This is a genomic window from Stenotrophomonas sp., assembly GCF_032066555.1.
In the GTDB taxonomy this organism is placed as follows: Bacteria; Pseudomonadota; Gammaproteobacteria; order Xanthomonadales; family Xanthomonadaceae; genus Stenotrophomonas.
The window spans coordinates 610,068-704,838 of sequence record NZ_DAMBKV010000001.1 but is presented as its reverse complement, the minus strand read 5'-3'; the positions used below and the strand labels follow the sequence as shown (position 1 = coordinate 704,838).

General features: G+C 62.6%; 91 protein-coding genes, 5 tRNA genes and 1 pseudogene. 46 read left to right on the top strand and 51 right to left on the bottom strand.

From position 1 onward, the window contains the following. Nucleotides 1-208: 208 nt before the first annotated feature. From RT131_RS03245 to RT131_RS03235, 3 genes are all read right to left on the bottom strand, one after another. On the bottom strand, nucleotides 209-604 hold the full coding sequence (locus tag RT131_RS03245; protein ID WP_313170172.1) for a DUF4124 domain-containing protein: 396 nt from the start codon (nucleotides 602-604) through the stop codon (nucleotides 209-211). A gap of 163 nt (nucleotides 605-767) precedes the next feature. After that, nucleotides 768-1,640 carry a methylenetetrahydrofolate reductase gene (locus RT131_RS03240; RefSeq protein ID WP_313170229.1) on the bottom strand — a complete coding sequence of 291 codons (873 nt, stop codon included), beginning with the start codon at nucleotides 1,638-1,640 and terminating at the stop codon, nucleotides 768-770. 5 nt (nucleotides 1,641-1,645) lie between these two features. Beyond that, entirely contained in the window at nucleotides 1,646-2,557 is a 912-nt protein-coding gene (locus RT131_RS03235; protein WP_313170170.1) for a LysR family transcriptional regulator, read from the bottom strand. Nucleotides 2,558-2,684: 127 nt separating this feature from the next. Between RT131_RS03235 and msuE the strand changes: the two genes are divergently transcribed. The 3 genes from msuE (at nucleotide 2,685) to RT131_RS03220 (ending at nucleotide 5,384) form a co-directional block, all read left to right on the top strand. Further along, nucleotides 2,685-3,269: an FMN reductase gene (msuE, locus tag RT131_RS03230; RefSeq protein WP_313170227.1), complete on the top strand. Its 585-nt coding sequence runs from the start codon at nucleotides 2,685-2,687 to the stop codon at nucleotides 3,267-3,269. A gap of 73 nt (nucleotides 3,270-3,342) precedes the next feature. Then, nucleotides 3,343-4,326 carry a DUF1852 domain-containing protein gene (locus RT131_RS03225; RefSeq protein WP_313170168.1) on the top strand — a complete coding sequence of 328 codons (984 nt, stop codon included), beginning with the start codon at nucleotides 3,343-3,345 and terminating at the stop codon, nucleotides 4,324-4,326. A 29-nt stretch (nucleotides 4,327-4,355) separates the two neighbouring features. Then, nucleotides 4,356-5,384, top strand: coding sequence for a methionine synthase (locus RT131_RS03220; protein WP_313170166.1), 1,029 nt, complete (start codon nucleotides 4,356-4,358; stop codon nucleotides 5,382-5,384). A gap of 126 nt (nucleotides 5,385-5,510) precedes the next feature. On the opposite strand, the gene RT131_RS03215 is transcribed toward RT131_RS03220, so the two are convergent. Together RT131_RS03215 and RT131_RS03210 are read right to left on the bottom strand one after the other, a co-directional pair. Then, on the bottom strand, nucleotides 5,511-6,071 hold the full coding sequence (locus tag RT131_RS03215; protein WP_313170164.1) for a dihydrofolate reductase family protein: 561 nt from the start codon (nucleotides 6,069-6,071) through the stop codon (nucleotides 5,511-5,513). A gap of 86 nt (nucleotides 6,072-6,157) precedes the next feature. After that, entirely contained in the window at nucleotides 6,158-6,799 is a 642-nt protein-coding gene (locus RT131_RS03210) for a lysoplasmalogenase (protein ID WP_313170163.1), read from the bottom strand. A 303-nt stretch (nucleotides 6,800-7,102) separates the two neighbouring features. Between RT131_RS03210 and fdhD the strand changes: the two genes are divergently transcribed. Next, a complete protein-coding gene (fdhD, locus tag RT131_RS03205) occupies nucleotides 7,103-7,945 on the top strand; it encodes a formate dehydrogenase accessory sulfurtransferase FdhD (RefSeq protein WP_313170161.1) in 843 nt (280 codons plus the stop codon). 455 nt (nucleotides 7,946-8,400) lie between these two features. Next, a complete protein-coding gene (locus RT131_RS03200) occupies nucleotides 8,401-10,677 on the top strand; it encodes an FdhF/YdeP family oxidoreductase (RefSeq protein ID WP_313170159.1) in 2,277 nt (758 codons plus the stop codon). A gap of 106 nt (nucleotides 10,678-10,783) precedes the next feature. Here RT131_RS03200 and RT131_RS03195 read toward each other — a convergent pair whose 3' ends face one another. Further along, the gene (locus RT131_RS03195) at nucleotides 10,784-11,059 is read right to left on the bottom strand and encodes a hypothetical protein (RefSeq protein WP_313170158.1); all 276 of its coding nucleotides are present in this window, start codon (nucleotides 11,057-11,059) and stop codon (nucleotides 10,784-10,786) included. 550 nt (nucleotides 11,060-11,609) lie between these two features. On the opposite strand from RT131_RS03195, the gene RT131_RS03190 reads away from it, so the two are divergent. The 6 genes from RT131_RS03190 to RT131_RS03165 all read left to right on the top strand — a co-directional run bounded on the left by RT131_RS03190 (nucleotide 11,610) and on the right by RT131_RS03165 (nucleotide 18,060). Continuing rightward, nucleotides 11,610-11,993, top strand: coding sequence for a helix-turn-helix transcriptional regulator (locus RT131_RS03190; RefSeq protein WP_313170156.1), 384 nt, complete (start codon nucleotides 11,610-11,612; stop codon nucleotides 11,991-11,993). Nucleotides 11,994-12,126: 133 nt separating this feature from the next. Continuing rightward, a complete protein-coding gene (locus RT131_RS03185) occupies nucleotides 12,127-12,615 on the top strand; it encodes an AraC family transcriptional regulator (protein WP_313170154.1) in 489 nt (162 codons plus the stop codon). Between the two features lie 79 nt (nucleotides 12,616-12,694). Beyond that, nucleotides 12,695-14,098 (top strand): thiol-activated cytolysin family protein, encoded by a 1,404-nt coding sequence (locus RT131_RS03180; RefSeq protein ID WP_313170152.1) that lies wholly within the window; start codon nucleotides 12,695-12,697, stop codon nucleotides 14,096-14,098. 27 nt (nucleotides 14,099-14,125) lie between these two features. Further along, complete coding sequence (locus RT131_RS03175; RefSeq protein ID WP_313170150.1) at nucleotides 14,126-15,112, top strand: SGNH/GDSL hydrolase family protein; 987 nt, start codon at nucleotides 14,126-14,128, stop codon at nucleotides 15,110-15,112. 631 nt (nucleotides 15,113-15,743) lie between these two features. Continuing rightward, nucleotides 15,744-17,315 (top strand): SDR family oxidoreductase, encoded by a 1,572-nt coding sequence (locus RT131_RS03170; protein WP_313170148.1) that lies wholly within the window; start codon nucleotides 15,744-15,746, stop codon nucleotides 17,313-17,315. Between the two features lie 136 nt (nucleotides 17,316-17,451). Next, on the top strand, nucleotides 17,452-18,060 hold the full coding sequence (locus RT131_RS03165; protein WP_313170146.1) for a DNA-3-methyladenine glycosylase: 609 nt from the start codon (nucleotides 17,452-17,454) through the stop codon (nucleotides 18,058-18,060). A gap of 55 nt (nucleotides 18,061-18,115) precedes the next feature. Here the strand turns inward: RT131_RS03165 and RT131_RS03160 are convergent, their stop codons facing one another. Beyond that, nucleotides 18,116-19,093: a LysR substrate-binding domain-containing protein gene (locus tag RT131_RS03160; protein ID WP_313170144.1), complete on the bottom strand. Its 978-nt coding sequence runs from the start codon at nucleotides 19,091-19,093 to the stop codon at nucleotides 18,116-18,118. A gap of 558 nt (nucleotides 19,094-19,651) precedes the next feature. Between RT131_RS03160 and RT131_RS03155 the strand changes: the two genes are divergently transcribed. Further along, the gene (locus RT131_RS03155) at nucleotides 19,652-20,317 is read left to right on the top strand and encodes a glutathione binding-like protein (RefSeq protein ID WP_313170142.1); all 666 of its coding nucleotides are present in this window, start codon (nucleotides 19,652-19,654) and stop codon (nucleotides 20,315-20,317) included. After that, nucleotides 20,314-21,381, top strand: coding sequence for an LLM class oxidoreductase (locus RT131_RS03150; RefSeq protein WP_313170140.1), 1,068 nt, complete (start codon nucleotides 20,314-20,316; stop codon nucleotides 21,379-21,381). The genes RT131_RS03155 and RT131_RS03150 overlap by 4 nt, the downstream gene beginning before the upstream one ends. Before the next feature lie 266 nt (nucleotides 21,382-21,647). On the opposite strand, the gene RT131_RS03145 is transcribed toward RT131_RS03150, so the two are convergent. The 3 genes from RT131_RS03145 to RT131_RS03135 form a co-directional block, all read right to left on the bottom strand. Next, complete coding sequence (locus tag RT131_RS03145; protein WP_313170139.1) at nucleotides 21,648-21,821, bottom strand: hypothetical protein; 174 nt, start codon at nucleotides 21,819-21,821, stop codon at nucleotides 21,648-21,650. Between the two features lie 9 nt (nucleotides 21,822-21,830). Then, on the bottom strand, nucleotides 21,831-22,142 hold the full coding sequence (locus tag RT131_RS03140; protein ID WP_313170138.1) for a hypothetical protein: 312 nt from the start codon (nucleotides 22,140-22,142) through the stop codon (nucleotides 21,831-21,833). Between the two features lie 260 nt (nucleotides 22,143-22,402). After that, nucleotides 22,403-23,452: an NAD(P)-dependent alcohol dehydrogenase gene (locus RT131_RS03135; protein ID WP_313170137.1), complete on the bottom strand. Its 1,050-nt coding sequence runs from the start codon at nucleotides 23,450-23,452 to the stop codon at nucleotides 22,403-22,405. A 124-nt stretch (nucleotides 23,453-23,576) separates the two neighbouring features. On the opposite strand from RT131_RS03135, the gene RT131_RS03130 reads away from it, so the two are divergent. Beyond that, nucleotides 23,577-24,464, top strand: coding sequence for a LysR family transcriptional regulator (locus RT131_RS03130; protein WP_313170135.1), 888 nt, complete (start codon nucleotides 23,577-23,579; stop codon nucleotides 24,462-24,464). A gap of 90 nt (nucleotides 24,465-24,554) precedes the next feature. Here the strand turns inward: RT131_RS03130 and RT131_RS03125 are convergent, their stop codons facing one another. The 3 genes from RT131_RS03125 to RT131_RS03115 form a co-directional block, all read right to left on the bottom strand. Then, a complete protein-coding gene (locus RT131_RS03125; RefSeq protein ID WP_313170133.1) occupies nucleotides 24,555-25,652 on the bottom strand; it encodes a zinc-binding dehydrogenase in 1,098 nt (365 codons plus the stop codon). A gap of 383 nt (nucleotides 25,653-26,035) precedes the next feature. After that, nucleotides 26,036-26,935 carry an AraC family transcriptional regulator gene (locus RT131_RS03120; protein WP_313170132.1) on the bottom strand — a complete coding sequence of 300 codons (900 nt, stop codon included), beginning with the start codon at nucleotides 26,933-26,935 and terminating at the stop codon, nucleotides 26,036-26,038. Nucleotides 26,936-27,137: 202 nt separating this feature from the next. Then, nucleotides 27,138-27,446, bottom strand: coding sequence for a hypothetical protein (locus RT131_RS03115; RefSeq protein ID WP_313170130.1), 309 nt, complete (start codon nucleotides 27,444-27,446; stop codon nucleotides 27,138-27,140). A 504-nt stretch (nucleotides 27,447-27,950) separates the two neighbouring features. Here RT131_RS03115 and RT131_RS03110 point away from each other — a divergent pair. Both RT131_RS03110 and RT131_RS03105 read left to right on the top strand, forming a co-directional pair. After that, nucleotides 27,951-28,628 (top strand): response regulator transcription factor, encoded by a 678-nt coding sequence (locus tag RT131_RS03110; protein WP_313170129.1) that lies wholly within the window; start codon nucleotides 27,951-27,953, stop codon nucleotides 28,626-28,628. A gap of 268 nt (nucleotides 28,629-28,896) precedes the next feature. Next, nucleotides 28,897-29,073, top strand: coding sequence for a hypothetical protein (locus RT131_RS03105; RefSeq protein WP_313170127.1), 177 nt, complete (start codon nucleotides 28,897-28,899; stop codon nucleotides 29,071-29,073). Nucleotides 29,074-29,133: 60 nt separating this feature from the next. Here the strand turns inward: RT131_RS03105 and RT131_RS03100 are convergent, their stop codons facing one another. Continuing rightward, nucleotides 29,134-29,814, bottom strand: coding sequence for a response regulator (locus RT131_RS03100; RefSeq protein ID WP_313170126.1), 681 nt, complete (start codon nucleotides 29,812-29,814; stop codon nucleotides 29,134-29,136). A 586-nt stretch (nucleotides 29,815-30,400) separates the two neighbouring features. Further along, nucleotides 30,401-31,627, bottom strand: a complete 1,227-nt coding sequence (locus RT131_RS03095; protein ID WP_313170124.1) for an EAL domain-containing response regulator — start codon at nucleotides 31,625-31,627, stop codon at nucleotides 30,401-30,403. A gap of 192 nt (nucleotides 31,628-31,819) precedes the next feature. Here RT131_RS03095 and RT131_RS03090 point away from each other — a divergent pair, with 192 nt between their 5' ends. The 6 genes from RT131_RS03090 (at nucleotide 31,820) to RT131_RS03065 (ending at nucleotide 36,577) form a co-directional block, all read left to right on the top strand. Continuing rightward, nucleotides 31,820-34,873 (top strand): ATP-binding protein, encoded by a 3,054-nt coding sequence (locus tag RT131_RS03090; RefSeq protein ID WP_313170123.1) that lies wholly within the window; start codon nucleotides 31,820-31,822, stop codon nucleotides 34,871-34,873. 707 nt (nucleotides 34,874-35,580) lie between these two features. Beyond that, nucleotides 35,581-35,656 (top strand) — tRNA-Ala (locus RT131_RS03085). A 51-nt stretch (nucleotides 35,657-35,707) separates the two neighbouring features. Continuing rightward, nucleotides 35,708-35,783 (top strand) — tRNA-Glu (locus RT131_RS03080). Nucleotides 35,784-35,918: 135 nt separating this feature from the next. Beyond that, nucleotides 35,919-35,994, top strand: a tRNA-Ala gene (locus RT131_RS03075). A gap of 51 nt (nucleotides 35,995-36,045) precedes the next feature. Next, nucleotides 36,046-36,121: transfer RNA gene (locus tag RT131_RS03070), tRNA-Glu, on the top strand. A 180-nt stretch (nucleotides 36,122-36,301) separates the two neighbouring features. Continuing rightward, nucleotides 36,302-36,577 carry a hypothetical protein gene (locus RT131_RS03065; RefSeq protein ID WP_313170122.1) on the top strand — a complete coding sequence of 92 codons (276 nt, stop codon included), beginning with the start codon at nucleotides 36,302-36,304 and terminating at the stop codon, nucleotides 36,575-36,577. A 268-nt stretch (nucleotides 36,578-36,845) separates the two neighbouring features. On the opposite strand, the gene RT131_RS03060 is transcribed toward RT131_RS03065, so the two are convergent. Further along, nucleotides 36,846-36,932 (bottom strand) — tRNA-Leu (locus RT131_RS03060). A gap of 122 nt (nucleotides 36,933-37,054) precedes the next feature. Here RT131_RS03060 and RT131_RS03055 point away from each other — a divergent pair. Next, nucleotides 37,055-37,423: a response regulator gene (locus RT131_RS03055; protein WP_313170120.1), complete on the top strand. Its 369-nt coding sequence runs from the start codon at nucleotides 37,055-37,057 to the stop codon at nucleotides 37,421-37,423. Nucleotides 37,424-37,560: 137 nt separating this feature from the next. Here the strand turns inward: RT131_RS03055 and RT131_RS03050 are convergent, their stop codons facing one another. The 7 genes from RT131_RS03050 to RT131_RS03020 all read right to left on the bottom strand — a co-directional run bounded on the left by RT131_RS03050 (nucleotide 37,561) and on the right by RT131_RS03020 (nucleotide 44,138). Then, the gene (locus RT131_RS03050) at nucleotides 37,561-39,936 is read right to left on the bottom strand and encodes a Tex family protein (protein WP_313170226.1); all 2,376 of its coding nucleotides are present in this window, start codon (nucleotides 39,934-39,936) and stop codon (nucleotides 37,561-37,563) included. Nucleotides 39,937-40,050: 114 nt separating this feature from the next. Continuing rightward, a complete protein-coding gene (locus RT131_RS03045) occupies nucleotides 40,051-40,266 on the bottom strand; it encodes a hypothetical protein (protein WP_313170118.1) in 216 nt (71 codons plus the stop codon). A 127-nt stretch (nucleotides 40,267-40,393) separates the two neighbouring features. Then, a complete protein-coding gene (locus RT131_RS03040; protein WP_313170116.1) occupies nucleotides 40,394-40,828 on the bottom strand; it encodes a hypothetical protein in 435 nt (144 codons plus the stop codon). 57 nt (nucleotides 40,829-40,885) lie between these two features. Beyond that, entirely contained in the window at nucleotides 40,886-41,260 is a 375-nt protein-coding gene (locus RT131_RS03035) for a DUF5329 domain-containing protein (protein ID WP_313170115.1), read from the bottom strand. After that, nucleotides 41,257-42,324, bottom strand: coding sequence for a class III poly(R)-hydroxyalkanoic acid synthase subunit PhaC (locus RT131_RS03030; RefSeq protein ID WP_313170114.1), 1,068 nt, complete (start codon nucleotides 42,322-42,324; stop codon nucleotides 41,257-41,259). Before RT131_RS03030 ends, RT131_RS03035 begins: the two co-directional genes overlap by 4 nt. After that, a complete protein-coding gene (gene phaE, locus RT131_RS03025; protein WP_313170113.1) occupies nucleotides 42,321-43,469 on the bottom strand; it encodes a class III poly(R)-hydroxyalkanoic acid synthase subunit PhaE in 1,149 nt (382 codons plus the stop codon). Before phaE ends, RT131_RS03030 begins: the two co-directional genes overlap by 4 nt. Before the next feature lie 54 nt (nucleotides 43,470-43,523). Beyond that, nucleotides 43,524-44,138: a phosphatidylcholine/phosphatidylserine synthase gene (locus tag RT131_RS03020; protein WP_313170111.1), complete on the bottom strand. Its 615-nt coding sequence runs from the start codon at nucleotides 44,136-44,138 to the stop codon at nucleotides 43,524-43,526. A 155-nt stretch (nucleotides 44,139-44,293) separates the two neighbouring features. Here RT131_RS03020 and RT131_RS03015 point away from each other — a divergent pair, with 155 nt between their 5' ends. Further along, the gene (locus tag RT131_RS03015; protein ID WP_313170110.1) at nucleotides 44,294-44,959 is read left to right on the top strand and encodes a class I SAM-dependent methyltransferase; all 666 of its coding nucleotides are present in this window, start codon (nucleotides 44,294-44,296) and stop codon (nucleotides 44,957-44,959) included. Nucleotides 44,960-44,963: 4 nt separating this feature from the next. Here the strand turns inward: RT131_RS03015 and RT131_RS03010 are convergent, their stop codons facing one another. From RT131_RS03010 to RT131_RS03000, 3 genes are all read right to left on the bottom strand, one after another. Beyond that, nucleotides 44,964-45,452, bottom strand: coding sequence for an 8-oxo-dGTP diphosphatase (locus RT131_RS03010; protein ID WP_313170108.1), 489 nt, complete (start codon nucleotides 45,450-45,452; stop codon nucleotides 44,964-44,966). A gap of 54 nt (nucleotides 45,453-45,506) precedes the next feature. After that, nucleotides 45,507-46,013, bottom strand: coding sequence for a DUF1249 domain-containing protein (locus RT131_RS03005; protein WP_313170107.1), 507 nt, complete (start codon nucleotides 46,011-46,013; stop codon nucleotides 45,507-45,509). A 217-nt stretch (nucleotides 46,014-46,230) separates the two neighbouring features. Further along, nucleotides 46,231-47,052 carry a pyruvate, water dikinase regulatory protein gene (locus RT131_RS03000; RefSeq protein ID WP_313170105.1) on the bottom strand — a complete coding sequence of 274 codons (822 nt, stop codon included), beginning with the start codon at nucleotides 47,050-47,052 and terminating at the stop codon, nucleotides 46,231-46,233. 197 nt (nucleotides 47,053-47,249) lie between these two features. On the opposite strand from RT131_RS03000, the gene ppsA reads away from it, so the two are divergent. Beyond that, nucleotides 47,250-49,625, top strand: coding sequence for a phosphoenolpyruvate synthase (gene ppsA / locus RT131_RS02995; protein ID WP_313170103.1), 2,376 nt, complete (start codon nucleotides 47,250-47,252; stop codon nucleotides 49,623-49,625). A gap of 298 nt (nucleotides 49,626-49,923) precedes the next feature. Here ppsA and RT131_RS02990 read toward each other — a convergent pair whose 3' ends face one another. From RT131_RS02990 to RT131_RS02975, 4 genes are all read right to left on the bottom strand, one after another. After that, on the bottom strand, nucleotides 49,924-52,194 hold the full coding sequence (locus tag RT131_RS02990; RefSeq protein WP_313170102.1) for a thiamine pyrophosphate-dependent enzyme: 2,271 nt from the start codon (nucleotides 52,192-52,194) through the stop codon (nucleotides 49,924-49,926). Nucleotides 52,195-52,253: 59 nt separating this feature from the next. Beyond that, the gene (locus RT131_RS02985) at nucleotides 52,254-52,877 is read right to left on the bottom strand and encodes a glutathione S-transferase family protein (RefSeq protein WP_313170100.1); all 624 of its coding nucleotides are present in this window, start codon (nucleotides 52,875-52,877) and stop codon (nucleotides 52,254-52,256) included. Between the two features lie 95 nt (nucleotides 52,878-52,972). Continuing rightward, a complete protein-coding gene (locus RT131_RS02980) occupies nucleotides 52,973-53,509 on the bottom strand; it encodes a GNAT family N-acetyltransferase (protein WP_313170098.1) in 537 nt (178 codons plus the stop codon). 279 nt (nucleotides 53,510-53,788) lie between these two features. After that, nucleotides 53,789-54,622 (bottom strand): glycine zipper 2TM domain-containing protein, encoded by an 834-nt coding sequence (locus RT131_RS02975; RefSeq protein WP_313170097.1) that lies wholly within the window; start codon nucleotides 54,620-54,622, stop codon nucleotides 53,789-53,791. A gap of 177 nt (nucleotides 54,623-54,799) precedes the next feature. Between RT131_RS02975 and RT131_RS02970 the strand changes: the two genes are divergently transcribed. Beyond that, on the top strand, nucleotides 54,800-55,021 hold the full coding sequence (locus RT131_RS02970; RefSeq protein WP_313170224.1) for a DUF6116 family protein: 222 nt from the start codon (nucleotides 54,800-54,802) through the stop codon (nucleotides 55,019-55,021). A 3-nt stretch (nucleotides 55,022-55,024) separates the two neighbouring features. Then, complete coding sequence (locus tag RT131_RS02965; RefSeq protein WP_313170095.1) at nucleotides 55,025-55,786, top strand: TatD family hydrolase; 762 nt, start codon at nucleotides 55,025-55,027, stop codon at nucleotides 55,784-55,786. Between the two features lie 128 nt (nucleotides 55,787-55,914). On the opposite strand, the gene RT131_RS02960 is transcribed toward RT131_RS02965, so the two are convergent. Further along, nucleotides 55,915-56,706 carry a tRNA threonylcarbamoyladenosine dehydratase gene (locus RT131_RS02960; protein ID WP_313170093.1) on the bottom strand — a complete coding sequence of 264 codons (792 nt, stop codon included), beginning with the start codon at nucleotides 56,704-56,706 and terminating at the stop codon, nucleotides 55,915-55,917. A gap of 129 nt (nucleotides 56,707-56,835) precedes the next feature. Here RT131_RS02960 and RT131_RS02955 point away from each other — a divergent pair, with 129 nt between their 5' ends. Further along, nucleotides 56,836-57,273: a cytochrome c gene (locus RT131_RS02955; RefSeq protein ID WP_313170092.1), complete on the top strand. Its 438-nt coding sequence runs from the start codon at nucleotides 56,836-56,838 to the stop codon at nucleotides 57,271-57,273. A 111-nt stretch (nucleotides 57,274-57,384) separates the two neighbouring features. Continuing rightward, nucleotides 57,385-57,882, top strand: coding sequence for a glycine zipper 2TM domain-containing protein (locus RT131_RS02950; protein ID WP_313170090.1), 498 nt, complete (start codon nucleotides 57,385-57,387; stop codon nucleotides 57,880-57,882). A gap of 73 nt (nucleotides 57,883-57,955) precedes the next feature. Here the strand turns inward: RT131_RS02950 and RT131_RS02945 are convergent, their stop codons facing one another. After that, nucleotides 57,956-58,165: a cold-shock protein gene (locus tag RT131_RS02945; protein ID WP_282271583.1), complete on the bottom strand. Its 210-nt coding sequence runs from the start codon at nucleotides 58,163-58,165 to the stop codon at nucleotides 57,956-57,958. Nucleotides 58,166-58,398: 233 nt separating this feature from the next. On the opposite strand from RT131_RS02945, the gene RT131_RS02940 reads away from it, so the two are divergent. The 3 genes from RT131_RS02940 to arsC all read left to right on the top strand — a co-directional run bounded on the left by RT131_RS02940 (nucleotide 58,399) and on the right by arsC (nucleotide 60,500). Beyond that, on the top strand, nucleotides 58,399-58,884 hold the full coding sequence (locus tag RT131_RS02940; protein WP_313170088.1) for a DUF456 domain-containing protein: 486 nt from the start codon (nucleotides 58,399-58,401) through the stop codon (nucleotides 58,882-58,884). 122 nt (nucleotides 58,885-59,006) lie between these two features. Further along, nucleotides 59,007-60,146, top strand: coding sequence for a phospholipase A (locus RT131_RS02935; protein WP_313170087.1), 1,140 nt, complete (start codon nucleotides 59,007-59,009; stop codon nucleotides 60,144-60,146). A 3-nt stretch (nucleotides 60,147-60,149) separates the two neighbouring features. Further along, complete coding sequence (gene arsC / locus RT131_RS02930) at nucleotides 60,150-60,500, top strand: arsenate reductase (glutaredoxin) (RefSeq protein ID WP_313170086.1); 351 nt, start codon at nucleotides 60,150-60,152, stop codon at nucleotides 60,498-60,500. Nucleotides 60,501-60,548: 48 nt separating this feature from the next. Here the strand turns inward: arsC and RT131_RS02925 are convergent, their stop codons facing one another. Beyond that, the gene (locus RT131_RS02925; protein WP_313170084.1) at nucleotides 60,549-61,280 is read right to left on the bottom strand and encodes a DsbA family protein; all 732 of its coding nucleotides are present in this window, start codon (nucleotides 61,278-61,280) and stop codon (nucleotides 60,549-60,551) included. Here RT131_RS02925 and RT131_RS02920 point away from each other — a divergent pair. Continuing rightward, on the top strand, nucleotides 61,270-62,379 hold the full coding sequence (locus tag RT131_RS02920; protein WP_313170082.1) for a sterol desaturase family protein: 1,110 nt from the start codon (nucleotides 61,270-61,272) through the stop codon (nucleotides 62,377-62,379). The two genes, RT131_RS02925 and RT131_RS02920, sit on opposite strands and share 11 nt — an antisense overlap. A gap of 85 nt (nucleotides 62,380-62,464) precedes the next feature. Here RT131_RS02920 and RT131_RS02915 read toward each other — a convergent pair whose 3' ends face one another. The 3 genes from RT131_RS02915 to RT131_RS02905 form a co-directional block, all read right to left on the bottom strand. Beyond that, nucleotides 62,465-63,100 (bottom strand): glutathione S-transferase family protein, encoded by a 636-nt coding sequence (locus RT131_RS02915; protein ID WP_313170080.1) that lies wholly within the window; start codon nucleotides 63,098-63,100, stop codon nucleotides 62,465-62,467. A 297-nt stretch (nucleotides 63,101-63,397) separates the two neighbouring features. Beyond that, on the bottom strand, nucleotides 63,398-63,718 hold the full coding sequence (locus tag RT131_RS02910) for a hypothetical protein (RefSeq protein WP_313170078.1): 321 nt from the start codon (nucleotides 63,716-63,718) through the stop codon (nucleotides 63,398-63,400). Between the two features lie 74 nt (nucleotides 63,719-63,792). After that, nucleotides 63,793-65,310 (bottom strand): fumarate hydratase, encoded by a 1,518-nt coding sequence (locus tag RT131_RS02905; protein ID WP_312371282.1) that lies wholly within the window; start codon nucleotides 65,308-65,310, stop codon nucleotides 63,793-63,795. A gap of 232 nt (nucleotides 65,311-65,542) precedes the next feature. Between RT131_RS02905 and RT131_RS02900 the strand changes: the two genes are divergently transcribed. The 7 genes from RT131_RS02900 (at nucleotide 65,543) to RT131_RS02870 (ending at nucleotide 73,968) form a co-directional block, all read left to right on the top strand. Further along, the gene (locus tag RT131_RS02900; protein ID WP_313170076.1) at nucleotides 65,543-66,439 is read left to right on the top strand and encodes an RNA polymerase sigma-70 factor; all 897 of its coding nucleotides are present in this window, start codon (nucleotides 65,543-65,545) and stop codon (nucleotides 66,437-66,439) included. Nucleotides 66,440-66,475: 36 nt separating this feature from the next. Continuing rightward, complete coding sequence (locus RT131_RS02895; RefSeq protein WP_313170074.1) at nucleotides 66,476-66,925, top strand: carboxymuconolactone decarboxylase family protein; 450 nt, start codon at nucleotides 66,476-66,478, stop codon at nucleotides 66,923-66,925. A gap of 75 nt (nucleotides 66,926-67,000) precedes the next feature. After that, nucleotides 67,001-67,645, top strand: a complete 645-nt coding sequence (locus RT131_RS02890; RefSeq protein WP_313170072.1) for a trimeric intracellular cation channel family protein — start codon at nucleotides 67,001-67,003, stop codon at nucleotides 67,643-67,645. Nucleotides 67,646-67,992: 347 nt separating this feature from the next. Then, a complete protein-coding gene (locus RT131_RS02885; protein ID WP_313170070.1) occupies nucleotides 67,993-68,310 on the top strand; it encodes a BON domain-containing protein in 318 nt (105 codons plus the stop codon). 70 nt (nucleotides 68,311-68,380) lie between these two features. Then, complete coding sequence (locus RT131_RS02880) at nucleotides 68,381-70,240, top strand: ABC transporter ATP-binding protein (protein WP_313170068.1); 1,860 nt, start codon at nucleotides 68,381-68,383, stop codon at nucleotides 70,238-70,240. Between the two features lie 424 nt (nucleotides 70,241-70,664). Next, nucleotides 70,665-71,447 (top strand): ferredoxin--NADP reductase, encoded by a 783-nt coding sequence (locus tag RT131_RS02875; RefSeq protein ID WP_313170066.1) that lies wholly within the window; start codon nucleotides 70,665-70,667, stop codon nucleotides 71,445-71,447. A 112-nt stretch (nucleotides 71,448-71,559) separates the two neighbouring features. Further along, the gene (locus RT131_RS02870) at nucleotides 71,560-73,968 is read left to right on the top strand and encodes an AAA family ATPase (protein WP_313170064.1); all 2,409 of its coding nucleotides are present in this window, start codon (nucleotides 71,560-71,562) and stop codon (nucleotides 73,966-73,968) included. 22 nt (nucleotides 73,969-73,990) lie between these two features. On the opposite strand, the gene RT131_RS02865 is transcribed toward RT131_RS02870, so the two are convergent. Next, nucleotides 73,991-74,473, bottom strand: coding sequence for a glutathione peroxidase (locus RT131_RS02865; protein WP_313170062.1), 483 nt, complete (start codon nucleotides 74,471-74,473; stop codon nucleotides 73,991-73,993). Between the two features lie 155 nt (nucleotides 74,474-74,628). Between RT131_RS02865 and RT131_RS02860 the strand changes: the two genes are divergently transcribed. After that, on the top strand, nucleotides 74,629-76,800 hold the full coding sequence (locus RT131_RS02860) for a M3 family metallopeptidase (RefSeq protein ID WP_313170061.1): 2,172 nt from the start codon (nucleotides 74,629-74,631) through the stop codon (nucleotides 76,798-76,800). A 381-nt stretch (nucleotides 76,801-77,181) separates the two neighbouring features. On the opposite strand, the gene RT131_RS02855 is transcribed toward RT131_RS02860, so the two are convergent. The 7 genes from RT131_RS02855 to RT131_RS02825 all read right to left on the bottom strand — a co-directional run bounded on the left by RT131_RS02855 (nucleotide 77,182) and on the right by RT131_RS02825 (nucleotide 83,431). Continuing rightward, nucleotides 77,182-78,183: an HlyD family secretion protein gene (locus RT131_RS02855; RefSeq protein WP_313170059.1), complete on the bottom strand. Its 1,002-nt coding sequence runs from the start codon at nucleotides 78,181-78,183 to the stop codon at nucleotides 77,182-77,184. A 9-nt stretch (nucleotides 78,184-78,192) separates the two neighbouring features. Beyond that, nucleotides 78,193-78,390: a DUF1656 domain-containing protein gene (locus tag RT131_RS02850; protein WP_313170057.1), complete on the bottom strand. Its 198-nt coding sequence runs from the start codon at nucleotides 78,388-78,390 to the stop codon at nucleotides 78,193-78,195. Further along, complete coding sequence (locus RT131_RS02845; protein ID WP_313170055.1) at nucleotides 78,380-80,524, bottom strand: FUSC family protein; 2,145 nt, start codon at nucleotides 80,522-80,524, stop codon at nucleotides 78,380-78,382. Before RT131_RS02845 ends, RT131_RS02850 begins: the two co-directional genes overlap by 11 nt. Nucleotides 80,525-80,531: 7 nt before the next feature. Further along, the gene (locus RT131_RS02840; protein ID WP_293717323.1) at nucleotides 80,532-81,026 is read right to left on the bottom strand and encodes a MarR family transcriptional regulator; all 495 of its coding nucleotides are present in this window, start codon (nucleotides 81,024-81,026) and stop codon (nucleotides 80,532-80,534) included. Nucleotides 81,027-81,116: 90 nt separating this feature from the next. Further along, entirely contained in the window at nucleotides 81,117-82,232 is a 1,116-nt protein-coding gene (gene cfa / locus RT131_RS02835; protein WP_313170053.1) for a cyclopropane fatty acyl phospholipid synthase, read from the bottom strand. 17 nt (nucleotides 82,233-82,249) lie between these two features. Next, a complete protein-coding gene (locus tag RT131_RS02830; protein WP_313170051.1) occupies nucleotides 82,250-83,077 on the bottom strand; it encodes a DUF4163 domain-containing protein in 828 nt (275 codons plus the stop codon). A gap of 60 nt (nucleotides 83,078-83,137) precedes the next feature. Continuing rightward, entirely contained in the window at nucleotides 83,138-83,431 is a 294-nt protein-coding gene (locus RT131_RS02825; RefSeq protein WP_313170049.1) for a GNAT family N-acetyltransferase, read from the bottom strand. Between the two features lie 197 nt (nucleotides 83,432-83,628). Here RT131_RS02825 and RT131_RS02820 point away from each other — a divergent pair, with 197 nt between their 5' ends. Next, nucleotides 83,629-83,793, top strand: a complete 165-nt coding sequence (locus RT131_RS02820; RefSeq protein ID WP_313170047.1) for a hypothetical protein — start codon at nucleotides 83,629-83,631, stop codon at nucleotides 83,791-83,793. Nucleotides 83,794-83,916: 123 nt separating this feature from the next. Here RT131_RS02820 and RT131_RS02815 read toward each other — a convergent pair whose 3' ends face one another. Then, the gene (locus tag RT131_RS02815) at nucleotides 83,917-84,537 is read right to left on the bottom strand and encodes a rhomboid family intramembrane serine protease (protein ID WP_313170046.1); all 621 of its coding nucleotides are present in this window, start codon (nucleotides 84,535-84,537) and stop codon (nucleotides 83,917-83,919) included. A 2-nt stretch (nucleotides 84,538-84,539) separates the two neighbouring features. Beyond that, nucleotides 84,540-86,135 (bottom strand): annotated as a pseudogene (locus RT131_RS02810) (oligopeptide:H+ symporter); the annotation flags it as partial. A 157-nt stretch (nucleotides 86,136-86,292) separates the two neighbouring features. Between RT131_RS02810 and RT131_RS02805 the strand changes: the two are divergent. Further along, nucleotides 86,293-87,102, top strand: a complete 810-nt coding sequence (locus RT131_RS02805) for an endonuclease/exonuclease/phosphatase family protein (RefSeq protein WP_313170042.1) — start codon at nucleotides 86,293-86,295, stop codon at nucleotides 87,100-87,102. A 226-nt stretch (nucleotides 87,103-87,328) separates the two neighbouring features. On the opposite strand, the gene RT131_RS02800 is transcribed toward RT131_RS02805, so the two are convergent. Beyond that, nucleotides 87,329-87,940 carry a superoxide dismutase gene (locus tag RT131_RS02800; protein ID WP_313170040.1) on the bottom strand — a complete coding sequence of 204 codons (612 nt, stop codon included), beginning with the start codon at nucleotides 87,938-87,940 and terminating at the stop codon, nucleotides 87,329-87,331. 279 nt (nucleotides 87,941-88,219) lie between these two features. Between RT131_RS02800 and RT131_RS02795 the strand changes: the two genes are divergently transcribed. Next, on the top strand, nucleotides 88,220-88,693 hold the full coding sequence (locus RT131_RS02795; RefSeq protein ID WP_313170038.1) for a ribonuclease domain-containing protein: 474 nt from the start codon (nucleotides 88,220-88,222) through the stop codon (nucleotides 88,691-88,693). Next, a complete protein-coding gene (locus tag RT131_RS02790) occupies nucleotides 88,690-89,136 on the top strand; it encodes a barstar family protein (protein ID WP_313170036.1) in 447 nt (148 codons plus the stop codon). The genes RT131_RS02795 and RT131_RS02790 overlap by 4 nt, the downstream gene beginning before the upstream one ends. A gap of 3 nt (nucleotides 89,137-89,139) precedes the next feature. On the opposite strand, the gene RT131_RS02785 is transcribed toward RT131_RS02790, so the two are convergent. The 4 genes from RT131_RS02785 to RT131_RS02770 all read right to left on the bottom strand — a co-directional run bounded on the left by RT131_RS02785 (nucleotide 89,140) and on the right by RT131_RS02770 (nucleotide 93,433). Continuing rightward, nucleotides 89,140-89,667 carry an SRPBCC family protein gene (locus RT131_RS02785; protein WP_313170034.1) on the bottom strand — a complete coding sequence of 176 codons (528 nt, stop codon included), beginning with the start codon at nucleotides 89,665-89,667 and terminating at the stop codon, nucleotides 89,140-89,142. 421 nt (nucleotides 89,668-90,088) lie between these two features. Then, nucleotides 90,089-90,520: a VOC family protein gene (locus RT131_RS02780; RefSeq protein WP_313170032.1), complete on the bottom strand. Its 432-nt coding sequence runs from the start codon at nucleotides 90,518-90,520 to the stop codon at nucleotides 90,089-90,091. A 76-nt stretch (nucleotides 90,521-90,596) separates the two neighbouring features. Then, nucleotides 90,597-92,492: an ATP-binding cassette domain-containing protein gene (locus tag RT131_RS02775; protein ID WP_313170030.1), complete on the bottom strand. Its 1,896-nt coding sequence runs from the start codon at nucleotides 92,490-92,492 to the stop codon at nucleotides 90,597-90,599. A 35-nt stretch (nucleotides 92,493-92,527) separates the two neighbouring features. Beyond that, nucleotides 92,528-93,433 (bottom strand): LysR family transcriptional regulator, encoded by a 906-nt coding sequence (locus tag RT131_RS02770; protein ID WP_313170028.1) that lies wholly within the window; start codon nucleotides 93,431-93,433, stop codon nucleotides 92,528-92,530. A gap of 127 nt (nucleotides 93,434-93,560) precedes the next feature. Between RT131_RS02770 and RT131_RS02765 the strand changes: the two genes are divergently transcribed. Continuing rightward, nucleotides 93,561-94,589, top strand: a complete 1,029-nt coding sequence (locus tag RT131_RS02765; RefSeq protein ID WP_313170026.1) for a YeiH family protein — start codon at nucleotides 93,561-93,563, stop codon at nucleotides 94,587-94,589. The last annotated feature ends 182 nt before the right edge of the window (nucleotides 94,590-94,771 follow it).

Here is a 94,771-nt window from a genome sequence, read left to right as displayed (position 1 = left end):
ATAAGATCAAAACCGGACTCTAAACCCGACCTCTACTCAGGCCGGGGGGACGTCGCCCAGTTGAGCATATGCCAGAGGCAGCAGCCTCACCGCCTACATGCAAATATCTGGAACAGATCGCTTCAAAGCTTTGAACGCGTCCGAACTGGTGGCTGATCCCAAAGACGGAATACCGAGCTGCATCGCAGGGGCTTTTCTGCCACAAATCTCACTTGCAAGCGCTGTGAACCAGATTGTCCCAATAGCTGGACATGGCAAAATCGCGCTTGACCCCCGCCGCCTCATAGGCGGCCGCCCGTCCCCGCCGCGCTGACTCACAAGCGTTTGAACGGTTGGCACTGCCCATGCCGCCAGAAGCCGAGGCCGCTGCACCTCGATCATTCGCGTACCGCTGGTCCAACTGCCGTCGCATACGATAGATCCGCCACTGCTCGGCATTCGATGGCTCGAGTACCGGCGCCGCATCCCATGACTTCACGGCAGCACCCGGGCATGGATCCGACTGGTAGGAAACGTCCTTGCCGTTGACGCATTTGAAGACCTGCTGCGCGTGGCCGTAACCGGCCACGAGGAGAATAAATCCCCCCAGAATCCACCGATACATTCCGTGCTCCATGCCGAACGTTGGTCGGAATCATAGCGTGTTAGTTGCTGTTTCCGGTGGCCGGCAGGCCGCGGCCGTATCTGGGGCGGATGCACCTCTTCGCTACCCGGGGGGAGATATGCGAACACCCGTTGCAACTACCCCGCCCCACAAGACGTTGGTTTCAAGCGGGACTGGAATGACCACGCGCTCGGTGCACTTCCATCCATTCCACCGTCTGCGCAATGCCTCCGAACGGGAAGAAATGCAGACTCACGTCGCCATGCGCTTCGGTAAGGCCGTTGGCCAGGCGATCGACAAATCCATCCGGTCCCGGCGCGGCCAGAAGCCTGCCGATCGAAACGCCATATCTGGACCAGACCGATGCGCTTGCGCTGACGCCGCACATTGCCGCGTAGCGTGCAAGCGTGGCGACACTCGCAGGTCCAGGCACACCCACACGCACGGGGTGATGGATGCCGCGCTGGCGCAGCTCTTGCAGCCACCGCAACACGAGCTCCGCGTCAAAGCTGAACTGCGTGACGATCAGGGGCGACATGCCACGGATCTGTATGCTGTGGCACTTTCTTGCAAGTACCTGCCAGCGAATCGCTTCGCTCATGACCGGGTGGCCCTCCGGATGGCCGCCCACTCCAATGTGTTTGATACCCGAGCGTTCGAACACCCCGGTTTCAATCAGCGAGACGCTGTCGGCGAACCTGCCCTTGGGGCTGGGCGAATCACCGGCAATCACGAAGCAACGCTCGATCCCAGCGTCATTGGCTGCGCGCGTCAAGAAAGATTCCAGTGCTTCAAGCGAGGCGATCCGGCGTGCAGGAACGTGTACCACAGGCTCGAAGCCAAGTCCCCGAACCGTTGTGGTCGCAGCTAGCCGTGCAGCGTTGTCTTCCCCTGCAAGATAGGGAATGAAAATGCTGGTGCCGGGCGCTATCCGCGGCGTGGCCGTGATCAACGCCGGAATGGCTTTTACACTTACTTCCAGCGAGTAACCACTGGTGAGGAAACTGGCGAGGCTGGACATATCGGAAGGAATCAGGGGTCTCACTGCCGAAGGCCGGCTGCAGCCACCGCGCTTGAGTTGCGGGCCAGTTCAAAGAAAGCCCGCACATAGTCAATGCCGGTATCGGCTTCGCGCGCGCCCAGAAAGATCTGTTTGGCGATACCACGCGCACCCAGCCGAACCGGTACCACCGCCATCCGGCTCGCGTACTCCTCCACCAGCCAACGCGGCAGTGCGGCCACGCCGCGGCCGCTGGCCACCATCTGCACCATGATATCGGTGGTCTCAATGGCCTTGTGCCGCCTGGGTGTAATGCCTGCGGGCAGCAGGAACTGGCTGTAGATATCCAGGCGCTCGATGTCCACGGGGTAGCTGATCAGCACCTCGCGGGTCAGCTGCTGTGGCTTCACGTAAGCGGCCGACGCCAGTGGATGGTCCTTGGCCACGACCAGCACCTGCTCGTAGTCGAACACCGGCTCGAATTTCAGGCCTGGCTTGAACAGTGGGTCGGGGGTGACCAGCAGATCGATCTCGTAGCCGAACAGCGCCCCGATTCCGCCGAACTGGAACTTCTGCCGGACATCCACATCCACGTCCGGCCATGCGGCCAGATAGGGTGACACCACCTTGAGCAGCCACTGGTAGCAGGGATGGCATTCCATACCGATGCGCAATGCACCACGCTCGCCCTGCGCGAACTGGCCCAGGCGTTCTTCGGCCATGTCCAGCTGTGGCAATACCCGGTTCGCCACCGCCAACAAGTACTGACCGGATTGGGTGAGTCGCAGACTGCGACCTTCACGCAGCCAGATGTCGGTGCGCAACTGCTGTTCGAGCTTGCGGATGCTGTGGCTCAAGGCTGACTGGGTCAGGTTCAACACGCCCGCGGCTGCAGTCAGCGAGCCCTGCTTTTCGACCTGCTGGACGATGCTCAGATGGATGCGCTCAAGCATGTGAATGAATTTTCTTCATGGAATCGTGAAATTAAACCATTTTACCTCATCGAAAACCGCAACTAGGATCGAACCTCATCCGCGGCGCCATTCAGCTGGCGACTATCCAGCCCCCATCAAGGCAGAAATGACACACCCTCCCCCACTTCGCGTTGTCGCTGTTTCCGGCGGGCTGCAGCGCCCCTCCAAGGCCGCTGCCCTGGTCGAGCATCTGTCCAAGCTGATCGCTGCAGAGCTCCATTGCGAGCTGCAGCTCGTGGAGCTCGGCCAACTCGCGCCGCTACTTGCCGGTACGGTAAGGCGTAGCGAACTACCCGTTTCCGTGGAACTTGATCTGGCAGCCGTCGAGAACGCTGATGTGCTGGTGGTAGCGACGCCGGTCTACCGCGGTTCCTACACCGGGCTGTTCAAACACTTCTTCGACTTTATTCACCAGGACGCACTGATCGATACCCCGGTGTTGCTGGCTGCAACCGGCGGCAGCGAGCGCCATGCGCTCATGATTGATCACCAACTGCGACCGCTTTTCAGCTTCTTCCAGGCACGCACCCTGCCGCTGGGCGTGTACGCGACCGACAGGGACTTCGTCGGCCATGCACTGGACAACGCCGATCTGCTCGAACGCGCCAGATTGGCAGTGGAACGCGCGTTGCCGGTGCTCGAACTCACCCACCGGGCCGCGGCAAGCAGCAACAGAACCATCGCCGCCTGACAGCAAACTCCCTGCCGAATCAGCGCGACGCTGTGCCGGCCCCCATCCGCAGAACCTAGGGTAGCGCACCGCCATGAAAGACAGTTTTGAATTCAGCCTCAAGCGAATCCGCTTCGATGAAAACTACCAGCCATTGGACAGTACGCGGCTGACAACCAACTTCGCCAATCTGGCCAGGGGCAACAGCCGCCAACAGAACCTGCGCAATACGCTGCGGATGATAGACAACCGGTTCAACAGTCTGGCCGGTTGGGACAACCCGATGGGGGATCGCTATGCCATCGAACTTGAGATCATCTCTGCCGAAATGGACATATCTGGTCAAAGCCCGGCAGATTCCTTTCCGCTGATCGAGATACTGAACACAACCATCGTTGACCGCCGCACAAAGACACGTATCGACGGGATCGTGGGAAACAACTTCTCTTCCTACGTGCGTGACTACGACTTCAGCGTCCTGCTGCCCGACTACAACAGCAACCGTACGGCATTTGCCGCACCGGATGATTTTGGCGACCTGCACGGAAAACTGTTCAAACACTTCGTGCACTCGCGTGCCTACAAGGACAATTTCAACAAGCTGCCAGTGATCTGCATCAGCGCGTCCAGCAGCAAGATCTACCACCGTACCGCCAATCAGCACCCGGCACTGGGCGTGGAATACCTGCAGAACGAGCTGTCCCCAACCGACCAGTACTTCGCGAAGATGGGGATGCAGGTCCGTTTCTTCATGCCGCCGGACAGTGTTGCGCCGCTGGCGTTCTACTTTTTTGGCGACCTGCTGGGCGACTACACCGATCTGGAACTGATCGGGACCATCAGCACGATGGAGACCTTCCAGAAGATCTATCGCCCCGAGATCTACAACGCCAACTCTGCGGCCGGCAGCGTCTATCAACCGAGCTTGAAGCATCAGGACTACTCCGTGACAAAGATCGTCTACGACCGAGAGGAACGCAGCCAGTTGGCGATCAAGCAAGGACGCTTCACCGAAGAGAACTTCATCAAACCGCACCGGAAAACACTGGAACAGTGGGCCGCAGCCTGCGCGCTCTGATCACTCCAAGGAATACAAAATAATCCGCCATGAAGAAACTGTTGCCCACCTCAACCGCTGGCAGCCTTCCCAAACCCGCTTGGCTTGCCCAGCCCGAGAAACTCTGGTCACCATGGAAGCTCCAGGACGAGGAATTGCTTGAAGGCAAGCAGGATGCCTTGCGCCTTTCGCTGCATGAGCAGTTGCAGGCCGGCATCGACATCGTCAGCGATGGCGAGCAGACCCGCCAACACTTCGTCACCACGTTCATCGAGCACCTCGACGGCGTTGACTTCGAGAAGCGCGAGACGGTCAGAATCCGCAACCGCTATGACGCCAGCGTGCCAACCGTCCTAGGTGCGGTCAGCCGGCAGAAGCCGGTCTTCGTCGAAGATGCCAGGTTCCTGCGCAAGCAGACCACGCAACCGATCAAGTGGGCGTTGCCCGGCCCGATGACGATGATCGATACGCTCTACGATGATCATTACAAAAGCCGCGAGAAGCTTGCCTGGGAGTTCGCCAGGATCCTCAATCAGGAAGCCAGGGAGCTGGAAGCGGCTGGTGTCGACATCATCCAGTTCGACGAGCCTGCCTTCAACGTCTTCTTCGATGAAGTGAATGACTGGGGTGTTGCCGCCCTGGAACGGGCGATCGAGGGGCTCAAGTGTGAGACTGCCGTGCACATATGCTACGGCTACGGCATCAAGGCCAATACCGACTGGAAGAAGAGCCTGGGTTCGGAGTGGCGCCAATACGAAGAAAGCTTCCCGAAACTGCAGCAATCCGGCATCGACATCATCTCACTGGAGTGCCAGAACTCGCATGTGCCCATCGATCTGATCGAACTGGTACGTGGCAAGAAAGTGATGGTAGGCGCCATCGACGTGGCCAGCGACATCATCGAAACGCCCGAGAATGTAGCCGATACCCTGCGCAAGGCCCTCCAGTTCGTGGATGCGGACAAGCTCTATCCATCCACCAACTGCGGCATGGCCCCGCTGTCTCGCCAAGTGGCCAGAGGCAAGTTGCATGCACTCAGCGCCGGTGCAGAGATCGTTCGCCGAGAGCTGTTGACCTGAACCCTGCAGCCCGGGTGGGCGCAGCGCACCCGGGATAACGATCTGGAGGCACCAGCGACAGGCTTTCGAGTCAGGCCAAGTTGCCCACCAAACCGCAGAACCCCGCTCTTCCGGCGCAACCCACTGTCAGGCAGGCGCACGCCGGTAATGCATGGCAACTGTGCCGTTGTGTAGCGGCGTCGATGAAATCAGCTCCAGCCGACGCGTACTCGCCAGCCCGCGCTGGTACAAGGTCGGCCCATGTCCGGCAATCCCGGGGTGGATGAGGAACTTGTACTCATCGATCAGATCCAGTCGGTCCAACTCGGTAGCGAGCATGCCGCTACCGAGCAGCACGCCAGCCGGCGTCGCCTCCTTGAGCTTCTGCACGCTCGTGCGCAGGTCGCCACCGATGTGGTGGCTGTTGGTCCAGGGAAACGCCGTCCGCAGCGACGACACCACGTACTTCGGCTTGGCCTCCAGCTTGACCGCCCAGTCGCGCATCGCCGCTGTAGCGTCTTCGTCGCCGCGCGCGACCGCCGGCCAATAGGCCTCCATCATCTCGTAGGTAACGCGGCCCCAAAGCATCGCACCGGCCTCATCCATAAGGCGACTGAAAAAGGCATGTGTCTCGTCGTCGGCGATGCCCTCCTGGTGGTCAACGCAGCCATCCAGGGTGACGTTCAGGCTGAAGGTCAGAAGTCCCATGCGAGTTTACTCAGAATTGGGCGTCCCACCGGATTGTCGCTCGTCGGCGCGCGCATTGCAGCACCGGACGCCTATCCCTGCCACGATCATCCGGCGACTGACGAAGCCAGGATGATCTGGGCCACATAGTAAAGCGGCAGGCCCCAAAGCCGGTTGATCGCCCCCGGTGCCACGAAGCGGTTGCGGGCAACAGCAACGTCCGAAACCGCGAACATCACCGCCCCCACTGCAAGCAACCACGTTCCGGAGGCAGCGTTTGCGGCGATCGCCAACGCACACATGGCAACGATGGCTGTCACGTACGCCACAACGGCAAGGCGATAGAACACTTTCAGGTAGCGCCAAAGCCATATGACAACCGCGATGCCGAGACAGCCCATGATGGCGAACCCTGCCACCAAGGCGGTGCCAGCCGTGGGCAGGGATGCAAACGCCATCGCGAACGCAACGTGGGCAAACAGAAAGCTGGCGAGGCCAAGCAGGAAGAGACGGCTCTTGTGGGACAGCAGCAAAACGTCACCCACCCAACTCAGCCCAAGCCCCACCAGGATCAACTTCCCATAGACGGATGCTGTCGCGTCGAGCTGAAGCGCCAACACAAGGAATGCCGTACTGGCGACAACTTTCAGCAGGACTTTGCCCGCTTTCCAACCGCGGTACTCGCAGAAGACCAATGTGCCACAGGCAACAAGGCAAAGGATGATCGTGGCGCTTGCAGCGTTCACCATGGCTATCTGCGTTCTCCCCAACGCTGTAGTGATCTCAGGCCGGGAAACGGGCTCGTCTGAGGCTGATGGTTGACGGGGACCCGCCAACCATCAGCCAAGCGACGACCCAGGCCACTGCTGCACCTAGCTTGCCTTGGCCGCCGTCTTCCAGGCAACAGCGTCGATATCGAACGAGCGGGCCGGGATTGGCCTGACTCTGCATCCACCAAGGCTTGGCCATCACAAGGTTGCGCTATTCTCTGGTCAGAGAAGCTCGCCCAAGCAGTCCACATCGCCAAGCCAAGCCGCCAGGTTACCGCCCGCATGTCCCGAGTCGATCCAACTGCTGTTGCCGAAACGCCTCCCGGGGTCGCCGTTCGGCGAACGCTCCGCTGGTGCATGGGAGAGCGTAGTGTCGTCGTCGACAGCGTGGCGGAGGAGGTCCCCGTTGCGATGCGCTACAACGGTGTTCCCTTCGCCGTAATGATGGCCACACCGTCGGACCTGGAAGACCTGGCACTGGGTTTTTCGCTGACCGAAGGTCTCATCACCGATGCTTCCGAGCTGATCGGGGTGGAAGTACATCCCAGCATCGAAGGCATCGAGATTCATATGCAGGTAACGGGCACTGCCCCTGCAGCGTCCCTGCCAGCCACTTCTGGTCGGGCCTTGCCTGGGCGCAGCGGATGCGGTTTGTGCGGTGCAAGACTCCTGGAAGACATCATGCGGTTGACACCGCCGATCGAGAGCGCTTCGACGTTTCCGGTCGCCTCATTGCGATTGGCCTTGTCCTCGCTTCCCCGGATGCAACCCATGAACGTGGCAACGGGATCCACCCACGCCGCGGCCTGGGTGGAGCTGGACGGCCGGATCACACGGCTTCGGGAGGATGTGGGACGGCACAACGCACTGGACAAGCTTGTTGGCAGCCTCCGTCGCGGTTCCCGATCGACCGAAGCAGGGCTGGTTCTGCTATCGAGCCGGGCCAGCTATGAAATGGTCAGCAAGGCGGCCCACGCTGGCATGGCCGTCGTCGCTGCCGTATCCGCGCCGACTGCGCTTGCGATCGATCTGGCAAACGCGGCTGGCATCTGCCTGATCGGCTTCGCCCGGCGTGATCGGTTCAACGTGTATTCGCATCCGGAACGTCTGCTGGGATCTGAATAGGGGATTGGCGGCAGCCACAACGCCTACCCGGATTTGCTGGACCAACGTGTGCCATGAAGTCCGAGCAATGGAAAGCCTGTACCCAAGCGCCGGCCGTGGCTTCAAGGCCTCGATCTGGCGGGCCCTGGTGATCATGGGCCGGATCTGCCACCCGCGACGCCCGGGCGAAACAACGACAGGGAATCCACTTCTGGAAATCACACGAAAACAACGTTCACACGGTCAGTGTTGTGGCGGGTCTGGAGGCTCTCTGTTACATGGAATGCTGGTTCGGTACCGGGGATTCGGCCTGCACACGATCATCGAGTCGTCTGTCGGCCTTGTGTCGCGCCTGCGACAAGCAGACTTTCCGCAGCCCCATCGCGTCCGACAAAGGCTGTCCCTCGTTGTTCAGACCCGGCTTCAGGCTTGCCCTCCCCGTCCTTGATGTACCCATACCAGAGTGAGGCAGCACCATGACTGAGAAGGACATCCCCGGCATTCGCAACTACGATGCTCCGGCAGGTGGTTGGGGGGCACTCAGGGCAACGGCCAAAGCGATCAGCGAACAGATGGCGGCCCCCGAAGCTGCGATCACCCTGTTTCGTACCAACAAGCCGGAGGGCTTCGATTGCCCTGGCTGCGCGTGGCCTGACCGCAAGCACACCTCTACCTTCCAGTTCTGCGAGAACGGCGCGAAAGCCGTGACCTGGGAGGCGACCAAGAAACGCGTTACGCCGGAGTTCTTTGCCTCCAACACCGTTTCCTCGCTTCTGGAAATGACGGACTACCAGTTGGAGGACCAGGGGCGCCTGACCCATCCGCTGGCTTACAACCCGGAGAAGGACATCTACGAGGCCGTGGAATGGGACGAGGCGCTGGGCCGGATCGGGCAGATTCTGCGTGAACAGCCGGACCCGAACATGGTTGAGTTCTACACCTCTGGGCGCGCCTCCAACGAGGCCGCATTCCTGTACCAGATCTTCGCGCGTGAGTATGGAACGAACAACTTCCCTGACTGCTCCAACATGTGCCACGAAGCCACCAGCGTGGGCCTGCCTTCGTCGATAGGCATCGGCAAGGGCACGGTCTCGCTGGATGACTTTGATGCCTGCGAGCTGATCATCTCCATCGGCCACAATCCCGGCACCAATCACCCCCGCATGATGGGAACGCTGCACGAGGTCGCCCGCCGCGGCGCCCCCATCATCGTGCTCAATCCGCTGCGCGAGCGCGCCCTGGAGCGCTTCGCCGATCCGCAGGATCCGCTGGAGATGGCAACACTCGGCGCAACGGAGATCGCCTCTTCCTATCTGCAGCCACGCATAGGTGGCGATGCCGCAGCACTGAAAGGCATCATGAAGGCCCTGCTGGAGATGGAGGCGGCCGAGGGCGAGGATGCCGGCATCCTGGATCGCGCGTTCATTGAAGAACACACCCGGGGATTCGACGCCTTCGTCGGGGACCTGCAGGCGGCGAGCTGGGAAGCAATCGTGTCCGAATCAGGCTTGCCTGAGGGCGATCTGCGCAAGGTCGCCCAGGCCTATGCCAGATCCAACGCGACCATCGTCACCTACGGCATGGGCATCACCCAGCACAGCACGGGCACCAGGAATGTCCAGCAGATTGCCAACCTGCTGCTCCTGCGTGGCAACTTCGGAAAGCCGGGTGCAGGCATCTGCCCACTACGCGGACACTCAAATGTGCAGGGGGACCGCAGCGTCGGCATCACCGAGAAGCCGAGTACCGAACTCCTCGAAAGGATCGAGAAGCGTTTTGGCTTCCGCGCGCCCAGCGACCATGGCCACGACGCCGTCGCTGCGATGCAGGCCATCATTGAGGGCCGCTCGCGGGTGTTGATCTGCCTAGGGGGAAATCTTGCCGTGGCACTACCCGATGGCGATGCCTGTTTCGCCGGGATGCGCCAACTCGAAATGTCGGTCCACATAGCCACCAAGCTCAATCGAAGCCACCTGCTGGTCGGCAGGAACACCTTCATCCTGCCCTGCCTCGGCCGAACCGAGCTGGACATTCAAGCCACCGGGCCGCAGGCGGTCACCGTGGAAGACTCGATGTCGATGGTGCATGCATCGCGGGGCAAACTGAGACCAGCCTCTGAGCAGCTGCGTTCAGAGCCGGCAATCGTTGCAGGCATCGCCAGCGCAACCCTGCCATCGAGTCGCGTGCAGTGGATGGAAATGGTGGCTGACTACGACCTGATACGCGAAGCCATCGAAGCGGTGTTCCCCGATTTCTCCGACTACAACGCCAGGATCCGGATTCCCGGTGGCTTCCGCCTGCCGTTGCCGCCTACCCAACGCATCTGGCGCACTGCATCGGGCAAGGCCGAGTTCCTCCGCTTCTCGGGTCTGGCCGAAGACCCCAGGCCTGTCGACACCGCCGTGCTGAAGCTGGCAACCATCCGCAGCCACGACCAGTACAACACCACCATCTACAGCCTGGATGATCGCTACCGTGGCGTCTTCGGTCGCCGCGATGTCGTGTTCATGAACGAAGCAGACATGAGCGAACGCGGGATCCAACAGGGCGACCGCATCCGCATAACGACGGCACTTGAGAACGAGGGCGAAAGGATCCTGGAGAACGTCATTGCGGTGGGTTACCAGATTTCCCGTGGGTCCGTAGCGACGTATTACCCGGAAGGAAACTGCCTTATCCCACTGAGCTACATCGACGCCGCCAGTGGCACGCCGTCCTACAAGTCAGTGCCGGTGCACATCAGCCGGGCATAGTCCCAGATCCGCTCGGCCTGTCCAGGCTGCTCCAGTGGATGCTTAGGCATACACCTGCCAGCGCCGACAGGTTCGCGTTTGCTGTTCGGCACGACGAGGCGCGCGACTACGACCTTGTCGCTGCATCACATCGATGCGCCGATGATGACGCTGGATGCGTTGAACAGCACCACCGGCTGGCCACCCTCTCCAGTTCCAGCGCGGCTGTCCCGGCACGGGCGATGACCGCAACACCCCGGCAGCCGTGCCCGAATATCCACCACCACTGCTTCGCCGCGACACTCAGCCAGGGCGCGACTTCAATCTGCACTTCGTCATTCTCGACACCAACAGCCACCGCGCTGATCCTGCCGTGGAACTGATTGCCAGCACTGGTTTTCATTCCGCGATCCTCCGCATCAATCTTCGCCCAGCAGAGCTGCTGTCAGGTCCGGGGAGATGCACGAATATCCCCTGCCAAGGTCTTGCGCTGTAGACCAGCGTTCTGTGCGCGGAACAAATTCCCGGCAGGCGGTTCGGCTCTCCAAACCATCAAGCCAGCCAACAACCGACACTCTTCGGGCTGAGCGATGAATGCCGCTATCCCGATGGGCGTCCACACCTCTGCGCCGCGTTCTTACGTTCCATCGGGAACAACAGGCTTATACGGACAAATAGCGCTACTCGAAACCGGGTAGTGCCGCCGCGTCGCAGCGCTAGCAGATCGGACTACCTGCCAAAACCGCTGCTCGCGAAACCTGCGACAGTCCGGACATCCTTGGCCAGCACCCTGATCGCCCTGCGTGGCACGAATCGCTCGCAGCTGTGACGGCCGCTGCAGTGCCGGGTTTCGGCACGGATTCGAATTCTGTGCGATGCCCCTTCTGAGCATGCCTGACCCCACGGGAAAATCGCTACGGAAGTCGGCACAACACAGGAGAGCACGGAAGCACATGAAGCACGGAACCAGTCATCTACGAGGTACGGACATCGCCGCACGCGGTGCCCGCCTGAGCTACGCCATGCGCCATCGGGGATTCAACAAGTTGAGCGTCCTGGCATACCGTCTCGGCGTCACGGAGAGCGCCGTCAGTCGATGGCGTGTCCAAGGGAACATGACCATCAGCAACGTCATCGCGTTATGTGACGTACTCGATGTATCAGCGGATTGGCTACTGCTTGGCCGCGGCGCCATGGAGTGCCGCATGGCATCGTCAGTGGAAGAAGACGGATTTCAACCGTGGTTGCAACACCTCCCGCCGGATGTTCGCAAACTGATGCTCGAACTCAAGCACCATCTGGCTCATCAGCCTGGAGCGCGACGCAAGTCCGCTTGAGCTGGGCGCAAGCGCTCCCCGTTGAGAATCACACCTCCGGAAAACATTATCGGCCCCGATGCTGCTTTTTTACTGTTGCCGCCTTCGCCTCCACTGCCGGAGTGCCAGCGGTATGCCGCCAGCGGGGAAACGGATGAACCTTGTAGACGACCTGCACCGGACCGTGCGCCTGAAACCACAGATGTGCCCTGTCGACACCGGCCAATCGCCGCTCTTACGGGAAACCTTCGCCGATGCGTGCGGCTACATCTCCGCCCACTTCGCCAACCCCCTGCTCGATCCGGGAACACTGGCACGGGAGTTGCGCTGCTCGCGGGCCACGCTCTACCGCGCCTTCGTGGCCAACCACATCTCCGTCGCCGCGCACATCCAGCGCATCCGCTTCCAGAACGTCCTCGCCTTGTTTGCACGATCGCCGCCACGCATACCAGTCAGCACGATTGCCGCGAACTGCGGCTTCGAATGTCTGCGCCACTTCAGTCGCCGTTTCAAGCAGGTGTATGGAGTGACGCCGGGAGCATGCAGGGACGCACTTCGATCCATGCACGTCGTACACCGGTCGCGCGCTCTACCTGCGACTCCGGCGATAGCCAGTGACGGTGCTGATACGGAACGTCCCTGATTGATCCCCCCCGCCATGGTGTTGCGGTCCCTGCGGTTTCAGCATCGATCCTGCGTCAACCACCAACGAGGAAATAGATATGAAACTGAGCGAATACATCTCTGGGCTTTCCTACGACCCTAGGATACTGCTGAGCGTCGTCGAGGACGGCGCCACCCAGGCGTTACCCATAAAGGAACGGACCACGCAGTCCAACGCGGTTGTGATCTGTACCAAGACCAAGACCAGCCTGAAAAAGAACCTCTCGGAGGTCGCGATCATGAGCCCGGCGGCTGGCGTGGTATTTCCAGGCGCGCTGATCCTCGCCGACGAGGACCTGATGGAGGGCCGGCCCACACCACTGGCTGCCCTGGAGCGCAGGGAATGCACTTTGTCCATCGACCTGCCCGGGTTGAAGGATGCGCATCGCAAGGTCATGCCAAGTGGCTCTTCGGTCCAGAAGTACGTCAACGACGTGCTCGAAAGCTGGAACACCGATCCCAAGAGCCAAGGCTACGTCAACGCCGCGCGCTCTTTCATGCAGGTTACCCAGGCGTTCTCCTCAGAGCAGACCGCGCTCGACCTGGGCTTCCATTCCAAGTGGGCAAGCGGCAACGTTTCTTCGCAGTTCAGTGCAGTGAGCAATACGGAGAAGTCCGTTGTCGTGGCCTACTTCAAACAGGTCTTCTACACGGTAACGATGGACAGCCCGGAAGGCGCCGCCAACGTTTTTGCCGACTCTGTGACTACCGATCAAGCACGGGAGTGCTTCAACAACGAACACCCGCCGGCCTATGTCCGCAGCGTCGACTACGGCCGGATCCTGATGGTGAAGATGGAGACCTCAGCCGTCGACAGCTCGATCAACCTGAAGGGCGCGTTTGAGCAGGCGACGTCCGGTGGTGTGACAGTAGGCAGCGACCTTTCCCAGAAGTACCAAGCAATCATCAAGAACTCAACCTTCAGTGCGGTCGCCATTGGTGGCGGCGCCGAGACGCCGCTGGCGGTGTTCACAGGCAATTCCGACGAGGCGATGAAAGGTTTGCGCGACTATATCCAGAAGGGTGCCACCTACCGCCGGGACAACCCTGGCCTGCCGGTGGCGTACCAGGTTGCCTTCCTCAAGGACAACCGCTTCGCGATGATCGGGTTTCCCACCGAATACACCGAGACACAATGCGTTCGCTACCCGAACGGCTTCGTCAGGTTCGAGAACAAGGGTGCCTATATTGCCAAAGCCGAGGTCACCTGGCGCGAGACCGATGCCAGCGGAAACCCGGTCGTAGACCGCAAGTGGGAGTCCGGCAACAAGACGGCCGGCTGGAGCCAGACCGTCGATGTTCCTGGTGATGCGCAGGGGTTGCGCCTGAAGGCCTGGTGCAAGACCGGGCTGGTATGGGACCCGTGGGGCGAGATCATGAACGTTGCCCTGGAGGGGCCCAGCAACAAGACCTACCGGTTCAAGGGCACGACCCTTATCGGCCGCGGCTACGACGTGATCTGAAACCAAACCCATGCAGGGAGAGCAACCATGAGCGTGAACATTTCGCGGCTGATCGTCTTTGGCGACAGCATGTCCGACATCGGGGTAAAGCGGAAGACTGCCACCGGCGCCATTGCGTCGTTGTTCGGCCTGATGCGGACCAACCAGGTGAACCGCTACAGCGACAATCGCAACTGGACGGATTTCATCTGGGAGTGGGCTGGAGGCCAACCGCTGATTCGCGTGGACAAGAACACCTCTGAAACAGCGGCACTGCCACACCTTACCTGGAACCCAGCAAGCGCTACCGGCTCCCCCGCGAACAGCCCGCTTGCCTACGCCAACTATGCTGAAGGCGGCTCGATGGGGGGAGCCGATCGGTGGGCGGCAGGGCTCGGCACGTTCCGCGAGCAGGCGGACAGGTACATCAACGACCTGCACCTTCATGGCCCGCCGGCCGGCAACGGTCTCTATCTGATCTGGTTTGGGCTCAATGATCTGGTCACCAACGAGCGCGACCCCACCGACATGAAAGCAGTCGCGCTGCAGATCAGCCAGATCTGTCAGGACATCATCGCAGTGGACAGCAGCGCCGCGTTTCTCTTTGGAAACCTGCCCAACCCACAGAGTGCGGTGCGCTATCTCGGGCAGGAGGCAACGGACAAGGTCCTTGGTTTCAACGAAGGATCGCTGAATTTTGGCAACGAGCTCGCTGCGGAGATCAATACCAACTTCCGCAGCAACCGGGCCGGGATCGTCGATCTCTACACCCCGATGGAGCATGTCTGCACGAACCTCGACGCTTACGGTCTTCTGCGCAAGGCCCAGCCGAAAGGTGTGCAGGTGCGGTACGGTGCACCGCCCACCGATCCCACCATTGCGTTCTCCACAACCACCAGTGACGGCGCCCATCCAACCGAAGAGGTATACAGGTTGATCGCACAGATCTGGGCGGATGCGATCCGGCAGGACTTCGTGCTGGGCCGGCTCAACACGAACAACGAAGCCAAGTTCGCGGTTCGCGGGGCGCGGTAGTCCAATGGGCGCGGGCCCCAGCGTGGACCCGCGCCCATCATTGGCCTGTTGGCGGATATTCCAAGGTCTCGTCTCGCGAGACACCCAACGCGCAAGCTGGTGCTGCGGTGCCGGTCCAAGCTGCGAAAGCTGCGTTGGCGTGCTGGCGCCGGCGCCGGATCCTGCGGCATGTGCCTTGGTGGCATGTGCGGTCCAGGCTGCGGCAATGGCAGCCATCAACAACACTGCGCGTGTGACAAGCGTCGGGAACTGGGCCCTTGGAGTTGGCGATGGTGGTCGGCAAGCTGGCACTGCAGCTGACGCCCAAGCCCTCCCAGAGGTCTCTCAAATGGACTTACAGTTCTCCCACTCTGCTCAGCCCGCTGTCGCGTCCGGTCCGCCCGTTCAACAGCGGCACTTCAGGCGCCAGAAGGCGATCTCGTTGGTCAAACTCCCACCCCTCTGGCCTTCAACGTGGTCCAAGTGGAGCCTTGACCGCCCACAGCGGCTCGGATTGGCGCCAACCCCCTGATATCTGGGACAATTGCCGCCGGCCGGACGCTCCCGGCCCGCTACAGCATGGACCCGCATCGAGGCGGTCATCGCTCTGCTGTCCATTCACGGCTTGCCGCCGCTCTTCCCGGATCGTCATTTGAACGCCATCGATACCCCTGTTGACCCTGCCCTGCCCCTGGCGGATCGCCTGCGCGACGCGTTGGATCTGCTGGAGGCCATCGACGCGGATCGCGGCGTGCTCGATGCGCTGCCTGAAGCCGACCGTGTACGCCTGCACCAGGTCGTTGCCAGGATCTTCCACCCCGAACCCAAGGCACGCCGGCAGATGCTCAAGAAGCAGGCCCGTGAGCGTCACCAGGAAAAGGTGCGCAAGTCCGAGGCACTGCTCGAACAGACCGGCATCCGCGCCCTGCGCCGCAAGCCGGTATTCAGTACCCCGAACTACTTCCCGCCGCATGCAGCCGGGTTGCACGATGCCAGCAATGGTGAAGGTGCCCCGCTAGCGGAAGAGCCGGTGCATTCGCCCGAGCTGCGCCACTGCTACGTGTGCAAGCAGAAGTTCACCCAGCTGCATCACTTCTACGACCAGATGTGCCCGGCCTGCGCCGATCTGAACTACATCAAGCGCACCGAAACCGCCGACCTGCGTGGACGCGTGGCGTTGCTGACCGGTGGCCGGGTCAAGATCGGCTACCAGGCCGGCCTGAAGCTGCTGCGTGCCGGCGCCGAGCTGATCGTGACCACGCGCTTCCCGCGCGACTCGGCTGCCCGCTATGCCGAAGAACCCGATTTCGCCGTGTGGGGCCACCGCCTGCAGGTGTACGGGCTGGACCTGCGCCACACGCCCAGCGTCGAGGCCTTCTGCAGCGAGCTGTTGGCCACGCGCACGCGCCTGGACTTCATCATCAACAACGCCTGCCAGACCGTGCGTAGGCCGCCGCAGTTCTATGCGCACATGATGGCCGGCGAAACCGCTGCCGTGCAGAGCCTGCCGGAAACCATCCGCAAACTGATCGGCAACTACGAAGGCCTGCGCAGTGCCGACCTGCTGCCGGTCGCAGCGGCCGCGCTGCCGTCGCCGCAAGCTGTCGGTACTGACGGTTTGACCCGCGCTGCCGAGCTGTCGCAGGTGCCACTGCTGGCTGACGAACTATTGGGCCAGCACCATCTATTCCCCGATGGCCGCCTGGACCAGGACCTGCAGCAGGTGGACCTGCGCGACAGCAACTCCTGGCGCCTGCGCATGGCCGAGGTGCCATCAGTGGAGCTGCTGGAAACCCAGCTGGTCAATGCCATCGCACCGTTCATCATCAACGCACGCCTGAAGCCGCTGATGCTGGCCACGCCCGAGCGCGACAAGCACATCGTCAACGTGTCGGCGATGGAAGGCCAGTTCTACCGCAACTTCAAGACCACCCGCCATCCGCATACCAACATGGCGAAGGCCGCGTTGAACATGATGACGCGCACTTCGGCAGCCGATTACCAGAACGACGGTATCCACATGAACAGTGTGGATACCGGTTGGGTCACCGACGAGGATCCGGCAGGCCTGGCCGCCCGCAAGGTGCAGGAAGAGCGCTTCCACCCGCCGCTGGATATCGTCGACGGCGCCGCCCGCATCGTCGACCCGATCATCCACGGCTTCAACACCGGCGAACACGTCTGGGGCCAGTTCCTGAAGGACTATGCGCCTACCGATTGGTGAGCGCGCGGACACTGATTGAAACGATGGTTGTGCCCGACTGGCCGGGGCAGAACCATCGGCGTGCCACAGGCGAGCGGTGCGATCCGCCAAGCAACCTTACTGGCACGTCACCGCGGGCTACGGCTAGGATCGGCACATGAAGACCCCGCCTGTAAACTCGATGGTGCTCCCACGCGATTTCTATCGCAGGCATCCCACTGTGGTAGCGCCGGAGCTGCTCAACAAATTGCTGGTTCACGACGATGGCCGCTGTGCACGCATCGTCGAAGTGGAGGCCTATGCCGGTGGCGAGGACCCCGCCGCGCATTCGTTCCGTGGCAAAACCGCGCGCAACGCCACCATGTTCGGCCCAGCAGGTCATCTCTATGTCTACTTCACCTATGGCATGCATTGGGGCAGCAATGCGGTCTGCGGAGAGCCCAATGAAGGCGTAGGCGTGCTGCTCAGGGCGGCTCAGCCGTTGCAGGGTTTGGATCTGATGCAAGCGCTCAGGCCAGCTGCTAAACGCACCATCGACCTGGCCAACGGCCCCGGCAAGTTGTCCCAGGCATTTGGATTGAACCGTGCGCATGACGGCGCTGACCTGGTGAGCGGTGATCGCGGCATCCGGATTATCTCCGATGGAACACCGCCTCCCCTCGTTCCCGGCCAGGGACCGCGCGTTGGCATATCCAAAGCCGTGGACCTGCCATGGCGATGGTGGGTCGCCGGCAACCCGTGTGTCTCTGGAAAAAAACAGCGCTGAGACGCTAGCCGGGCATCTCCACCGACAGCTTTGGCAAGGATCCCATCCATTCCGGTCAAAGCAGAGCGTTCTCGCCTTTGGCCTCGCTCTGCAGCCAGTTGAGGAATGAGGCAATGGCGGGCTTGCCATCCGCCCCGGGAAGGGTCACGGCGTAGTAGGCAAACTCGGTGGGCCATGGCTGATCCAAGGCGACCACCAATCGGCCGCTGGCGACTTCCGCCTGCACGTACACGTCACGTACCAGAGCAATCCCCTGCCCCGCCTCGGCGGCGCGGATCAACAACACATCATCATCGAACGCGACGCCTCGTTCGATACGGGGATCGTCCGCCACACTCAGTGCCTTGTACCAAAGTCGCCAATCGCTGCGATCGGAGTCCTGCAGAAGTGGGTACTTGAGGCAATCGATTGGCTTTCGGATCGCTTTGCCCTTGGCCAGCAAACCAGGGCTCCCTACCGGCAGAAACACCGGCGAAGCAAGGTGACGCGAGACCAGGCCCGGGTACTCACCCAAGCCGTGACGAATCGCTATATCGATGCGGTCACGGCGCAGATCAACCAAGGCCGATGAAGCTTCAACGCGCACCTCGATATCCGGATGCTTTTCGGTGAAGCGGCCCAGTCGAGGCACCAACCAGGACGCGGCAAAACCGGGCACCGTGCTGATCGTCAGTGTCTGCCGCCCGTTGATCGCCTCCAGCAGCGCCATGCTGTCCTGGATAGTGTCGAAGGCGCGAAGCAAGGCCGGATACACCTGCGCGCCTGCTGGACTGAGCGCGACGCCATGCCGATTGCGGGCAAACAACGTGACGCCGGTACGCGCACTCAACAGTTTCAGCTGCTGGCTCACGGCACCCGGCGTAACCCCCATGACCTCGGCAGCTGCCTTGAGGCTGCCGTGACGACCGGTCTCCACGAATGCGCGCAAGGCCAACAACGGTAGGACAGCACCCATTGGTTCAATTTCCCGATCTTTCGCGTTTGGAAGTGATGCGTATCTGCTGAGCTTGTGCCCTTCAAGTCGGACCAGCATGGATCATTTCGTCAAATGAGAAAAGCTGAATTTATCAATGCCCGGCTGTCGGCGATCTGCGGCATGAATGACAAGGACTGATCACCATGTGCATTCCGCTAGTAAATCCAACACTAAACCCACTGAGAGGCGTGAGGATAGCGCATCCATTTTCCCGCGATCGCGTCGAGGCCGGTACGAACAAACATTAGAAAATCTGATGTTATCAAGCAGATAAGATCGTTTTCCAGAGCTGACGACGCCCCATAGACTGCAAGCATTCCCGGTCGACAGGACCAAGGTTTCCAACAGCAGGCGATCAGCTTGCGCCACTCCAACAAACCATCAAAACCTAGCAGCGCGCACTGAAATTGCACTGGCGAGAAAACGCGCAGCGCGAGTTAAAACGCTCCGGTTTCAGATCAAGCGCAACAACCGCGTCCGCCAATTGCAGGGGTGAGCTGGGCAATCGAGCTCACCACCATGCGACCTCTCATGGCGGCCTGCAGCAACCCGCAGGCCCAACATCTGCTCCTCACTTTCGCCAGCTGCGCACCGGGTCTCCCCCAGGTGGCTTCGGTGAACCGCATCCCAAAAATGGACTACTTCATGCCCAGCCCAACACTTCATCTGTATACCGACAGCTCACCAAACGGCTTCAAGATAAGCATTGCGCTGGAAGAGCTCGAACTACCCTATCAGCTGCATCACGTGCGCATCGCCGAAGGCGAGCACCGGCGGCCGGAGTTTCTGAAACTGCATCCTCACGCGCGCATTCCCGTGCTTGTGGACGAATCTGCTGGCATCACTGTCTTCGAGTCGGCTGCCATCCTGTTGTACCTGGCTGAAAAGAGCGGCCGCCTCCTTCCACAGCAACCCACGGCACGATGGGAAGCGATCACCTGGCTGATGTTCCATGCCGCCAGCGTTGGCCCGATCCTTGGCCAGCGTGTTCACTTCGAGATGTTTGCCGACGAAGCACTCCCAGTCGCGATTGACCGCTACCGGCGCTTGAGCAACGAATTTTTCGCGACCCTGGATCAGCGTCTGGCTGACCGGCCTTGGCTCGCCGGCACCGAGTACTCCATCGCCGACATCGCAGGCTTTGGCTGGACACATATCGCCCGTGTCATCGACCTGGACTTCAGTGCCTATCCGCATCTGAGTGATTGGCATGCCCGTGTCGCTGAACGGCCCGCCGTACAGCGCGGCGTACTTATCCCCGAACCGGCGACCGGCCCATGATCGAGAACCAGAAAGTGAGCGCATTGAACGACAGCATCGGTATGCAAACAGCGCTCAAGGGTGCATCCGCTCCCGCGTTTGCGCACCACCGTGGCTACCAGCGGATGTTCCGCCAAGACGCACTGAGCCTTGGCATCTTCCTGCCGTTGCGCTTCTATCGCGGCGACATGCGAATCCTGGCCGGGCAGTCCGCGCTGGTTGCTCAACTGGATCGCGCTGGATTTGCTGCAGTCTGGGTACGCGACGTTCCCTTGTTCGATCCTTTGTTCGGTGATGCCGGGCAGGTCTTCGACCCGTTCACCTACCTGGCATTCCTTGCTGCACAGACCGAGCACATTGCCTTGGCTACTGGCAGCGCCATTTTCTCGCTGCGGCACCCCATCGACCTGGCCAAGTCGGCAGCCACCATTGACCAGCTGTCTGGTGGGCGCCTGGTGATGGGTATCGCTTCTGGCGACAGACCGGTGGAGTTTCCGGCGTATGGCATCGAACACGCACAACGTGCCGAGCGCTTTGCAGATACGGTCAGCTACGTCCGCGAGTTGATGCAGCCGGGCATGTTGGACATCAACTCGCCACTGGGCCACGCGCAAGGCGTTGAGCTATTACCCAAACCGGTGGCCGCTGCAGTGCCGCTGTTGGTGACCGGGACCTCGCGGCAGTCGCTGCAATGGGTTGCCGAACATGCCGATGGTTGGCTGACCTACCCGGATGCCACCCACCACGCCGCTGGCCCCAAGCGCCTGGCCGAGAAGATACGCGCGTGGCGAGGTTTGATCGGGGATGACGGCTTCCGCCCGCACGTCACCAACGAGTGGATCGATCTGGTGGAAGACCCCAATCATCCCAGAACGGCGATCGATGGCGGCTACACCTTGCGGACGGGCCGTAACGGCTTGATCGATCTGCTAGGTGAATGGCAGCGTGCAGGCGTCAACCATGCGGCCCTTGGAATCCAGTTCAGTCAGCGTCCGGCACAGGACGTCCTGCAGGAGCTGTCGGAGTACGTGCTTCCCCTGTTCCCTTCGCACGATTCGCCGGTACCGCCAGCGATTCGTTGGTAGCACTGTCATCGAGTTGCCGGATCACAGCGAGGTTTGCCGGCGCGTCCCGCCAGGAGCACATCCTGGCGGGAGGCGCGCTACACGGAGGAATGCCTACGGACTGGGCCCAGCAGGCAATCGTGAAATCACCACGGAAAGCATCGCAGCCGATGCGATAACCACCGCTTGCACGCAGCCACCTACTGCCACGTGGTCACGAGATCACATGCACCCTTCGCGAGCCTTCTGGAGCTTCAGCAAGATGCGAAGAAACGACTGGGGTGAAGCTATTGAGCAACGTGATACTGCTCATCACTCACCTGCTCCATCCACTCGACATTGCTGCCATCGAGCACGCCGGTGACCGCCAGATGGGTCATGGCCATTGTCGGCCCGGCACCGTGCCAGTGCTTGATGCCCGCCGGGCAGGTCATCACATCGCCCGGCCGGCTCTGCTGCACTGGCTTGCCTCATTCCTGGGCAAACCCCACCCCGGACATCACCACCAGGCGCTGCCCTGCCGGGTGCGTATGCCGGGCCGAACGCGCGCCAGGCTCGAAGGTGACCCAGGCGCCGGAGGCAGTGAGCGCAGGATCAGCATCCCACACCGGATCGATGCGTACGCGGCCGGTGAAATGCCCCGCACTGCCTGCGAGCGATGGCCGACTGCCAGCTTCAGAAACATGCTGCGTTACTGAAGCTGCGGATACCGGCACTTCCGTGATCGCGGCCATCGGCACAGCCACCGCAATGAGCCCAAGGCTCTTCAGTGAGTCCTGCATAGGTGTTCCTTGAAAGACTGGTCCTGCCATGGCGTTGGACGGTCGGGAAGCGTCCAGCAACCATCAGGATGATGGGCTGTCTGGTTTCCCATGGAAGATACGGGTGTCCTGAACTGACCCGCTTGATCAACAATGCCCGCCGGGCGGCGGGGCATGGCGGCACCAGCAGTGAAAGCCGCCAGCAGACCATGCGGCGCCTTCACTGCAGCGCTGGCCGTCAGGGCCAACGCTGCAGGCAACTAACGATTCGGCGAGCCGCCTCAGCCGCCCATGGTGGCGTTGTCGATCACGAAGCGGTACTTGATATCGCCCTTGAGCATGCGCTCATAGGCCTCGTTGATCTCCTCGGCACGGATCAACTCGATATCCGCCACGATCTGGTGCTTCGCGCAGAAGTCCAGCATTTCCTGGGTTTCCGGAATACCACCAATCATAGATCCGGCCAGGGTGCGGCGCTTGGTGATCATGTTGAACACATTCGGCGATGGGTGCGGCGTGGCCGGCGCTCCCACCAGCACCATCGCACCGTCGCGCTTGAGCAGTGCAAGGAAAGCATCCAGGTCGTGCGGGGCGGCAACGGTGTTGACAATCAAATCGAAGCGCTTGCCCTGCGCTGCCATCGCTCCAGCGTCACGCGATACCACCACTTCATCGGCGCCCAATGCCAGGGCAGCCTCGCGCTTGGACTCGGACGTGGTGAAGGCGATGACATGTGCGCCCATCGCATGGGCCAGCTTGATGCCCATATGGCCCAGGCCGCCAATGCCGACCACGCCTACCGTCTTGCCAGGACCGGCATTCCAGTGCTTGAGCGGCGAATAGGTAGTGATACCGGCGCACAGCAGCGGCGCGACTGCGGCCAGCTGGTCTTCGGGGTGGGCGATGCGCAGGACATAGCGCTCATGAACCACGATTTCCTGCGAATAGCCGCCCAGCGTCCAACCCGGCGCATCCGGCGTAGCACCGTTGTAGGTGCCGACCATGCCGTCACAATAGTTTTCCAGCCCGGCATCGCAGTCTTCGCACTGTTTGCAGCTGTCGACGATGCAGCCGATACCCACCAAATCGCCAGGCTTGAAGCCACTCACGTGCGCGCCGACCGCGGCTACGCGGCCGACGATTTCATGGCCAGGCACGCAAGGGAACTGGGTACCCGCCCATTCGGCACGCACCTGGTGCAGGTCGGAGTGGCAGATGCCGCAATAGGCGATGTCGATCTGCACATCGTGCGGCCCGGGCGCGCGGCGGCTGATGTCCATCGACTCCAGCGGCTTGTCGGCGGCATAGGCGCCATAGGCTTTGACAGACATGGGAACTCCGGCGGTGTTTGGGGAAGGTGGCCATTGTCCACCGCGCTGACTCGGTTGATAAGGTAATCAATGCTTCTAGCCATTATTAGCTGAACTAATCAATCAACCGTGCCACACTGCAGCCATGGCGCGACGCAACCTCAATGATCTGCTGGCCTTTGTCACCGTGGCGCGTGAGGGGAATTTCACCCGCGCGGGTGCGCTGCTGGGCGTCTCGCAGTCCGCGCTCAGCCAGGCCATCAAGGCATTGGAAGAGCGGCTGCAGATCCGCCTGCTCACCCGCACCACCCGCAGCGTCTCGCCCACGCCGGCAGGCGAGCGCCTGTTGCTGGCCATTGGTAACCGCTTCGACGAGATCGAAGCTGAGTTGGAGGCACTCACCGAGCTACGCGACAAGCCGGCCGGCTCCCTGCGCCTGACCTGCGGTGATCACTCGCTGCAGACCATCCTGCTGCCCAAGCTGTTGCCGTTGATGCACCGCTATCCCGACATCCGCATCGAGTTCGACGTCAGCTACGCGCTGCGCGACATCGTCGCCGATCGCTTCGACGCAGGTGTGCGGCTGGGCGAAAGCATCGACAAGGACATGATCGCCCTGCCGATCAGCCCCAAGGTAAGGATGGCAGCAGCCGCTTCACCAGCCTACTTCGACAAGCACCCGATCCCCAAGGTCCCTGCAGACCTGACCCGGCACAGTTGCATCAACATCCGCTTTGCCACCTCCGGCGGCTTGTACGTGTGGGAATTCGAGCGCAACGGCAGGCAGGTGAACGTGCGCGTCGAAAGCCAGGCGGTGTTCAACACCTCGCCGCCAATGGTGCAGGCGGCGCTGGATGGCCTTGGTATCACCTTCCTGCCGGAGGAAGAGTTCGGCGATCACATCGAGCAAGGCAGGCTGGTGCGCGTGCTGCAGAACTGGTGCCCGCCCTTCCCCGGCTATCACCTGTACTACCCCAGCCGGCGCCAGCATTCGGCTGCGTTCGCACTGGTGGTGGATGCGCTGCGGATCTGAACTGCAGCATCGCGCCCGGCGGTTCGAACGCCTGGTTCCGCGTTGCCTGCGGCATCACCGACAATTCCTGCGATGGCGCTGGCCAGACGGTCAGTTAACGAAGTCGGTAATCACGACACGGGCGATCGCTCCATCCTTCAATGACTCGAAGCCATCGTTGATCTGCGACAGCGCTATCTCCCTTGACACCAACTCCGCCAGATTGAAGCGGCCGGCCAGAGCCATTTCCGCGTAAAACGGGATATCGCGCTTCAGGTTTGACGAGCCCATGTAAACCGTCTCGATCCGATTCTGGTTCAGTTGCAGGCTGAGGGCATGGAGCTCAACGCTCGTCGCTCCGTCACCGATTCCTACCAGGTACAGCCCACCGCCCTTGGCAAGCATCTGCAGGCCTTGCTCGATCACTGCCCGGACACCGACGAAGTCGAACACATAGTCGGCGCCGCCCGGGAGCAAAGCTCTCACTGCCTGAACTGGATCGCGCTCGCGGGAGTTGATCACGTCGGTGGCGCCGAAACGTCTTGCGCGTTCAAGTTTTCCGTCGGCCACGTCGATTGCAATGATGCGCGACGCCCCGGCAAGCTGTGCCCCTCCAATACCGCTGAGTCCGACACCGCCGGCGCCGATGATGATCACCGTCTCACCGTGCCGCACGCCTGCCGTATTGAGCACCGCGCCCGCTCCGGTGAGTACCCCACAGCCCAATAACGCAGCCTGTGCAAACGGCAGCGCTTTCGGAACGCGTGCAATCTGGTTCTCATGGGCCAGTACCTGTGCCGCGAAGCCGCCAAGGCCAAACCCCTGGTTGATCACACGCCCACCACTGCTGCGCAGGCGGGCAGGCTCGGTATCCTCCCGCAATGTCGCTTCAGGCTGCAGGCACGCATGGGTATGGCCGGAAAGGCACTGCACGCACCTGCCACAGAACTGGATCAGGCTGGCGACGACATGATCGCCGGGGTTGAACTCCGACGCCTCCTCACCGAGCGCAATCACCACCCCGGCCACTTCATGCCCCAGCACTACCGGCGGCGCGTAGCCGATGCCGGCCCTGGCAAGCGTCAGGTCGCTATGGCAGAGCCCGGAGGCTTTGACATCGATCAGAACCTCACACCCCATGGGCTTGTCCAGTTCGATGTCCTGCACATCAAAACCTCCACCCACTGAACTCACTACGGATGCCTTCATTGAAGTTCTCTTCGGTTGAGATGCAGGGTGCGCTGGGGTGGATAAGCACCACGCGAGCGTGGATGCCACGTTCCTGCCTACCAACGCCGGTCAAGGCCAGGTGGCAGTGCAGTAGCACCCGTCCATCCAGGCGGGCGCTTGCACGGCAGACAGCAGCTGCAACGCACAGACATCGCGTGGCTGAATGCGCCCAGCCGGCCCATGTCGCAACGCCCGCGAGTTGCGGGATACAGCGCCCGACCAGCGGGGATGCGTGACATCAAACAGGCCGAGGACAAGCGTAGGGACATCTGACGTACCTGCAGTAGCCGGATATCGGCCAACCCTTGCCTAATCCTGTCTTCACGTCGACGCACGCGATGACAAGCCGCAACCGACATCGTTCAGCTCGCCAGATCTGGCCGCAGAGCGTTGTCGCGCATTTCCACCGCGTCGCGCGACGGCGTCACGCCGAACATCTTCCGGTACTCGCGGCTGAACTGCGAAGGGCTTTCGTAACCCACGGCGTAGGCGACGCTGGCTGCGCTAGACGGGTGCGCAGCCAATCTCCGCCGTGCCTCCTGCAGGCGCAAACGCTTCTGGTACTGCAAGGGGCTCATGCCGGTAGCTGCCAAAAAGTGGCGGTGCAGCGAGGACAGACTCATGCCGACGCGGCTGGCCAACAGCCCCACCTGCATCGGTTGCGCATATCCGACACGGATCTGATTGATCACGATACCAACCCGTGCAAGACGGCCGTTCGACAACGCGAACTGGCGCAGAACCGGTCCTTGCTCACCAAGCAATAACCGATACAGCAGTTCGCGCTCGAACAACGGTGCGAGCATCCCGATGTCAGCCGGACTGTCCAGCAACCGGATCAAGCGAAGCAGCGGATCGAGCAATTCGGGACCTGGCACGCCCGCCACAACAGCGATCGGTGTCGCCGGATCATGCAATTGTTCGCCCATATCCAGTAATAGCGTGGACAGGATCGCGGGATCCATGCATAAGGCGACGCCCAGAAACGGCCGCGCGGCGCCGGCCTGGAGTATCTCGCCCGCCACTTGCGTCTGCGCTGGCGCCACCACGTAGCGCGGCGCCGCCAGCTCGACGGGCGTCCCACCCAAGCTCAGGCGCGCTCGTCCCTGCGCAACAAGCAACAAGCAGATGCCCCGGACGGAGGCAGACATTGCACCGCCAGCATCCGAGCGTAGTAGCGTGACACGCGGTATGACCGTGCCGACGAAACCAGGCGCACCATGCCTGGCGATTGCTGCCTGCAGTCCCGTCAACAATGCCATTGCGTCAGCCTAGCGGGCGTTCGGTGCAATGGAATGACCGGAACTGCCATTTCGACAATGGCGAGGACGACCGATGGCGGCTTATTGCGAGTCCCGTCGTTCAGTCGGTACAGCAACGGTGCTGCCTGCCGTTCCGCACGCTGCGTGTGGGTGTTCCGCAACGGATACCGGACGTCGGCGTTCAGCGCACCGGCGGCGCGGATCACCTGAGCGCCAGCTTGCCCTTGCTGTGGTGCCGTCTAACCAGTTCCTCCAGATAGATGTCCAAAGCGGCACGAGCGTCTTCGGAGGTCTCCTTGTGCTTCAACGCCCAGCCCAGGCGATCCATCAACACCGGGTCGCGGCACTCATCCAGGCTGCTCTCATCCCATTGACGCGCCTTGCGGTAACGTTTTGCGCGCTCGGCCTGTGATAGCGGGGTATCGTAGAGCCGCGGTCGACCACGCCGTTTTGCAGGCACGGGTGTGGGCGTTGGTTCGACTTCATCCACAGCACGGTGATCATCACGCATTGTCTATTCCCCGCTGGTCCGCGCTCAATAATAAAGTGATTCATCACATTTTGCGCAATGTGAAGTCGCCGCTTGCGCCAGCACGGCAATGTTCGGGGAACACGCAGCGATCAAGCGTGCAATGTTGGTGATGAAACCCGCGATCCTGGTTTGCTAGCTCATGCATGCGCACCTGAGCCGACTCCTGCACCTGGCCTGCGCCGACGTCCGCACAAAGTCCTGAAAAACAACGTCTGCCCCGCTGGTTTGCAACGCCAAGCAAGGGCGCGAACCAGATCCCGCCGGCGATGTGGCCATGGCCCGTAGTTCAGACTCGTCCTACGAAGCAAAGCCGTTGAATAGGACCCGTAGTGCTTACTTTGCTGACACTACACAAATAAAGTAACAGCAGGCGCAGGGCAACCCAATATCTCTTTGCTCCTTCATGCCATGCGCCGGCTGCCCACAGCGCGGCTGTCTGCTCTGTAGAGGTTCCTCCCGTTCAACAACTGAAGCCGATCCGCCATGAAGCCACTCAGCCTCCGCGTTATTCTCGCGGACGATCACTCAGCCGTGCGTGCCGGCCTTCAGTACGTACTTACCAGCGCCGGCACGATTTCCGTTACAGGCTCAGCGCGCAATTCAACCGAGCTCATGGATGTACTGGCGCGCAGTCCCTGCGATGTGCTGATCTCCGACTACTCGATGCCTGGGGGACGCTACGGTGATGGCATCGCACTGTTCAAGCTGGTCAAGAAGCGCTATCCCTCGATCAAGATCGTGGTGCTCACCATGTTGGAGAATCCCGGTATCGTGCACTCACTGCTGACGCTGGGCATTTCCTGCATCCTGAGCAAGACGGATTCGCTCAATCACCTCATGCCAGCCGTTCATGGCGCTTTCGCCAATGGACGCTATCTATCGCCCACCATCACCGAGATCGCCGGCGCTGTGACTTCCGGCAGTTCCGGCGTGCAGACGCTCACCACCCGTGAACTGGAGGTCATCCGCTTCTTCGTCTCCGGCTTGACGGTAAACGAGATTGCCGAGCGCCTGAGTCGCAGCAAGAAGACCATCAGCACCCAGAAGGGGGCAGCCATGCTGAAGCTGGGCCTGAAGCGCGATGTCGATCTGCTGAGATACGGCATCGAATCAGGCCTGGCCGACGCGGAAGCGGCTCCCTCCATCGCCCGTGCGTCGTAATCACTACCGCGCGCATCCGCCAGCTGCCCATCACTGCAACGCATATTGCTAGCCTTGCCCTGCCTTGCCCTCCCCTCGCCGGAGCCAATCCAGGAGTCAATTCCAGAATTCAAGGACCCACCAAAAGCAAGATATCTCTGCCCTATTGGGACCGGTCCTATGGCTGGGCCAGACCGCTTGACACAACATGAGCAAATTCCTTGTGCGGCGCCAACCTGGCGCTCGCATGCGTGCTTTGCTTTTGAGCTGCGGCTGAGAAAACACAAAGATGGACAAGAAAACCGCGGACGTCAGACGGCTGCTGATCGAATTCGCCCGACTATCCACCGCCCAGAAAAATCAGTTTCTGGAGACTCTCAATCTGTTCATGTATGCCTCCCCACAACGTAGGCGCAAGATCATGCTGCAGTGGGAGTCGGGAAAGGCTGGCCTGGACTTGGAATGAAACCGTCCGATTGCTGGCGCGAGCCGCTTGCATTCATGTCTGGCCCCCAACGATCACAGCTTACGGTGCGGCCGGGGTGCCGCCAGAAGAAGTAACCAGACCGTTCTCCATCGCGTAACGCAACAGGTCCACATCCCTTTCAATTGACAGTTTCTCCATCGCGCTGGCCTTTTGCGTGCTGATGGTCTTCTTGCTTCGATGCAGACGCTCGGCAATCTCGTTTACCGTCAGGCCCGACGCATAGAGCCGCACCACTTCGGACTCGCGGATGCTCAACACGCCGGCCGGGTTGCGGCTGCGCCTGTTGAGCTCGATGCCCTGTACCACCTTGTCGATGGTGGGCGAGTAGTACTTGCCGCCGCTCTGCGCCGCATGAACCGCCGGCACAAGATGCGTCAATGCATCCGACTTGCTGACAATGCAGCTCACCCCTTGCGTCAGCAGGGTATGCAGTACCGCCGGGTTGTCGAGCATCGTAAGCACGACCAGCCGCACCTGCGGATAACGCCTGGCGATCATCCCGAAAAGCGCAATCCCATCGCCGAAGTCGCCGGCCGGCATTGCGTAGTCGGAGACCACCACATCGCATGCCACGCTACCAAGCAGCGCCATCAATTCGGTCGAATCGGAAGCGGTTCCCACCAGCTCAAGCGTGGCTATGGACGATAATTCGTACTTCACCCCGGCGATCATGCCCGGATGATCGTCAGCCAAGATCACCCTGATCCTGAAACCACTCATGGCGAGGTCTCCGTGAAGTGCGCTGGCAGCTGGCCAATCCAGGCTGGGGAGGCATCCCCTACCCTGCGAGGCACGTCTGGACAGAATTTATGTCACATCACGCCCAAAGACAAAGACTTGTGAGCGAAGGAAAGACTCGCCTGCCGGTTTGAGCGCCCCCCCTTTGGCCCCCATGCCGTGGCGCTGGCCAGTCATGGGAAGAACTCCCGTCCCATATTGCAGCAGGAGGGGGGCACAAACCGGTAGCATGGGTGCGAGCCTTGTGGTGCGCCCCGCCTACCGTAAAGTGAGCTTTCCACCGCAGGGCAACCGCGCGCTATCCCCAGTCCTGCGCAGGAAGCAGAGGCCGCTGCCGACACTGCCCGTGCCCAAGTCTCCGTGGACGCCTGAGCATCGGGAGTGTCCCGCCTTCGCACCGGCGTCCGACCCGACCGGCCTGCCCAGACCCGCACGCCAGCCCCCATCGCGTGGCCAGAAAGTAAGCCGGGTGCAAACAGCTAAGGCCGCAATCAGGTAAGAGCGTCTGGCTTACAGAAGCAGATCGTCCGCGGCGCTATCATGGTGAGCAGACGCCTTCCGCATCAGATCAGTCCTGACGTGCGACGTACTGCAGATAGTCCGCCTTGGGCATGGCACGAGCATGCAGGTACCCTTGGGTGGTGTGGCAGCCCAGGCTGCGCACCATGTCCAGGTCCCGATAGGTTTCCACGCCCTCGACGACAACCGTGGCAACCATCTGCCGGGCCATGGCGATGGTGCTGGCCAGCAGGCAGCGGGCATGCGCGTGATCGCGCGCCTCCACCAACATGCTGCGGTTGATCTTCAGCTCGTTGAAAGGCACTTGCAGCAATCTGTCCAGAGATGAATCACCGCTGCCAAAATCGTCGATGGCACAATTGAAACCACGCAGCCGCAATTGGGTTACAGCACCAGCAAGCGCGGGATTGCAGCGCTCACCACCATCTTCCGTGATCTCGATAACCACCCGGCTCGGATCGACTCCTGCATGATAGGCATGATCAGCAACGCTCTGTGCCCAGTGAACGCCGGTAGCTATGCATGCCGGAACATTCACCGCCATCAACAAGGACGATTCTGAATCTTCCGCAGCGATGCAGTCGAACGCGCAGGACAGCATGTAGCTGGTGAGCGACTCCAACAATCCTTCGCGCTCCATTGCGGGAAGAAACTCCGCCGGTGCCAGTACCGAGCCATCTGCCCGGTGCCAACGCGCGAGGATCTCGGCACCACGCAGCACACCGGTGATTGCGCAATGCTGAGGTTGGAAATAGGCCTGGATCTGTTGCTCCAGCAATGCACCGCGCAGTTCCTCACGCGAAAACCGCTGTGCGGAGCGCTTCACCGGTGCGGCGTCATGGGCTGACGTCGGCGACTCGACCGCGGCAGCAACGATGTTCCGCACCTGCTCCGCCTTGAGCGGCTTGCGCAGAGCGGCTGCCACGGCCAGCCCGCGATGGCGTGCATACGCCGAGGCCGCGTTCAGTATCCTGCTGGGCTGACTGCTTACGATCACCAGCCTGACATTACGGCAACGCTCGGCCAACAGGTCGATCACCTGCAGCCCCGTGAGGTCGGTGATATCCAGATCGAGGACAATCAGGTCCCAGCTGCGATCACGCAATGCAGCCACCGCCCGCGCACCATCCAGGGCCGAAATGACTTCAGACACCCCTGATTGACGCAACACCTTGGCCATCGGAAGATGCTGCAGTTCGTTGCTGTCTACCACCAGCGCATTCTGGATCATCCGGGCTTCCGGTTGGGGTGATACGAACTGGGCAAGAGCGTTCATGGGCGATGTCTCCACGCCAGAAGCGGCGATATCAGGGAAAGGGCTGTTCTCGATGGAGTCATTCTTCCAGTGCGGCCGTCCGGCCTACATCGGCCCAGTCCTAATATTCGTGTTGCAAGCTTCAGACAACGCCCTGAAATCGGGCTTTTCACCACACCAACCGGCTGTTGCCAAACGTGAGTGGAATCTCAAATGGCTTCTGAACCAGGCAATGCCGGGAACGACACACGCCCTCACACGCCTACGCGGGCCAACGCCCTGAAACTTCTGAGCCGCCACCAACGCGCCCTGTTGTACGTCGGGGGCATCGTCACGACGCTGATCCTGGCCGCGGTGACAATCGTGGTCATCCATTCGCAGATCAAGGACTACATCGCCGAACGGCATGCCGACCAGGGCGGCCGTCGCATCGCTTTGCAGTCGCTGTTCGCGGTACGCGAGGGGGCAATCCGCGTCACCACCGCACAGGAAGAACACGCCTGGGAATCGCGTCAAAAGCCTGACCCCGACCTTGTTCTCAGGTTTACCGAAAGCCGCGGTCGCATGACGATCCAGCGTTCCGCCAACTCTCCGCCCGTGCTGGTTCTGGGAGATGCGGATCGGGGCCGTGCGCTGGAAAGCCTTGCGCCCTATCTGAAACTGGCTGATGAAGTCAGCCATCAGGCCGGCACCTTCGCGCGCGCATTGAACGCTTCCATCTACTTTTCCAGCCCCGACCACAGCTTCCTCGGAGCGGGCCCTCTGCCGGACGCCAACCTGCTTGCCCGGCACCAGGAAGAGTCCACCTCCGCTCTCATCCAGCGCTTGACGCCAGGCCAGTCAACCACCGCCGGGGGCGGAGGTGTGCCCACGTCGACAGGCCCGGTTTGGTTGCCCGTTGCCGATGACCCCCTCACCGGCCGGCCTTCGTTGTTGCTGCAACAGCGGGCATTCGCAGACTCCGAGGCATTTGCGGTTTTCGTGGCCTCCTACCCTGTCGAACTGGTGACGACCTTGCTCGGCTCGACACAGACCGACGAGTTCTGGATGATCGCCGATCGCCGCGGGGATCTTCTGCTTGGCGCCGAACAACCCAACGTCCGCGCGATTGCCCAGCTCCCTGTCAGCCATTGGGCCGGCGCAGCACCCGCGGAAAAGCGCGACAGGTTCGAGAGGATGGACGGGCGATTTGTCGCCACCGATCCGGTTTCTCCGGCCAACGGCGGCTGGCAGCTGATCCACACTTTTTCCTGGCGGACGATCATTACCGCATTGTGGCCAACCCTATTGGCTTATATCGGTGCAATGTTGCTGGCGATAGGGTTTGTCTGGGCCGTCCTGCTGCTGATTGAGCGGAAAGTGTTCCGCCCCGGCTATGTCCGCTCGGAACGAATTGTCGAGAGCGAGAACCTGAACCGGACGATGGTCGAGACTGCCCCTTTCGGTCAAGCGCTTCTGTCGGCTTCAACGGGCGAAGTGCTACTTAAGAATACCGTCATGACCAGCTATGCGAACGCGCTGACCGAAACAGCGCGCCCGCTACACCTGGGTTTTCTTGACGCTTTTCATGAACATGATACGGCCAGCATCGCTTCCCCCGGCGTGGAACTGAGCGTCCTGACCCGCGAAGGAAACGAATGCGCGTTATTGGTAAGCGTGGTACCGACCAAGTACCAGGGACGCGACGTACTGTTATGCAACTTCACCGATATTACCCTGCGCAAGAAGGTTGAACAGGAACTGCAGAACGCCCGCGCCGCCTCCGAAGCAGCGAATGAAGCGAAATCGACTTTCCTGGCCATCATGAGCCATGAGATCCGCACACCGTTGAACGCCATCCTGGGCAACCTGGAGTTGCTGGAACGCACTTCGTTGACGGCCGAACAGCACAGTCGACTACATGCCGTCACCTCATCGTCCTCTGCCTTGCTCAATATCATCAATGACATTCTGGACTTCTCCAAGGTCGAGTCCGGACAGATGACCATCGAGTCGATACCTTTCGACCTGAAAGAAGTGACACAGCAGTGCATCGATATGTTCTCGCCAATGGCGCAGGCCAAAGGCCTGGGCCTGGATCTGATCATTGGCGACGAGATCCAGCCACGCTACATGGGTGATCCCACACGCATCCGCCAGATACTCTTCAACCTCATCAGCAATGCGATCAAATTCACCGACACGGGTGACGTACTGGTTGAAGTCTACCTCCAGGATGACAACGCTATTGACTCGGCCATAGTCCTCGGCGTGAGCGATACCGGCATCGGCATGAGTGCAGCCCAGCAAACAGCCCTGTTCACGACGTTCTCCCAGGCCGACTCCACCATCGCGCGACGCTATGGCGGCACCGGACTGGGGCTGGCGCTCTGTCGACGCCTGGCCGAGCTGATGCACGGCGCCATCCTGGTGAAGAGTTCACCAGGCAACGGCAGTACCTTCATCGTCACCTTGCCTCTAGCAGGCGCAGCGGGCGCCCCCGCCCTGGCCGCATCACCCGACGCGGCGGGTCTCGTACAAACGGCCGCACTGCATGTTCTGGTGGTTGATGACCATCCCGCCAATCGGAAGCTGCTGCAGCTTCAACTGGAAGCACTTGGATGCAGCGCAGAAACGTTCGAAGACTGTGGTACAGCCATTGCCACCTTCAACGACCAGCCCTATGACCTGATTCTGACTGACCTGAACATGCCCGGCATGGATGGCTTCACCTTCGCAAGTTGTCTGCGTAACCGCGGGGTTGCCACCCCCATCATCGCAGTCACCGCACATGCCTCGGACCGGGACCGAGCGCGCAGCAGGGAAGCCGGTATCAGCGGCATCCTGATCAAACCAGTTCTGCTGGAAACGCTACGCACAACACTCGCCCAACTTGGCAAGCCCCGCGCGCCATTAGAAACCAACGAAGGCCATTGGGACATTGCCACCGGCATGCTTCCCGCAGAGGTGCACGCCCCCCTGCTGGCCTCGCTTCAGGATTCCGTCACCGCAATCCGCCAAACCTTGGACTCAATCGGCGCGAATGGCCTGCAACCGAATAGCGTCCATCACCACACCGACATCATCGGCAAGCATCTGCATTCGCTGCGCGGCGCATTCGCCTTCATCCACGAGACGGACATCGCCCGGCAATGCGCAGCGATGGAAACGCTTTTGCAGCATCAACAGCTGGACCGACTCAAACAGGCACTTAGCGATCTTGGTGCTGCGGCAAATGCGGCACTTGCGCGCAGGCGAAAGAGCCCCCCTTCCTCAAAAGACAACTAGAACCAGCAGGAAGTCGCCCAAGCAGCGCACAGTGGCACGGCATTACCTTATCGAAGCCAACCTCACGCGCCACGCTAACGGCACGCCTGATGAACCTTGTTGTCCCAGATGCTCGACATCTTGAAGTCGCGCTTCAGTCCTGCCTTGGCATAAGCCCGGTCCCGCCCTTGCCGTGCCACCTCACAGGCGCTCGCTCTTGACGGTGCCGCCGGCTGTTGCCGCACTGCCCGAACAGCCGCCGCCGGCCTCGGCGTCTTTCCCCGCAATGGATACCGAACCGCGTCCTTAGGCGGGACCACGGCCGCATCCTCGGCACCGGACACAAAAGCCCTGCGTTCCAGCTCAGCGCCTTCGCAGGCAGCCTGCTGATAGGAATACCCGTCCGCTGTCCGGCACTTGTAAACAAAGAATTCAGGCCCGCCGACTCCCTGGACAAGCAGACAACTCAACACGACATGGAGATAGGCTGCCACGGCTGCGGCTCCAACTGACTGACCCTGCCCCAACTTGCCACCCTGACCCTGCACGCGATGCAGGTCGGCGACGTAGCCGGGCGTCAGACTCGTCCGCGATAACGGTCAGCGGCAGGTTCGGCGGCCTTTCAGTGGCATCTCATGGAATGAAGAAATTTCTTCACAAATCGCTTGCGGTAAATGTGAAGCCCCGCTATTATTTCTTTCTCGGCAACGACGCAACAACGTTCCACCGGGGCCATAGCTCAGCTGGGAGAGCGCCTGCATGGCATGCAGGAGGTCAGCGGTTCGATCCCGCTTGGCTCCACCAATCCAGGCCTTAGGCCGTCTGGATCTACAATTTGAGATTTGAAGAATACGCGTCCCCATCGTCTAGAGGCCTAGGACATCACCCTTTCACGGTGGCGACCGGGGTTCGAATCCCCGTGGGGACGCCATTCATCAGGTACAAACGGACCCAGCCGTATCGGGTCTTTTTTTATCGAAGCAATCTTCCCAAGGGATTGCACAGGAAGAAGAAAAAGCTTCCAATTCGGTAAAAAGCCGCTATAATGGCGGGCTAGCAACAACGTGGGGCCATAGCTCAGCTGGGAGAGCGCCTGCATGGCATGCAGGAGGTCAGCGGTTCGATCCCGCTTGGCTCCACCAATCCAGGCCTTAGGCCGTCTGGATCTACAATTTGAGATTTGAAGAATACGCGTCCCCATCGTCTAGAGGCCTAGGACATCACCCTTTCACGGTGGCGACCGGGGTTCGAATCCCCGTGGGGACGCCATTTCTAAAAAGCTCCGGGCAATCGGGGCTTTTTTCTTGCCTGCGATTTACAGCAGCGCTGCCCTGCCCGCCCAGGCCGAACACAGAACCCAACCTCCAGCGAGTCCTTCATCGACAGCCAGCATCCCGCGCCAGCATACTTGAGCGCTATTGGGGCGCGGGCAACGGCAAGGATCAACCAATGAACATGAAAGCACTCGCCATCTTGTTGGCCGGAGCACTTCTAGCGTTCGCAGGGACGACGCTGCACGCCAACCACCTCTTTGCGGAACGCTCGCAAACGCCCGACCCGAGCAAAGGCGAGATCATTGAGTTCAAGGTAAAAGGATCGGATCGCACGGTTTACATCACCAACGGCGACCGCATGCAGCATTGGTCGATTCTCGGCGCCGGGATTCTATTGTTCCTGCTGGGCGCCAAGGGCGGCGCCCTGCAGCGAAACCGCGTACAGAACTAAGCCCGCAAGCAGCTGCATACCTTTGTGGGAACGAACGGCGTAAGCCGCGAAGCCACGGATCCAGAAGGCGGCAGCGTGATGCCCGGATATCCCCACAATATTGCCGGCTTCGCGGCTTACGCCACTCCCACATCGATGCTGCAGATCGAGGCATCGCCGGGAGAGCCCTTGCCGAGCATGGCTCGGCACTACTGGACAGCACGTCGCAATTGGAACTGCCGGCCAAATTTCAGGCAAAGAAAAAGGCACCGAAGGTGCCTGTTTTCTCTGGTGCCGAAGGGGGGACTCGAACCCCCACGCTTTTAAGGGCGGCGGATTTTGAATCCGCTGCGTCTACCGATTCCGCCACTTCGGCTGGCAGGAGCGGAATTATAGCGAAGCTTTGTCCAATTGGGCAGGCCTTGGTGGAAAATATTTGTGTAATACCTGTTTCGGCGACTGGCTATACTTCGACCGATCCAGATACAGGGGAGAACGATGGGCTCGCTCGAAGGTACGAGGGTGCTGGTCGTGGAGAACGACGAGTTGAATGCCATGCTGCTGCAGATGCAGCTGGAGATGGAAGGCATGCTGGTGGGCGGCGTCGCTGCCACGGTCAGTGCTGCCTTGCAGATGATCGATGAGCTGCAGCCCCAGCTCGTGTTCCTGGACTATTGGCTGGCATGCAACGAGAACAGCAGCCCGGTTGCCGAGTGTCTGCGGCAGCGTGGGATTCCATTCCTGGTAGCCACCGGGATGGAAATCGATCAGCTGCCTGCAGTGTTCGATACCGGCGTGAAGCTCTCCAAGCCTTACACCGGCAGCGATCTGAGCCAAGCGCTGCAGCGTGCGCTTGCTCCGGCTTGAGATTCCAGGTTGTGGGAGCGGCGTAAGCCGCGAAGCAGATGGATCATCGATCGGCACTGATGCGCTGAACCTCCACATTGCTAGCTTCGCGGCTTACGCCGCTTCCACGGGATTGATGGAGCTCTGCGGCAGCTGACTCAGCTGCCGCGTTTTGCCCTTGCGAATGCATCGGCCAGTGCATTGTTGGCCGGCGCCGCAGACACTGCCGGTCGGCCACCGCCATTGCCTGGATTGCGCTGACCGCGCTGATCCCGATCGCGCCCGCCGCCAGCAGCACGCCCCTGCCCTGCGCCGCGCTCATCGCGCTCGGTTCTTTTGGCCGGGGCGGGCGTATCTTCAAGGCGTCGGGTCAAGGCGATGCGCTTGCGTGCGACGTCCACCTCCAGCACTTTGACCTTCACGATATCGCCCGCCTTGACCACGTCGCGTGGATCCTTGACGAACGTATCGGACAAGGCGGAGATATGGATCAGGCCGTCCTGGTGCACACCGATATCGACGAAGGCACCGAACGCGGCAACGTTACTGACAACGCCCTCCAGGATCATGCCTTCGCGCAGGTCCTTGATGTCCTCGATGCCCTCGGCAAAACGCGCGGCCTTGAACTCGGGGCGCGGATCGCGGCCTGGCTTTTCCAATTCCTTGAGGATGTCACGCACGGTCGGCACACCAAACTTGTCGTCGGTGAACTGTTCGGCCTTCAGGCTGCGCAGGTAACTGCCGTCGCCCAACAACGCCTTGATCGGCTTGGCAGCGGCAGCGACGATGCGCTCGACCACGGGATACGCTTCGGGGTGAACCGCAGAGGCATCAAGCGGCTCGTCGCCATCTGCAATCCGCAGGAAGCCGGCGCATTGTTCAAAGGTCTTGTCGCCCAGGCGCGGCACTTTCAGCAGGTCCTTGCGGCGCTTGAACGGGCCATTCTCATCGCGGTGACGGACAATATTCTCGGCAACCGTCGATGACAAACCCGATACGCGCGTCAACAGCGCGGCCGAGGCGGTGTTGACGAACACGCCGACGGCATTGACGCAGTCCTCGACACGCGCATCCAGCGCCTTGGCCAGACGGAACTGGTCGACGTCGTGCTGGTACTGGCCAACACCAATGGCCTTGGGCTCGATCTTGACCAGTTCGGCCAGTGGATCCTGCAGGCGGCGCGCAATCGACACTGCACCACGCAGCGAGACATCCAGGCCCGGGAATTCCTTGGCGGCAAACTCGGAGGCCGAATACACCGAGGCACCGGCCTCGCTCACCACCACCTTCTGCAGCTTGGGATTGGCACAGGCGGCGATTGCCTCGCCTGCCAGCTTGTCGGTCTCGCGGCTTGCAGTCCCGTTGCCGATCGCGATCAATTCGACGTTGTGCTTGATGCACAGCTGCTTGATGGTCTGCAGTGACTGCTCCCACTGCCGGCGCGGCTCATGCGGGTACACCGTATCGGTGGCCAGCAGCTTGCCGGTGGCATCGACGACGGCGATCTTGCAGCCGGTGCGGATGCCCGGATCCAGCCCAAGCACCGCCTTGGGACCGGCCGGCGCTGCCAGCATCAGATCCTTCAGGTTGTCGCCAAATACCGCAATCGCCTCAGCCTCGGCTTTTTCGCGGGCCTGGTTGAACAGGTCCAACAGCAGGTGCATATGCAGTTTGGCGCGCCAGGTCAGGCGGCAGGCGTCCAACAACCAGCGATCGGCCGGGCGATCCTTGTTGGCGATGCCTGCGTTGAGCGCTACCCGACCTTCCGCATACTGGTGGCCGGCCTCGGCGTCGCTGCCCGGGTCCAGTTCGAGGAAGATGAACTCTTCGCGTCGCGCACGGAACAAGGCCAGCAGGCGGTGCGAAGGAATCTTCGCCAATGCCTCGGCATGATCGAAATAGTCACGGTATTTGGCGCCTTCGGCCTCCTTGCCTTCGGCAACGCGGGCGCGGATGATGCCGTTTCCTGCCAGCCAGTTGCGCAATTCGCCAACCAACGCAGCGTCTTCACCCCAGCGCTCCATCAGGATGGCGCGTGCACCTTCCAGTGCGGCCTTGGTATCAGCAACGCCCTTTTCCGCATTTACAAAACCGGCGGCGAAGACCTGTGGGTCCAACATGGGATCGCCGAGCAGGCCATCGGCCAGCGGCTCCAACCCCGCTTCGCGGGCGATCTGCGCACGGGTCCGACGCTTCTGCTTATAGGGCAGATACAGGTCTTCCAGACGCGACTTGGTGTCGGCGCCCATGATCTGCTCACGCAGCACATCGGTCAGCTTGCCTTGTTCATCGATGCTGGACAGCACGGCGCGGCGACGATCTTCGAGTTCGCGCAGGTAGGTCAAACGACTTTCGAGATTACGCAGCTGGGTATCGTCCAGGCCGCCAGTCACTTCCTTGCGGTAGCGGGCGATGAACGGAACGCTGGCGCCCTCATCCAGCAGCGCGATGGCCGCCTTGGTCTGAGTGGCTTGTGCGCCGATCTCGTCGGCGATTGTCTGCGCGATCTGCTGCGCGAGCTTGATGTCTTGCATTGCCGGTGCGGTAGCCACGGTGACGGAAGCTGCCATTCTGGCAATGCGCGGGCCTGGGCGAAAGCCGTTGACAGCACGCGCCGGACCTGCCGCCCGGCACGCGCGCCCGACTACTCAGGCCAGATGCTGATACAGCCGTTGGCTGGCGATGTCATCACGCAGGTCTTCCAGCACCATGACCCGCATCGAGCCCCGGCCAGTCACACTCATCATCCGTTCGACGTAAATTTCCGGGCCATGCTCGGTATCTGCGCGGGTTTTGCTGAAGCCGTAGGGCAACACACCCTTGTCGCCATCCTTGCTGCCACCGATATAAAGAACAATTGCCATGGTGGGTCGTGCTCCTGTTGGATCTGTAACAGGTGCAACGATACGTGGTGGCGCGTTACAGAGATGTACACAAAAGGTTGTCATTTGATGTCAGCGCTCGCGGCGTGGACATGAATGTCACCGTTTTTCAGCGACTGCCAGGCCACCAGCCACGGCCATGCATGGCGTAATGATCGGCCGCGCGCTCGAATGGATTACGCACACTGACACCGCCGCACAACAGGTAAACCGGCAGGAACAGCGGACCCAGCACCAGATACTGGAAAACATGCGCACGTTCATGGTCACCGAGGCGCACGCGCGGATGCAGGCAACGGCCCGCGCGATGCTCGTAGGTCAGGCACAAGCCGTCCAGATCGTCGCCAGTGTGCAGAATCACCATGCCGAAGGTGATCGCACCACCGGGCCCCCAAGGCCAACGTCGGAACACCAACGCGCACTCCCTGTGGCTCCAATACGGACGCGCACCGGCAATGCTACCCAGCGCACCGCCGATCAAACCGACCACGGTATTGGGCGAGGTCCACACGCCGCCCAGTATGCGCAGCCACATTGGCACCATTGCGAGCTGCACCTGGCTCAGGTTCGCAGCGCGGTTGTGGTATGTGGCACGTGCATGTCAGCCGGCCGGCGCACGCAGGCGCCGCAGCTGCTGCAGGAACCACGCCGAGGCATCCTGCTCCGGCACGCCGTTGCAGGACACCTTGTAGGCCTTGCCGCTCATGCTGCTGCGGCTGGCCGCGCGCTCGATGAACTGCTCGCTGCTGTCCACCAGGTCACGTTTGAGCAGGTAGTCATATTTCCGCTGCAGATGACCGCGTGCAGCCACGGCGTCATACCAGCTGCCATTGCGCTGAAAGCGGCAGCCGGAGTTTTCCAGCGCCTGCATCAGGCCGTTGATCTCGCGTTGGGTTGCCGCACTGGGGGCAGCATCTGCCGGCAGCATGACCACGGCGAGGCTTGCAGCCACCATGAAATTACGGATCAGCTTCATGCGCGCTCACTCAACCAGTCATCGATGGCGCCAGGCACCTCGCGCTGGGCACGCCCCGACACATAGATGCCGATGTGACCACCGCGAAACCCCAGCTCGGTGTAGTCCTTGCTGCCGACCTGCGCCCGCATCGCCTTGGATGCAGCCGGCGGCACCAGGTGGTCCTGCTCGGCATAGATGTTCAGGATTGGCATCTGCACCTGCGCCAGATCCACGGCCTCGTTACCGATGCGGATGCTGCCGTTGATCAGGCCATTGGCTTGATAGAACTGTTTGACGAATTCCCGGAACGTCTCGCCGGCCAGATCGGGTGAATCGAAGATCCACTTCTCCATGCGCAGGAAGTCTTCGAGCGCCTGTTTGTCGTCGAGGATATCCATCAAACCCACATACTTCTGCACGTTCAAGCGGAATGGCTTGAGCATCAGGTAGCTGGCGTTCATCAGATCGGCGGGGATATTGCCCAGGGTATCGACGAACAGATCCACATCCACGTGCCGGGCCCAGTGCGAGAGCATGTTGTCCGCGGTGTGGAAGTCGACTGGCGTGACCATGCTGATCAGGTTCTGCACCTTGTGGGGACGCAGGGCGCTGTAGCACAGCGCGAATACGCCACCCTGGCAGATGCCAAGCAGGTTGACTGGCGCCCCCTCACGCTGCGAACGCAGGTGATCGACCGCACCGTCTATATAGCGCAGCAGATAGTCTTCCAGGGTCAGGAAGCGCTCCGAACGATCCGGGTAACCCCAGTCCAGCACATATACATCCTGGCCGAGCGCCAGCAGTTTCTGTACCAACGAACGGCCATCCTGCAGGTCGACCATGTAAGGCCGGTTGACCAGGGCATAGACAATCAACAGAGGCGGTTTGCGGGTATCGGCTTTATCGCTGACGAAGCGATACAGCTTCACCTTGCCGTCACTCCACACTTCCTGGCGCTCGGTGACGCCATAGTCCACGTCTTCAACGCCCGGTAGCAGCTTCAAGCCATCGACCAGCTTGCGCTGCCATTGCAGGGCCTCCTGCAGCAGGTCGTCATTGCCAAAACCCAGCGGACCCTTCACTTGGCGCTCCTGCGCCGTGCCGGCGCTGCTTTCGAGCTGGCAGCGGCCACGGACTTCCTGGCTGCGACCTTCTTCACCACAACCTTCTTCGCTACCGACGTCTTGGCCGCAGGCTTCCTGGCAGATTTTCCGGCAGCGTTCTCGATAACCGGTTTTGAGGCCTTTGTTGCCGCCGGCTGCGGAGCGCGCTTCATCGGTTTGGCCGCTGGTTTGGCCGTCGACGGCGCCGCTGACTTGGCCGCTGGCGCGGAAGGGCCAACCTGCTGAGTAGCAGCAATCAAACGCCGCACCTGCCGTTCGAGCTCGGCGATGCGCCGATGTGCCGCATCCATTTCAGTACGGGTTGGCACACCCATCGCATCGCAGGCTCGTTCCAGCTCGCTCTGCGAGGCGGCGCGCAAACGCATCTGGGCATTGGCCAACTCGCCGTAGATGCGTTGGAAATCTTCGGAGAGCGCCACCTTTGCATAGGCCTCCTCAGCGGCATCGATCCATAGATCGAACATCGCACGCGCACTGGTCAGCTGGCTGCCGGGAACTTCGTGCTCGGCCAGCTTGGCCTCGAAGCGCTTGAAGGCATCGTCCAGAACGCTGCGGATCGTATCCACATAAGCTTCGGCACGCGCCTGGTATTCCTGCTGGATCTTCAGCAAAGCCTGCCAGCGCGCCTGGTGCTCGCGAGCCGGGCCAAATGCCGGTGCGTTCAACCAATCACCACCGCCAAAGCCGCTTTGCGCGGCCTTGGCGAACTCGCGCAACCAGGGTTGATCATTCAGTGCATTGCCTCCGCGTGCAGCGCCCAACATCCACTGCAGCAGATCATCGCCCTGCCCCGCCTGCACGGCTTCACGCCAAGCGCCGGCAACTTCCGCCGCCGAGGTGTCCTTGCCGGCAAAGCGCGCGGCGACCTGCTGCATCATGCCCAGCCAGTCGCCAGCCTGATGTTGGAAGCGCGCGCCCAGCGCCTGTACTTCCGCAGGGGTGTCCGTGCTGACCAGCCGGGTCCACTGGGCAATGCTTTCACGCCAGGGAAAATCGCTGCCTGCGGCTGCACCCGGGCCTTGCATGGCCTGTGACCATGCGTCCCAGTAGCCGCGCATGCTGGCTTCAAAATCCGCGTTGTCGTTGCTGCCTGGCGCCGCCATTGCCTTACTCCCGGGATACCCGCTGATGATAGCAATGCGACCGGGCTACCGGCGTCAGGGCTTGGGAATCCGCAGCGTCTTGCTGATCATCAAAGAGCCCGACAGCGCGAACAACAGGACCAGCGGATGCAGCTGCCACGGACCCAGCTGCCAGCTGCCACCCCATAGCAGGGGGCCGATCGCGTTGAAATGCGCCGCCAGCGCCAACACGATCACCAGCGCCAGGCTGGTAGGGATCGGCGTACCTTCAAAATACGGCACCTTGTCCGATTCGCCGGCAATCTCTTCGGCAGTCACGTTGTAGCGCGCCAGACGGCTGACGCCGCAGCAGACGAAATAGCTGAGCACCACCCAATCCCAGCCACCCTGCATGCCACAGGCATAGGCCAGCGCCGCTGGCGCCACGCCGAAGGAAATGATGTCTGCCAGCGAGTCCAGCTCGCGCCCCAGGGTTGACGAGGATTGCCGCCAACGCGCCACCCGGCCATCCAGCGCATCAAAAATGAACGCCAGCGGGATCAAGGCCATGCCAAACATCAGGAAGCCGCGCTGACCGTCCTGCAGGAAGCGCATTGCCGCGAACACCGCACCGGTGCCGCAGAACGCGTTGCCGAGGGTGAACCAATCCGCAAGCTGGAACTCACGGAGCATCGAGAAATGGCGTTTCATGGGAACTCGCGGTGCATGGACCGCAACAGGGTACCGCGCGCGCCTGAACGATGGACAGTACCCGCGCCAAGCCGCTCGGACGTGAGGTTCCCAAAGATCGCCAGGATCGCTAAGGTGCCGCAGGACCCAGCCATCGCCACGTCTCAACCACCCACATGGACACAGACGAGATGCTGGATACCCCAACCCTGGCCGCGCAATTGCGGCAGCCCCATGGCGATGCCGCGCCTGCCGTCGCCGACTCGATGAACCGCAGCAACGCTGGGCTCAACCACGCTGCCATCGATGCGCTGGCGGTACGGCCGGAAGAGTTCGTGCTGGAGATCGGCCCCGGCAACGCGGCCTTCGCGCCGGCGCTGCTGGAAGCGCCGGGCAGCCGCTACCTCGGCATCGAACTGTCGCTGGAAATGGTCCATGCGGGCAATGCCAGGCTCATCGCGGCAGGTTTGGCCGACCGAGCGGCCTTGCAGCTCGGTGATGCCAATGCGCTTGCGCAGGACGATGCCACTGTCGACGCCGTGCTGGCGGTCAACACCAGCTACTTCTGGCCCGTCCTGCTGCCGGTACTGGGCGAATTTGCGCGCGTGCTGCGCCCGGGCGGCAGGCTATGCCTCGCTTTCGGCGACCCTATATTTATGCGCACATTGCCTTTCACTGCACATGGCTTCCATCTGTACAGCCGCGACGAGTTCCAGCACGCCCTGCACGCGTCCGGACGATTCACTCGCCCGTCTTGGCACAGCCATCAGGAAACCGGCACCAGCAACGATGGCCGGCAGCTGCGGAAGCACTTCCACATACTGCTCGCCCGGCGTCGATGAGCGCCTACAGCCGGGTATAGCTCCAGGACTGCATGCGCCCATCGCGGTAAGGCATCACGCCGTGGAACGGGCGCGGGTCATCGTCAAATACCAACGGCAGGAAGTGGCGGTCGCCCTCCCATAGCGGCAAGGATTCCAGCTGATCCAACGCCACCCATTCCAGCGTGCCTTCCCGATTAACCTCCATCGGCGTGCCGGTGTAGTCGTCGATGACGAAGATGAAGGCAAACCAGTCCTCACCATTCTTGCCGAAACCGGGCCAGCTGATGCTGCCGCGCAAGCGCGTCGTGCCGCATTCGATACCCGCCTCTTCAAGGATTTCACGATGCATGCAGGCGAGGATGTCCTCGTCGGCTTCCATCTTGCCGCCCAGCCCGTTGTACTTGCCCAGGTGCATGTCACCGGGACGGGTATTGCGGTGAATCATCAAGGCCTTGCTGCCGTCGGCAGACAGCACATAGCCGAGCGTGGCCATAATCGGGGTATACGGCATAGCGACAACCGGAACCAGAGGGGCGTGCAGTATGCCCGATGCGCGCGCCGCGCCTCAGCTCGGCAGTACATCCATGCGTCGCATAGGCACGACGGTCTCGTCGACACGGCGCAGCGTGGCAATGCTGTGACCGCGTTCAGCCAGATATTCCAGCCATTTCCCAAGGAAGGTATTCATGCGCATGCGGTGGCTGATCAGCGCTTCCGGCGGTGGATACATGCCCATCACGTCCTGCCAGCGCCGGCCCACATAGCAATGCGTCGTCTCGGCCTGGCGTGCATCACGGTAAAGACGCACGAACGCCGATGGATCCGGCTCACCGGTGACCGGATCGCACAGGTCATAGGTCAGGCGCAGCTCCACCGTGTAGCGGTGGCATTCGATCACATCCAGGCGCAGGTCCAGACCATCGCCGATGCTGGAAAGGTGGCTGCCGACATGCAGCCGATCCGGCGCGAACAGGCGCATCAGATGATCATGGTTTTCCGCATACAAACCCATCAGCCAGCCGAGCCGGCTGAGCCTGGGGATGCGATCGATGCGGGAGAGTGCGCCTGCCATGGAGCCGATCCTACACGCCGAGGCGTGCAGGTGGCATCACCGGTAGTGCCGAGCCATGCATCGGCAGATGCTTTACTCAGGAACCCACCTGTAGTGCCGAGCCATGCTCGGCAGGGGCGTTACCGATAGAGCCCCTGCCGAGCATGGCTCGGCACTACCTGGGTCTGCTCGTAATGCCTCTGCCGAGCACGGCTCGGCACTACCGGTGGTGCTTGGCTCAGAACATTTCGCGCTGCAGGCTCAGGGTGCTCAGGACCTTGCTGGAGATCTCTTCGATGGAGGTGTGCGTGGTGCTCAGGGTCGGGATGCGCTCCATGCGGAACATGGTCTCGGCAGCGGTGACCTCGCGCTTGCAGGTTTCGAAGCTGGCGTAGCGCGAATTCGGACGCCGCTCCTGGCGGATCTGCTGCAGGCGCTCGGGGTCGATGGTCAGCCCGAACAGCTTGTTGCGATACGGACGCAGGCGTGGCGGCAGGCGATCCTGCTCGAGGTCTTCCTCGGTCAAGGGGTAATTGGCCGCGCGGATGCCGTAATGCAGTGCCAGGTAGATACAGGTCGGAGTCTTGCCGGCGCGCGACACAGCAACCAACACCACATCGGCCTCGTCATAGTTCACGGCGATGCCGTCGTCGTGGCTGAGCGCAAAATTCATCGCGTTGATGCGGCGATGGTAGGTATCGAAATCCACCATGCCATGGGCCTGACCCACCTTGGAGTGCCTGGCGGCACTCAGCTCCTGTTCCAGCGGCCCGATGAATGGGGCAAAGACATCCAGCACCAGGGCCCCGCTCTCCTCCAGGATCAAGCCGAGGCTGGAATCCACGCAGGAACTGATGACGATCGGACGCACCTGGTAACGCTCGCCGGCGGCCCGGATGCGCGCCGCCGCCTCGTGCGCCTTGTCGGTATCGTCCACGAACGACATGCGATCAGTCACGAAACTGAAGCCATTGAACTGCGTCAGCAGACTGTGGCCAACGGTCTCGGCGGTGATGCCGGTACCGTCGGAAACATAGAAAACCGGCCGGATTGCCGTCATGAAAGCTCCCTTCAGAGTGTGAACCTGACCACAGGTCAAGCGTGATGACCTAGCCTGTCCCGAAAAAGACAAGCACAAGACAAAGTATTGTCACAAGCTTGTGCGGCTTCGGTGTGCACTGCATCATATTGGCTTCTTCCTACGGACGTGGCCATCCCAAGCCCGCCACGGGCGATGGCCTCAACGGAGCATCGCGCTTGAACGAGAATATCCTGTGGTTGCATGAGCTGCGCTTGGCCGACCTGGCCCGCGTAGGTGGCAAGAACTCCTCGCTCGGGGAGATGATCGGCAATCTTGCCGGTCTGGGGGTGTCCGTCCCCGGTGGTTATGCCACCACCTCCGAGGCGTTCAAGGACTTCATCGCCCATAACGACCTGTCCAAGCGCATTTTCGACAAGCTGGCCACGCTGGACGTGGAAGATGTCGCTGCCCTCACCGTTGCCGGCAAGGAAATCCGCGGCTGGGTGATCGACGCCCCGCTGCAGCCGCAGCTGGACAAGGACATCCGCGACGCCTACGCAAAGCTGAGCGCCGAGAACGGCGGCGGCGACATCGCCGTGGCCGTGCGTTCCTCGGCGACCGCCGAAGATCTGCCGGACGCTTCGTTTGCCGGCCAGCAGGAAACCTTCCTCAACGTCACCGGTGCCGACGATGTCGTGCACAAGGTCAAGGAAGTGTTTGCCTCGCTGTACAACGACCGCGCCATCGCCTACCGCGTACACCACGGCTTCAAGCATGAAGACGTGTTCCTGTCCGCCGGTGTGCAGCTGATGGTGCGCTCGGGCGTGGGTTCGTCGGGCGTGCTGTTCACCCTGGACACCGAGTCCGGCTTCCGCGACGTGGTGTTTGTCACCTCCTCGGTCGGCCTGGGCGAAATGGTCGTGCAGGGCGCGGTCAATCCGGACGAGTTCTACGTCTACAAGCCCAGCCTGCATGCCGGCAAGCCGGCGATCCTGCGCCGCTCGCTGGGCTCCAAGGCGATCCGCATGGTCTATTCGGACGTCCCGGGCGAGCGCGTCAAGATCGAGGACACCCCGGTCGAGGTGCGCAATACCTTCTCGATCAGCGATGAGGACGTGCAGGAACTGTCCAAGCAGGCGCTGGTCATCGAAAAGCATTACGGCCGCCCGATGGATATCGAGTGGGCCAAGGACGGCGTCAGCGGCAAGCTGTTTATCGTCCAGGCACGCCCGGAAACCGTGAAGTCGCGCGCCAAGGCCACCCAGATGGAGCGCTACGCGCTGCAGGGCAAGGGTGAAGTGATCGCTGAAGGCCGTGCCGTCGGCGCCAAGATTGGTGCTGGCGTGGCCCGCGTGGTCAAGTCGCTGGACGACATGGCCCGCGTGCAGCCGGGCGACGTGCTGATCGCCGACATGACCGACCCCGATTGGGAGCCGGTGATGAAGCGTGCCTCGGCCATCGTCACCAACCGTGGCGGCCGCACCTGCCACGCCGCCATCATCGCCCGTGAGCTGGGCGTGCCGGCCGTGGTCGGCTCGGGCAATGCGACCCAGGTGATCCAGGACGGCCAGGAAGTGACCGTCAGCTGCGCCGAAGGCGACACCGGCTTCATCTATGCCGGCAAGCTGGACTTCGAACGCACCACCACCGATCTGGGCAACATGCCGCCGGCACCGTTGAAGATCATGATGAACGTGGCCAACCCGGAACGTGCCTTCGACTTCGGCCAGCTGCCGAACGCCGGCATCGGCCTGGCCCGCCTGGAAATGATCATCGCCAGCCACATCGGCATTCACCCGAATGCGCTGCTGGAATACGACCGCCAGGACGCCGCCACCAAGAAGAAGATCGACGAGAAGATTGCCGGCTACAAGGATCCGGTGAGCTTCTATGTTGACCGCCTGGCCGAGGGCATCGCCACCCTGACCGCCTCGGTCGCACCGAACCCGGTGATCGTGCGCCTGTCGGACTTCAAGTCCAACGAGTACGCCAACCTGATCGGCGGCAGCAATTACGAGCCACACGAAGAGAACCCGATGATCGGCTTCCGCGGCGCCAGCCGTTACGTCGACCCGAGCTTCTCCAAGGCCTTCGCACTGGAATGCCAGGCCGTGTTGCGCGTGCGCAACGAAATGGGCCTGGAGAACCTGTGGGTGATGATCCCGTTCGTGCGCACCCTGGAAGAAGGCCGCAAGGTGGTGGAAGTACTCGCCGCCAATGGCCTGAAGCAGGGCGAGAACGGCCTGAAGATCATCATGATGTGCGAAGTGCCGTCCAACGCACTGCTGGCCGATGAGTTCCTGGAAATCTTCGACGGCTTCTCGATCGGTTCCAACGACCTGACCCAGCTCACCCTGGGCCTGGACCGCGATTCTTCGATCGTCGCGCACCTGTTCGACGAGCGGAACCCGGCGGTGAAGAAGCTGCTGTCGATGGCCATCAAGAGCGCACGCGCCAAGGGCAAGTACGTCGGCATCTGCGGCCAGGGCCCGTCCGACCATCCGGATCTGGCCGAGTGGCTGATGCAGGAAGGCATCGAGTCGGTGTCACTGAACCCGGACACCGTGGTCGACACCTGGCTGCGCCTGGCCAAGCTGAAGGCCAATAGCTGATCCAGCGCTGCATGCCTGAAAACAGAACCCCGCTTCGGCGGGGTTTTGTTTGCCTGCAAGATGGCGATGGTTTCGGCAGTTTTGTGGGAGCGGCGTAAGCCGCGAAGCTGGCAGCCGTTGAAGGCCCAAAAGCCAACCCCTCCCCAACCCCTCCCCTTGCCTGCGCCAAAGGGAGGGAGCAGTGCTGCAGGAGCGGCGTCAGCCGCGAAGCCACAGATCAGTCAGGTCGCAGGTGCTGGTGATTTCAGCATTGCCAGCTTCGCGGTTTACACCGCTCCCACAAAGAAACGCTAGCGGCTCACGCCAACTCCGCCGCCGCTGCCACCACATCGGCATCACCAGGCAACACCAACAAGGCCGCACCAGCCAGCGGCGTATAGGTATCCACGCCGGTCACCCGGCGCAACGGCACCTGCCCATGGCCGGCTTCGACCAGGGCGGTGATCACGCCCTCGCCCACGCCGGCGCTCTGGCGGCCTTCGTCGAGCACGATGATGCGCTTCGCGCCCCTGGCCTGCTCAGCGATATAGCCGGCATTGAGCGGCACCAGCCAGCGCAGATCCACCACCCGCACCTTCCATCCGTGCTGCTGCTCGATGGTCCTAGCAGCACGCAGCGCCATCGGCACGCCATTGCCGTAGCTGATGATCAACAGATCATCATTGCCTTCGCCGTAAACCCTGCCCTCGCCCAGCGTCAGCGCCTGATCCGGCGCCGGATACGGGAACAGCCATTGCCCGTCACCTGCGGCATGCAGATCCTTGGTCATGTACAGCGCGATCGGCTCCAGGAACACGCAGACCCGACCATCAACCTTTGCCAGCGCAGCAAGCGTACGCAGCATCTCTGCGGCATCATCACCACGCGATGGGCAACCAACCACCAGTCCCGGGATGTCGCGGATGGCAGCGATCGAGTTGTCGTTATGGAAGTGGCCACCAAAGCCCTTCTGATAACCGAGCCCGGCGATGCGGATCAGCATCGGGTTGCGGTACTGGTCATTGGAGAAGAACTGCAGTGAACAGGCCTCGCCACGCACCTGGTCGGCGGCATTGTGCAGGTAGGCCAGGTACTGGATTTCCGGCAGCGGCAACATGCCCATGTTGGCGAAGCCCTGGGCCATGCCCAGGATCATGGTCTCGTCGAGCAGGGTATTGAACACGCGGCGCGGACCGAAAGCCTTCTGCAGACCCTTGGTTACCGTGTAAACGCCGCCCTTCTGCGCCACGTCCTCACCAAACAACAAGGTCTCGGGGTACTTGGCGAACAGATCGTGCAGGGCCTGGTTGATCTGCACTGCCAGATGCTTGCCTGGCTGATTCTCGGGCAGACCGGCCTCGCTGCCGAACACCTGCAGGCGTCGCTCGCTGTAATCCGCGCGCGTCGCCTCGGCCTGCACCTTGTCTGGTGTGTACGGCGCCAGCGGCGCGATCACATCCTGCAGCGTGGTCAGGCGTGGGCGTTTGTCGGCATCTTCGGCCGCAGCGAAACAACGCTGGCGGGTGTGTTCGTACAGGGCCAGCACTTCAGCCTTGTCCATCAGCCCGGATTCCACCGCCACCTGCGCCGAACGCAGCAGCGGATCGCCAGCCTCTACCGCGCACAACTCTTCCAATGCGCGCCATTCAATCTCGAAGTCGGTGCCGGCGTGCCCCATCAGCCGGGTGGTGCGCAGGTGCAGGAAGGTCGGTCGCCGTGTACGCCGGCAATGCTCAACCGCGCGCTGTACGTCGGCGTAACCGTTGACCAGATCCAGACCGTCGGCATGGAAGTAGTCCAGCCCCGGGCGATGCCGGAAGCTCTCGGCGATCCAGCCTTCCGGGGTCTTCACCGAGATGCCGATGCCATTGTCTTCGCAGACGAACAGCACCGGCGCCGGCAGCTTCTGGAAGCTGCTCCAGGCCGCTGCATTGAACGCGGTCTGGGCGGTGGCGTGATTGGCCGAGGCATCGCCGAACGAACAGATGGTGATGCTGTCATCGGGAATCGGCAGGCCCTGCCCCAGTCGTTTGCCCGCTTCGATGGCCATCGCCGTGCCCAGCGCCTTGGGCAGGTGCGAAGCGATGGTCGAAGTCTGCGGCAGCACCCACAACGGCTTGCTGCCCCACACTTTATGGCGGCCACCGCTGGCCGGATCGTCCTTGCTGGCGGCAAAGGACAGCGCCGAGTCCATCACCGGATCCATGCCCGGCAGCTTACGGAAACGCTCGGCCATGAAGCCGCCGGAACGGTAGTGCAGGAAAGCCGGATCGGTGTGCCGGGCGGCACGCGCCACCATTGCGTTGCCTTCATGGCCGGACGAGCCAATCGTATAGAAGACCTTGTTCTGCACGCGCAGTACACGCGCCATCAGGTCCAGGTGACGACTGATCAACTGCGATTCAAACAGCTCGCGGAAACCTTGGGCATCCAAGGCGCTACCGGGCAGGATCGGCGCGGCCGGCTGCGGACCTTGCGTCGGGCCCGGCGCCAGCGCGCTGACGAATTCAATGAAGTTGGTATCGCAGATCTCAGCGCGGTTCAGGCCCTTCATGCGGGCCGGGATGGGATTCGGTACACGAGCAAACATGCAGACAGGCTCCACAGCAAACAAGTGAGACGACGGAATCAAGCATCAAATGAGATTGTTCAGCCCGCGAGTATCGGCATGAAGCCCGGCTGGGCCTGTACGGACTGCAGCCAGCGCTGGATCGCCGGATACGGCGACAGGCCGATACCACCGTCTTCGGCAACCGCGGTATAGGCGAACAGCGCAATATCGGCCACGCCATAGTCCGGGCCGGTGAACCAGGGATTATCCTGCAGGTGGCGCTCCATCACCGCCAGCGCAGCATGGCCCCGCGCGCGCAGACGCGGCAGGTCATCACGACGCGGCGAATCCGGCGGCGTCCAGATACTGATGAAACGTGCAACGGCGATGTAGGGCTCATGGCTGTACTGTTCGAAGAACATCCACGACAAGGCCTGCGCCCGCTGCCAGCCATCAGTGGGCAGGTACGGCGTGCCTTCAGCCAGCCAGAACAGGATCGCATTGGATTCGACCAGCACCCGACCATCGGAGCGCTGCACCAGTGGCACTTTTCCGTTGGGATTGAGCGCGAGGAATTCCGGGGTGCGGGTCTGACCTTCGGCGCTGTTCACCTCGACCCAATCGTAACGCGTGCCCAACTGTTCCAGCAGCAGCCGCACCTTGTGGCAGTTGCCCGACGAGGACATGCCGTAGACCCGCAACCCAGCACCCGAAACACTCACTGATCCGCTCCCCGCTACCGAATGGCAGACGACAGCCTCCATCTGACCGGATCACAGGCACCGCGGTAAAGCTGCGACCGCAGCAAAGTGCGCCCTCAGCGGTGTGATCTCCACTGCTGCCTGGATTGCCCCCACACATCGACCTCGATATCGGCAGGCGCTGGCAACCGCGCCTGTCGCAGCAGGCTTGAGCCCAGCTTGCGCGCCACCGCCACCGAGTTGGTATTGGCCGGTTCGATGGTGTGGATCACCTCCTGCCAACCGAGCGTATCGAACGCCCAGTCGATGCTTGCCCGTGCGGCCTCCGGTGCATAGCCGCGACCCCAGAACTCCGAGGCAATGCTCCAGCCCACTTCCGTGCCAGGCCATCCATGCGGCTGCCAGGGCCCGACCCTGCCTATCCAGCGTCCGCTGCTTTTTTCAATCACCGAGAACATCGAATAGCCCAGCAGCTGCCAACTGCCGGTCAGTGCCGCCAGGCTGCGCCATGCAACCGATGGCACCTGTACGCCGCCAAGATGTTGCATGGTGCGCGGATCGGCGCAGAACGCAGCGAAGGCATCGAAATCCTCGGCAGCCGGTGGACGCAGCAGCAGCCGTTCGGTTTCCAGCCGGAGCTCGAAGACACTCATCACGGTTCCTGTGTGTGGTAAACAAGGACGCCGAGCTTGCGCCGGCCAGCCCAACTGGTCAAACGGACGCTGCCTTGCTGGCGCCCGTTTGTGGGAGCGGCATAAGCCGCGAAGCTGACACTGTTCGCTCCCTGAAGAGGTTTTCGCGCCACCCGATCGTGTGCGGGCTTCGCGGCTTACGCCGCTCCCACAAAACAATAAAAAATCCGATGCCAGAGAACTGGCATCGGATTCCGGTGACTCAACTGCTGAAACAAGCAGGTTTACAGCTTGCGATGGTTACTGTCGGCTGTCCGCCGGCGCCATCGCCGCGGTCTGCGTCACCAACTGGCCATTGATGACCGGCAGACGATCACTGGCGGGGCGGTCCTGCATGCGCACGGTCTTCTCCGCACCTTCGTAACGGTAGGTCACGTCATAGCCAACGGTCTGGTTGGCATTGCCCAGCGATACACGCTCGCCCGGGCGGCTGTCCATGCGCATCGTGCCAGTGCTGCCATCGGGCTTGCGGTAGCTGACGTTGTAGCCAGTGATTCGGCTGGACTCGGCAGTGCGCTGCTCGGTATGGCACTGGCGCTCGGTGCGGTTGACCACGCGACCACCAACGTGGCGCTTGTCGACCTGGTTGCCGATCACGCCACCGGCCACGGCACCTGCAGCGGTTGCCGCCTTCTTGCCATTGCCGCCGCCGATCTGGTTGCCCAGCAGGCCACCAATCACCGCGCCAGCGACGGTGCCGCCAACGTTGCCGTCACGCTCGGGCAGGCGCTCCTGTACCACCACATCCTCGCAGACTTCATGCGGGGTGCTGGTGGTGGAGGTTTCACGGATCGGCTCGCTGCCGGTGACCGTGCCGTAGACGCGCTCCTTCTGCGTGACCGGTGCCACCTTGAGCACGTCGGCATATTGCAGCTGCGGCTCGGCCGGGTTCTCCACCTTGCCCGTAACAGCCGCATCGTCCACCAGCGGCGAGCTGTCCAATACCGGACGGCTCCCTTCCACCAGCGGCGCGGTGCTGGCCTTGTCGCGGCCCTGCATGAAGGCGGCGGTGGCGATGCCACCTACCAGCAGCGCGCCGGCGGCAACCAAAACGGTCGTGGTTGTGCTCTTCATGATCTGTCTCCGTGCGGTTGGCCGCGTCTGTGTTGGGGGGATTCCAGCATGGGCAAGCTGAACAGAGGCCAGTATTTCTGCCCTCACCCTATCGAAATCATTCAACTCGTCGCAATATTCAGCACGCCGGCCCTGATCCCTGGGGGCAAGCTGAACCCCTCTTCATCTGGATACGCCATGTCGAGCATGATGTTGTCGCCGTTTCTGGAATGGGCACGCAAGCTGCGCTACCCCACCCTGTTCAAACTGACCGGTGCGCTGTTCGTCATCAGCATGCTGCTGCCCGATCCGATTCCGTTTGTCGATGAGATCCTGTTTGGCCTGAGTACGTTGTTGCTGGCCAATTGGAAGCGGCGCAAGGACCCGGTCGAGCCGCCGATTCTGCCGGGCAAGCGCTGAGCCGTGCAGCTGGTCGACAGCCACTGCCATCTGGATGCCGCGGAATTCGACATCGACCGGGAGGCGGTGGTCGCCCGCGCCGGCGCTGCCGGCGTGGGCATGCAGATCGTGCCGGCGGTGACCGCGGCCAGCTGGCCCAAGCTGCGCGAGGTGTGCGCGACCGGCGCTGGACTGCATGCGGCTTACGGTCTGCACCCGATGTTCCTGCCGGAGCACCGCCCCGAGCACCTGCAGCAACTGCGCGATTGGGTGGAGCGCGAAAAGCCTTGCGCCATTGGGGAATGCGGGCTGGATTTCTTTGTCGACAATCTCGAGCCGGCAGCACAGCGCATGTACTTCCAGGGCCAACTTGAGGTCGCGCGGGACTTCCAGCTACCGCTGATCGTGCATGCGCGCCGTGCCTTGGATGAAGTAATTCTGCGCATCCGCCGGGTTGGCGGACTCAAGGGCGTAGTGCACAGTTTTTCCGGCAGTCCAGAGCAGGCACGGCAGCTCTGGGAGCTTGGATTCATGATCGGCCTGGGTGGCCCCATTACCTATACACGCGCCAATCGTTTGCGCGGGCTGGTGACGCAGATGCCACTGGAGTTCCTGCTGCTGGAAACCGACGCACCGGATCAGCCGGATGCCGGCATCCGCGGCCAGCGCAACGAGCCTTCGCGGCTGCGGCAGATCCTCGACACCGTTGCGGAACTGCGCCAGCAACCGGCGGCGGATATCGCAGCGCAGACCACGGCCAATGCGAGGCGGCTGTTCAATCTTTAGGACAGGCTGTAGGAGCGGCGTAAGCCGCGAAGCCACAGGTCAGCCAGATCACGAACACCTTGGCATTTTCAGCAATGCCAGCTTCGCGGCTGACGCCGTTCCCACAAACCACAGCCGCCCGCCTGCTTTTATGCGCGGTTCTTCAGCAGCATTTCCAGCGCCTTGCCCACTGCAACGAACGCAAATGCGCCGGTAATGTGCGTGGCGGCACCCAGGCCGCCGCCGCAATCCAGCTTCAAGGCCTCATCCGGGCCCAGGTTCGGGCGGATGCCACAGACGCTACCGTCGGCCTGCGGGTACTTCACGTTCTCCAGCGAATACACCGCCGGCACGCCGAAATAGCGCTTTGCGCTTTTGGGGAAATTGAACTCGCTGCGCAACTTCTTGCGGATCAGCGCCATCATCGCGTCGTGCTCGGTACGCGATACGTCACGCACCCGTACCAGGGTTGGATCAGTACGCCCGCCCGCCGCGCCGATGGTGATCATCGGTAGCTTGCGGCGACGGCACCAGGCGATGGTTTCCACCTTGACCCGGAAGCTGTCGCAAGCATCGATCACCAGGTCAAAATCACGGTCCAGCAGCTCGGCCATGTTCGCAGGGGTCAGGAACGACTCCACCGCCTCGACCTCGACGTCCGGATTGATCGCACGGCAACGCTCGGCCATGGCCAGCGCCTTGTTGCGACCGTACTGCCCAGCCATTGCCGGCAGCTGGCGGTTGGTGTTGGAGACGCAGATATCGTCGGCGTCGATCAGGCTCAAATGGCCTACCGCAGAGCGCACCAGCGCCTCCACGATCCACGAGCCCACCCCGCCCATGCCGACCACGGCCACCTTGCAGCCGCTCAGGTGGGTGATGGTGCCTGCCCCGTACAGCCGGTCGATACCGGCAAAACGCTCACGCAATTCTTCTTTCATCAGTCCATTTTACGGCCTGCCCCGGCGTGGCGGCGAGCCGACCCTAACCACGATGACACGGGCTTCGCTTGCGCAGCTGCATAATGCCCGGCAGTCGAACCCTTTTGCCTATAGCCTGGAGCCAACGCAATGTCCGACCCTGCACCCGCCCGCCCCCCGTCCAAAGCCTCGCGCTATCTGTTCGTCCTGCTTGCCGGCCTGTTGATCGGTGTGATCGCGACCGTGATGGGGATGCGCGCCATCCAGGCCCGCCAGGACCACTTCCCGGACAGCCTCATGACCGTCATGGCCAAGCAGACCCAACTGCTGGGCGAGAGCCAGAAGCAGAATCGCTGCAGCGTCAGCGATACCACGCCGCGACTGCAGACCTTGCGCGCATTGGCCAATGACCTGGAGACCGCATTCCCGGGGCTGCGTGATGACGAGCGCTTCCAGCAACACGCCAGCCGTTACCGCGCCACGCTGAATGACGCACTGGCCAAGCCACCGGCAGATTGCGCGGCATTGGCTGCTGCGGTGCAAAAAATCGGCAGCGACTGCAAGTCATGCCATCAGGACTTCAAGTAAGCAAACTGCGATTTCACACGTGATTGGCCCTCCATTCACATGCAAAACCGCAGGATCTTCGCCGCGGGTCACTCAGCAGTACCCATTTCCAATCTGGCAAGGAGAAACACCATGAAGATCCAACTGATTGCTGCAGGCGCGATTGCCAGTCTGGCGCTGGCCGGTTGCGCCACCTCCCCCGGTTACGGCGGTGGCTACAACAACGGCGGCTACAACAATGGCGGCAATTACGGCAACAACAATGGCTATAACCAGAACCGTTGCACCGACTGCGGCATCGTTACCCGCATCGACACGGTCGCCTCCGGCCGCACCGCGCCCAGCGCTACCGGCGCCATCCTCGGCGGCATCGTCGGCGCAGTGGCCGGCCATGAAATCTCCGACAAGACCGGCGGCAGCAAGGGCAACCAGAACATCGCCGCCGTGGCAGGCGCCGTAGGTGGCGCCATGGCCGGCAACAAGATCCAGCAGAACGTCACCGGCAACTCGTACGACATCCAGGTCCGGATGGACGATGGCCGCGTGATCGTGGTCAACCAGAAGGACCTCGGCGGCATCCGCGAGAACACCTATGTGCGCGTGGTCAATGGCCGCGTGGTCATCCGCTGAGCCCCATATCGGCGCCGCTGACAGCGAAAGGCCCGCTTGCGCGGGCCTTTCTTTTGGCTGCGTGGCCGCCGGATCAGGCCGGTTGTACGGCGTCAGCCTGCAGGCCCTTCTGGCCCTGCACAACGGTAAAGGTGACCTTCTGGCCTTCCTTCAGGCTTTTGAAGCCATCGGTCTGGATGGCGCGGAAGTGCACGAACACGTCCTCACCATTTTCGCGGCTGATGAAGCCGAAGCCCTTGGCGTCGTTGAACCACTTGACGGTACCGGTTTCGCGATCAGACATCTCGACTAACTCCCTGTAACTCTTTCGTTTGATGGTTACGCCCGGTAAGGCGGCTGGTTGCAAGGAGGAAGCGAGGTGCAACGATGCAGCAAATCCTTCGATCTACCCATCAGGCCACGATTCACGGTGACCTTGCCAAGCTCAGCGGCTGCAACTTAACCCGGGCCAAACCAAATTGCAACACTGCGCAACACGTTAAAGTCAACCCCTATTAGACCCCCTTCAGAGCATACATGGACTATTCATTCATCTTCTATCTGGTCGGCGCGCTGCTGGTCCTGGTCGGCATCGCCGGCATCATCCTGCCAGCGCTGCCCGGGGTCCCCCTGGTATTTGCCGGCCTGCTGCTGGCGGCCTGGGGTGACGGCTTCGAACGGGTGGGCTGGGTACCCCTCGTGGTACTGGGGGTCCTGACGATCATTTCCATCATCGTCGACGTGATCTCCACCATCGCCGGGGCCAAGAAGGTGGGAGCCAGCAAACTGGCCTTGATCGGCTCGGCCATCGGTACCGTGGTCGGCCTGTTTTTCATGCCGATCGGCCTGTTCGTAGGCCCATTCCTCGGCGCGCTGGGCGGCGAGTACCTGCACGGCCGCCAGCTCGGCCAAGCCACCAAGGTCGGCTTTGGCACCTGGCTGGGCATCGTCCTGGGCGTGGCCCTCAAGCTGGGCCTGGCGGTCGCCATGGTCGGCGTGTTCGCCATTGCCTGGTTGTTCTGAGCGCCTCCTAACCCCCTCTCGACAGGGGAATCACCGACAATCCCCCTTTGCCACTGCTGCCGGCGTGCAATGCCCGCTTGATTGCCCCGGCCCGGCCACCCCACAGCGACCGGATGGACCCCATGCAAACACCCGCCCTCTCCCACGCCTTGCTGCTCGTCCTGAGCGGTGCCAGCGCCTCCGCGCTTGCCCAGGAAGCGATGCCGACACCCGCCTCGCCACAGGCCTGCTTCGCACTCGAGACCGACGCCATCCGCCTGGCCTGCTATGACAGCGCACTCGGCCGCACCGCCACCGATACCCGCGCCGCCGATGCCGCCGCGGCCGCGGCCCTGGCCGCGCGCAAGGAGGCCAAGGCCACCGCCAAGGAGCTTGACCAACCGTTGCCGCATCGCAATGAACTGTTCGCCCATGACGAGCTGGATTCCGCTGCGGCCAACGCCGGTCGCGGCTCGCTGCTGGATAGCCGCTGGGAACTGGCCAAGGACTCCAAGCTGGGTCTGTTCCAGCTGCGTGCCTACAAGCCGGTCTACCTGCTGCCGGCGTTCTGGAGCAGCAAGCCCAACGAAATGCCGCACTCCCCCAATCCCAACAACACCGTCACCCAGGCCGAGGAACTGGACAGCACCGAGCTGAAGTTCCAGCTCAGCTTCAAGACCAAGGTCGCCGAAAACCTGTTTGGCGACAACGGCGATATCTGGGTCGGCTATACCCAGAGCTCGCGCTGGCAGGCCTATAACAGCGAGCTGTCGCGGCCCTTCCGCGAGACCAACTACGAGCCCGAAGTGATGCTGGCCTTCCGCAACGGCTATTCACTGTTCGGCTGGAATGGACGCATGACCGGCGTCAGCCTCAACCATCAATCCAACGGCCGTAGTGATCCCTTGTCGCGCAGTTGGAACCGGGTGGTGATGAACGTTGGCCTGGACCGTGAGAACTGGGCAATCATGTTGCGCCCCTGGTATCGCATCCCGGAAGGTCGCCGCGACGACAACAACCCGGATATCGAGGACTACATGGGGCGTGGCGATGCCACCCTGGTCTACAACCGCAACGGCCATGAGCTGGCCATCACCGGCCGGCATTCGCTGCGTAGCGGCGACCGTTCGCATGGCTCGCTGCAGATGGATTACGGCTTCCCGATCAACAAGCTGCTGCGCGGCCACGTGCAGGTGTTCGATGGCTACGGAGAGAGCATGATCGACTACAACCATCGCGCCACCTATATCGGCGTTGGCGTCTCCCTGCTGGAGTGGTTCTGAGTCATGAAAGCCACCATCTGGCATAACAACCGCTGCTCCAACTCTCGTGGCGCGCTGGCCTTGTTGCAGGAAGCCGGCATGGAGGTCGAGGTGATCAACTACCTCGACACCCCGCCGTCCGTCGAGCAGCTGCGCGCCGTGCTTGATGCCATGGGCATGCCGGCCCGCGATCTGCTGCGCAGCAAGGAAGCCGCCTACGCAGAGCTCGGGCTGGCCGCCAAACTCGATGACGAGGCAGCGCTGATCGAGGCGATGCATCAGCATCCCAGCTTGATCAATCGCCCCATCGTACGCACTGCCAAGGGCACGGCATTGTGCCGCCCACCGGAAACCGTGCTTGGCCTGATTGGCTGAGCTGCGGTCCTGATGCACCGGCTTGGGCGCCTTGGCGCCGAAGCCGCCTCAGTTGCTTCCGGCGCCGGCCTGGATGATGGCGTCGTAGAGCTCCTCGAAGCTTTGCCTTGGCTGGAACAAGGCGCCGTTGATGAAAAAACCGGGCGTCCCGGTGACGCCGCTGCGCATACCGCTCTCGATATCCCGCTGGATCCGCAACAGGTTGCGGTTCTCGCCCATCGCCGCGGCCAAACCCTCCTCCGGCAACCCGAGCTCGCGCATCAACTCGCGATAGACCAACTCGCCCAACTGCTGCTGGCTGCGGAACAACGCGTCATGCGCTTCCCAGAATTTACCGTGCTCGGCAGCGTATTCCGCGGTGATCGCCGCCGGCAGCGCCTGTGGGTGCGACTGCACCAGCGGGAAATTCCGGAATACCAGGCACAGCCCTTCGCCGAAACGCTGCTGCAAGCGCTTGACCAGCGAGAATGCTTCACCGCAGTACGGGCATTGGTAATCGGCATATTCAACCAGTACCACTGCCGCATCCAGGTTGCCCTGGATGTGATCCAACGCGCTCACCGGAACCGTCAATTCGCTCATACCTACACTCCAGATCATCCCGGCATCGCCGTCCGCCGACCCATGGGCGCACTTGCCGCCTGATGCCTGCAAACCTACCCGCCGCGCCGCGCAAGCTGCGTGAATTGTGCCGATGCCGGCCCCGATACCACTTCCCCCGTTCAGCAGACACGGGCAGAATCGCCAGGTCGAAGACAGGACGTCCGCAATGACCCGCACTCGCCGCTCATTCTTTGCCTATGGCTCCGCACTGCTCGGCGTGCTGAGCCTGCTGGCGGTCGCCTGCTTTCATTTCCCCGAGCTGCTGACCAGCCGCGAGTTCCGCGCGGTCTACAACGAACAGTTTGCCCGCCACCTGCTGCTGGTTGGCCTGGCCGCCGCGTTCATCATGGGCACCGTCGCCATCCTGCGCGATCGCAACAAGCGCATCGCCACATTGGGCGTGGGCAGCGCGACGGTGGCGGTGTTGCTGGGCGGCACCAACGTGCAGTTCGATGCCATCGGCCAGACACCTTATTCGCTGGGGCTGGACTGGTTCGTACTGTCGCTGTTCTTCTCGGCGCTGGTGTTCGTGCCGCTGGAGCGCTATCTGGGCAAGCGCGAACTATCGCCGCTGCGTCCCGGCTGGCGCACCGATGTCGCGTACTTCTTCATGAGCCACGTGCTGGTGCAATTCATCCTGATCCTGGTCACCGCTTCCACCTCCACCATCGCGGGGCTGGCCGCGTTCCCCGGACTGAAAGCTGCCATCCAGTCTTTGCCGGTGTGGGCGCAGTTCCTGATCGCTGTCTTTGTCGCCGACATGGCCCAGGCGCTGCTGCACCGCGCCTATCACAACATCCCCTGGCTCTGGCGCTTCCACGCCGTGCACCACTCCAGCCGGCATATGGACTGGCTGGCTGGCTCGCGCGTGCATTTTGTCGAGATCGTACTGACCCGTAGTGCCGTGCTTTTGCCACTGCTGATCCTCGGCTTTTCGACGCCGGCCGTGAATGCCTACGTGATCCTGGTTGGCCTGCAGGCGGTGCTGGCGCACGCCAATCTCGGCATCCGCTTTGGCTGGCTGGAATACCTGCTGGTGCTGCCGCGCTACCACCATTGGCACCACGCCCGACAGCAGGAATACATCGACGTCAACTACGCCATTCACCTGCCACTGGTGGACATGTTGATGGGCACCTTCAAGCTACCTCGCGATCAGGCGCAATGGCCGCAGGAGTATGGCGTGATGAAACTGGAGACGGTGCCGAACGGCATCATCAAACAGCACCTGATGCCGTTCCAGGGCGGTCGCAAGCTCGACGACCACGTCGATTGAGCGACCCGAGCGTTTGCTCTTGTAGGAGCGGCGTCAGCCGCGAAGCCACGAATGTCGCCGCTTCATCCTGCATACCACTGCCCACTCACCACCAATCATCAATCCCCTCACGCCGATACACTTCGGCAAACGCAGGCCGTGCCTTCATCCGCGCCGCATGCGCGGCCAGCACCGGCCAGCTATCGCCAGGACGGGGCATGTTGCGGCTCCAGCGCATCAACATGGTCAACATGAAATCGACGACGCTGAGCTGCTCACCCAGAACGTAGGGGCCATGCGCTGCCAGGTGATCAGCCATCTGCTGCCAGGCGGCTTCCAACTGCGCTCGGGCCCGCTGCTTTACTTCATCCACATTCGACTCACCTGCCGGCTCCTGCGGATAGAACCAGGCACGGTATGCCGGCATCAGGGTGTACACGCAGAAACACATCCAGCGGTAGTAGTCACCGCGTGCAGCCGTGCCTGGTACAGGCGCCAGCGCTGCCTGCGGGTGCAGGTCGGCCAAATGCATGGCAATGGCGGCGGACTCGGTCAGTACCTGCCCATCGATGATCAGTGCGGGTACGCGGCCAGCAGGATTGATCGCAAGGAACTCCGCTGACTTCTGTTCGCCACGCTCAAAATCCAGCTGGCGCAGCTCGTGCGCGATACCAAGCTCGATCAGCAGCCAATGCACCACCAACGAAGCAGTGCTTTGCGATCCGTACAGAACAACTGACATGCGCTGAGTTCCCGGCTGGAGATATTACATTCTAACCAACCAAGACACCTGGCTTGTGGCAGCGGCGTAAGCCGCGAAGCTGGTACGCCCAACGCCGCGGCAACAGCAAAAGCGCAAATCCAAAGCCCCCCTCCCCAGCCCTCCCCTTGCCTGCGGCAAAGGGAGGGAGCAGAAGCCGTGCCGCCGTGCTTTCATGGCAGCGGCGCAGGCCGCGGCGCTGATGATTTGATGACTTCCCGGGAAAGCCTCTGCCGAGCATGGCTCGGCACTACAGGTTCGTCGCAGCTATCGGCCGGTTCAGTTGCAGCTGTTCATGCAACTGTTCAAGCGTTCGCCACACACCGACGCAGCCGACCGGTTCTGGCAGAACGCCTGTGAGGTCTGGCAGGCACCACGCAGGTCCGGGTTGGTGATCTTGTCGCACTGGTTGTTACGGTTTGCTTCGCCGCAGTCGCCGTAGCTGCGAGGGTTGGCGTTGCAGAGCTCATACGCTTTCTGGCAGTAGTTGACGCAGGCCGCGGGGTCGTTGCGAGGCGCGTCACCCCAGCCTCCACCACTCGCGCAAGCCACCAGCGACGACAACACCACAACAACCAGCATCCACTGGAACCTGCGCATCGGACATTCCCTGGAAACGACGACGGCCCGAGCATAGCCCGGGCCGTCGCGGCATCACCAGTGACAGCGCTCGATTACTCGACGATCACCGGAATCTTGCCGATGCGGGCCTGCCATTCGCGCGGGCCGGTCTTGTGTACCGACTCACCGGTGGAGTCCACCGCCACAGTCACCGGCATGTCCTGCACGGTGAACTCGTAGATCGCTTCCATGCCCAGGTCGGCAAAACCGACCACCTTGGACGCCTTGATCGCCTTGGACACCAGGTAGGCCGAGCCACCGACGGCCATCAGGTAGGCCGACTTGTTGTCACGGATGGCCTCGATCGCGGCCGGGCCACGTTCGGCCTTGCCGACCATGCCCAGCAGGCCGGTCTGTTCCAGGATCTGGCGGGTGAACTTGTCCATGCGGGTCGCCGTGGTCGGGCCGGCCGGGCCCACCACTTCGTCGCGCACCGGATCAACCGGGCCGACGTAATAGATGAAGCGCCCCTTCAGGTCCACCGGCAAGGGCTCACCCTTGTTGAGCATGTCGACCATGCGCTTGTGCGCGGCGTCGCGGCCGGTCAGCAGCTTGCCGTTGAGCAGCAGGGTCTGGCCCGGCTTCCATGCAGCCACTTCTTCCGGCGTGATGGTGTCCAGGTCGACGCGGGTGCCCTTGGAGGCGTCGTAGGTGATCTGCGGCCAGTCTTCCAGCGACGGCGGGTCCAGCATCACCGGGCCACTGCCGTCCAGGGTGAAGTGGGCGTGGCGGGTGGCGGCACAGTTGGGAATCATCGCCACCGGCAGGTTGGCGGCGTGGGTCGGGAAGTCCTTGACCTTGATGTCCAGCACCGTGGTCAGGCCACCCAGGCCCTGCGCGCCGATGCCCAGCGCATTGACCTTCTCGTACAGCTCCAGGCGCAGTTCTTCGGCACGGTTGGAAGCACCGCGGGCCTGCAGATCGGTGATGTCGATCGGCTCCATCAGCGATTCCTTGGCCAGCAGCATCGCCTTCTCGGCGGTGCCGCCAATACCGATGCCGAGCATGCCCGGCGGGCACCAGCCAGCGCCCATGGTCGGCACGGTCTTGAGCACCCAGTCGACGATGGAGTCGGACGGGTTGAGCATGGCGAACTTGCTCTTGGCCTCGGAGCCACCGCCCTTGGCGGCGACGATCACGTCGACCTTGTCACCCGGCACGACCTTGATGTTGACCACACCCGGGGTGTTGTCCTTGGTATTGGTGCGCTTGCCGGCCGGGTCGGCCAGCACCGAGGCTCGCAGCTTGTTGTCCGGGTAGGCGTAGGCGCGGCGGATGCCCTCGTTGGCCATGTCCTCCACGCCCATGGTGGCGTCGTCCCAACGCACGTTCATGCCGATTTCCAGGAACACGGTGACGATGCCGGTGTCCTGGCAGATCGGGCGATGGCCCTCGGCGCACATGCGCGAGTTGATCAGGATCTGCGCAATGGCCTCCTTGGCCGCCGGCGACTCCTCGCGCTCATAGGCAGCGGAAAGATTCTTGATGTAGTCGACCGGGTGGTAGTACGAGATGTACTGCAGTGCGTCGGCGACGGACTGGATGAGGTCTTCCTGCTTGATCGATGTCACGGCTTGCTCGCTTGCTGAAGGCTGGCGGGGGTTCAGCCCACCATTTTACGCCTTGGAGCGGCGCAGTGCTGCCCGCCCTTGGTTGTAGGAGCGGCGTCAGCAGCGAAGCCGGTGAACGGACAGGTCTTCAGCTTCGCGGCTGACGCCGCTCCCACAACCGCAATCATAGCCAGGCTTGGGTTCAGGCAAAGTAGCGCTGTCACGCCAGCCTGCCCCGCGCCGTCCTGCCTTCATGAACCCCGAATCCATCTTCCAGACCCACCGCCCGCGCCTGCTGGCACTGGCCTACCGCATGCTGGGCAGCCGCGCGGATGCCGAGGACGTGCTGCAGGACGCTTGGCTGCGCTGGGCGGGCAGCGACACCGCCGAGATCCGTGATGCGCAGGCTTGGCTGGTCACCGCGACCACGCGACTCAGCCTGGACCGCCTGCGCGCCGCAAAGCGTGAGCGCCAGCATTATGTGGGTCCTTGGCTGCCCGAACCTTTGCAGGTCGAACTGGCCACGGATACCAGCCCCGACCCGGCCCAGCTCCACGCCGTCGCCAATGAAGTCTCCGTCGCCTTCCTGACCCTGCTGGAGCAACTGAGCCCGGACGAGCGCGCCGCTTTCCTGCTGAAAGAAGCCTTCGACCACGACTACCGCCAGATCGGCAGCCTGCTTGGCCACAGCGAGGCCAATTGCCGGCAACTGGTGCGTCGGGCCAAGCAGCGCCTGCAGGCCGGTGCACCACGCTTCCAGCCGGCGCCGGCACAGCATAGGGAGTTGCTGCAGCGCTTCATGGAAGCGGCCCAGCGTGGCGACAGCCCCGCCATCCAGGCCCTGCTGCATGCCAATGCCGCCCAGTTCTCCGACGGTGGCGGCATCGTCACCGCTGCCATCCGCCCACTACGGGGCGCCGAGCGCATCGGCCGCCTGTACTGGGCCATCGCCCGCCGCGGTGCTGCCCTGCCCGCCCAACTTGGCTACGTCAACGGCGAACTGGCAATCCTGCGCTTCGCCCAAGGCAGATTGGCGTCATTCACCACCATCGAAGTGGTGGATGGACGCATCGCAGCCCTTTACAGCGTGCTCAATCCAGAAAAGTTGCCCCCACTTGTCACGCACCAAGCCGCTGCTGCGTCCTTGTAACGAAAGACGGCCATCGTGGCTGTCTGGAGAAACCTGATGTCCACTACCACCTTCCCCCGCGTGCCCTACACCCGCCTCGCCGCCGATGCCTTCAAGGGCCTGCTGGCCACCAGCAAGGCCGTGCATGACAGTTCCATCGCACACGAACTGCAGGAGCTGGTGTTCCTGCGCGTCTCGCAGATCAACGGCTGCGGCTACTGCATGGACATGCATGCCACCGCCCTGCGCAAGGCCGGCATTGAACCGCGCAAGCTCGACACCCTGCCAGCCTGGCACGAGAGCCGCTTCTTCGATGAGCGCGAGCGTGCCGCGCTGGGCTGGGCCGAGGCCATGACCCGTTTGCCCGACGGCGCACCGTCTCAGGCAGCCTTCGACGCATTGACCCCACATTTCGACGACAAGGGCATCAGCGACCTGAGCATGGCGGTGGCGGTGATCAACGCCTGGAACCGGCTGGGCGCCAGCCTGCTGCCACCACTGCCCTGAGCCATCAGCCCATGGGGCCATCATTCCGGACCGGGCTGATGGCCGCCGCCGACGCGACAACGCACAATACGGCGCATGGGAACCCTTGTACTGATACTCGACCTTATCGGCACCTTCGTCTTCGCCCTGTCAGGGGCGACGATGGGGGTACGCCGTCGATTGGATATCTTCGGCGTGCTGGTGCTGTCGTTCGCGGCAGCTTTGGCCGGCGGCATCACCCGCGACCTGCTGATCGGCGCCACCCCGGTCGCGGCGATCAGTGACTGGCGCTACCCGGCCATCACCCTGGCTGCAGGCATCGTCACCTTCTTTTGGGCGCCCTTGATCGAGCGCATGCAGTACCCGGTACGCATGTTCGATGCGATGGGCCTGGCTCTATTTGCTGTGGCCGGCACGCAGAAGGCGCTGGCTTATGGCATCGATCCGCCAATGGCGGCCGCCCTGGGCATGTTGACCGGCATCGGCGGCGGCATTGCCCGTGATGTGCTGCTGGCACAGGTGCCGCTGGTGCTGCAGGCCGAGTTGTATGCGGTCGCGGCGTTGGCAGGCGCTGCTGTGGTTGCGGTGGGTTATTGGCTGGGCTTGTCGCCGTTGCCATGCGCCCTGGTTGGTGCAGGACTGTGTTTTGGCCTGCGGATGATGGCGATGCATTTTGGCTGGCATCTGCCGGTGGCGCTGCAGTCATCGGAGCCACCGCCGCCGGAAGGGCCGCGTAGTTGAGGTAAGAGCTTTGGGCTTTGGGCACTTGTCTTCCGCTCTTATGCCGTCATTCCCGCGCAGGCGGGAATCGCTCTTGCCGTTGACCTTGACCTTGCCTGTCGTCCTCGCCAATTGCCAAGGCAGGAGCAGAGCAGGAGCGATTCCCGCCTGCGCGGGAATGACGGCGTAACGGCAGAAGCTAGAGCCAGAACCAAAACCAAAGCCAAGGCCAAGGCCAAAGCCAAAGCACCCCTCCCCGGCCCTCCCCTTGCCTTCGGCAAAGGGAGGGGGCGAAGCCAAGCCCCCGGTAACGCCAAACTCACACTGCATCGGCGATCTTGGGAATCCCGCTTCAACAGGACCCCACCATGTCCGCAGAACGCTCCGACACCCTGATCGGCGATGAAGTCGTCCATACCCTTGGCCAGCAGGCCCAGACCTCGCAGGTACTCGCCCAGGTCAAGAATGGCCAGGTGACCTTGTCCGGCGATGTTCCCAGCGCTGAGGTGAAGCACATGGCCGAGGCCCTTGTGGCTGGCATCGAAGGCGTGCACAAAGTGGTCAGTCACCTCCACGTCGACAGTGGCAAGCGCTCGTTCGGTGCCGCCGGCGAGGCTGTCCGTGACAACCCCGACGGTCGCGACGACGCGCAGATGGGCGATATCGACCTGCGCAAGGACGGCTGAGCATATTGATGCGGCGGGCTGAACGCATTTGCAGGTAACCTGAACCCGCATTTCGCCGCTTGAGCCCCCCATGCCCCACCCCGAACCCGCTCCCGCCAAGAAACCCAGCTTCCGCGAGCGCGTCGATGCGATGCGCAACCTGCCGCCGTTCCTGCGGCAGGTTTGGCAGACCAGCCGCTGGCTGACACTCGCCAGCCTCGGCCTGCGTCTGGTCCGTGCGTTGATGCCGGTCGCGATGCTGTACGTGGGCAAGCTGATCATCGATGAAGCCGTGCGCCTGGCCGGTGCCGGCCCGATGCCACCGCTGGCAGAGGCGTTCTCCAGCGGCCATCTCAACACTCTGCTTGAGCTGCTGTTGTTGGAGTTGGCCATCGCGATCGGCTCGGACCTGCTTGGTCGACTGATCAGCTACGCCGATTCGCTGCTCTCCGAGCTGTTCACCAATGCCACCAGCGTGCGTCTGATGGAACACGCCGCCGAGCTCGATCTGGAAGACTTCGAAGACCCCGACCTGCAGGACAAGCTGGACCGTGCACGCCGCCAGACCATGGGCCGCATGAGCCTGATGAGCCAACTGTTCGGCCAGGTGCAGGACACCATCACCGTCATCAGCTTTGCCGCCGGCCTGATCGTCTACGCACCGTGGTTGATCGTATTGCTCGCGATTGCCCTGATCCCGGCTTTCATCGGCGAATCGCACTTCAACACCCTGGGTTACTCGCTCAACTTCAGCTGGACCCCGGAACGCCGCCAGCTCGACTACCTGCGCCAGGTCGGCGCCAGCGTGGAAACGGCCAAGGAGGTGAAGATATTCAACCTCAACCGTTTCCTGATCGACCGCTACAAGCTGTTGGCCGAACGCTTCTACAAGGCCAACCGCGCGCTCGCGCGCAAGCGCGCGATCTGGGGCACGCTGCTGGCCGCCCTGGGCACACTTGGTTACTACGCTGCGTATGGATACATCGCCTGGCGCACCATCCGCGGTGACTTCAGCATCGGCGACCTGACCTTCCTGTCGGGTAGTTTCCTGCGCCTGCGGCAACTGCTGGAAGGCCTGCTAACCGGCTTCTCGCAGGTCGCAGGGCAGGCGCTGTACCTGGATGACCTGTTCTCGTTCTATGCCATCGAACCGGAGATCCGCTCGCGCCCGGATGCTGTTGCGATACCGCGCCCGATCCGCGAAGGCTTCGTGTTCGAGAATGTTGGCTTCCGCTACCCGGATGCCGAGCGCTGGGCGGTACGCAACCTCAGCTTCCATCTGCAGGCTGGCGAAGTCATTGCGCTGGTCGGCGAAAACGGCGCCGGCAAGACCACTCTGGTCAAGCTGCTGGCACGCCTGTATGACCCGGACGAAGGCCGCATCCTGCTCGACGGCCGCGACCTGCGCGACTATGACCTGGATGACCTGCGCGCCAATATGGGGGTGATCTTCCAGGATTTCGTGCGCTACCACCTGTCTGCCGGCGAGAACATCGGCGTCGGTCTGGTCGAGGCCATGAACGACAAGGAGCGCATCCGCAATGCCGCGCGGCGCGCGCTGGCCGATGAGGTGATCGACGCGCTGCCCGCGGGCTACGACCAATTGATCGGCCGCCGCTTCAAGACCGGCGTGGACCTGTCCGGCGGCCAGTGGCAGAAGATCGCCATTGCCCGCGCCTATATGCGCGATGCGCAGGTGATGATCCTCGACGAACCGACCGCAGCCCTGGATGCACGCGCCGAGTTCGAGGTATTCCAGCGTTTCAAGGAACTCTCGGACAACCGCACCGCGGTGCTGATCTCGCATCGTTTTTCATCGGTGCGCATGGCTGATCGCATCCTGGTGCTGGCCGACGGTCGCATCGAAGCCAGCGGTACCCACGAAGAGCTGATGATCGAAGGCGGCCGCTATGCCGAGTTGTTTGAACTGCAGGCCGCCGGATACCGCTGACCGTAGTGCCGAGCCCTGCTCGGCTGGGGGTTTCCCAGTGAAAAGCACCCCTCCCCAGCCCTCCCCTTGGCCTGCGGCCAAAGGGAGGGAGCGTAGTGCCGAGCCATGCTCGGCAGAGGGCTTTCCCAGCGAAAAGCACCCCTCCCCAGCCCTCTCCTCGGCCTGCGGCCAAAGGGAGCGTGCGTAGTGCCGAGCCATGCTCGGCAGGGGGCTTTCCCAGCGAAAAGCACCCCTCCCCAGCCCTTCCCTTGGCCTGCGGCCAAAGGGAGGGAGCGCAGCGCCGAGCCATGCTCGGCAGAGGCTTTACCGGTAGAGTCCCTGCCGAGCATGGCTCGGCACTACAATTGAACCCTTCAAATGAGATTCATTCCTATTTAAAGGAAATCGGCTAGAATAGGAAGGTCTCCAATTTACGAATCACGGCATGTCTTCCGCTTTTGGCGCCGAAACGGTGCTTGAGGTCCGTCACTGGACGGACGCCTACTTCAGCTTCTCCACCACCCGCGACAGCGGCTTCCGCTTCGAGAATGGCCAGTTCGTGATGATCGGGCTGGAAAACGAAGGCGCCCGCCCCGTCATGCGTGCCTATTCCATCGCCAGCGCCAACTGGGAAGAGCAGTTGCACTTCTTCAGCATCAAGGTGCAGGAAGGTGCGCTGACCTCGCGCCTGCAGCACCTCAAGCCCGGCGACAAGGTGCTGGTCGGCAAGAAGCCCACCGGCACCCTGCTGATCAGCGATCTGCATCCCGGCAAGCATCTCTACCTGCTGGGCACCGGCACCGGCCTGGCGCCGTGGCTGAGCGTGGTCAAGGACCCGGAAACCTACGAGCGCTTCGAGAAGGTCATCGTCTGCCACGGCGTGCGTTTTGCGAAGGACCTGGCTTACCGCGCGTATTTCGAACAGGAACTGCCGAACGACGAAATCCTCGGCGACATCGTCCGCGACAAGCTGCTGTACTACCCGGCCGTCACCCGCGAACCCTTCCCCAACCAGGGACGCCTGACCTCGCTGATGGAGAGTGGGCAGATGCAGGAAGCACTCGGCCTGCCGCCGCTGGATCCCGCCAACGATCGCTTCATGATCTGCGGCAGCCCGCAGATGCTGGCGGACCTGCGCAGCGTGCTCGACGCGCGTGGCTTTGAGGTCTCCGCACGCATCGGCACCCCGGGTCATTACGTGTTCGAGCGCGCCTTCGTCGAGAAGTAATGCTTGTAGGGTTTTTACCGACCATTGGCGGCTATGAACCCGGACAATGATGCCGTAGCGTAACGGCCGGATCACACTGATCCGGCCGTTTTCAGTTCAGGGGAAAGGATTCATGGTTTCAAGTAGTTCCCGCAACAGCTTCATCGACAATCAGCGCAACGTCTTGCTCGACGAGTTGGCGCAATGCCGGCAACGCGCCGAGACCGCCAAGCAGGCGATGGGCGCTGCCTATCCCGCCGCCTGCCAGGCAGCACAATCCATGCGCCCGGTTTTCGAAGAGGGGCTGGCGCAGGCGCGCCGCAATACCTTGCAAAAAGGCCGCAAAGGCACCTGGGGCGCTGCCCTGAGTCTGCGCGCGAGCCTGGGCACCGGCGGGGTCCGCAACATCACCTGGTTGCTGCTGCTCGGCAGCCTGGTGCTGTATGGGCCGGTTCGGAGCTTCTGCGGCCAACTATCGTACACACTGCCCTTTCCCGTCAGCCTGCTGTTCCTGTTGTTCGTCTACATTCCACCGGCCGTGATCCTCTATGCAGGGCTGGTCTGGCTGGGCCGTTACCGTCTGTCCAAGCGCAACGCTGCAGCCGGGCTGGCCTCCATCGATGCACTGAGCAAGCGCCAGTTGCAGTTGCACGCATTTGGCAGGAAGCAGGACGACAGCCGCAGCCATCCCTATCCTGTGGTCCGCGCGCCCGCGCCCTCGGTGGAGAAACTCGGCAACAACTGGCAGCTCGGCGACAAACACGACAACTCCAATGCGGTGATGGTCGGCATGAACACCGATATCGCCACCGACAAGGATCCGGACTTCTTCATCCGCCTGCCGCTCAATGGCCATCCTGGCGGTTTTGTGCGCGTCCGCGCCGAGGTGGATGAGCATTCCGGGACCTGGACGCCATTGGCCGCCGAGCTGGCGCCAATGTTGGCGCCACTGGCGCAGCCCATCGTCGAACTGCAGGCATTGAGCGCACCCTACGAGCGTGAGCTGCAACTGCAGAAGTCCCTGCTGACCCGGCTAGCCTCGCTGGACAAGCTGGAAGCCAACTGGAAGGACGTCGCCATCCCGGAGCAGACCCTGGAACAGGTGATCAAGCTGGTGGACCGTTTTGCCGCCGGTACCCCACCACTGCCCAAGGGCATGTTGCTGTGGGGCCCGCCCGGCACCGGCAAGACCCTGATCGCGCGCAAGCTGGCCGAACACGTGGACTGCAATTTCGTTGCGGTGACCATCGCCGACCTCAAGGGCGAACACATCGGCCACACCGGCCCCAAGGTCAAGAAGATCTGGGAGAACGCACGCAGCAAGGGCCCGACCATCCTGTTCGTGGACGAATGCGAAAGCGCCTTCGCCCGCCGCGGCAGCCGCGACACCGACAACTTCGGCAATGAACTGGTACAAACCTTCATTGCCGAATGGGACGGTTTCAATCAGGGCAGCGGCAACGTGCTGGTAATCGGTGCCACCAATCGTCAGGAACTGATCGATGATGCGGTGCTGTCCCGCTTCACCGTTTCCATCGAACTGGCCGCACCCAATGCCGAAGCACGCGAGCGCATCCTGCTGGCCGAGTTCGGCAAGGCCCAGCTTTCCTTGCCGGTGACCGAAGCACTGGTGCGCGAGACTGCCGGCATGTCCGGCCGCGACCTGTCCACCCTGGTCACCAGTGTGGTGGCCACCCATCCGGCCGGGCGCCCGGCTGCGACCGACTTCAGCACCGCCATCGCCCGCCTGCGCGGCAAGAGCTCGACCTCGGTGCAGGCCCTGGGCTGGGACGATGTGATCGTGCCGGCGAGCACCCGCGCCGAGTTCGAAAGCCTCGGTAAGGAACTGCTGCATGCCGAAGAACTGGCGCGGATGAACATCCCGGTGCCACGCGGCATCCTGCTGTATGGCCCCCCCGGCACCGGCAAGACCCAGATCGCGCGCGTACTGGCCAGCCAGTCCGGGCTGTCCTTCATCGCCGCCTCATCGGCGGAGGTCAAGGGCCAGTTCCTCGGCGACGGTGGCGCGCGGGTCAAGCAGCTGTTCGAGAAAGCCCGGGCGCAGGCACCGTGCATCCTGTTCCTCGATGAGATCGACACCATTGCGCCACCGCGCGGCAGCGGCAATTCCGACAAGTTGAACGCCGAGATCGTCGCCCAGCTGCTGCAGGAACTGGACGGCATCAGCACCAAACAAGGCCAGGTATTCCTGCTTGCCGCCAGCAACCACCTCGAAGCCATCGACAGTGCCCTGCTGTCGCGGTTGGAGCGCAAGATCCAGATCGGCCTGCCCGACATCGACGCGCGCGCCGCCATCCTGCGCCTGCAGCTGGCCGGCAAGCCGCTGGATTTTGCCGTGGACGAGGTGCTGGGCACCCTGGCAGCCGCCACCGAAGGCAGCTCTGGCCGCGACCTGCAATCGCTGGTCACCGCTGCCACCCGCCGTGCCCTGCAACGGGCCATGGCCGAACACGGCGACCCGACCAAGGTGCAGCTGCAACAGAAGGACCTGCTGGACGAAGCGGCGACCGATCCGGTCTAGCCGCTGCCTGAGGACTCCGGGCTCAGCCCAGCGCCGCCCGGATATCCGCTTCAAGCGCATCCGGGCGCGCAGTGGGCGCGTAGCGGGCGATCACCTGCCCATTGCGTCCGATCAGGAACTTGCTGAAGTTCCATTTGATCGCGGCGATGCCCAACGCGCCGCGCTTCTGCCGCTGCAACCACTGCCATAGCGGGTCGGCGTCGACGCCATTGACCTTGAGCTTGGCCGACAGCGGGAAGCTGACGCCGTAGTTGATGCTGCAGAAATCCTGGATGGCGGCGGCATCGCCCGGCTCCTGATGGCCGAACTGGTCGCAGGGACAGCCCAACACCACCAACCCTTGCGGGCCCAGCTCCTGCCATAGCTGCTCCAGCCCTTCGTACTGCGGGGTGAAGCCGCACTTGGACGCGGTATTCACTATCAGCAGCACCTTGCCATCAAAGGCGGCCAGCGGCAGCGGACGGCCATCCAGTGCGGTCAACTCGAAATCAAAGGCGTTGGGCATGGCACGGCTCCTGACAGAACGGCCAGCCTACGACATCACGGCACGAACGGCATGCAAAATGTGGCCTTTCAGCGCAACCATGCCATTCGACACACCCGTACAGGCGCGCCTGCAGGTACCCTGAAAGAATCAGTCTTTTTACCGGAGTTTCCGCCTTGAACACCCGTCTCGCCCTCGCCCTTGCCGCGACCCTGGGTCTTGCCCTGCCGGCCTACAGCCAGGCCGCAACCACTGCGACCACCCAGTCTGCGCAACAGGCCAACCCGTTCTTCGCCGAAAGCCCGCTGCCGCTGCACTACCCGCAGTTCGACAAGATCAAGGACGCCGATTTTGCCCCGGCTTTCGACGCTGGCATGGCGCAGCAGCTGCAGGAAGTGGAGGCGATCGCCAACAACCCGGCCGCACCGACCTTTGAAAACACCCTGATCGCGCTGGAAAACAGCGGTGCCGTGCTGGACCGCGCCACCACCGTGTTCTTCTCGCTGATCGGCGCCGACACCAATGACGCGCGCAAGAAGCTGCAGGCCGACTACTCGGCCAAATTTGCCGCGCATGGCGATGCCATCAACCTCAATGGCAAGCTGTTCTCGCGTATCGAGACCCTGTACAACGACCGCGCCAAGCTGGGCCTGGACGCTGAAGGCCTGCGCCTGGTCGAGAAGTACTACGACAATTTCGTCCGCGCCGGCGCCAAGCTGTCCGACGCCGACAAGGCCAAGCTCAAGGCGATGAACGCCGAGCTGGCCAACCTGGGCACCAAGTTCAGCCAGAACGTGCTGGCCGAGGTCAACGCGTCCTATATCGTAGTGGACGACGTCAAGCAGCTCGACGGCCTGTCCGATGAGCAGATCGCCGCCGCCGCCGAGGCCGCCAAGGCCCGCAAGCTGGACGGCAAGTATGTCATCGCCCTGCTCAACACCACCGGCCAGCCACCGCTGACCAACCTGACCAACCGCGAGCTGCGCCAGAAGATCTACGAAGCCTCGGTGTCGCGCGGCAGCAAGGGTGGCGAGTACGACAACACTGCCCTGGTCTCACGCATCATGACCCTGCGCGCCGAGAAGGCCGCGCTGATGGGCTTCCCGAACTTCGCCAGCTACTCGCTGGGCAACCAGACCGCCAAGACCCCGGAAGCGGTCAACGCCATGCTCGGCCAGCTGGCCCCGGCTGCGGTCACCAATGCCAAGCGCGAAGCTGCCGACCTGCAGGCGATGATCGACAGCGAGCAGAAGGCCGCCGGCAAGCCGACGTTTGAACTGCAGCCGTGGGACTGGGCCTTCTACAGCGAGAAGGTGCGCCAGGCCAAGTACAACTTCGACGAGTCGCAGCTCAAGCCGTACTTCGAGCTGAAGAACGTGCTGGAGAACGGCGTGTTCTTTGCCGCCGGCAAGGAATTCGGCCTGAGCTTCAAGCAGCGCACCGACCTGCCGGTCTACCACGACGACGTCACCGTCTATGACGTGTTCGACGCCGATGGCAGCCAGCTGGCGATCTTCATCTTCGACCCGTATGCACGTGAGTCCAAGCGTGGCGGTGCGTGGATGAACGCCTATGTGTCGCAGTCGGGCCTGACCGGTGACAAGCCGGTGGTGGCCAACCACCTCAACATTCCCAAGCCGCCGGCCGGCAAGCCGACCCTGCTGACCTGGGACGAAGTAACCACCACCTTCCACGAGTTCGGCCATGCCCTGCACGGCATGTTCTCGGACGTGAAGTACCCCTACTTCGCCGGCACCGCAGTGCCGCGTGACTTCGTCGAGTTCCCCTCGCAGGTGAACGAGATGTGGTCCGACGAGCCGACCATCCTGGCCAACTACGCCAAGCACTACCAGAACGGCTCGGCGATGCCGCAGGCGCTGCTGGACAAGGTGATTGCCGCGTCCAAGTTCAACCAGGGCTTTGCCACCACCGAATACCTTGGTGCGGCGATGCTGGACCAGAGCTGGCACCAGATCGGTGTTGGCCAGATCCCGGCACCGAAGGACGTGATGAAGTTCGAGCATGAAGCGCTGGTCAAGGACGGCATCTATTACGCGCCGGTTCCGCCGCGCTACAAGACCCCGTACTTCAGCCACATCATGGGCGGCTACTCGGCGGGCTACTACGCTTACATCTGGTCCGAGGTGCTGGACGCCAACACCCAGAAGTGGTTCCGCGAGCATGGCGGGCTGTCGCGTGCCAACGGCGACCATTTCCGCAAGACCCTGCTGTCCAAGGGCGGCAGCGTGGATGCGATGGAGCTGTTCCGCAACTTCGCCGGCCACGAGCCGCAGATCGAGCCCTTGCTGGAGAAGCGCGGCCTGACCACCGGTGCTGCTACCAAGTAAGCAGTTACTGGTCTTGATGGAATGAAAACGCCCGGCTTTGCCGGGCGTTTTCTTTTGCGTGGTGCAGGCAGATCAAGAGCGGCCCTCATCCGCCCTTCGGGCACCTTCTCCCGCTCGCGGGAGAAGGGAGCGCGTCGGCGCTACGAGGCTCTGACGTATTGCCGGTACTCAGCATTGCGCGGCAACTCTCAGCTCAAGCAGCAGCCTGCATTCCCTTCTCCCGCGAGGGGGAGAAGGTGCCCGGAGGGCGGATGAGGGGGCTTTTAGCTTTTAGCTTTTAGCTTTTAGCTTTTAGCTTTTAGCTTTTAGCTTTTAGCTCCGAGCCTCGGGCGCTCCACTTCGAACTTCATACAGCCAGCAGCGAACAAACCCGACCCTGCCTTACCGCCCCTGCTCCACAATCACCGTCGCAGTCATGCCATTGGCCAGCACCACCCCCTTTGCAACCGCGCCAGCATCCAGCTTGATCCGCACCGGAATGCGTTGCGCCAGCCGTACCCAGTTGTAGGTCGGGTTCACATTGGCCAGCAGATCACTGCCGGTCGGGCTGTCCGCATCGGTAATACCGTGCGAGATGCTCTCGATATGCCCATGCAGTTCCTGCCCGCTCATCAGCTGCACGCGCGTGCCATCGCCCACATGCAGCTGGGCAAGCTTGGTTTCTTCAAAATAACCGTAGACCCAGAACGAGTCGGTGTCGATCACCGCCAACTTGGCCGCACCGGCAGTAGCGTAATCACCCTGCCGCACTTCCAGGTTGGTCACATAGCCATCTACCGGCGCACGCACTTCGGTGCGCTCCAGGTTCAATTCGGCCGTATCCAGTGCCGCCTGCGCCTGCTCAACTGCGGCCAATGCCTGCTGCTGCGCGGCGCTGGCCTGCTGGCGGCTGGCCTGTGCCTGGGCAACGCCGGCCCGTGCGGCCTGCGCGGCGCTGAGTGCATCGGTGCGCGCTTCTTCCGAAATCAGGCTGCCGGTGATGCGCTGGCGGCGCTCGTATTGCAGCTCGTAACGACTGGCGTTCACGCTCTGCTGTGCGGCACCGGCCGCTGCCACCTGGATGCTGGCGCCCGCCGCACGCGCCGAGGCCTGCGCCGCCGCCAGATTGCCGCGGGCCTGATTCAACGCGTTCCGATAACGCGCCGGATCGATCCGGTAGAGCACATCGCCGCGCTTCACCAACTGGTTGTCACGCACTGCCACCGCGCTCACCGGGCCGGACACATCCGGCGCTACCCGCACCACCTCCGCGCGCAGGCGGCCCTCGCGGGTCCAGGGGGAATACATGTAGTGGCGCCACATCGCCATCGCGACCAGAGCAGCAATCACCACCACCACCGCGGTGAGGGAGAAACGAAGCAGGGATTGGACTTTGGGGGTCATGGAGAGTTCTCAGAACAGCAGCAGGCCGAAGCCACCAAACAGACAGATGAAGATCGCGGTACGGAACAAGGCCGGATGCCAGACATGGCGGTACCAGCCACGCCGGCCGGCGACCGCGTCCAGCGCCCACAACAGCACGCAAACCAACAGGAACAACAACAGCAGGCCGGGAAACAGGGTTCCCGCGAAGGCGATTTCAATGGGCATGGGGATCGGTCTCCAGGGTTGAATCCGCGGCCGTGTTGTAGGCCGCCATCACCGAGCGGTCGTCCACCATCGCCAGCCGCACCAGCCGCAGGTGCAGCAGCACGCGTGCGGCCACGCCACCCTCCCCGGCCTGGGCGCGGGCAACGTCGATGGCGGCCGCCAGCGCTGCATCGGCGCGCAGCCAGGCAGCCCTGTCGGGCAGTGCGAAGAAGTCCGACAACGCCCGCACCACCGCGTCCACACCCTGATGCAGCGTTGTCGATACCGGTTCGTGGGCAACATCCTGGCGCAGGTGGATCAGCGCACGGCCGGTCTCGTTGACCGCCAATGCCCAGGCCAGCTGCTCACGTGATTCCTCGCTGCCCGGCGCGGTATGCGCCACGATCTGATGCAGCAGGTCGCTATTGCTGCTTTCAAAACGGTGCTGCAGGCCACGCAGCGGTGCCTGCGCCGCCAAACCCACCTGCGCACGCAGGCCGGCCATCTGCCGCCGGCGCAACCAGGCCGTGCCTACCAGCGGCGGCATCAGCGCGAAGCTCAGTACCGCCGCACCCATCGCGATCATGTGCGAGGTGCCTTCGTTGAAGAATCGCGTCGGGTCGAAACTATGCACGCTGGTAATGGCCAGGATGTTGACCAGGCCCATGGTGTAACCCAGCCCGAACACCGACAGCTTCGGCCGGCTGACCATATAGGGCCCCACCAGGAAGAACGGCAGCAGACCGGCGACCAGCAGCGTATAGCCCTCCATCCGCGTCAACACGGTGAAGTTGCAGACATAGGCTGCCAGCAAGCCGACCAGATAGCCCCAGCCCACCTTGCCGGTCATCCGCGCGGCATTGGGCACGGTTGCGAACAGCCCGGAGAAGATCGTTGCCAGCAGCATCACGTTGATCGCCATGGCCCAGCCGCTGGCCGCCCACAGCGCGCCCAGCAACAACATGGTGATCGCGGTACGGGCAAATGCCACGGCCGCACCAAGGTAGTCATTGCCGCGGACGAAGTGCGCACGCGCGTCGTCCTCGGTAGGCGCCACCTGTGCGGTCAGCTGCCGCCGCGCATGCACGTACTGCTCCAGCTCCTTCACGAAACGGCGCAGCAGCTGCGTACCGACATCGAAATCCTCGATCTGCGCCGCCCCCTGCAAACCGCCGCGCAGCCCAGCCGCGCGCGACGCGAGCTGCCGGCGTACCTCATGGATGCGCTCAGCCAACTGCGCCGGGTCCTGCTCACTGCCCTGCAGGGCCAGGCCCAGGGGCTGGTACAGCTGCTGCAGTGCCTGCCCTGCCGCGGGCGCAGGCTGGCGCAGCAGGCGATTGATCAGGTGGTGCAGCGACTGGAAGCTGGTCGAAGCCGCCATGAAGCGCTGGTTGAAGCGCTGCAGGTGGGCGCTGCGCGCCCGCGCGTCCGGGTCTTCGAAGATCACCGAGCTGCGCAGGTCTTCCAGCGTCACCGCATCGCGCACTACGCGCAGGTGGGCCTGCTCCATCTGCTCACGCGGCATCTCGCCCAGCAACGCGCCGCGCATGAAGCCGAGGAAGTTCTCATATTGGCCGCTGACCGCCGTGCGCAGGGTATCGCGCAGCCGCACCGGGAAGATCGTGTCGCTGATCACCGCGGTGACCAGCAGCCCCAGCAGCACCTCACTGATACGCGCGACCGCCGAGTCGAATACCTGCCCCGGCTGGGTAGCGATCACCGGCAAGGCGATGATCGCGGCGGTGTAGCCGGCCAGCACGAAGGCATAGGACTTGAAGTTGCGATGCAGGGTGGCCCCTGCGGTGCAGCCGGCAATCCACAACCCCATCAGTATCAGGAAGGGTTCGCGCTGTTGCGGGAACAGCGCCACGATCAACAACGCCGCCGCCGCTCCCACCAAGGTGCCCAGCACGCGATAGAAGGCCTTGGCCAGCACCATGCCGCTCTGCCGGTGCATGACGATGACCGTGGTCATCATCGCCGTGCCCGGTTGCGGCAGCTGCAGGCGCATCGCCAGCCAGCCGGTCAGGAAGAAGGCCACGGTGGTACGCAGCACGAACAGCCAGGTATCGGCCTCGCCTTTCAGAAAGACCCGCACTCCCGCGTACCAGGGCGTGGCTGTCGGCGTGCTCACCGATGATGGGATGGCGGGCATGCTGGACTCAGTTCGCCTCGATGCCATCGAGCATCTTCTTGAGAAGCCGCTCAAGCTGGTGCTGCTCTTGCCCATCCAGGCCCTGCACCTGCATGACCAACAGCTCCGCCATCTTGGGCAGCAGCCGCTGGATGCAGGCCAGGCCATTCGCGGTCAGGTGCAGGCCCAGCTTGCGCCGGTCATGGGCGTCCGGAATGCGCTCCAACAGGCCCTTGTTGCACAGTTGGTCGGTCAGCCGGGTGATGTTGGCCGACTTCTCGGTTGCCGCTTCAGCCAACTCCGACGGGGTCAGCGGATGATCCGGCGTGCCGTACAACATCATCAGGATGTTGTACTCGGCGTGGCTGAGCTCGAACTCGCGCAACACCGCATTGGCACGGTCATGGACCGTCTTGTAGATCCCTTTGACCAGGCGCACCAGCACCGCGGGCTCGCGCGGGAATCCCGGCCAGCGGGCGCAGGTGGCATCAATCCGGGTTTCTGTCGCGTCGAAGCTGCTCATGGCCTATCCGGCTCATCCAAGGATGAGGCAGATAATACACATGTGTAATATAAACTTATAAAACAGTTTCGGGGTTACAGCGTTCTACGTTCAGCGTGGCGCCACATAGCCGCCACGCACCCCGCGCGGTGACAGCACCAGTTGCCACAGCTGCGAGTGGCGGGTGCGGAAGGTGGCCATGGAGCCCGCCAGGTAGAAGCGCCACATGCGCCGGAAGCGCTCGTCATAGCGTGCATCCAGCTGATCCCATGCCGCCTCCACGTTCTCGCGCCATGCCCGCAGGGTGCGGTCGTAGTCGGTACCGAAGTTGTGCCAGTCCTCCAGCACGAACAGCCCTTCCATCGCATGGGTGATCTGCGCAGCCGACGGCAGCATGGAGTTGGGGAAGATGTACTTTGCGATCCACGGGTCGGTGCGATCGCGGCTGATATTGGTGCCGATGCTGTGCAGCAGGAACAGGCCCTGTTCGGCCAGGCAGCGCCGGGCCACCTCGAAGTAGGTGCGGTAGTTCTTGACCCCGACATGCTCGAACATGCCCACCGACAGAATGGCGTCGAACGGTTCATGCAGCTCGCGGTAGTCCTGCAGGCGGATCTCGACCGGCAGCCCGGCGCACAGTTCGCGCGCGAACTCCGCCTGCTCCTGCGAGATGGTCACCCCCACCCCCTGCACGCCGTAGCGCTCGGCGGCGAATTTCAGCGCCTCGCCCCAGCCGCAACCGATATCGAGCACACGCATGCCAGGCTGCAGGCCCAGCTTGCGGCAGATCAGGTCCAGCTTGGCTTCCTGCGCGTCGTCCAGATTGCCGGCGTCGCGCCAGTAACCACAGCTGTAGACCAGGCGCTTGCCGAGCATGGCCCGGTAAAGATCGTTGCCAAGGTCATAGTGGCGCTTGCCGACCTCGTAGCTGCCCTGCCCGCTCTGCAGGTTGAACAGCTTGGCCTTGAGTGCATCCCAGACCTCGCCACCGCCATGCACGCGCTCGTCCAGGCGTGCGTCGAGCAGATGGGTGAGCAGGCCATCCAGCGAATGCGCCTGCCACCAGCCCTCCATGTAACTCTCGCCCAGACCGAGCGAGCCGTCGGCCAGCACCCGCGCGTAGAAGCGCGGGTCGAGGATGTCCAGGTCCTGCGGCCGATCACCGCCGGGGCGGATATCGGCCTCCTGCAGCAGTGCTTCCACACGTCGTTGCAGCCCCGCATCCATCACTGACCTCCCATGTTTCAGGGGCGCGCGAACAACCCCTGGTAGTCCGCCGCAACGTGCGGCAACAACACCGCAGCCGGCACATCCACGGTCTGCGTGCCATCCGAGTACGGCCCCACCTGGTATGGCGGGAACACGAAACGCAGGGCCGAGATCTTGCCCGCCGCATCCATCACCGGCTGGAACTGGCCAAAGTTCGTGGCATCGGCCGCAGTGCCCTCATCGATCATCTTGGACAGGTTGCGAACCTGGGCCTGCTGTTCCTCAGGCGACAGGTCTTCACCCTGCGCGCGTACGGTCGCTTGTTCCAGCAGCTTGTCCTCGGTGAAGTCGCTGATCGCCTGCCAGCCCTTGGCCGAGCTGATGAGATCTTCCGCCTTCAGCAGCTGCTGCTGCTCGGGCAGCCACACGAAACGCGCCACCAGCGGCTGGCCATGGGCGCCACCGGTATAGCTGCTGCCATCGGCCGACACGGCCACCACTGCCGGCGTTTCCACCAGCATGTCGAAGGCAAGCGAGAGCTCGTACGGCGCGGTCGGCTTGTCGTTGCCCAGCTCGGCCACCGACTTCAACAGGTCGGCCTTGGCGTGGCCAGCATAATCGCTCAGCGCATTGGCCAGGCCCGGGTACTTGGCGGCCGCCGGCGGGTAGCTGATACCGATGACATAGCTTGGGGTGTTCTCAATCACATCGCGCAGATCAGCTGCCGCAGGTGCGACCGCAACCGGTGCCTGCACCGGTTCCGCGGCCGGTGCGACGGGCGCACCTTGCTCATCCTGCTTGCAACCGGCCAATGCCAGCAGCAACACCGCTGCGGCAGACGATCCCCGTACCAACCTGTTCATGCCCTTTCATCCCTTGGAAGTATGTGCGGCCGCCCGATCAGGCTTGGCCATGCCGGCAAATTATCCCAGCAGGTCGGCATATTCGCCATGGCGTTGCATGAAGGTCGCAGCGTAGGTGCAGGCCGGCACCACCTTCCAGCCAGCGGCCCGTGCATGATCCAACGCGTAGCGGGTCAACTGCGCGGCGATGCCGCGTCCACCAATGGCCTGCGGCACCCCGGTGTGGGTGATGACCATGACCCCTGCATCCAGCTGATAGTCCAGAACCGCGCGCTGACCATCGACCACGGTCTGGAACCGGTGGGCGGCAGCATCGTGCTCGATGCCGGTTACCGCTGGTGTATTCAACGTCATGGATCCTCCTGCACAAGCCTACGAATTCGGTGAAAACGCCGTGATGACGTGCCGGGCCAATCACAAGCGCCGTATTGCGTCACTTTCCGACATCCGCGCCGCCGGCGCCAGCCCAATCAAACCATGGACTGCGTCTCAAAAGCTGGCACGGGTTTTGCTGTGTCTATTGGCAAAACAGACAGCAAGCGAGGTGCGCCATGTTCGACAACGACCACACGATGCAGATTCCTTCCAACGACCATGACGCCACCCTGCTGGAAGGTCTGTTCCAACTGACCGTTGCCGGCGACACCCAGGGCTGGGAATTCAAGAAGATCGACAGCGAAGTCTATTCGCGCTTCCTTGACAGCTACGCCGCCTGAGCCCATTCCTGCAGCTGGCGCGCAGCCCACGCCGCAGCCGGGAAGGAGGCGGGGCCGCGACGACACAATTGGCGCGGCCCCTGCCTGGACGGGCAAGCCCGTCGCCGCCCCATCCGGCGGCGGTCAGAAGCTGAAAGTAGGATTCATCAGGCTCTGCAGGAAGTGCTGCAGCAGCTCCGGCTCCATGAACAGCATGAACATCACGCCGAACGCGGCACCAGCAAGGTGTGCGCTGTGATTGACGTTGTCCCCGCCCTTCTTGTCCATCCAGATGCTGTAGCCGACGTAGAACGCGGCATAGACGATGGCCGGGGCCGGGATGAACATCACCAGGATCAGTTTCCACGGCGCAATCAGGATGTAGGCGAACAGCACCGCCGATACCGCGCCTGAGGCGCCCAGGCTCAGGTAGTTCGGGTTCTTCTGGTTCTTCAGGTAGGTCGGCAGGATCGATACCACCAGCGCCGCCAGGTAGAACAAGGGATAGACCCACCATTGCCCGGTGATGCCGAGCATGATGACCTCGATCGAGCGGCCGAAGAAATACAGGGTGACCATGTTGAACAGCAGGTGCCCGAAATCAGCATGGATGAACCCATAGGTCACCAGCCGGTCGTACTGCCGATGCTTGTCGATTGCTGGCGGCCACAGGATCAGCCGGTCCGCCAGCTTGCGGTTGTTGAACGCCATCCACGACACCAGTGCGGTGATGGCGATCAGGATCAGGGTTATCGGTCCTTGCATGGTCAAACCGCCCGGTAGTTGTCGACGACTTTATACCGCCGTGCATACCAGCCGAAAGCCAACGCCGCCAACAGCGCGAAGCCGGCGAAGAAGAACATCTGGAATGCAGTGACGCTCAGACCGGTGGTGGCGATGCTGCCGTTCACCGCATCGTTGCGCACCGCGAAATTGGCCAGCAGCACCCATAGGTTGCCGATGGTGGTGGTCAGGTTCCAGAAACTCATCACCACGCCCTTCATCGACTGCGGCGCCTGGCTGTAGGCAAACTCAAGACCAGTGGCCGAGACAAGCACCTCGCCGAGGGTCAGCAGCGCATAGGGCAGCACCTGCCAGACGATGGACATAGGCTCACCCCCATCCATGACCACCTGGATGCCGCCAATGACGATCCAGGCCAGGCCACTGAACGCGATACCTGCGGTCATCCGCCGCAATGCGGTCGGCTCCCAGCCCATCCGTGCCAGCATCGGGTACAGCACAAGGTTGTTGAACGGGATCAGGATCATCACCAGCGCCGGGTTCAAGGCCTGCATCTGCCCCGCCTGGAACCAGGCCGGCTTGGTCATTTCCGCGCCCTGGATGACCCAGGTGGACGCTTTCTGGTCGAACAACGAGTGGAACGGGGTGACCAGGGCAAAAATCACCAGCACCCGCAGCACGCTGCGCACGCCGTCGACGGCGGCGTCCGGGTGAATGCCACGGGCGCGGTCCAGCTGCAGCCAAGCACCGCCGCCGATGAAGGCGATCACCACCACCAGTGCGATACAGGCGGCGATCACGAAGCCCAGCACCGGGGTCATGGCCAGCGAGACCACCGCCGCCACCAGGCCGAGCCCGGCCAGCAGCAGGCCCGGCCGGCCCTTGCCTGCCTTGTGCGCGAACAGCGCGGTGCGGATGACCTTGCTGAAGGAGTGCGGGTCATCGGCCATGTCCGGCTTGACCAGCACGTACTTCTTGCGACCCAGCCAGAACACGAACGTGGCGATGAACATCAGCAGCCCCGGGATACCGAACGCCACCGACGGGCCATAACTGGCCAACAACAGCGGCATCGTGAGCGATGCGAACAAGGAGCCGAAATTGATGATCCAGTAGAAGGCATCGAAGACCTTCTTCGCCAGGTGCTTGTTGCTCTGGTCGAACTGGTCGCCAACAAAGGACGCGACCAGTGGCTTGATGCCACCGGCACCAAAGGCGATCAGCCCAAGGCCGGCAAAGAAACCCATGCGGTTGTCTTCAAACACCGCGAGGAAGGCATGCCCCAGGCAGTAAACCAGGCTGAACCACAGAATGGTGTTGTACTTGCCGAAGAAACGATCCGCGATCCAGCCACCCAGCAACGGGAAGAAGTACACACCGATCATGAAGGTGTGCATCAGGTCCTTGGCCGCCAGTGCCCGTTCACCCGAATCCAGGATGTGCTGCAGCAGGGTCGAGGTGATCAGGAACTGCACCAGGATGTTGCGCATCCCGTAGAAGCTGAACCGTTCGCAGCCCTCGTTGCCGATGATGTAGGGGATTTGGCGAGGCATCCGCCCCTTGGGCGCGGGTGTGGCTGCTACGTGGCTGGTCGTCATCTGCGGGCGATCCGTGGATACAAAGGTTGCAAGCGTAACGCATCATGCCGCCCGCCAGACCGGTTCGCACCGGTAAAACGCCTATCGCCTGCAACGGCAAAACCTTATCGGATAAGCCTGCACGCCCCTTCTACGCGGAAAGCATTACGATGACAGTCCCTCATCTTGAGGCGTTGCAATGCTGCGCTGGGGCTGTTTTGGACTGCTGGTCCTGTCATTTGCTGTCATGGCCGAGCCGGTGGTGCCGGTCATCAAGGTCGCCAACCTGCGCCTGCCCGATAGCGGCGAGACCTGGACCAGCCAGCGCGACAGGATCGCCACCTTGATGGAAACCCTGCGCCCGGACGTGATCGTGGTCCAGGACGTGCGCCAACTGGCCAACACCCCCAACCCCGCCTGCTGGCTGGGCAGCCGCCTCAAGTACAGCTGCGATTTCATCAGCGCGGACCGCCCCAGCCAGCCGATACGCCGCGGCAATGCGGTGCTGACGCGCCTCAGCGCGCAACAGGATGGCATCACCCTGCTGCATGGCGACAGCGCACCTACCGCCGCCGGCATGCAACGCCTGCAACTGCAACAGGCACAACTGAACATCTATGCCGCCAGCATGTGTCCGCGTGACAACAGCGCGGTCTCACGGGGCCACCAGGCGGCCGATCTGCGCTCATGGATGGATGCCACCGCAGATGGCCTGCCGTCACTGATCATCGGCGACTTTGCCGCCCCCACCGAAGAACTGGTGCGGCAGCTGCCGGGCTACCAGCCAGCGCGCAGGAACCCCTCCACCCGCCACGGCGACGCTCGCCTGTCCGCCGACGCCCAGCACGGCATGGATGTGCTGTACCAGGTGCGCAGCTTCGCCGACATCACCCAGCAGGCGATTCAGTTGCCTGCCAGCGATGCGCAATCCCCGCCTGAGCCGCTGGGCATGATGGCGACGCTGCGCATGACCCGGATTCCAGAGGCCGCTGCCGTCGACCAGCCTTGAAGTAGCACCGCGCTCGCCTGCAGTAGCGGCATAAGCCACGAGGCTGGGTTTGCCGAAGCTGCAAGCATGCGTGCCATCTGACGATCTATCTGCTTCGCGGCTCACGCCGCTCCCACAAGGAAGCAGCCTGCGCGCCGCCGGACAGCCCTGAAACAACAAAGGCCGGGCAATGCCCGGCCTTTGCGTCAGCGGTGGCCGTTGGGGCCGCCGCTGCATTTCATTGCACTCAGGCAATGGCTTCCTGGTAGCGGCGCTCGACTTCCTTCCAGTTGATCAGGCTGTAGAAGGTTTCGATGAACTCGGCGCGACGGTTCTGGAACTTCAGGTAGTACGCATGCTCCCACACGTCGATGGTCAGCACCGGGGTGCGACCTTCCATCAGCGGGCTTTCCTGGTTGGAGCTCTTCTCCACCAGCAGCTTCTTGTCGGCGGTGACGCTCAGCCATGCCCAGCCGGAACCGAACTGGGTCAGCGCAGCCTTGGTGAAGGCCTCCTTGAACTTGTCGAAGCCACCCAGCTGCTCATCGATGGCCTTGGCCAAGGCGCCGCCCGGGGTGCCACCGGCGTTCGGGCCGATCACGTCCCAGAACAGCGAATGGTTGCCATGGCCACCACCCTGGTTGCGCACGCCCTGCTGCAGGTTCTCCGGCAGGGTCTTGACCTTGCGCAGCAGCTCGTCGATCGGCAGGTCGGCGTACTCGGTGCCTTCGACCAGCGCGTTGAGGTTGTTGACGTAGGTCTGGTGGTGCTTGGAGTAATGGATCTCGACCGTGGCCGCATCCATGTACGGTTCCAGCGCGTCGTAAGCGTAAGGCAGCTTGGGCAGGGTATAGGCCATCACAAATCTCCTTGGGTATATGCCTGGGGTCTGTGCCCGGAAAACCCGGGCGATGCAGATACAGCAGTGAATGGTAGGCAGGAATGCCCAACTTACCAAGACCGATGTAAAGGAAACTTTGTCCCGCCGTCGGGATCGACTGCATTTCAAGGTAATGCGCTGCCATTGTTATCGCCCTGTGAACCAACACGCGCGGACAGCGCATGAATCGCCCGTTCAACAAACTCCGGCTGACGGCGTGATAATCGTTCTCCTTTCCTTTGCTGATTGCTCGCCCTGATGCGCAAGCCCTACCTTCTGGTTATAGCCATAGTCCTTCTGGTTGCAGGCCTGTGGGGCATGCGCGTCGCGCAGCAGCCACCGCCGCCGCAGTTCGCGCCTTCCTTGGGTATGGACCCCGGCGCCGGCGGCAATTCGCAGGCCGCTGCAGAAGCGCAATCCCGCGCGGCAACGCCGCGCGACCCGCTCCCAGCGTTCCTGCCGCCCGAAGCACGCCAGACCATTGCCCTGATCCAGCGCGGCGGACCCTACCCGCATCGCCAGGATGGCAGCACCTTCGGCAACCGCGAGCGCCAGCTGCCGCAGCGGCCGCGCGGCTATTACCGCGAATACACCGTGGACACACCGGGACTGAATCACCGTGGCGCCAGGCGCATCGTGACCGGTGGCGAGCCGCCGGATGCCTGGTATTACACCGACGATCACTACGAAAGCTTCCGCAGCTTTGAAGTCCCCGCCAGGAGTACGCCATGAGTGACAGCGGTTTCGACATGGGACTGGAAGACGTCAGCCAGGCCGGCGTCTACGGTGTAGGCGACGGTGACCTTGGCGGCTTGGCGGCGGTAGCCCGCGATGCCGGGCTGCGCGTATGCCGCATCGACCTGGAAGGCTGCACCGACAAGCGCACCCTGTTGATGCGGCTCGGCACGCAGCTCGATTTTCCAACCGGCTGGAGTCGTAACTGGGATGCGCTGTCCGATGGATTGCGCGACTTGTCCTGGCTGCCAGCCAACGGCTATGCCTTGCTGTTCAGTGACGCCAACGACCTGCGCCAGGGCAGCCCAGCCGACTTTGATACCTTGCTGGAGTTGCTATCCGAAGCCTCGGCCAGTTGGGCCGAGGACAGGGTGGCGTTCTGGGCCTTCCTGGAGCTGCCGGGCGGTGGCGAAGAAGCGCCTGCCGACGAGGAAGAATGATCCTCAGCGGGCGGCCTGCAGCCAGCGTGCCAGGCCGTCCAATTGCTGTGCCTGGACTTTGTCCACCACCGGTGCCAAGGCGCCGAGGTCGTCTGGGCTATAGCCACCAGCCCGGTAGCGCCACGTCACCCGGGTAGACGGGCCTTCTGCCTGCAAGGTCCACTCGGCGACGCCGTGCAGGCCCATGCCCTGCATTGGTCCAAGTCCGCCGGTCATGCGCAGGGTTTTCTGCGGATCGACGAACACGACCTGCAGATGCTGTGCCTGCTGTGCGCCCGCGATTTCGCAGAAGCAGCCACCGGCACGGGCGTCGATGGACAGCTTGGCAGCCTTGCCCCACCAGCTGTGGTCTTTAGGCCACCACCGATCGATATCGGCCGTCATCGCCTGCCATACGCGCGTGGGTTCGGCTGCGATCAGGACGCTGTTTTCGACGGTGAAGCCTGCAGCTGTGGCGTCTTTGACTTCAGCGTATGCGGGCAAGGCGAAGGCTGTTGCGAGCAGCAAGAGCGTAGTGGGTCTGCGGGACATGGCTGCTGCTCTTGTTGAATGGCATGAGCATGCGCGGAGCACGGTTGGGCAGCAAGTGCTGGGTTCATGGCCAAGAGCACCCCTACCCAGCCCTCCCCTGCACCTGCGGTGCAAGGGGGGAGCGAAAGTCCTCCTTTCGGCCGAGCAGCTGAGCCCTCCCTTTCGCGCAGCGAAGGGGAGGGTTGGGAGGGGTGCTTTTGATCTTCGCCAATTGCGCGACTGCAGGGGTACAGCGAGAACCCCCCTCCCCCCTCCCCCCACGCCTTCGGCGCAGGGGTTGTAGTGCCAAGCCATGCTCGGCAAAAGCCGTCCCGGCAATCCATCGGCGCGGCAGCTGTAAGCCGCAAAACCTGCAAGACCCCCCTCCCCGACCCTCCCCAACCTTCCCCTGCACCTGCGATGCAAGGGAGGGAACAGAGCATCAGCCCAAGTCCGCCGAAACAGGCCCCTTCAGCTCGATGGTGTTGCCGTCCGGGTCCTTGAAGTACAACGACAACCCGTCACCTTCAGCACCGAAATTCACCTCGGCTGCCGCCAACGGCATTGCACCGTGCTCGGACAGATACGCAACCAATTCCGCTTCATCGAAAGGCGCTATCCGCAAACACAGGTGATCAACGTTGCGCGCTTCCGGCCCCGGGCCACTGCCGCCGCGCGCACCCAGCGCGCCATCCAGACTGATCAGGTCGATCATCGACACACCTGCACGCAGATGCACCAGGCCGAGATGGTCACGTCGTCGCACCACCTCGCAGCCCAGCACCGCCGAATAGAACGCAACGCTACGCTCCAGGTCGCCGACCCGGAACACCACATGATCAATACGTGCGACGTCGAACGGCCGTTTCATCATCACCTCGCAGCATCCTGGGACACCATCCTGCCGTCCTACGCGAGGACGGCAGGTGAAGCAGGCCGCCAGAGCCGCCTCAGGCATCCAGTTCCTGCCAACGCGCGTAGGCAGCATCCAACTCGGCCTGCACCTTGCCCAGCTGCTGGGTATGCGCGGTGACCTCGGCACTGCTGCGCGTATAGAACGAAGGGTCGTTCATCGCCGAGGTCAGGCCTTCGACATCCAGTTCCAGTTGTTCGATCTTGGCCGGGAGCTGCTCCAGCTCGCGTGCATCCTTGAAACTGAGCTTGCGCTTGGGCACCGCGGCAGGTGCTGCAGCCACCGCTGCCGCGGCGGGTGCAGGTGCCGCGGTCGCCGACGCCTTGGCCACCGCCATCGCGGTCTGGGTCGGTGCCGGGCGCTGGCGCAGCGAGTCGCTGTAACCACCCACGTAATCGCCCACCTTGCCCTCGCCTTCCAGCACAAGGGTGGAGGTGACCACGTTGTCGAGGAAGTCACGGTCATGGCTGACCAGCAGCAGCGTGCCGGTGTAGTCGGCCAGCAGCTCTTCCAGCAGCTCCAGAGTTTCCACGTCCAGGTCGTTGGTCGGTTCGTCCATCACCAGCAGGTTGGACGGCTGCGCGAACAACTTGGCCAGCAGCAGGCGGTTGCGCTCACCGCCCGACAGGCGGGTAATCGGCGCGCGCGCGCGTTCCGGGGTGAACAGGAAGTCCTGCAGGTAGGCATGCACGTGCTTGCGCTTGCCGTTGAGGTCGATGAAGTCCGCGCCTTCGGCCACGTTCTCGATCGCGCTCCAGTCCTCGCGCAGGGTGGCACGGTACTGGTCGAAGTAGGCAATCTGCAGATTGGTGCCCTGCCGCACTTCGCCGGTATCAGGCTGCAGGTCCCCAAGCAGCAGCTTCAGCAAGGTGGTCTTGCCGCTGCCATTGGGGCCGATCAAACCAATGCGATCACCACGCAGGATGGTGGTTTCGAAATCCTTGACCATCACCCGCTCACCGAACGCGAAGGAGATGTTCTTGATGTCGATGACCTTCTTGCCAGAGTTCTCGGCACCGGCGGCTTCCAGCTTGACGTTGCCACTGAGTTCGCGGCGCTGGCTGCGCTCGTTGCGCATCGCCTTGAGCCGACGCACGCGGCCTTCGTCGCGGGTGCGGCGGGCCTTGATGCCCTGCCGGATCCAGACTTCTTCCTGCGCCAGCAACTTGTCGAAGCGGGCGTTCTCGGCCGCCTGTGCATTGAGGCGCTCTTCGCGGCGGCGCTCGTAGTTGTCCCAGTCGCCCGGCCAGCTGGTCACCTGGCCGCGATCGATCTCGACGATGCGGGTGGCCAGGGCGCGCAGGAAGCGACGGTCATGGGTGACGAACACCACGCAGCCGTTCCAGCCCTTGAGGAAGGTTTCCAGCCAATCGATGGCTTCGATGTCCAGATGGTTGGTTGGTTCATCCAGCAGCAGTACGTCGGGGCCGGCGACCAGCGCACGCGCAAGCAGCACGCGGCGCTTCATGCCGCCGGACAGACGGCCGAACTCAGCGTCGCCATCCAGGTCGAGCTTGGTCAGGGTTTCCTCGACGCGCTGGTCCAGACCCCAGCCATCGGCGGCGTCGATCTTGGCCTGCACATTGCCCATGGCCTCGCCATCGAAGACCTCGGCGTGGCTCAGGCGGTGGAACTCGGCCAACCAGTGGCCAAGCTCGCCGAGGCCATCGGCGACCACGTCGAACACGCTGCCGGCAGCGCCGTGCGGCACTTCCTGCTCGAGCCGGGTGACGCGCACGCCCTGCTGCACGCGCACCTCGCCGTCATCGGGCTTGAGCTCGCCAGCCATCAGCTTCATGAGAGTGGATTTGCCGGCGCCGTTGCGGCCGATCAGGGCGATGCGCTCGCCAGTCTCGATCGACAGTTCGGCTTTTTCCAGCAACAACGGGCCGCCGACGCTGTAGTCGACGTTCTGCAAGGTAATCAAAGGCATGGGCGTATTGTACGGGCTCTGGCGGTCGACCGCGCTCAATCGTCGCTAAACACGTCCGCCGGCAGGCCCAGCAACTGGCGCAGGCTGGCCGGGATGCGTTTGCCGGGATGGCGCACGGCCCATAGCTGACGCTGCAAAGGCGGCAAGGGCGTCGCCAACACCTGCAGCTTGCCCAGCGTCACCAGGTCAGCCACCGCATGCCGTGACAGGCAGGCCAGACCCAACCCGGCGACCGCCCCCTGCTTGATCGCTTCGGTGCCGCCCAACTGCAGCACTTCCGCGAAGCCATGGAGATGCGGCAACAAGGCTTGCTCGGCCGCCTCGCGCGTGCCTGAACCGGGTTCGCGCAACAGCCAGCGCGCTTGCCGCAACATCGCCAGGTCCGCTCCCTTGCTGAACTGCGTCGCCAGCGGATGGCGTTCGCCAAACACCACCACCAGTTCATCCTGCTGCCAGTGCGCCACTTCCAGCCCCGGCTCGTGGCTGGGCCCCTCAATCAAGCCGACATCCACCTCCAGCCGCTGCACGGCAGTCGTGACCTCGCGGGTATTGCCGATCACCAGCTCGACATGGGCGTGTGGATTGGAGGCTTGCAGGTCAGCGATACGTGCCGGCATCAGGTAGTTGCCGATGGTGGTACTGGCGCCGACCTGCCAACGCACCGCGGCACCGGTCTGGCTGTCGGCACGGAACCGCCGCTCGATATCGGTCATACCCGCCAGCAAGGCGCGCGCTTGCGGCAGCAGAGCCCGGCCGTGGCCGTTAAGCACCAGTCGACGGCCTATCCGGTCAAACAAGGCCAGCCCGAGCAGGTTCTCCAGTTCGACCAGGGCAGCACTGACCGCTGATTGCGACAAGCCCAGCAACTCACCTGCCGCCGTAGTGGTACCGGCTTCGGCAATGCCGGAAAAGATCTGCAGCTGACGCAGCGATAGATGCATGACCTATCTCACAAATAGGTTGATTCAACCAATATTATCCGTTTTACAGGTAATAACCAGGGGGGCAGCATGGGCTATCTTCTAATAACCCAATGTTATGAACACCTCGACCCAAGGGCTGACCTCGATGCCCCTTTCCCGCCTCCCCGGCCTGTTGCTGACGGCCGCCGTCGCCGGCCTGTCAATCTGGCTGGGCACCTTGCCGTGGATGCAGAACCACGGCATCAGCGCGCTGACCCTGGCCATCGTCATCGGCATCGTGCTGGGTAACACGGTTTACCGCAGCCTGGCGACGCGCGCCGATGCAGGCGTTGTTTTCTCCAAGGCGACCTTGCTGCGTGCCGGCATCATTCTTTACGGCCTGCGTCTTACCCTGCAGGATATCGGCCAGGTTGGCGTTGCCGGCGTGGCGATCGATGCGCTGGTGCTGTGTTCCACCTTCGGCCTCGCCTGGTGGCTGGGCACCAGGCTGCTGGGCATGGACCGCAACTCGGCCCTGCTGATCGGCGCTGGCAGTTCGATCTGTGGTGCTGCCGCGGTAATGGCAGCCGAACCGGTGATCAAGGGCCGCGCCGAACAGGTCGCCGTTGCCGTGGCCACGGTGGTGGTGTTCGGCACGATCGCGATGTTCCTGTACCCGCTGCTGTACCAGTGGGGCGTGTCGGCGGGCTGGATGCCGCTGGATGAGACCGCGTTCGGCGTATTTACCGGCTCCACCGTGCATGAGGTCGCGCAGGTAGTGGCGGCTGGCCGTGCGGTCAGCGAACCTGCCGCCGATGCGGCCGTCATCACCAAGATGGTGCGGGTGATGATGTTGGCACCGTTCCTGGTTGGCCTGTCTGCCTTGCTGGCCCGCGGCCAGAACAGCAGCAATGGCGAGCGCTCGAAGATCACCATTCCGTGGTTCGCGTTTGGCTTCATCGCCATGGTCGGCTTCAACTCGCTGCAGCTGCTGCCGGCCGGGGTGCTGAAGGTATTGATCGATCTGGACACCGTGCTGCTGGCCATGGCGATGGCTGCGCTGGGCCTGACCACGCATGCTTCGGCGCTGCGTCAGGCCGGTGCCAAGCCGATGTTGTTGGCTTTGTTGTTGTTCGTCTGGTTGTTGGCTGGCGGCATGCTGATCAATCTTGGAGTGCGGGCTGCGCTGGGCTGAGGCGCTATTGGTAAGGCCGCTGCCGAGCATGGCTCGGCACTACAGGATTGGGGCCGCGACAGCTTTAGCCCCTCTCCCGCATGCGGGAGAGGGTTGGGGTGAGGCCAGCTGTTCGCTGGTAAAGCCCCTGCCGAGCATGGCTCGGCACTACAGGATTGGGGCCGCGACAGCTTTAGCCCCTC

Coding starts and splice junctions, on each gene's coding strand:
- RT131_RS03245 (WP_313170172.1), bottom strand. CDS start 604: ATGTATCGGTGGATTCTGGGGGGATTTATTCTCCTCGTGGCCGGTTAC.
- RT131_RS03235 (WP_313170170.1), bottom strand. CDS start 2,557: ATGCTTGAGCGCATCCATCTGAGCATCGTCCAGCAGGTCGAAAAGCAG.
- msuE (WP_313170227.1), top strand. CDS start 2,685: ATGACACACCCTCCCCCACTTCGCGTTGTCGCTGTTTCCGGCGGGCTG.
- RT131_RS03225 (WP_313170168.1), top strand. CDS start 3,343: ATGAAAGACAGTTTTGAATTCAGCCTCAAGCGAATCCGCTTCGATGAA.
- RT131_RS03220 (WP_313170166.1), top strand. CDS start 4,356: ATGAAGAAACTGTTGCCCACCTCAACCGCTGGCAGCCTTCCCAAACCC.
- RT131_RS03215 (WP_313170164.1), bottom strand. CDS start 6,071: ATGGGACTTCTGACCTTCAGCCTGAACGTCACCCTGGATGGCTGCGTT.
- RT131_RS03210 (WP_313170163.1), bottom strand. CDS start 6,799: ATGGTGAACGCTGCAAGCGCCACGATCATCCTTTGCCTTGTTGCCTGT.
- fdhD (WP_313170161.1), top strand. CDS start 7,103: ATGTCCCGAGTCGATCCAACTGCTGTTGCCGAAACGCCTCCCGGGGTC.
- RT131_RS03200 (WP_313170159.1), top strand. CDS start 8,401: ATGACTGAGAAGGACATCCCCGGCATTCGCAACTACGATGCTCCGGCA.
- RT131_RS03195 (WP_313170158.1), bottom strand. CDS start 11,059: ATGAAAACCAGTGCTGGCAATCAGTTCCACGGCAGGATCAGCGCGGTG.
- RT131_RS03190 (WP_313170156.1), top strand. CDS start 11,610: ATGAAGCACGGAACCAGTCATCTACGAGGTACGGACATCGCCGCACGC.
- RT131_RS03185 (WP_313170154.1), top strand. CDS start 12,127: ATGAACCTTGTAGACGACCTGCACCGGACCGTGCGCCTGAAACCACAG.
- RT131_RS03180 (WP_313170152.1), top strand. CDS start 12,695: ATGAAACTGAGCGAATACATCTCTGGGCTTTCCTACGACCCTAGGATA.
- RT131_RS03175 (WP_313170150.1), top strand. CDS start 14,126: ATGAGCGTGAACATTTCGCGGCTGATCGTCTTTGGCGACAGCATGTCC.
- RT131_RS03165 (WP_313170146.1), top strand. CDS start 17,452: ATGAAGACCCCGCCTGTAAACTCGATGGTGCTCCCACGCGATTTCTAT.
- RT131_RS03160 (WP_313170144.1), bottom strand. CDS start 19,093: ATGCTGGTCCGACTTGAAGGGCACAAGCTCAGCAGATACGCATCACTT.
- RT131_RS03150 (WP_313170140.1), top strand. CDS start 20,314: ATGATCGAGAACCAGAAAGTGAGCGCATTGAACGACAGCATCGGTATG.
- RT131_RS03140 (WP_313170138.1), bottom strand. CDS start 22,142: ATGCAGGACTCACTGAAGAGCCTTGGGCTCATTGCGGTGGCTGTGCCG.
- RT131_RS03135 (WP_313170137.1), bottom strand. CDS start 23,452: ATGTCTGTCAAAGCCTATGGCGCCTATGCCGCCGACAAGCCGCTGGAG.
- RT131_RS03130 (WP_313170135.1), top strand. CDS start 23,577: ATGGCGCGACGCAACCTCAATGATCTGCTGGCCTTTGTCACCGTGGCG.
- RT131_RS03125 (WP_313170133.1), bottom strand. CDS start 25,652: ATGAAGGCATCCGTAGTGAGTTCAGTGGGTGGAGGTTTTGATGTGCAG.
- RT131_RS03120 (WP_313170132.1), bottom strand. CDS start 26,935: ATGGCATTGTTGACGGGACTGCAGGCAGCAATCGCCAGGCATGGTGCG.
- RT131_RS03115 (WP_313170130.1), bottom strand. CDS start 27,446: ATGCGTGATGATCACCGTGCTGTGGATGAAGTCGAACCAACGCCCACA.
- RT131_RS03110 (WP_313170129.1), top strand. CDS start 27,951: ATGAAGCCACTCAGCCTCCGCGTTATTCTCGCGGACGATCACTCAGCC.
- RT131_RS03105 (WP_313170127.1), top strand. CDS start 28,897: ATGGACAAGAAAACCGCGGACGTCAGACGGCTGCTGATCGAATTCGCC.
- RT131_RS03100 (WP_313170126.1), bottom strand. CDS start 29,814: ATGAGTGGTTTCAGGATCAGGGTGATCTTGGCTGACGATCATCCGGGC.
- RT131_RS03095 (WP_313170124.1), bottom strand. CDS start 31,627: ATGAACGCTCTTGCCCAGTTCGTATCACCCCAACCGGAAGCCCGGATG.
- RT131_RS03090 (WP_313170123.1), top strand. CDS start 31,820: ATGGCTTCTGAACCAGGCAATGCCGGGAACGACACACGCCCTCACACG.
- RT131_RS03065 (WP_313170122.1), top strand. CDS start 36,302: ATGAACATGAAAGCACTCGCCATCTTGTTGGCCGGAGCACTTCTAGCG.
- RT131_RS03055 (WP_313170120.1), top strand. CDS start 37,055: ATGGGCTCGCTCGAAGGTACGAGGGTGCTGGTCGTGGAGAACGACGAG.
- RT131_RS03050 (WP_313170226.1), bottom strand. CDS start 39,936: ATGCAAGACATCAAGCTCGCGCAGCAGATCGCGCAGACAATCGCCGAC.
- RT131_RS03045 (WP_313170118.1), bottom strand. CDS start 40,266: ATGGCAATTGTTCTTTATATCGGTGGCAGCAAGGATGGCGACAAGGGT.
- RT131_RS03040 (WP_313170116.1), bottom strand. CDS start 40,828: ATGGTGCCAATGTGGCTGCGCATACTGGGCGGCGTGTGGACCTCGCCC.
- RT131_RS03035 (WP_313170115.1), bottom strand. CDS start 41,260: ATGAAGCTGATCCGTAATTTCATGGTGGCTGCAAGCCTCGCCGTGGTC.
- phaE (WP_313170113.1), bottom strand. CDS start 43,469: ATGGCGGCGCCAGGCAGCAACGACAACGCGGATTTTGAAGCCAGCATG.
- RT131_RS03020 (WP_313170111.1), bottom strand. CDS start 44,138: ATGAAACGCCATTTCTCGATGCTCCGTGAGTTCCAGCTTGCGGATTGG.
- RT131_RS03015 (WP_313170110.1), top strand. CDS start 44,294: ATGGACACAGACGAGATGCTGGATACCCCAACCCTGGCCGCGCAATTG.
- RT131_RS03010 (WP_313170108.1), bottom strand. CDS start 45,452: ATGCCGTATACCCCGATTATGGCCACGCTCGGCTATGTGCTGTCTGCC.
- RT131_RS03005 (WP_313170107.1), bottom strand. CDS start 46,013: ATGGCAGGCGCACTCTCCCGCATCGATCGCATCCCCAGGCTCAGCCGG.
- RT131_RS03000 (WP_313170105.1), bottom strand. CDS start 47,052: ATGACGGCAATCCGGCCGGTTTTCTATGTTTCCGACGGTACCGGCATC.
- RT131_RS02990 (WP_313170102.1), bottom strand. CDS start 52,194: ATGTTTGCTCGTGTACCGAATCCCATCCCGGCCCGCATGAAGGGCCTG.
- RT131_RS02980 (WP_313170098.1), bottom strand. CDS start 53,509: ATGAGTGTCTTCGAGCTCCGGCTGGAAACCGAACGGCTGCTGCTGCGT.
- RT131_RS02975 (WP_313170097.1), bottom strand. CDS start 54,622: ATGAAGAGCACAACCACGACCGTTTTGGTTGCCGCCGGCGCGCTGCTG.
- RT131_RS02970 (WP_313170224.1), top strand. CDS start 54,800: ATGTCGAGCATGATGTTGTCGCCGTTTCTGGAATGGGCACGCAAGCTG.
- RT131_RS02960 (WP_313170093.1), bottom strand. CDS start 56,706: ATGAAAGAAGAATTGCGTGAGCGTTTTGCCGGTATCGACCGGCTGTAC.
- RT131_RS02955 (WP_313170092.1), top strand. CDS start 56,836: ATGTCCGACCCTGCACCCGCCCGCCCCCCGTCCAAAGCCTCGCGCTAT.
- RT131_RS02950 (WP_313170090.1), top strand. CDS start 57,385: ATGAAGATCCAACTGATTGCTGCAGGCGCGATTGCCAGTCTGGCGCTG.
- RT131_RS02945 (WP_282271583.1), bottom strand. CDS start 58,165: ATGTCTGATCGCGAAACCGGTACCGTCAAGTGGTTCAACGACGCCAAG.
- RT131_RS02940 (WP_313170088.1), top strand. CDS start 58,399: ATGGACTATTCATTCATCTTCTATCTGGTCGGCGCGCTGCTGGTCCTG.
- RT131_RS02935 (WP_313170087.1), top strand. CDS start 59,007: ATGCAAACACCCGCCCTCTCCCACGCCTTGCTGCTCGTCCTGAGCGGT.
- arsC (WP_313170086.1), top strand. CDS start 60,150: ATGAAAGCCACCATCTGGCATAACAACCGCTGCTCCAACTCTCGTGGC.
- RT131_RS02920 (WP_313170082.1), top strand. CDS start 61,270: ATGACCCGCACTCGCCGCTCATTCTTTGCCTATGGCTCCGCACTGCTC.
- RT131_RS02915 (WP_313170080.1), bottom strand. CDS start 63,100: ATGTCAGTTGTTCTGTACGGATCGCAAAGCACTGCTTCGTTGGTGGTG.
- RT131_RS02910 (WP_313170078.1), bottom strand. CDS start 63,718: ATGCGCAGGTTCCAGTGGATGCTGGTTGTTGTGGTGTTGTCGTCGCTG.
- RT131_RS02900 (WP_313170076.1), top strand. CDS start 65,543: ATGAACCCCGAATCCATCTTCCAGACCCACCGCCCGCGCCTGCTGGCA.
- RT131_RS02895 (WP_313170074.1), top strand. CDS start 66,476: ATGTCCACTACCACCTTCCCCCGCGTGCCCTACACCCGCCTCGCCGCC.
- RT131_RS02890 (WP_313170072.1), top strand. CDS start 67,001: ATGGGAACCCTTGTACTGATACTCGACCTTATCGGCACCTTCGTCTTC.
- RT131_RS02885 (WP_313170070.1), top strand. CDS start 67,993: ATGTCCGCAGAACGCTCCGACACCCTGATCGGCGATGAAGTCGTCCAT.
- RT131_RS02880 (WP_313170068.1), top strand. CDS start 68,381: ATGCCCCACCCCGAACCCGCTCCCGCCAAGAAACCCAGCTTCCGCGAG.
- RT131_RS02875 (WP_313170066.1), top strand. CDS start 70,665: ATGTCTTCCGCTTTTGGCGCCGAAACGGTGCTTGAGGTCCGTCACTGG.
- RT131_RS02870 (WP_313170064.1), top strand. CDS start 71,560: ATGGTTTCAAGTAGTTCCCGCAACAGCTTCATCGACAATCAGCGCAAC.
- RT131_RS02865 (WP_313170062.1), bottom strand. CDS start 74,473: ATGCCCAACGCCTTTGATTTCGAGTTGACCGCACTGGATGGCCGTCCG.
- RT131_RS02855 (WP_313170059.1), bottom strand. CDS start 78,183: ATGACCCCCAAAGTCCAATCCCTGCTTCGTTTCTCCCTCACCGCGGTG.
- RT131_RS02850 (WP_313170057.1), bottom strand. CDS start 78,390: ATGCCCATTGAAATCGCCTTCGCGGGAACCCTGTTTCCCGGCCTGCTG.
- RT131_RS02845 (WP_313170055.1), bottom strand. CDS start 80,524: ATGCCCGCCATCCCATCATCGGTGAGCACGCCGACAGCCACGCCCTGG.
- RT131_RS02840 (WP_293717323.1), bottom strand. CDS start 81,026: ATGAGCAGCTTCGACGCGACAGAAACCCGGATTGATGCCACCTGCGCC.
- cfa (WP_313170053.1), bottom strand. CDS start 82,232: ATGGATGCGGGGCTGCAACGACGTGTGGAAGCACTGCTGCAGGAGGCC.
- RT131_RS02830 (WP_313170051.1), bottom strand. CDS start 83,077: ATGAACAGGTTGGTACGGGGATCGTCTGCCGCAGCGGTGTTGCTGCTG.
- RT131_RS02825 (WP_313170049.1), bottom strand. CDS start 83,431: ATGACGTTGAATACACCAGCGGTAACCGGCATCGAGCACGATGCTGCC.
- RT131_RS02820 (WP_313170047.1), top strand. CDS start 83,629: ATGTTCGACAACGACCACACGATGCAGATTCCTTCCAACGACCATGAC.
- RT131_RS02815 (WP_313170046.1), bottom strand. CDS start 84,537: ATGCAAGGACCGATAACCCTGATCCTGATCGCCATCACCGCACTGGTG.
- RT131_RS02805 (WP_313170042.1), top strand. CDS start 86,293: ATGCTGCGCTGGGGCTGTTTTGGACTGCTGGTCCTGTCATTTGCTGTC.
- RT131_RS02800 (WP_313170040.1), bottom strand. CDS start 87,940: ATGGCCTATACCCTGCCCAAGCTGCCTTACGCTTACGACGCGCTGGAA.
- RT131_RS02795 (WP_313170038.1), top strand. CDS start 88,220: ATGCGCAAGCCCTACCTTCTGGTTATAGCCATAGTCCTTCTGGTTGCA.
- RT131_RS02790 (WP_313170036.1), top strand. CDS start 88,690: ATGAGTGACAGCGGTTTCGACATGGGACTGGAAGACGTCAGCCAGGCC.
- RT131_RS02785 (WP_313170034.1), bottom strand. CDS start 89,667: ATGTCCCGCAGACCCACTACGCTCTTGCTGCTCGCAACAGCCTTCGCC.
- RT131_RS02780 (WP_313170032.1), bottom strand. CDS start 90,520: ATGATGAAACGGCCGTTCGACGTCGCACGTATTGATCATGTGGTGTTC.
- RT131_RS02775 (WP_313170030.1), bottom strand. CDS start 92,492: ATGCCTTTGATTACCTTGCAGAACGTCGACTACAGCGTCGGCGGCCCG.
- RT131_RS02770 (WP_313170028.1), bottom strand. CDS start 93,433: ATGCATCTATCGCTGCGTCAGCTGCAGATCTTTTCCGGCATTGCCGAA.
- RT131_RS02765 (WP_313170026.1), top strand. CDS start 93,561: ATGCCCCTTTCCCGCCTCCCCGGCCTGTTGCTGACGGCCGCCGTCGCC.